Raw genomic sequence first — 109630 nt, forward strand, 5'->3', positions numbered from 1 at the left:
GGCATTTTGACAAGTGCACGCTGTTGAGTTCTCAAGGATCGGACGCACCTGCTACTCGGCTCCTCAGCCTCGCCCGCAGGGCAACTTCACTACCTTATCCCAACCACCCCAACTGTCAAATCAGCGTTTCCAGCCCCATGAAGAGGAGGAAGCGCGCCGAATTCGACGCCCGAGTGGCGGTCACCTCGAGTCTCAGTCTTGCGACTGACTGCACACGAAGTGCAGCTGACCTGAGGGGTGTTCTCCGCTTGAGGGTGGGGCCAGTCCTTCGGACTTTCCGCTCTTCCCTGTGGGGCGAACAGATAGAAACTTACGCGGGATGCACCGTGTCGGCGAATCGGGCTGCATCCCGGGCGTGTCGCGCCCCTCCGGGGTTCACGTTCATCGGTCGATTCAGCGTCGTGGTGCGGATGTCGCGCCCCTCGTCGTCACCACCGCGGCGAGAACGAACACGGACAGCCCCCACACCCCCACGGCAGTAGGCAAGACCCGGTAGGCGAGATGCTGCGGGGTCCACTCGTCGGTCATCGGACCGTACACGCTGAGGCCGATCACCCACGCCCCGACCAGCACGGCGGGCAACGACAGCCACACGGTGTAACGCACCGCGGCCGGCAGCATTCGTTCGACGGCTTCGGGGCGCCGACGCCTCAGCCAGACCATCGCCCAGACGCCGAGGACCAGCAGCGCGATCACGGACGAACCGTGTTGCAGCCACTTGTACCCGGGCAGCACACCCCACGGGTCTGCCAGTGCGGGCAGCAGCGCGACTCCCCCTCGTCCTTCATGGGTGAAAAGGTCCCAAACGATGTGGCTGAGCACACCGAGGAGAAGGGAGATCGCCAGGATCGCCGCCGAGCGCGCGGTGACCCTGCCGTCCTTACCGGCGAAAGTCTCGCGGAGAGATGGACCGGGTCCGCTCTCCCATGCCGCGGGCAGGCGCGCGGCGAACCACCGCGGCGTCAGCTCCCCGACCGACGGGCGCAGCACGCACCGCCACACCAGAAGGAGGGCGAGAGCGAGCACCATCGTCACCGGAAGCATCACGGCGTCGTGCGTGACGTCGTACAACGGGAGTCCCGTGCGGATGAACAACGGAAGGTCGGGCGTCATGGCCCCCACCGCGATCGCGGCGGGGATGAGCGGGGTGCGGACGAACGGCAGAGCGACGACGGCGTGGCTCAGCGTGAACGGCATGGGCGCGTCTCAGCCGGTGACGAAAACGCCCGCGAGGGTCTTCTTGCCGCGGCGGAGAACCGAGACTCCCCCGGGCAGGCCGCCGGTGACCACCGCATCGTCGGCAGCGACCCGTTCCCCGTCGACCGAGACACCGCCCTGCGCGATGGCACGGCGAGCCTCTCCGAGACTCGCCACGAGACCGGTCTCGACGAGCGCTTGCACGACGGTCGTGCCGCGCGGCACTTCGGCGTGGGGCAGTTCGTCCAGCGCTTCGCGCAGCGTGCCCGCATCCAGACCCGCCAGGTCGCCCTGGCCGAAAAGCGCATCGGATGCGGCGACGACGGCCGCCGTCGCATCGGCTCCGTGGACGATCGTCGAGACCTCGGCCGCGAGTCGCTTCTGCGCGGCCCGCCGGAAGGGCTCCGTCTCGACCAGTCGGCCGTACTCCTCGATCTCCGCGCGACCGAGGAACGTGAAGATCTTCAACCGCTCGACGACGTCGGCATCGTCGGTGTTGAGCCAGAACTGGTAGAACGCGTACGCACTCGTGAGATCGGCGTCGATCCAGATCGCGTTGCCCTCGCTCTTGCCGAACTTCGTGCCGTCGGAATTCGTGATGAGGGGCGTGCCGATGGCGTGCACCGACGTGCCCTCGACCCGATGGATGAGATCTGTGCCGCTGGTGAGATTGCCCCACTGATCGCTTCCGCCCGTCTGCAGGACGCAGCCGTACTGGCGGTGGAGCTCGAGGAAGTCGAGTCCCTGCAGAATCTGGTAGCTGAACTCGGTGTAGCTGATGCCGGCTTCGGAATTCAGCCGCGCGCTGACGGCGTCCTTCTTCAGCATCGTTCCGACGCGGTAGTGCTTACCGATCTCGCGCAGGAAGTCGATCGCGCTCAGAGGAGCGGTCCAATCGAGGTTATTGACCATCCGTGCGGCGTTCGCACCGTCGAAGCTCAAGTACCGCTCCACCTGTCCACGCAGACGCTGCACCCAGTCGGCGACGGTTTCGGGCGAATTGAGAGTGCGTTCGGCGGTCGGGCGGGGGTCGCCGATCAGGCCCGTCGATCCGCCGACCAATCCGAGGGGGCGGTGGCCGGCCAGCTGCAGCCGGCGCATGGTCAGGAGCTGCACCAGGTGGCCGAGATGAAGGCTGGGGGCGGTGGGGTCGAAGCCGCAGTAGAACACGATGGGCGGTCCGGCGAGCGCTGTGCGCAACGCCGCCTGATCGGTGGAGACGTGCACCAGTCCACGCCACACGATCTCGTCCCAGACGTTCTCGAAGGTCGGATCGATCGTCGGCTGCGCGGCTGTTGACACGTGTTCGAGGGTATCAACCAGCCAGCGGCCTCCCGACCTCAGAGGCCGAGTTCGTGAGCGAGGGCCTGTGTGCGAGCGACCAGCTGCGCGCGCTGTTCAGCGACGCGCTCGGGCGCGGTGCCGCCCACGCCCGTGCGGCGCGCAACCGAGCCCCCGATCGTCAGCACCTCGCGGACGGCAGGCTCGAGCAGCGGCGACACCGATGCGAGAAGTGCGTCGTCGGCGTCTTCGAGGCCGATGCCCTGCTCTTCGCAGGCGCGCACCAGTTCGCCCGACACCTCGTGCGCGTCGCGGAAAGGGACGCCCCGGGTGACGAGCCATTCCGCGACATCGGTCGCCAGCGAGAAACCCTGCGGGGCGAGTTCGGCCATGCGCGCGGTGTCGAAGCGGAGCGTGGCCATCATGCCGGTGAAGGCCGGCAGCACCGTTTCGAGGGTGACCACCGTGTCGAAGACGGGCTCTTTGTCTTCTTGAAGGTCGCGGTTGTAGGCCAGCGGCAAGCCTTTCAACGTCGCGAGAAGCCCGGCGACATTGCCGATGAGCCTGCCGGACTTTCCGCGCGTGAGCTCTGCGATGTCGGGGTTCTTCTTCTGCGGCATGATGCTCGACCCGGTCGAGTACGCGTCGTCGAGAGTGACGAAGGAGAACTCCCGCGTGTTCCAGAGGATGATCTCCTCGGACAGGCGGGAGAGATCGATCCCGATCAGCGCGCCGACGAACGCGAACTCCGCGACGACGTCGCGCGCGCTCGTTCCGTCGATCGAGTTCTCGGAGGGCCGCGTGAGTCCGAGCTCGTCGGCGACGAGCTGCGGGTCGAGCCCGAGAGTGGATCCGGCGAGCGCACCACCGCCGTACGGCGAGACGGCCGCGCGGATCGACCAGTCGCGCAACCGCTCGAGGTCGCGCACCAGCGGCCACGCATGCGCTTGGAGGTGGTGAGCGAGCAGCACCGGCTGGGCGTGCTGCAGATGCGTGCGCCCCGGCATGATCGCTTCGGCGTGGGCGTCAGCTTGCGAGACCAGCGCATCGATGAGGCGCACGATGTCGCGGGCGATCACGCGCGCGTGATCGAGCAGGTACAGGCGCACGAGGGTGGCGATCTGGTCGTTGCGACTGCGTCCGGCCCGGAGCTTGCCGCCGAGGGCTGGGCCGACGATGTCGATCAGCGCCCCCTCGAGGGCACCGTGCACGTCTTCGTCGTCGGGCGCAGCGACCAAGGTGCCGTCAGCCACCTTGCGCCCCAGCTCGTCGAGACCCTCGTGCATCGCGACCGACTCGTCGGCGGTGAGGTAGCCCGCAGCCGTGAGAGCGGTCGCGTGCGCGTGCGAACCCGCGATGTCGTACGGTGCGAGAACCCAGTCGAAGTGGGTGGACCGGCTGAGAGCCGCGAGCTCCGGCGACGGACCCCCCGCGAATCGTGCCCCCCACAGCGCTCCGTCGTTCGTACCGTGACCGCTCGTGATGCTCATCGTCTCAGCCTAGCGACGGCGTCGCCGGCGCCCGGTCGGGCTCTCGCACCATCCATCGCACGACGCGGTCGATCGCCGCTTCGAGAGGGCCGCGTCCGGCGAGGAGCGCCCAGACGAGACACCCGACGATGATTCCCAGGGTGATCGGCCAGAAGGGCTCGAGCGCGCGGAAAGCGGAGAGCGCACCCGTGGTGCCGAGAGCGGAGGCGGCGTAAACCGCCCACACCACGATCTGCGCGGTGTAGGCCGTGAGCGGCATGGAGCCCACGGCGCGCAACGGAACGGCCACCCAGCGCACCGGCGTGCGACACAGCAGCAGGCACGCCGCGATGACGGCCACGGCGAGACCGCCCGATCCGAGGACTTCGAGCAGACCGGTCGAGTGAGCCCTCGCGGTCCACACCGCGGCGAGATAATCGGTGTCCTCCGACGCCCGATCGGACCCGCTGATCGCGGCCACCCCGTAGGCCAACGTCGCCACGGCAGCGCCGGCAGCGAGCAGCGCTCCCTGCACCGACACCGAACGAAGGTCGGCGCGACCGAGCGCCATTCCGGCGAGAAGGAACGCGATCCACGTGGGGAACGGGTACGCCCACCCGATCGAGACTCCGACGAGCTCGCCGACGGGGGTCGACCAGAAGGGGAAGGCGTCAAGGAACGCCTGCACGAACGGCATCACCACCGCGAGTGCCGCCGCGATGGCGAACAGCGCGGGGGCACGGAGGCCGAGGAACGGCAGCGACAGCAGGAAGAGGATGGCGTAGGCGGGAAGGATGACGAACACCGGCACGCCCGTGGCGATGAGCAGAAGCCCGATCAACCACAGCGCGGCCGCACGCACCGCGAGCCGGCCCGACGCGCGGGCCCGCGCAGTGCCGCGGAACGGCGTGCGGCCGCCCGTGACGAGGGCGATCGACACTCCTGCCAGGGTGGCGAACAGGATGGACGAACGACCGTTGACGATGTCGATCCAGGTGTCAGGTCGGCTCGTCACCCAGGGTTCGATCGTCAGAAGGTGCGCCGCCAGCATCCCGACCACGGCGAGCCCGCGGGCGAAGTCAAGACCTGCCAGTCGCCCGGGTCCGTCGAGGCGCGCCCACCGCGAGCGCACCCACCCGCTCATCCCTGTTGCAGCAGCCACACCAGGAGCGCCTTCTGCGCGTGAAGCCGGTTCTCGGCTTCATCCCAGACAACGCTCTGCGGGCCGTCGATCACTTCGGCCTCGACCTCGTATCCGCGGTCTGCGGGGAGGCAGTGGATGAAGATCGCGCCGGGGTCGGCGAGCGCCATGAGCCCCTGAGTCACCTTGTAGGCACCGAGATCGCGCAGGCGCGCCGCTTTCTCTTCTTCTTTGCCCATCGATACCCACGTGTCGGTGACGACGACGTCCGACCCGGCGGCTGCCCGAACGGGGTCGGGCTCGAGGAGAACCGAACCGCCGGTGCGGGCGGCGATCGCCTCGGCGTCGCTCACGACGTCCGGGCGCGGCGAGTAGGCCGCGGGCGAGGCGACGCGCACGTGCATTCCGGCCGTCACCGCGGCCAGAAGGTAGGAGTGGGCCATGTTGCTGCGACCGTCGCCGAAGAACGACAGGGTCAGACCGGCGAGCTCGCCCTTGTGCTCCCGGATCGTCAGCAGGTCGGCGAGCAGCTGACAGGGGTGGAAGTCATCGCTCAGTGCGTTGACGACCGGCACCCGCGTTCCGCGGGCCATCTCTTCGAGGCCCGACTGCGCGTATGTCCGCCAGACGATCGCGGCGACCTGGCGCTCGAGCACCCTCGCGGTGTCGGAGGGCGTCTCTTTGCCGCCGAGCTGGCTGTTGGCGGTAGAGATGATCAACGGCGACCCGCCGAGGTCGGCGATACCCACCGCGAACGACACGCGCGTGCGGGTGGAGGATTTGTCGAAGATGACCGCGACGGTCTGCGGACCCGCGAGGGGCTTCTGCGCCCAGCGGTCGCGCTTCAGCTCGATCGCCATGTCGAGGATCGCGGCCTGCTCGGCCGGGCTCAGGTCGTCATCGCGAAGCAGATGGCGGGTCACGCGGGTACCTCCACGGTCGTGTCTGGTGTGACGTCGGATTCGTCGTCGAGAAGCAGTGCGTCGCCGACGGTCGCGAGCGACGCCGCGAAGAGCTCGAGGAACTCCGCAACTTCGTCGTCGCCGATCGTGAGCGGCGGGGCGAGGCGGATGGTGTCGTCGTTCGCCGCGTTCACGATGAGGCCGTGTTCTTGGGCCGCGGCGACCACGGCCTTGGCGACCGGGTGCGTGAGTGAGACCCCGAGGAGCAGGCCCGCACCGCGGATGCCGCCGACGAGCGGTGAGCCGAGGCCGGTGATTCCGGCGCGGAGTTCGGCGCCGCGGTCCGCGGCGTTCTGAACGAGACCCGCGCGCTCGATCTCTTCGAGCACCGCTCCGGCGACAGCCGTCGCGAGGGCGTTGCCTCCGAACGTGGAACCGTGCGTGCCGGGGAAGAACAGCTCGCTCGCATGACCGAAGGTGACCAGCGCGCCGATCGGGAAGCCGCCCCCCATGCCCTTGGCGACGGTGATCGCGTCGGGGACGATGCCCGCGCGCTGGAACGCGAACCACTCCCCCGTGCGCCCGACGCCGGTCTGGATCTCGTCGACGATGAGAAGCGAACCGGATGCTTCGGTCAGCGCTCGCGCGGCCGACAGATACCCCTCGGGAAGCTCGACAACGCCCGCCTCGCCCTGGATCGGTTCGATCAGCAGCGCCGCGACACGGTCGTCGAGGGCCGCTTCGAGCGCTTCGATCGTGGCGTCGATGTGCTCGACACCCGGGACCATGGGCAGGAAGTCGGCTTGCAGCGCGGGCTTGCCGGTGAGCGCGAGGGTTCCCATCGTGCGCCCGTGGAATCCGCCCTTCAGGGCGAGGATGCGCGGGCGCTCGGCGCCGCCGTGCAGCCGCGCCAGCTTGAACGCCGCTTCGTTCGCCTCGGCGCCGGAGTTGCCGAAGTAGACGCGGCCGGAGGAGCCGGTGCCGGCCAGCCGCTTCAGCCGCGCCGCGAGCGCGAGCTGCGGCGGCGTCGCGAAGTAGTTCGACACGTGCGCGAGGGTAGCCGCCTGCCGCGAGACGGCCTCGACGAACACCGGGTGCGCGTGGCCGAGGGAGTCGACGGCGATGCCGGCGAGGAAATCGAGGTACCGGCGGCCGCCGTCGTCGAAGAGATGCGATCCCTCGCCGCGGACGAAGAGCGCCATTCTGTCGCCGAAGCTCCGGACGAGGTCGCGTCGAGCGTCGTCCTGCCAAGTGGTGTCGGTCATGCGACGACCTCCGTTCCGATTCCGTTGCTGGTGAACAGTTCTACGAGCACCGAGTGCGGCACGCGCCCGTCGATGATCGCGGCCGTGGGTACGCCGCCGTCGACGGCGTCGAGACACGCTTGCATCTTCGGGATCATGCCCGATTCCAGCCGCGGCAGCATCGCGCGCAACTCGGTCGAATCCAGGTGCGAGACCAGCGACGCCCGGTTCGGCCAGTCGGCATAGAGTCCCGCGACATCGGTGAGGACGACGAGCTTCGTCGCGCCGAGGGCGACGGCGAGCGCTGCGGCCGCAGCATCCGCGTTGACGTTCAACGAGTGGCCGGGGTGGTCGAGGTCGGGCGCGATGCTCGACACGACGGGAATGCGCCCGGCGTCCAGATGATCGAGAACGGGTCGCGGGTCGACCGACACGACGTCGCCGACGCGGCCGAGGTCGTGCTCGACTCCGGCGACGGTGACGCCGCGGCGGCGGCCGCCGAAGAGCCCGGCATCCTCGCCGCTCAGGCCCGTGGCCAACGGCCCGTGGGCGTTGATCTTCGCCACCAGCTGCGGGTTGATCTGCCCGGTGAGCACCATCCGGACGACGCTGATGGCCTCGGTCGAGGTGACGCGGTAGCCGCCCTTGAATTCGCTCGGGATGGCCAGTCGGTCGAGCATCGACGAGATCTGCGGCCCCCCGCCGTGCACCACCACGGGCTTCACCCCGACGTAGCGTAGGTAGGCGATGTCGGCGGCGAAAGCATCCTGCAACTCGTCGCTCACCATCGCGTTGCCGCCGTACTTCACCACGACGATCTGGTCGCGGAATCGCTGCAACCAGGGCAGGGATTCGACCATCGTCGCCGCCCGCGCGCTGGCGGTCTCGGGGTCGGTCTTCTGCAGATCGATGTCTGTCATGAGGAGTACGCGCTGTTCTCGTGGACGTAGTCGTGCGTGAGGTCGTTGGTGTAGATCGTCGCGGTGGCGTCGCCGACCTTCAGGTCGATGACGACACTGGTCTCGCGGGGCGTGAGATCGACCTCTTCGCGTGGGCGGTCGGGCCCGCCGTTCGAGCAGACACGTACCCCGTTCATCTCGACGTCGACGGCGTACGGGTCGAACTCCGCCTGCGTCGTGCCGATCGCAGCGAGTACCCGACCCCAGTTCGGATCGTTGCCGAAGATCGCCGCTTTGAAGAGGTTGTTGCGCGCAACGGAGCGGGCGACCTCCACGGCCTCGTCTTCGGTGACCGCGTGGACGACACGGATCTGGATGCTGTGGCTCGCACCCTCCGCGTCGGCCTGCAGCTGGACGGCGAGATCGAGGCAGGCCTCGGTCAGAGCCCGACGGAAGGCCTCCGCGTCGGGAGCGACGCCCGACGCCCCGCTCGCCATCAGGGTCACCTGGTCGTTCGTCGACATGCAGCCGTCGGAATCGAGTCGGTCGAAGCTCACACGGGTCGCCGCGCGGAGGTGCGCATCGGCGTCTGCGGCATCGAGCACGGCATCGGTGGTGAGAACGACGAGCATCGTCGCCAGACCCGGCGCGAGCATTCCCGCACCCTTCGCCATTCCGCCGATCGTCCACCCGTCCCCGCTGCGGACGCTCGTCTTCGACACCGAATCGGTGGTCATGATCGCCTCGGCGGCCGCCTGACCGCTCTCGGCATCCAGTGCATCGATGCCCCGGGCAACCCCTTCGAGCACCTTGGCGCGGAAGACCTCGTCGCCGGTACCGATGAGACCGGTCGAGCAGACGAGCACGTCACCGGCTCCCACCTCGAGCAACTCGGCCATGAGCTCGGCGGTCTGGTGGGTCGTCTGAAACCCGAAAGCCCCGGTGAAGCAGTTGGCCCCGCCCGAGTTGAGCACGATGGCCTCGACGATTCCGTCGCGGATCACCTGCTCCGACCACAGGATGGGGTTCGCCTTCGCGCGGTTCGAGGTGAACACCGCGGCGCCGACCTTGAGCGGGCCGCGGTTCACGACCACGGCGACGTCGGGTTTCCCGGACGACTTGAGGCCGACGGCAACGCCCGACGCCTCGAATCCGGCGGGTGCGGTCACGCTCATGGCGCCACTCCGTTCACGGTGAGGGCGCGGCCTTCGGGAAGACCCAACGCGATGTTCATGGATTGCACCGCGGCTCCGGCGGTGCCTTTGACGAGGTTGTCGAGGGCCGCGACGATGACGACCCGGTTGGCGGGGCGGTCGATCGCGAGTCCCAGCAGAGCGGTGTTCGCGCCCAGGACATCGGCGGTGCGCGGGAATTCACCTTCGTCGAGCACCTGCACGAAGGTCTCGTCGCCGTAGGCATCGAGCCAAGCCGCGCGGATCTCGGCATCGGATACGCCGGGGGCGATGGGAGCCGTCGTCGTCGCGAGAATGCCCCGCGACATCGGAACCAGGACGGGTGTGAACGAGATGCGGACGTCGCCGACGGCCCCGGCCGCCACCAGCGACTGCCGGATCTCGGGGATGTGCCGGTGCGTGCCGCCGACGGCGTAGGGGTTGGCGGATCCCAGGATCTCGCTGGCCAGCAGGTTCGTCTTGAGGCTCTTGCCTGCCCCCGAAGGGCCCACCGCGAGAACCGTGACGATATCGCTCGCATCGATGACGCCCGCGGCGACCCCGGGGGCGAGGCTCAGCGCCACGGTCGAGGCGTTGCAACCCGGCGCGGCGATGCGCGAGGCACCGACGAGGCGTTCGCGCTGTGTGCCGCCGTGGACGGGAAGCTCGGGCACACCGTACGTCCACGCCTCGTGGAAATCGCCGCCGTAGAAGCGGTCCCACTCGGCGGAGTCGGTGAGGCGGTGATCGGCGCCCGCATCGATGACGAGCGGAGTGTCGGCGAGCGCATCGGTGAACTGCCCCGATTGGCCGTGCGGGAGCGCGAGGACGACGATGTCGTGTCCTGCGAGCACCTCGGGGGTGGTGTCCTGCAGCTCCAGGTGCGCGAGCGAACGCAGGTGCGGTTGATGGCGGACGAGCGGCTGGCCGGCGTTCGAGTGCGCCGTGACGGTGCGGATCTCGATGTCGGGATGTGCCGACAGCAGGCGCAGGATCTCGCCGCCGGCGTAGCCGGAGGCGCCGGATACGGCGACCGAATAGGTCATGGCTTCCACCTTATTGTCTGGGTCACGGGCCTGAGTCGGCGACGCCCGTGCCGCCTGACGGCGGGAAGCGGGGTCGCCTAGAGTCGGCGGTCGCGACGGCGCGCGCTCGAAACGCTCTCAACGAGCGAGACGGAGGCGGCGGAAAGCATGGCCCCGACGATAGCCCGGGGTTCGCAGCATCCGCAAATCGGTCCGTGCGGAAAGGCGACGAGCCGAACGGATGCTACTCGCGCAGGGTCGCTCCGAAGCGCTCGGCTGCGAACGCGACACCCGCCAGGCGCGCCTCCGATGCCTCGGCCGCGGTCAGTGTGCGATCGGGGGCGCGGAAACGCAGGGCGAACGTGAGGCTCTTGCTGCTCGCGGGGAGCCCGGCGCCGCGGTAATCGTCGACGAGCCGGAGCGACTCGAGCAATTCGCCCGCCCCCTCGGCCAGCGCCGCGCGTACCGCGCCCGCGGGCACGCTCTCGGGGAGGACGAGCGACACGTCCTGGGTCGCCGCGGGGAACCCCGAGAGGGATGCGGCGACCACCCGGTCGCCGCCGAGCGTGAGGAGCAGGTCGAGGTCGAGTTCGGCGACGACGACGCGACCGGGCAGGTCGGCGGCCTCGGACACGGCGGGCAGCACCTCGCCGACGTAGCCGACCTCGATTCCGGCGACCGTGACCGTTCCGGCACGACCCGGGTGGAGCGCAGCGCGCGTGGCCTGAACCAGTTCGACCTCGACGCCGACGGCGCCCGCGATGATCCGAACGGCGTCGACGGCGTCGGCAAGACCGGCAGACACGGCGGGTTGCCCCGGCTGCTTCTCGATGATCGGGCCGGTGAGGAGGACGGCGACGTGGCGACGCTGCGGCGGGATCGACGCGTCGAGAGCCGCGAGGGTGGCGTCATCGGGACGCTCACCCAGCGGCGGCACGGAGTCGGTGCCGTAGGTGACGCCGGGCTCGGGCAGGAAGACCGCGCCCGCCTCGAAGACCGCGAGGTCAGTGAGCCCGCGGGCCACGTTCCGGTGGGCCGCAAGAAGCAGCGCGGGAATCAGAGACCTGCGTAGGAACGGCGCTTGCCCGTCGAGGGGGTTCGCCATCTTCACACTCGGGAGGTGTTCGCCCGAGGGTGAGCCGTGGAGGTCGTTCTGCTCCTCGGTCGTGAACGGGAACGACGGAGTCTCAACGAACCCTGCGGAGGCGAGCGCATTCGACACGCGACGACGACCCTGCTGGGCAGGCGTCAGACCGCGCCCCGACGGGGGCACGGGAAGGATCGACGGAATGAGGTCGTACCCCTCAATGCGGGCGACCTCTTCGGCGAGAGTCCACTTATCCGTCAGGTCAGGGCGCCACGGCGGCGGAGTGACGACCCAATTCGTGGCGTTCTCGCGTACCGTGCACCCGATCATCTCGAGAGCTTCGACGATCTCGTCCGATGTGTAATCGACACCGATCAGAGCCGGAACGAACCCGCGGGGCAGCTCGACCGCGGGCGACGAAGTCCCGCGCATGAGAGCACCGCCGGCGCGAGTGTCGGTGCCGGAGGCAAGCTGCACCATGAGTTCCGCGACGCGCGCGGCCGCGACGAACTGGATCGTCGGGTCGACACCGCGCTCGAAGCGACGAGAGGCCTCGCTCGGCAGTTTGTGCCGCCGCGCCGTGCGGGCGATCGACACCGTGTCGAAGTTCGCCGCTTCGATGAGGACATTGCGCGTGGAACCCGTCATCTCGGTCGTGCCGCCACCCATGACGCCAGCGAGGCCGATCGGGCCCGAATCGTCGGTGATGACGAGATCTTCGGGATCAAGGTCGCGCACCTTGCCGTCGAGAGTTTCGAGCTTCTCCCCCGGCGTCGCGCGCCGCACGGTGATCCCGCCCTGCAGCTTGTCGAGGTCGTAGCCGTGGATCGGCTGGCCGAGTTCGAGCATGACGTAGTTGGTGATGTCGATCAGGATGCCCAAAGACCGGATGCCGGCAAGGGTGAGCCGCGCCACCATCCACGCCGGGGTGGGCTTCGTCGGGTCGACGTCGCGCACGATGCGGGCCACGAACTCCGGAACACCGACCCGACCGCGGATCGGGGCGGGATCGATGACCGAGACCGCGAAGGCCCGTTCATCGGCAAGATTCACTTCGCCCCACACCTTCGCGCCCGGGTCGCGGAACACCGCACCCGTGGAGTGCGAATACTCCCGCGCGACGCCACGGATCGACAACGCATAGCCGCGATCGGGCGTGACATTGATCTCGACCGCGACGTCATCCAGGCCCAGCAGCGCGATCGCGTCGGTGCCCACGGGCGCGTCGATGCCCAGCTCGGCAAGGCGCAGGATGCCCGCGTGCTCGTCGCCGAGACCGAGCTCTTTCGCCGAGGCGATCATGCCGTCCGAGATATGTCCGTAGGTCTTGCGCGCCGCGATCGGGAAGGGTCCCGGCAACACGGCGCCCGGAAGCGTCACCACGACCTTGTCGCCGACGAAGAAGTTGCCGGCACCGCACACGATGCCGTGCACGGCCGGTCCGCCATCCGCGGCGGTCTCGCCGTCTGGCGCGACTTGCACCTGGCACCAGCGGATCGTCTTGCCGTTCGACTGCGGTTCGGCATCGAAAGAGAGCACCTCGCCGACGACGACGGGACCCGTCACGTCGAACCGGTGCACGTCTTCTTCTTCGAACCCGACGCGCACGAGCGCCTCGAGAACGTCTTCGGGGGTGGTCTCGGGGGCGACGTCGACGAACTCACGCAACCAGGAGAGCGGGACGCGCATCAGACCACCATTCCGAACTGCTCGCTGAAACGCACATCGCCCTCGGCCATGTCGCGCATGTCTTGCACGTCGCTGCGGAACATCAGCGTCCGCTCGATTCCCATCCCGAACGCGAAGCCCGAGTAGACCTCGGGATCGATGCCCGCCGCGCGCAGCACGTTGGGGTTGACCATGCCGCAGCCGCCCCACTCGATCCAGCGAGCGCCGCCCTTGAAGGTCGGGTGCCACAGGTCGAGCTCGGCGCTCGGCTCGGTGAAGGGGAAGAAGTTCGCGCGGAAGCGCGTCTTCGCCTCGGGGCCGAAGAGCACACGGGCGGCGTGGTCGAGCGTGCCCTTGAGGTTCGCCATCGTGATGCCCTTGTCGATCACGAGCCCCTCGAACTGCGTGAAGACGGGCAGATGGGTCGCGTCGAACTCGTCGGTGCGGTAGACCCGCCCCGGGCAGAGGACGTAGATCGGCAGCTCCCGCTCGAGCATCGAACGCACCTGCACGGGGGACGTGTGGGTGCGCATGACGAGGTGGCGTGCCACCGGATCCACGAAGAACGTGTCTTGCATCTGGCGCGCCGGGTGATCGACGTCGAAGTTCAGCGCATCGAAGTTGAACCACTCGTGCTCGAGCTCGGGCCCCTCGGCGATCTCCCACCCCATGCCGACGAAGATGTCGGAAACCTGTTCCTGAAGGAGCGAGATCGGATGCCGCGCTCCGACGCGGGCACGTCGCGGAAGCGCCGTGATGTCGAGGCGCTCCGCCTCGAGCTTGGCGGCGGTCTCGGCTTCGGCGAGCTCGGTCTCACGCGCGGCGAGCGCCTGGTTCACGCGCCCGCGGGCCTGGCCCACCAGCTTGCCGAACTCGGCCTTGTTCTCGGGCGCGACCTGACGCAGCCCGGCGTTCAGACGCGCCAGTGGCGAGCCTTCCGCGGTGTGAGCCGCGCGGGCGCTTCTCAGGTCGGGGGTGGAAGCGGCGGCGGCGATCGCGGCGAGGGCCGCGTCGACCGCGGCGGCTACCGCTTCGGGGGTGATCTCGGGGGCGTCGGACACGAGAGTCGAGTCTACCGACGGGCGGATGCGGCGTTCTGCCCGCTCTCGCTCGTCACCGGCCGGGAACGCCGACCGCGGAGCGAGACTCGAGCCTCGCGAGGATCGTCGCCGAGATGTCGGCCAAAGCATCCAACTGCTCGTCGTTCAGTGCGTCGATGACGAGCGATCGCACTGTTGCGATGTGGTCGGGGACGGAGTGGATGAGCGCCCTGCGCCCCGCGGTCGTCAGCCGGACATTCGTCGCGCGGCGGTCTTGCGGACACGGCGAGCGCTCGATCAGACCCTTCTTCTCCATCCGCGAGCACACGTTCGACAGGCGCGCGAGGGTGGCGTGGGTCGCCTCGGCGAGTTCGGTCATCCGCAGAGTGGTGCCGGGCATGGTGTGGAGGACCGTCAGCACCCCGAACTCGAAGTGGGTGAGCTGCGCCTCTCGCTGGAGCTGAGCATCCAACGCTGCCGGCAGCAGCTGGGTGACCGCGATGAGTCCGCGCCACGCGCGTGACTCCCGCTCGTCCATCCTCGGCACTGCGAACTCCATGCCCCCAACCTAGCGTTAGTTGTTGCTAAAAGTAAATTGTGATAGACCTGGTTCCGCGAATACTTTTCGCAACAACAAAAGGACGGATCAATCATGGTCGCAGTAACAGTGGTCGGGGCAGGCAACCTGGGTGGAGCAGTGGCGAGGCTGGCCGCGAAGGCGGGCGCAGGCGTTCAGGTGCTCGCTCGTGAGCGCGACAAAGCCGACGCTCTTGCCTCGTCGATCGGCGCGGAGTCGGGACAGATCGGCGATGCGGTCTCCGGTGACATCGTCGTCCTCGCGGTCCCCTTCCACGCCGTTGCCGAAATCCTGACGAGCTATGCCGGGGCCTGGGACGGCAAGACCGTCGTCGACGTGACGAATCCCGTCGACCTCGCCACCTTCGACGGCCTCGTCGTGCCCGCAGACTCGTCGGCCGCCCGGGAGATCCAGTCAGCCGCAGCTCGGACGCGGGTCGTGAAGGCCTTCAACGTGAACTTCGCCGCGACGCTCGCCACCGGGCAGACCGGATCGGCGCCCACCACCGTCCTCATCGCCGGTGACGACGCATCCGCGAAGGATGCCGTCGCCGACCTCGTGCGCGGTGCGGGGCTCCGTGCCGTCGATGCCGGCTCGCTGAAGCGCGCGCGAGAACTCGAAGCGCTTGGATTTCTGCAGATGACCCTCGCCGCCACGGAGAAGACCTCGTGGACGAGCGGGTTCGCCCTGAACGACTGAACGCCCGACCCGGAACGACAGGAACACAACATGGTCATCGCCTACTGGATCGGGTTCGTCGCATGGGCGTGACGACGCCGGAGTGGCTCGGCACCGCTACAGCCACCCCGGGCGCCCTCGCCGACGGGGCGCGCATGGACACCGTCGAGCTTCTCGTCGGCGACCTCGACGCCATGACCGCCTTCTATCGGGATGCTGTCACCCTCGATGTCCTGGATCAGTCGGGGCCGACGGCGACGCTCGGTCGGCACGGACTGCCGATCATGGTGCTGCGGCACTCCCCCGATCTGCCGAGCCGCAACGCTCGCGGAGCCGGGCTCTACCACACGGCCGTCGTGTTCCAGGATGAGGCGCGGCTCGCCGCATCCCTCGCCTCGATGGCGCAGCGGGCCGCCCACCTCCATGAGGGGAGCGCCGACCACATCGTCAGCGAAGCCTTCTACTTCCACGATCCCGAAGGAAACGGTCTCGAGCTCTATCGGGATCGCCCCCGCGCGGAATGGAGCTACGGGGCCGACGGATCGGTGCAGATGGGATCGCTTCCGCTCGACCCGAACGGGTTTCTGCAGCGGTGGCACGATCCCGACCGGTCGGAGGTCGCTGGGCCGCCGACGGCAGCCATCGGACACGTGCATCTTCAGGTCGGTGATGTTGCCGCCGCGCGCCGGTTCTACGTCGACGCGCTCGGGTTCGACATCACTTTCGACCTGGGCTCGGCGATGTTCCTGTCGGCCGGCGGGTACCACCATCACATCGGCGTCAATACCTGGCAGAGCGCGGGCGCCGGGCCGCGAGCCGCGGCGCTCGGGCTCGGCGACGTCCGGATCGCGTTGCCCTCACGCAACGATGTCGAGGCGCTCAGCGACCGCTTGCGGTTCGCCGGGGTCGATCGTCGCGACGACGGACGCGCGCTGCGCTTCGCCGACCCGTGGGGGACGCAGATCGTCGCGGCCGCGGACGGCAGCTGACACTCAGCGCGCGTTCGCGCCGTCTCCACCGCCGAAACCGCCTCCACCCAGCCCGCTGCCGCCCATGTCGTGCTTTCCGAGGCCCCGCTGGGCGACGATGAGCTCGGTATCGGTGACTTCCTGCGTCGGCTGATTCGCACCGGCGACGTGGCCGCCGGTCTTCGACGAACGCCGCAGACGCTTCTCGACGGTCGTCGCGACGAGCGAAAGCAGGAGGCAGAGGCTGATGTAGATCGCGCCCACGATGATCGTCGCCGGAACGATCGGCGAGCCGTACGTCGCCTGGCCGCCGATGTAGCGGGCGTAGAACAACAGCTCGGGGTAGGTGACGATGAAGCCGAGCGCGGTGTCCTTCAGCGTGACAACGAGCTGGGCGATGATCACCGGCATCATGGCGCGGATGGCCTGCGGCAACAGGATCAGGCGCATGACCCCCGCCTTGCGGAGGCCGATCGCGTAGCCCGCTTCGTGCTGACCGCGGGGAAGCGACTCGACGCCGGCACGGATAACCTCGGCGAGCACCGACCCGTTGTACGCGATGAGCGCGATGACGACGGCCCAGTACGGCTCCATGCGGATGCCGAGAACAGGCAGGCCGTAGTACAGGAGGAACATGAACACGAGCACGGGGACGGCCCGGAGCACCTCGACGATTGCCGCGAACGGCCAGCGGATCCAGGCATGATTCGACATCCGTCCGATGGCGAGCACGAAGCCGAGGACGATCGCGCCGACGGCCGCAGCGGCGAACGCGCCCAGGGTAGCGAGCGCGGCCTTGCCGATGTTGATCCACACGTTCGCGTAGGTGAACGCCGACCACTTCTGAGCGGTGAACTGGCCCGTCGCCGCGAGGCGCCAGACGAAGAATCCGAGGATCGCGAGGACCACCAGCACGGTGATCGCTCCGAGCACGCGGTTGCGCGCGACGGCGCGGGGTCCGGGGACGTCGAACAGAACGCTGCTCATCGGGCCACCCTCCATCGGGTCTCGAGACTGCGCTGCAGCCAGGACAGCAGCAGCACGAGGGCGACGAAGATCACGGCGACCCAGAGGATGACGAAGAGTTGGTTCTCGCCGCGCTCGCTGAGGTAGCTGCGGACGGAACCGAGATTGATGACACTGAAGCCGGCCGCGACCGTCGTGTTCTTGAGGAGAGCGATGAAGACGCTCATCATCGGGGGGATCACCGAACGGAACGCTTGCGGCATCACGACCGATCCCATGACCTGACCGAACGTGAGTCCCAAGGCACGCGCCGCCTCGGCCTGCCCGACGGGGACGGTGTTGATTCCCGAGCGAATGGTCTCCGCGACGTAGGTGGCGGTGTAGATCCCCAGGGCGGCGACACCGAGGACGAGGGGGTCGATGCGCGTCTCGAGGAGCGGCGGGAGTGCGAAAGCGAACCCGAAGAACACCAGCGTCAGCGGGGTGTTTCGAATGGTGTTGACGTAGAGCGTGCCCATCCAGCGCGCGACGGGAATCGGCGACACTCTCATGCCACCCACGACGATGCCGAGCACGAGGGCGAGGAGACCACCGCCGAAGAAGAGGATGAGCGTGCCGACAAGGCCGTCCCACCAGATATCGGTGTTGTCGGTGATGATGTTCACGACATCGCCTTCCTACGTGTTCGAACGGACGAGGGGGATGGGGGCGGCCGAAGCCGCCCCCACGAGATCACTCGTCTACTGCGGGCTGCGTGCCCTCGATGCCGGCCGGCTCGAGGTGCAGGTCGAACAGAGCCGTCCACACGTCGCCCCCATCGGTGAGAAGCGCGTTGATGTGGTCCTTCAGAGCGGTGTCGCCCTTGGCGATTCCGACGCCGTAGCGCTCCTCGCTGAACGGGTCACCCGCGATCTTGAGGGCCTCGGGCTCGAGAGCCACGTAGCCGGCGAGGATCGCTTCGTCGGTCGTGATCGCGTCGACCTGGCCACCCTTGAGCTGCTCGACGCACTGCGAGTACGTGTCGTACTCGACGGTGTTGCCGGGGCTGTACTCGTCGCGGATGCGCTGGAGCGGGGTGGAACCGGTCACCGAGCACACCGTCTTGCCGGCCAGGTCGTCGGGTCCGTTGATCGAGTCGTCGTCCGCGGCGACCAGCAGGCCCTGGCCCGTCTCGAAGTACGGACCCGCGAAGTCGATCTGCTCTTTGCGCTTGTCGGTGATCGAGTAGGTGCCGACGTAGTAGTCGATATCACCGTTGACGATGGCCTGCTCGCGGTTCGCGGAGGGAATCGTCTGGTAAGTGATCTTGTCCTCGTCGAAGCCGAGCGACGCGGCGATCCAGCGTGCCATATCGACGTCGAAGCCGGTGCGCTCGCCGGAGGCTGCGTCTTCGTAGCCGAGTCCGGGCTGGTCGTTCTTGACCCCGATAATGACACCGTCGCGAGCGGTCATCGCTTCGTAGGTGGGGCTGTCGGCGAGGTCGACGTCGGTGGCGACCTGCCACAGTGCGTCGTCGCTGCCCGCTTCGGGAGCGCCGGGGCTGGTGGGCGATCCGCTGTTACAGGCTGTCAGGCCGAGCGTGGCGATGGCCGCCAGCGCCGTTCCGACGATCAGTCGTGTCTTCCGCATGGGATCTCCTTGGTGTGGGGTGCTGTGTGGTCGCGGACCCGTTGTTCGGGCCCGACGTTCGGGGGGGCCTCGTCAGTGCGTGATGAGCTTCGAGAGGAAGTCTTTGGCGCGCGGGCTCTGCGGGTTCGTGAAGAACTGCTCGGGTGCCGCCTCTTCGACGATCTGGCCGTCTGCCATGAAGATGACGCGGTCGGCCGCCTTCCGCGCGAAGCCCATCTCATGGGTGACGACGATCATCGTCATCCCGTCACCGGCGAGACCGACCATGACGTCGAGGACCTCGTTGATCATCTCGGGGTCGAGGGCGCTCGTCGGCTCGTCGAAGAGCATCAGCTTCGGTTTCATCGCCAAGGCGCGGGCGATGGCCACGCGCTGCTGCTGACCACCCGAGAGCTGCGCGGGGAGCTTGTCGGCCTGGGCGTCGATGCCGACGCGCTCGAGGAGCACGCGCGCCTCGCGCTCCGCATCCGCCTTCTTCATCCCTCGCACCTTGATGGGCCCGAGCGTCACGTTCTCGAGGATCGTCAGATGGGCGAAGAGGTTGAAGGACTGGAAAACCATCCCGACGTCGGCACGGAGCTGCGCGAGACCCTTGCCCTCTTTCGGGAGCTCTTCGCCGTCGATGGTGATGGAGCCGGACGTGATGGTCTCGAGCCGGTTGATCGTGCGGCAGAGCGTCGACTTCCCGGAACCCGAGGGGCCGATCACGACGACCACCTCTCCGCGGGAGACCGTGAGGTCGATGTCTTTCAGTGCCTGGAAGTCGCCGTAGTGCTTCTGCACATCGCTCATCTCGACGAGCGAGTCGCCGGCCGGCCGTGAATCAGAGGTCGCCATGACTCAACCCTATGAGTCCGCTGGGACCCCGACCAGCTCTTGACGCCAGCCTTAACCGATCTGTAACAGCGGGGAAAGACGAATGCTCACGCACCCGCGCGCTGCGCGAACGCCGTCTCGTAGAGGCAGACACTCGCGGCGGTGGCCAGATTCAGCGACTCGGCGCGCCCGTAGATCGGCAGCCGCAGGGCCAGATCGGCGTAGGCGAGGGCCGGTTCTTCGAGCCCGCGCGCCTCGTTCCCGAACAACCAGGCGGTGGGCTCTGCGAGCAGATGCCGCGAAGCCAAGAAGTCGGTGCCGTCGACATCCGCGGCGACGACCCGCATGCCCGCGGCGTGGGCGCGCTCGACAGCCGTCTCGAGCTCTCCGCCCACGGCGATCGGGAGGTGGAAGATCGAACCGGTCGTCGCGCGCACGACCTTCGGGTTGTACGGGTCGACGGTGCGCCCGGTGAGCACGACCGCGTCGGCGCCGGCAGCATCCGCCGCTCGAATGATCGTGCCGAGGTTGCCGGGATCACGCACTTCTTCGCAGATCGCGACGAGCCGCGGGCCCGCGGCGAACACATCGCGCATCGACGTCGGAGCCTGACGTGCGACCGCGACGATCCCCTGCGGGGTCACCGTGTCGGCCATCGCGTCGAGCACCGCTTCTGTGGTGTATTCGATCTCGAGACCGACCGTTCGCGCGGCATCGCGGATGTCGCCGTGCTTCTCCATCGCCGTCGGGGTCGCGAACAGCTCCACCACGGTGTCGGGCGCATACTCCAACGCTTCACGCGCGGCCTGCGGGCCCTCGAGAAGGAAGAGACCGGTCTCCTGGCGGGCGCTGCGCTTCGCCAACTTCGCGACGGCGCGCACACGGGGGGAACGCGGATTCTCGAGCATTTCGCCAGCCTATTGGTCAGGCTCCGGCCGATACGCGACCGACGCGGTTCCCACGCAGAAAGGGCGCCCTCCCGGAGGAGGACGCCCTTTCGAGGAAGACGGATGCTTACGCGGTCTTGGCGGCGTTCACGTCGGCCGGCAACGCGCTCTTCGCCGTGGCGACGAGCGACGCGAAGGTCGCCGGCTCGTTCACCGCGAGCTCTGCGAGCATGCGGCGGTCGACCTGCACGCCCGCAAGGCCGAGGCCCTGGATCAGGCGGTTGTAGGTCAGACCGTTCTGGCGGGACGCGGCGTTGATGCGCTGGATCCACAGACGACGGAAGTCGCCCTTGCGCTTGCGACGGTCACGGTACGCGTAAACCAGCGAGTGGGTGACCTGCTCCTTCGCCTTGCGATACAGGCGCGAACGCTGCCCGCGGTATCCCTTGGCGCGCTCGAGGATGACGCGACGCTTCTTGTGGGCGTTTACTGCCCGCTTGACTCTAGCCATTTCGTTTCGTTCCTAACGTGCTTCGGCGCTCAAAGACCGAGGAGCTTCTTGGCGACCTTGGCGTCGCCCTTGGACAGGACCTGCTCCTGGTTCAGACGGCGGGTGCGCTTCGAGGACTTGCCCTCGAGGTTGTGCCGCATACCGGCCTGCTGCTTCATGAGCTTGCCGCTACCGGTCAACTTGAAGCGCTTCTTGGCACCCGAGTGGGTCTTCTGCTTCGGCATCTGTCTTTCCTTCGTTGGGTTTCCCGCCGAGGCGGGAGGCTGGGGCCTACTCGGCAGATGCCGGGGCGGGCTCGGTGTCTGAGGAGTCCGGGCGCGACCCTGAACGGGACGCTTCCTTCGTGGCAGCACGCTGGGCGTTCTGCTCGGTCTTGACCTCGGACTTGTTCTTGTGGGGGGCGACCACCATCACCATGTTGCGACCGTCGATGGTCGGGTTCGACTCGACGGTGCCGAACTCGGCCACATCTTCGGCGAACTTGCGGAGCAGGCGCACACCCTGGTCGGGCCGCGACTGCTCGCGTCCGCGGAACAGGATCATGGCCTTCACCTTGTCGCCGGCCTGGAGGAAGCCCTCGGCACGCTTGAGCTTGGTGGTGTAGTCGTGAGCTTCGATCTTCAGACGGAACCGCACCTCTTTGAGGACGGTATTCGCCTGGTTGCGACGCGCTTCCTTGGCCTTCTGCGCAGTCTCGTACTTGAATTTGCCGTAATCCATGATCTTGACCACGGGCGGCTTCGAGTTCGGGGCTACCTCGACGAGATCGAGGTCGGCCTCTTGGGCCAGGCGCAGCGCCACCTCGATGCGGACGACGCCGACCTGCTCACCAGCGGGACCCACGAGGCGAACCTCGGGGACGCGGATGCGGTCATTGGTGCGGGGATCGCTGATGCGGGACTCCTCTTACGTTGCGGGAGACCACCGCGACACGGGAGCATCGCGGGCGGAAGACGACACACTCCACCCGACTCGACGTGAGAAACGCCGGCTCTACACCCGAACAACCCCGGATGACCGGAGCGGAGTGCGTGGACCCGGTAGCCTTGAGCGGCAAGCGCGGGTGGGATGTGATCCTCTTTCGTTCGGAACCAAAAGCTCCGAAGCCCGCCAAAGTCTAGCAGAGAGAACCACGTGGACACGATCTCCGGAACCGACGGCCCCTCGAACACCCCCGGAGGCGACGATGAACGGCTCTCCCGCTGGGAAGAAGACGGCGAGCGATCAGCCGAAGCCGCCGGTCGCGACCTCGCCGACGTTCCCGCCGTCGAAGTCATCACGACCACCGCGGTGCACCTGATGAGCGCTGCCGCCGTGAAGGTCGGGCTCGCCGACGACCCCGAGCACCAGACCGATCTCGACGAGGCGCGCAAGCTCATCAATTCCCTGGCGGGGCTCATCACCGCCGGCGCCCCCGAGATCAGCGACATGCACGCCCGGTCGCTCCGCGACGGCCTGCGTTCACTGCAGCTGGCGTTCCGCGAAGCATCCGTGATCCCCGATCCGATCGGCAAGGGGCCCGGGGAGAAGTGGACGGGGCCGGTCAACTGACGACCCTCGTGCGGGGTGCGCAGGTCTCAGGTGGAGCGGTGGAGCTTGACCGTCAGTGAGTCGACGAGGACGGCGATGCGGTCGTCGGCGGCCCAGCGGCGAGCCAGGCGCGCCAGCACTGCGTCGAGCTCTTCCTGCTCGAGGCCCTGCATCAGGTTCAGATGCACGACGAGTTCGGGGCCGCGCAGGCGTCCGGCCGGATCCCCGGGCTCGACGGCGAAGTCGAGGACGGCCAGTTCGGCTCCGACACTCTCCTGCAGGCCGGTGAAAACCTCGGTCGACGTGTGGCTGGGCTCCCAACCGATCCCCTGACCGATCGCCCAGACGGCGGGCCGACGAAGCACGAACTCGGTATCCGAACCGGGATCGATAACGATGAGCTCGGTGTCGTCACCGGCGGCGGCGACCGCCGTGCGCACCCCGTCAGCCGGGATCGGGCGCGCCACGGCATCCCACCGTTTCATCGCGTCGACAGACGTGAAGACCGGCAGCACGCGGCGCCCGTCGGGGGCGGCCACCGTGACGATGGACAGCTCTTGCGTCTTGTCGACGACGAGACCATGCGGGCCGACACCCTCGTCGCCCTTGTCGGCAACGAGCGGTATCAGCAGACGGGCGTGGCGATACGCATCGACGATGGCCCGCGCATCACGGGCGCCCTCCGCATCGGCCGTCAGCGCGAGGAGCAACGAGGGGTCGGCGGAACCGTCGTCAGCCGCGTGGCGGTTGTCTTCGAAGCGCCGCCCCTCCCACGGGACCCCGGCAGAGTCGCCCGAGGGCGTGTCAGCCGCCGGCGACATCCAGCGCCTCGGCCAGGGTGAAGGCTCCGGCGTACAACGCCTTGCCCACGATGGCGCCCTCGACCCCGAGGGGAACGAGTTCACGCAGAGCCGCGATGTCGTCGAGGCTCGAGACGCCACCCGACGCCACGACGGGCTTCGGCGTGCGCTCGGCGATCTCGCGCAGAAGTTCGATGTTCGGACCCTTCAGCGTGCCGTCTTTCGTGACGTCGGTGACGACGTAGCGGCTGCAGCCCGCATCTTCGAGTCGGTCGAGGACGGCCCACAGGTCGCCGCCGTCGCGCGTCCAACCGCGCGCGGCGAGCGTCGTGCCGCGCACGTCGAGCCCGACCGCGATGGCGTCGCCGTAACGCCCGATGACGTCGGCCGCCCACTCGGGATTCTCCAGCGCAGCGGTGCCCAGGTTGATACGGCTCGCTCCGCTGTCGAGGGCTGCCTCCAGAGAGCGGTCGTCACGGATTCCGCCGGAAAGCTCGACCTGCACCCCGCGCACCTGCTTGATGACCTTGCGCATGACTGCGGCGTTGTTGCCGCGGCCGAAGGCTGCGTCGAGGTCGACCAGATGGATCCAGCGCGCGCCCTGTCGAGCGAAATCGGCGGCGGCATCGACGGGATCACCGTAGTTGGTCTCGGTGCCGGCCTCGCCCTGCGTCAGGCGCACAGCCTTGCCGCCGGCGACGTCGACGGCCGGGAGAAGGATCAACTCGGGTGTGGACGCGAAATCGTTCATGGCTCCTCGTGCCGGCGGACGCCGTTCGCTCGCTGTGGCACGAGGTTAGACAGTAGCGTCGGCGAGGCCGTCGATCCAATTGGCGAGGAGGCGGATGCCCGCCTCACCGGACTTCTCGGGGTGGAACTGCGTCGCCGACAGCGGGCCGTTCTCGACGGCCGCGAGGAACGGCTGGCCGTAATCGCACCAGGTCAGAGCGGGCGCGGGGAACGGCGGCTGCACGTCGAGCTCCCACCGCTGCGCGGCATAGGAGTGGACGAAATAGAACCGCTCGTCCTCGATACCCGCGAAGAGCCGCGAGCCCGCGTCGGGCCGCACGGTGTTCCAACCCATGTGCGGGAGTACCGGCGCTTCGAGCTGGGTCACCGCGCCGGGCCACTCCCCCAGTCCGTCGCTGTCCACACCGCGTTCGACGCCGCGCTCGAACAGCACCTGCATGCCGACGCAGATGCCCAGCACCGGACGGCCGCCCGCAAGCCGACGGTCGATCAGGTCGCCGCCGCGGTGCGAGCGCAACGCGCCCATGACGGCTTCGAAGGCACCGACGCCGGGCACGACGAGCCCATCGGCTTCGAGCACGAGGTTTCGATCATTCGTCAGCCGGGCATCCGCGCCCGCCGCAACGAGAGCCTTGACGGCCGAGTGCACGTTGCCCGACCCGTAGTCGAGGACGGCGACCAGGGGGCGCGAGCTCACAGCGCGCCCTTGGTGCTGGGAACGCCCACGATCAACGGATCCAGCGACTTCGCCTGCCGGAACGCGCGGGCGAAGGCCTTGTACTCGGCTTCGGCGATGTGGTGCGGATCGCGGCCGCCGAGCACCCGGACGTGAACGGTCAGGCCGCCGTTGAAGGCGATCGCCTCGAAGGTGTGGCGGACGAGCGATCCGGTGAAGTGCCCGCCGATGAGGTGCTGCTCGAACCCAACGGGCTCTCCGGTGTGCACGAGATACGGGCGCCCGCTGATGTCGACGACCGCCTGCGCAAGTGCCTCGTCCAGCGGGACGAGTGCATCGCCGTAGCGCGAGATGCCGGCTTTGTCGCCCAGCGCCTGCCGGATGGCTGTGCCGAGCACGATCGAGACGTCTTCGACGGTGTGGTGGGCATCGATGTGGGTGTCGCCCGTCGCACGCACCGTCAGATCGGTCAGCGAGTGCTTGGCGAAAGCCGTCAGCATGTGGTCGAAGAACGGAACCGACGTGTCGATCGAGCTCTCACCCGAGCCGTCGAGGTTCAGCTCCAGCTCGACGCTCGACTCGCTCGTGGCGCGGCGCATCGAGGCGGTGCGTGTGGTACCGGTCATGAGCCCGATTCTATCGAGGCCAGCGCGTCGAGGAACGCTGTCGTCTCATCTGCCGTTCCCGCCGTGACGCGCAGGTGGTGGGGGATGCCGATGTCGCGAATGAGCACGCCCCGGTCGTACAGCGCCTGCCAGGTGGCTGCCGGGTCGGCGACGCCGCCGAACAGCACGAAGTTCGTCCACGATTCGTGGGCCTGGTAGCCGAGCGCCTCGACGGTTGCAGAGATGCGGTCACGCTGAGACACGATCTCGTCGACCATCCCGAGCATCGTGTCGGCGTGCCGCAGGGCGGCTGTGGCCGCCGCCTGCGTCAGCGCGCTCAGGTGGTAGGGCAGCCGCACGAGTCGGAGAGCATCGATCAGCGCGGGATCGGCGGCCAGGTAGCCCACGCGTGCGCCTGCGAACGCGAACGCCTTGCTCATCGTGCGCGAGACCGCGAGCCTCGGCCTGCCGGGGAGGAGGGACACCGCAGACGGCACATCGCGCGGCGCGAACTCCTGGTAGGCCTCGTCGACGATCACGATTCCGTCGGTCGCCGCGTACGCCGCCTCGATCACTTCGAGCGACATGGGCGTTCCGGTCGGGTTGTTCGGCGCGCAGAGGAAGGTCACATCAGGCCGCACCTCGGTGATCTGATCCACCGCGGAAGCAGGACTGACCGCGTAGTCGTGCCCGCGGCGGCCGGAGACCCACTCGGCGCCCGTGCCGCGCGTGAGCAGCGGATACATCGAATACGTCGGACCGAAGGAGAATGCGGTGCGACCCGGCCCGGCGAAAGCCTGAAGCAGGTGCTGCAGAACCTCATTCGATCCGTTACCCGCCCAGATCTGGTCGCGCGTCAGCCCCTCACCCAAGTAGTCGGCGAAGGCCTCGCGCAGGCCCGTGAACTCACGATCGGGGTAGCGGTTGATGTCGTGGAGCGCGTGAGCCACGGCATCCATGATGTCTGCCGAGACCTCGTCCGGGACGGGGTGGGTGTTCTCGTTGACGTTCAGCGTCACGGGAAGCGCCGCCTGCGGCGCACCGTAGGGCTTCATTCCTCGCAGGTCGTCGCGGAGAGGGAGATCGTCGAGCGTCGTCACCCCTCGATGCTAGGGCCGACTCAGAGGGTGGTGGCGTACTCCGCGGGGATGGCGAGGCGCTGTCCTGCGGACACGGCGACGCCGTCGAGGGCGTTCAGTCGCACGATCGCGTCGACGACATCGCGGGGATCGGCCGACGGGGCGACCTCTTGCGCGATGCCCCACAGCGAATCGCCCGCCATGACCGTGACCTCGGAGAAGGTGCCCGCCGGTGCTCCGGCATCGCGCGAAGCGAGCGCGGAACCCCCGCTGATCGCGACGAAGCAGATCGCGACGGCGACCGGGAACGCGGCGAGCCCCGCGAGCACCCGACGGCCGCGGACGGTCAGACGAAGGCGCGTCGACGAGGCTGCGGGAAGAGCAGCAGGTGCGCTGGGGGCGAGTGCGATGGCGGTCATGGGGTTTCCTCCTGAGGTGAGAGATTCGCATCGGAGCCTCTGCCGGGAGGTTCCGATGCGAACCTCTATTCCGAAGCTATCTTCGATACAGTCACGGTGTCAAGACCGACCTGATCGCAGATCGATCGAACGCGACACGCGGCGATCAGCCGTGCAACGCGAAAGAATCCGGATACGGTTTCGACAGGGAGAGACCACCACGGACCTCCGACATTCGAAGACCCGCGCCCCCCAGGCGCGAGAGGGAGCAGCCAGAATGAGCGACGCGATGCCGTCCGGCGCCCGAGACAAGCCGCAGACGCGACGACGGAAAAGCCTCAGCGACAAGCAGATGGCGATCCTCGAGGTCATCCAGCGCTCTATCAGTCGTCACGGGTACCCGCCCAGCATGCGAGAGATCGGCGACGCGGTCGGACTCAAGTCGCTCTCGAGCGTGACGCACCAGCTGAACCAGCTCGAGCTCAGCGGATACCTGCGGCGCGACCCCGGCAAGACCCGCGCGATGGAGGTCCTCATCGACCTGCCGGGCACGTCGACCGAGAACCCCGCCGACACCGGGCCCACCGTGGGCGACGCAGCTCTCGTGCCGCTCGTCGGCCGCATCGCCGCCGGCGTGCCCATCACGGCCGACCAGCAGGTCGATGAGGTCTTCCCCCTGCCGCGGCAGCTGGTCGGCAAGGGCGATCTGTTCATGCTGAAGGTGTCGGGCGAGTCGATGATCGACGCCGCGATCTGCGACGGCGACTGGGTCGTGATCCGCTCGCAGTCGAACGCCGAGAACGGCGAGATCGTCGCGGCCATGCTCGACGGCGAAGCCACCGTCAAGACATTCCGCCGCCGCGACGGGCACACCTGGCTCCTCCCCCGCAACAGCGCGTTCGAACCGATCCTCGGAGACGAGGCCGTCGTCCTGGGCAAAGTCGTCGCGGTGCTTCGCGCGGTCTGACTCGACGTGATCCGCCCGTCATAGGGTGAGGGAATGTCCTCCCCCACCCCGTACGGCTCCTGGCCCTCGCCGCTCACCGCCCAGATGGTGGCGGCCGCTTCGCCCCGGATGGACGGTGCACGATTCGTCGGCGACGAGGTCTGGTGGGGCCAGACGGTGCCGTCCGAGGGAGGGCGCACCACCGTGCGGCGACGTCGGGCCGATGGTTCGGTCGACGACATCCTGCCGAACCCGCTCAGCGCCCGGTCGAAAGTGCACGAGTACGGCGGCGGCGCGTGGACGGCCGCGGGCGACGCGCTGGTCTTCTCCTCTCAGGCCGACCAGCGGGTGTGGGCACTCGCCCCGGGCGGCGAGCCGCGTGCGCTCACCCCCGACGACCCCACCGCTCGTTTCGCGGGTCTCACCTGGGCGGCGGGCACCCTGCTGGCGGTGCGTGAGCGCCACGGCACCCACCCCGTGCCGAAGCGCGACATCGTGCGCATCCCCCTCGACGGCTCTGCCGCAACCGACGGTGCCCTCGTCGTGACGGTCGTCGCGGGCAGCGATTTCGTCGCGCAGCCTGCTCTGTCGGCAGACGGCTCGCGACTCGCCTGGGTCGCGTGGGATCACCCCGACATGCCGTGGGATCAGACCCGGCTGCGCGTGGCAGACCTGGTAGAGGGCAGCGGCACGCCCGGTCGCACGATCAACGAACCCGGCACCGCAGCCCTTCAGCCGGTGTGGACGGGGGCGAACGAGCTCACGTACGTCGACGACCCCTCCGGCCGCTGGAACCTGTGGCGTGCCGCACCGGGCGAGGCGCCCATCGCGCTGGCGCCGAGCAACGCCGACACGGGCGGTGCGCTCTGGGTGCTCGGCACCCGTTGGTTCGGCGCGCTCGAGGACGGCCGAATCGTCGCTGTGCGCACCAATGGCGGCGACCAGATCGTCGTCATCGCGGACGGGCGGGCGACGCCCCTCGCGACGCCGGTGGTGGCGGGTGCCGCCGTCGAAGACGTCGCGGGTCATCGCGCCCTGGTATCGGGTGCGACCGCCTCAGGCGGGTCGGGGCTCTGGGTCGTCGACCTCACGGACGCCGCCGACCCCCGAATCGACCGCGTCGCGGGCGAGCGCGGCACCCTGGGCGAGGAGTGGTTCCCCGTCGCGCGAGAGCTGCGGGCGCCGGGGCCGCACGGGCCTGTCCACGCGTTCGTGTACCCGCCGACCAGCCCCGATGCCGAGGCGCCGGCCGACGAGAAGCCGCCGTACCTCGTGCTGGTGCACGGCGGACCCACCTCGCACGTCGGCCCTGCAGCATCCGCCAAGATCGCCTACTTCACGAGCCGCGGCATCGGAGTGCTCGACGTCAACTACGGCGGCTCGACCGGGTACGGCCGGGCCTACCGTGAACGACTCCGCGGCCAGTGGGGCGTCGTCGATGTCGATGACGTCGCCGCCGCGGCAGCAGCACTCTGCGACCAGGGCCTCGCCGACCCCGCGCGCGTCGCGATCGAGGGAGGATCAGCGGGGGGCTGGACCGTTCTTTCCGCGCTCGTACGCACCGACGCATTCGCCGCGGGGATCTCGCGCTACGGCGTCGGCGATGCCCGCGCTCTCGCCGCCGACACGCACGACTTCGAGGCGCGCTACCTCGACGGACTCATCGGGCCCCTCCCCGAAGCGGAGCAGCTGTACATCGACCGCTCACCCTTGACTGCGGCCGATCGGTTCCGGGTACCGATGCTGATCCTCCAGGGTTCTGAAGACGCCGTCGTCCCACCGACACAGGCCGAAGCCATTCGCGACGCGCTCATCGAGCGGGGCGTGCCCCACGCCTACGTCTTGTACGAGGGCGAGGGCCACGGTTTCCGCCGCGGAGAGACGATCGTCCACGCGCTCGAGAGCGAACTGTCGTTCCTCGGCGAGGTGTTCGGCTTCGCTACTCCCGGGGTGGCTCCGATTCGGCTGGAGTAGTCACCGGCTGTCCTCAGCGTCTGTGCAGATGACGGTGACGGATGCTGCGGGGCAGCCGCGATGATGCTCAGGCCGAGAACGGCTCGAGGTCGGAGGCGAGCTTCGCACCGACGTGCGCGTGGAGGAAAGTGCCCTCCTCCTGGTGCTCCTGCGAGACGATGATGCCGCTCTCGTGTGCGGCCGAGACGAGATCGCCCCGGTCGTAGGGAACCACCGCGCGCACCTCGACCGCCGGGAGCGGCAACGCCTGCTCGATGACGGCCCGGAGTTCGTCGATGCCCTCGCCGGTGCGCGACGAGACGAACAGTGCCGACGACACGAGGCCGCGCAACAGGAGACGCGAATCAGCGTCGACGAGATCGGCCTTGTTGAAGACGACGATCTCGCGCGTCGAGCGGGCACCGACGTCGCCCATCACGTCGCGGACGGTGGCGAGCTGGGCGACCGGGTCGGGGTGGGATCCGTCGACGACGTGAACGATCACGTCGGCATCGCCGACCTCCTCCAGCGTCGAGCGGAACGCCTCGACCAGTTGATGGGGAAGGTTCCGCACGAAACCGACCGTGTCGGTCAGCGTGTACACGCGCCCGTCGGCGGTTTCGGACCGGCGCACAGACGTGTCGAGGGTGGCGAACAAGGCGTTCTCGACGAGCACGCCCGCCCGGGTGAGGCGGTTCAGCAGGCTCGACTTGCCGGCGTTGGTGTAGCCCGTGATGGCGACGGCCGGGATGGTGTTGCGCTTGCGCTCAGCGCGCTTCGCGTCGCGGGCAGGGGTGAAGTCACGGATCTGACGTCGCAGCTGCGCCATCTTCGTGCGGATCCGACGACGATCGAGCTCGATCTTGGTCTCACCGGGGCCACGCGAACCCATACCGGCACCGCCGGCACCGACCTGGCCACCGGCCTGCCGGCTCATCGAGTCACCCCAGCCGCGCAGGCGCGGGAGGAGGTACTCGAGCTGCGCCAGTTCGACCTGCGCCTTGCCCTCGCGGCTCTTGGCGTGCTGGCTGAAGATGTCGAGGATGACGGTGGTGCGATCGATCACCTTGACCTTCACGACGTCCTCGAGCGCGCGCCGCTGGCTGGGTGCCAGCTCGGTGTCGACGATCACGGTGTCGGCGCCGACAGACGCGACGATGTCGCGCAGCTCCTGCGCCTTGCCGCTGCCGATGTAGGTGGCGGGGTCGGGATTCGGCCGCCGCTGCAGCACGCCGTCGAGCACGACGGCACCCGCGGTCTCGGCCAGGGCGGAGAGCTCGCGCAACGAGTTCTCGGCTTCTTCCTGCTGGCCCTGCGGGTGCACGCCCACGAGAACGACGTTCTCGAGGCGCAGCTGGCGGTACTCGACCTCGGTGACGTCTTGGAGTTCGGTCGAAAGACCGACGACACGGCGCAAGGCCGCGCGGTCTTCGCGCTCCCACTGATCGCCGTCCGTGTCGGCGTACGACACGGTCCTGTCGTCTTGGAGGGCCTGGGCCGATCCGAACACACGCACCCCGGAACGCGCATCAGCGCGCGCGAGAACTCGATCCACCGGGTCCGCCGGGGACTCGTCCGCACTCTGGGGGATGGTGGTGTCTGTCATCTGATCCTTCCATCGCGCCGCCCTCAGCCGTTGGCCGGGGCCGCAGCATCCATAAACTCTAATCCTCCCCTCGGGAGGATGCTCTCCGATACGCTCTCGGCATGGGGAGCGACCACTACTTCACCGGGTCACCCTCCAGCGCCGAGAACCTGCGGCACCTGCGAGTCACCCTCGCCGGTCGTGACGTCGAGGTTGTCACGGCTGGCGGCGTGTTCAGTCCTGAGAGGGTGGATGCCGGCACCGCCGTGCTGTTGGCCAACACCCCGCCCCCGCCTGCGGGCGGAAGCTTTCTCGATCTCGGATGCGGGTGGGGACCGATCTCGCTGTCACTCGCGTTCGATGCCCCCCACGCGACCGTGTGGGCTGTCGACGTGAACGAGCGTGCGCTCGACCTCGTCCGGCGCAACGCCGAAACCCTCGGACTCACCAACATCAACGCCGTCCGGCCGGAGGATGTTCCCTCGGACGTCGCGTTCCGCACGATCCGCTCCAACCCCCCGATCCGGGTGGGGAAGAACGAGCTGCACGGGATGCTGACGCAGTGGCTCCCCCGCCTCGAAGAGCGATCCGACGCGTGGTTGGTCGTGCAGCGCAACCTCGGCTCCGACTCGTTGCAGCGGTGGCTCGCGGCGACGTTCCCCCGGGGCTACAGCGTGCAGCGCGCAGCGACGGGGCGCGGATACCGCGTGCTGAAGGTGCGCCGCCACGGCATCCCTCAGACCGAAGCGATCGACATCGTCGACCCGGGCGACACCGGCCTTCAGGCGAGCGAGACCTCGCCCGAGTAGACGAGGACCGCCGGGCCCGACAGCAGCACGTGTTCGCCGTCCGCCTCGTCGACGATGCGCACGCCCAGGGTGCCGCCCGGCACGTCGACCTGCCAGCGACGCGGAGCCGCGGGACCGGCCCAGTGGCGCACCGCGAGGGCCGCCGCCGCCACTCCCGTGCCGCACGAGAGCGTCTCGCCCACACCGCGTTCGAACACCCGCATGCGAACCTCGCCGACGCCGTCGCGCACGAGCGGGTCGCCCGGGACGACGAACTCGACGTTCGCCCCGTGCCGCGGCTCGGGGTCGAGGATGGGCCGGTACGCCAGGTCGAGCGCGTCGAGCTCGGTGTGGGACGACAGCGCGACGACGATGTGCGGGTTGCCGACGTCAATCCCGGTTCCGGGGCGGGCGACGTCGAGCCCGCGCGCGCGCACCAGGGTGTCGTCGGGTTCGGCGCGCCAGGTTCCGAGGTCGACCTCGAACCCGCGATCGCTGCGGGTGAGCGTCTTCACTCCCGCGCGCGTGCCAATCACGAGCCCCTGATCGATCGAGGCGAGGCCCGCGTCGACGAGGTACCGGGCGAACACGCGCGCTCCGTTGCCGCACATCTCTGCCGGCGAACCGTCGGCGTTGCGGTAATCCATGAACCATTCGGCTCCGGATGCTGCGGCCGCGGCGCCCTCGTCGATCGCCGTCGAGCGAACCGCGCGCAACAGACCGTCGGCGCCGATGCCGATGTGCCGGTCGCAGAGCGCCGCGACCTGATCGTCGGACAGATCGAGCGAGCCGTCGGGGTCGGCGATCACGACGAAATCGTTGCCGGTGCCGTGACCCTTCGTGAACGGGAGGGTGCGCGCCATGGCTCCAGTCTAGGAGGGCACAACCGCGCTGTCAGTCGGCCGGAGTGGTCTCGACGAGGGTGCGGGCGTCTACCACTCGGGCATCGACCCACCGGATCGCCTCGTAGCGACGGAACCATGAGACCTGGCGCCGCGCGTAGCGACGGGTCAACGCCTGGGTCTCAGCGATGGCCTCGGCTTCGCTCAGCTCGCCCCGCAGCTGCGCGAGTGCCTGGGCGTAGCCGATGGCGCGCCGCGCGGTGACGCCGTCTTCGAGCCCCCGCGCGCGAAGCGCGTCCGCCTCGGCGACGAGACCGTCGCGCCACATCCGCTCGACGCGCTGATCGAGCAGCGGGACGAGCTCAGGGCGCTCGATCTGCGCGCCGACGACGGTCGTCGCCGCCCGCCACAAGACGGGGGCGGCCGGAAGCGCCGCGCCGTGGGTGCTCTCCCCCTGGGCGAGGACCTCCAGAGCCCGCACCACCCGGCGGCCGTTCTTGGGGTCGATCCGTGCAGCGGTCACCGGATCACGGTCGCGGAGCCGCGCGAACAGCACACCCGGGCCGACGCGCTCCAGCTCGGCCTCGAGCTCCGCCCGCACCAGGTCGTCGTGCGGCGGAAAGCGGAAGTCGTACAGCACGCTCGACACGTACAGCCCGGAGCCGCCGACGAGGATCGCGTCGGCGCCGCGGGCGAAGATCTCATCGATCGTCCGGCGCGCGGCATCCTGGTACCCCGCGACGGCCGCCTCCTCGGTCACCTCGAGCGCGTCGAAGAGGTGATGACGGATGCCGCGGCGTTGCTCGACTCCGATCTTCGCGGTGCCGATGTCCATGCCCCGGTAGAGCTGCATGGCATCGGCGTTCACGATCTCGGCCGAGATCCCTTTCGCGGCCAGCGCCTCGGCGAGCGTGAGCGACAACCCGGTCTTGCCGGTTCCGGTCGCACCGACGACGGCCCAGAGCCTCGGCGGCCGGCTCACACCCCGACGCGGAGGGCGGGAAGACCCAGCGACACGGCGCGAGGAGCACCGGCTTCGTCGACAGCCGGCACGGCGCAGGAATCTGCGAGCGAGCGTTCCCACGCGTCTCCGGCACGCGTGCGGCGGATGCGCAACGGCGCGTCGCCCGCGACGTCGGCGAGCAAGAAGTAGGGCGCCGCGCGGGTGACCGACACCGTGACGACATCACCGGGTCTGGGGAGCGGAGACCCCTCGGGGACCTCGAAATGGACGAGCCGATTGTCTTCGGCGCGTCCGGTCAGGCGGTGCGTCGAGGCGTCTTTGCGCCCCTCGCTCGTCGACACGAGCACCTGGAGCTCACGACCGACCTGGAGTTCGCTCTCTTCCAGCGAGATGCGGTCTTGCAGGGCGAGCAAGCGCTCGTAACGCTCCTGGACCACGGCCTTCGGCACCTGGTCGGGCATTGTCGCTGCCGGGGTGCCCTCGCGCACCGAGTACTGGAAGGTGTAGGCGCTCGAGAAGCGGGATGCTTCGACCACGCGCAAGGTCTCTTGGAAGTCTTCCTCGGTCTCACCCGGGAAACCGACGATGATGTCGGTGGTGATGGACGCCTGCGGCATCTGCGCGCGGACACGCTCGAGGATCCCGAGGAACCGTTCGCTTCGGTAGGAGCGACGCATCGCCTTCAGAACGCGGTCGCTTCCTGACTGCAGCGGCATGTGCAGCTGCGGCATCACCGCCGGCGTCTCGGCCATCGCGGCGATGACGTCGTCGGTGAAGGCCGCGGGGTGCGGGCTGGTGAAGCGGATGCGTTCGAGCCCCTCGATCTCGCCCGCCGCGCGCAGTAGCTTGCTGAAGGCGTGGCGGTCGCCGAACTCGATGCCGTAGGAATTGACGTTCTGCCCGAGAAGGGTGACCTCGATGGCACCGTCGTCGACGAGCATGCGGATCTCGTTCAGGATGTCGCCCGGGCGGCGGTCTTTCTCCTTACCGCGGAGGCTCGGCACGATGCAGAAGGTGCAGGTGTTGTTGCAGCCGACCGAGATCGACACCCACCCCGCAGCGACACTGTCGCGCTTGGTCGGAAGGGTCGAGGGGAAGACCTCGAGCGACTCGAGGATCTCGAGCTCGGCCTCCTCGTTGTGGCGGGCACGTTCGAGCAGGCTCGGCAGCGACCCCATGTTGTGGGTGCCGAAGACGACGTCGACCCAGGGCGCCTTGTCGAGCACCGCCTGCTTGTCCATCTGCGCCATGCAGCCGCCGACGGCGATCTGCATACCCTCCCGCACGTCCTTGCGCGATTTGAGGTGGCCCAGGGTGCCGTAGAGCTTGCCCGCGGCGTTGTCGCGGACCGCGCAGGTGTTGATGACCACGACGTCGGCTTCGTCACCTGCCGGGGCCGGCACGTACCCGGCGCTTTCGAGCGATCCCGACAACCGCTCTGAATCGTGGACGTTCATCTGGCAGCCGAAGGTGCGCACCTCGTAGGTACGCGGCTGCCCGTCGAGGCGCAGAGCGGCGGGCGATCGGTCGATCAGCGTGGGGGCGCTGGAAAGCATGGTCATGATCGGGCCATTCTACGAGCCCCCTGCCGGAGACGCTCGGCCAAGGGCAGCATCCCCCCGCCACCAGGTCTGCGAGGCGGTCAGGGGGCAGTGACCGGACCCGCCGAGGCCGTGGCGAAAACAACCCGGTCGATACTGGCGGGCGTCGAGGCGTCGGCCAGACCGATGCGCAGCGCCGATACGAGGTACTGCGGCGTGGAATCGGCGGTGCCGGCGACGAACGTCGACCCGGGCGGGGCGCCCGGCCGATCCGGCTGCACATTGACCATGAGCGACAGGATCGACCGCAGGGCGTTGACGACCGAGCCGACCCGCGCGATGACCGCGTTCACCGCCGTCGACAGCGTCGTACCCAGTGTCGTGATGGCGCCCACCGCCGTCGTCGTGATCTGATTCGCGACCACCGTCACCAGGACGGGTGACAACAGCTCGACCGTGTTGATCAGTGCGGTGACCGTCGGCAACGCGAGCGCGGCGAGAAGGGTGTTGATGGCTCCCACGGCCCCCGCCGTGTTCGCGTCGACCGTGAAGACGGCGGTCCCGTCGAGGATCGCACCCACCTGGCCGACGAAGTCGATCGATACGTTGAGGATGTCGAGCGGCTGCAGGGGGAAGATACCGGGAGCCGCCACGACCGCGTTCAGGTCGATCGTGATCGTCGAGGTCCGCAGCTCCTGTCTGAGAGCCGTGATGACCTGTGAGGTCCAGTTGTTGAGCAGCACGCCGACACGCGTCACGATCGGGGCCAGGACCGCGGAGTTCACCACCACCTCGGTGTTCGGTGGCGCGTTGTTCAGCGAGGGCAGGAGGGCGTCGAGGTCGACATCGACGGTGCTCGTCTGAAGATCGACCGTCACCACACCGTCGGTCAGCGGTGTGTTCAACAGGGTCGTGACGGAGCCCGCGAGATCGAGCCCCGCGATCGAGACGGTGCCTCCGATGCTCGTCGTCAGGGCGCCGGGGAGCGCAAGGTCGAGCCTCGATCCGATGACCGACGAGATCAAGCCCGACGAACCGAGTAGCGAGTTCACTGCGGTCGTGATCGTCGCCGCGCCAGTCGTCGTGGTGCCCACGAGGCCACCCGCTGCCGGGACGTCGATACCCAGGCCGAGTCCCGCGATGGCGTAGTCGCGGGTGCTCCCCGATACCGTGCCCGCACCCCACAGGGTCGACAGAAGGGCGGCGCAGCCGTCGAGCTGCGAACTCGCGCCGATCGCACCTACTTTCAGGTCGGCCCCGGCGATGCCGGTGAGGGCGGGCAGCAGCTCGTCGAGACTGATCGTGGCGGGGGCGGGAAGGGAGGCGCTCGGAGTCGTGCCGGCGGTGACGACCCCGCTGTTGTTCACGAGCCCCGACGCCCCGACGGCCGTGCCGAGTTCGGACACCTGGGCGTACTGGTTCGCCGCCCCGAGGGCCGCGCCCGGCACGGGAACCTCGAATCCGCTCATGTTCACCCCGGCGATGCCGAGCAGGTCGACGTCGAACGGGTTGGCGTAGGTATGGGTGGGCGGGGTCGCCGGCGGGTCGAGATCGACGGCATCAGTGGGCTGCACCGTGAGCGCCCCGTTCTCATCGAGGACGAGCCTCATCTGTTCGAGATCGGCGACCGGGTTCAGATTCGTGCCGAGGAGCGACCCCGAGAGGAACCTGCCGTAGGCGGTCGTCGCGAACCCCGTGTCGTCGCCGCAGATGAGCGACGACGTCCCGACGATGCCGTGGTTCCACTCCTCGTCTGTCCACGCGGCCGTGGTCGCGGTAGCCGACAGCGGCACCACCACCACGGCCACGGCTCCGAACGCCACGGTCGTCACCAGCCGGCGGTTCATCGCGCGCCCCGCGTCGGTCGTAGACGCAGTGCGGCGCCGAGTCCGAGGAAGCCCGCCGCCATTGTTGCGACGGCGGTCCAGAGAGTGGGATCCACACCCGTCGCCGGAAGGGCGGCTCCGGGAGTCACGGGAGCAGGCTCCACGGCGACGGCGGTGAGCCCGACGCCCATGGTTCCGGTGAGCCCCATCAGCGTCGCATCGGCGCGGGCAGCGTCAGAGTCCGCCACCGCCAACGTCACGAGGAGGTAGGAGGGGGCGGATGCGTCGAGCGGGCGCAGCACGAACCTCGGGCGGGTGGTGACACCGTCATCCGAGGGGCGCACCAGTGCGACCGGCACGGACGTACCGGCGCAGACGGGAGCTTCGTTCAGGCCTGCCCACGGCACCGTGCACTCCGCCACCCCCATTTCGAGGCCCCGGGGGTGTTCGACGAGCTCCCCGGCTTCGCGCAGTTCGAGCGAAAGAGTTGCGCTCGTCGCACCCTCTAATCGCGCTGCGACCTGCCAGTGCGAGGGGTCGCCGGGGCTGATCTCGAGGAATTGCGCGGGATAAGGGTCGGACGAAAGGACGAGCCGCCCTGGCGCCCCCGTCGACGGCACCTCGATGAGCGCCGCGCGCGCCGCATTGCCGGCCAGGACGGTCCCACCGACGAGCAGCGTCAATGACAGCGCCGCCACGAGCGGCGCCGCGACTCTGCGACGCACGGGCGATGCGGGGAAGAGCATTCGGGAGTTCTCTCTATGAAGCGGTTTCACGACGCCGCTCGCCGGGCCACAACGCCCAGGCGATGGCTGCCGCCACGATGAGACTGAACGCCACCATCGCGGCCGGTGTCTTCGCGGCGATGACGACCCAGCCCACGCCGGGTGCGGCGACGACCACACGGCGGGCTTCGTCGACCACGTAGGGATCGGGATCGTCGATGCTGTTCGCGTCGCCCCGCAAGACGAGGCTTCGAGAACGGTCGTCGCCGGGGACGGACGCGACCTCGACTACGCGGTGCGTGACCGGGGTCGCGGAATTCGGCCGCGGGACCGTCACCACGTCGCCCACGACGAGCCGCGAAGCGGGCACTTCTTGCACGACCGCCGCTGCCCCGGTCGGCATCGTCGGACTCATCGATCCCGTGACGAACACGATGATCGACAAGCCGAGCGCGGCGGACGCCGCCAGCCACACGACGGTCGCCACCCCGACGATGCCCAGCACGGTGATCACGGCATCACGAGCCGAACCGCGACGCGGCGGCGCTGCGGTGTGCGCCGCACGCGGCCCGTGGGCCCGCGCGCGATGCGCGGGCCCACGGACGAGCGGTGGGGAGGTGGAGGGCACGGGTCGGGCGATCAGGAGGTGGCGGCGAACTGCCACGCCGGTGCGGCGGTCAGTCCCATGTAGTCCTCGACATCGCCCGTGGCGGGGGCGAACGGGTCGGGCAGCGTGATGGCGAAGCAGTAGTACTGCGTCGAGCCGGCCACGGCCAAGATCTCTTGCTCCGCGGTTCCGCCCGCCGTCAGCAGCGGCCCGTCGGCGATCACGGCAGGGCCGCCGGGCGCCCCGGCGAAAGCCGTGTCGTCGCAGGTGAAGGGCGCGTCGTCGGTCGCGACCCTGACCGCGAGGGCGGCGAGCAGCAGATCATCGGGGTCGGTCACGGCCACACCCGCGGCAGCGACGGCGGGCTGGAGCGCGACCTCGCCGGCGATGGAAGAGGGAGTGGAACGCAGGGCGACCGGCGCGTATACCTCGTCGCCCGGCGAGAGCGCGAGCGCTCCCGGACTGAACGTGATCTCTCCCCCCGGATTCTCTTCTTCGTCGGTCCACGTTCCCGCCGCGAACGGGGGCACGGAGTTCTGCTGGATCTCGAACGTCGACGTGCCGATACCCGGCCCACCGGTACCGTTTCCGCCGAAGACCCATTCGGTATCGGTCCAGGCGGCGAGTGTCGCCGAAACTCCCAGCCCGAGAACCGCTCCGCCGGCCGCGATCGCGAAGATTTTCCGTCGCGTCGCACGGCGTTTTTCCTGCATTTCCATATCGTGCCTACCTCACGTTAGGTGTGTCCGATGCGACCTTCGCGCACAGGCGATCGTGGGATCTGGGAGCACGCTATGGGCCGGCATACTGGGGCGAATACGTCGAAATGCGATCCCGGTGCGAGTCACGAAAACTTCCCAGCGCGCGTGCGCAAGCCCTTGAGCGAACCCGCGAAAAGCCGGTAACGTCCTCGCTACTGAGTTCCGATACCAGTAGGCCGCAAGGCGATTCCTCCAGTGAGGAACCTCGCAGTCTCGGTAGGGTGGGGCTCTGCGGCAGGGCTGGGCCGCGACTCTCTGTAATGGGTGCAATCACTTTGGGGGGTGAGCCGAATGAGCATCAGAGACGCCAAAATCGACGAAGAAGTCGTCGGCGATGACCGAAATACATCCAGAATTCTGGCATCGCTTTCGCGCGGAATCAGCATTGTTCTCGTCGGCCCGCTAGGGAGCGGAAAGAGCCATTTTCTCCGCGACGTGATCGATCGTCTCATCGCCATGGATGAGCCACCTCTGGTCCTGCGGTCGAGCGGACCCCATTCGTCGGTGCCGCATGGGGCGCTCACCGCGTCTCACGATCCGCGCGCCGCGCGCCTGCGAGAGGGGCGGCCCGGCGAGGACGGGCGCCCGATCGTCGTGATCGATGACGCGCAGGAACTCGATCCCGCGTCCGTCGCCGCCGTGGTGCGAGCCGTGTACGCAGGTCACGCGACAGCGCTCTTCGCACTCACCGTGACGCGCGATGGTTCGACGCGACCCCCCGATGGCAACCCGGATGCCGCGCAGATGGCCACCGATCTCTGGCTTCGCGGCCTTGCCGACCGGGTGGATCTCTCGGCGCTGACCCCTCGTGACGCGGATCGGCTGCTCGAACTGTTCGCCGCACCCGAGCTCGATGCGCTCACCCGGGCATCGATCGTCGCTCTGGCTGACGGTTCGCGGATGCTGCTGCGAGAACTCGCCGGCGAGGCGGCGCAGGCCGTGCGGGAGGGGCGGGATCCCATCACCGCGCTTCGCGACAGTCCGCCTCACGGCCGGCTCTCCGATGCGCTGGCCGCTCACGTCTCGCAGCTCGGGTCTGTCGAGCGCAGCACCTTGGCGGCACTGGGGCGGGTCGCGGGTATTCCTCGCGCCGACGCAGCCCGGTTCCTGCCGTCAACAGTGTTGGATGCGCTGACGAGCGCTCGCCTCGTGCACGACGACTCGACCCCGGCTCATCGCCTGACCGCCAACGCCGCTCTCGCCCGCGAAGCATCCCGACGTGTGGGCGCGGCCGGGGTGGACGCCCTGCTCGAAGGGGCCGTGACGCGCATGTTCGCGCCCACCAGCGAATGGTGGTGCGAACCGCTCTCGGTCCTGGCCGCGCGCGGGTGGCTGCACGGCACGTCGCTGGGCCCGATGTACGAGAACGTCCCGACGGCCATACGCGTGAGGGCGGCGCTCGACGCCGCGCGCCGCGCCAACGACGCCGGCGAGCCCGCGGAGGCGCTCGCTCATGCCGAGCTCGGGCTGCAGAACGAGGACGACGCACGCCTCCACGTGGAAAAGTGTTTCGCGGAAGCGGCACAGGGCGGAACCGTCGACTTCGACGCGCTCCTCGAGCGACTGTCGGGCGGCCCCGTCGACACCCCGACGTTGTTGCGGTGCGTGAGGGTCGCGACCCTTGCGGGTGCGACGGGCGTCGACAAGATCGAAGCCGCCATCGGACGCGTCGAGTCTTTGGGGTGCCCGAACGCGCGCGCCTCCGCCGAGCTGGAGCTGTTGCGGGCAGAGCTGCTGAGTTCCCGGATGGACTGGAAGAACGCGGCTCGACTCGCCGAGACCCTTTTCGCACAGCAGGGCAACTCGACCTCCCTGCGCGTTCGCTCGGCAGTGCTGGCCGGACTCAGCCACACCTGCCTGGGGGCGTGGGACAAAGGACAGGCGTGGTTTCTGCGGGCGCATCGGAGTGCCGGGGAGCGCGGCGGAATCACCCCGATCACCACCGTCGAGCGCTTGGGCGTCGCCGGTAGCGAGATCATCGCGGCGGGCATCGCCGGCACGGACTTGGGCCCCACGCTCGCCCGCCTGGGGGGTGAGGTCGACGCCGCGGCACGCCAAGGGAACGCCGAGACCGCAGCGGTCGCAGGCCTCGTACTCGCGTGCGCGTATGCCGTCCTCGGGGAGCCCGAGCGGGCGGCCCGCGAACTCGACGCCGCGGTGCGCCGGGCACGCCCGCCCGCCGCCGCCGACATGGTTCCGCTGGCCCAGATCGCCGTAGCCCGCGCTCTCGCCCTGTCAGACCACGCCCTGGAGGCGCGCGAGATTCTCGACCGCATTCATCACGGGGCGATCACCGGTCTTCCCAACCTCGAACACGCCCGAATGGTCGCCGAGTCGTACGTCTCGGCTGCCCTCGGCCGACGCGAAGAGGCCCTCGCTGCCGCACGTTCCGCCGCGACCGCCTCGGCGGCCGCACCCGCTCTTCTCGCCCGCGACCTTTACCAGATGGTCGTTCTCGGCGACGCCGACCAAGCGCTGCCCGAGATCCAACGCATGGCAGAGGATTCAGAGGTTCCGGCCACGCGGATGCTTTCCGATGCAGCCACCTCCCTGGTCGATGACCACGACGACGACCCCGATGTCGTCGCGGCCATGCGCCTCGGGACGGCGTGGGACGGCCACGACGGAACCACCGGTATCGGCGTGGCCAGCGACCACGGGCGCGGAGCCGAACGCGGAAGCGGCCGCTCCCACGACGGTGACGCCAGCGACTTCGAACTCACCCGGCGGGAGCGCGAGATCGTCCTCCTCGTCGCTGAGGGTCTCGGCAATCGCGAGATCGCCGAGAGGCTGTACCTCTCGGTGCGGACGGTCGAGTCGCACGTCTACCAGGCCCGCGCCAAGCTGGGCGTGGGCTCACGCGCCGAACTGGGCCGGGCTGTCGCCGCGCGTCGACCCGAGCTGCGGTCTCTCTCGAGCCGAGTTCGCTGAAGACGGCGCGGCGGCCGTCGCGTAGTGGCGCTAGAGCTCGTCGAGCGCCTGACGCGCCGCGGTCATCGACACGGACGACGGGTACCCGCGCCGTGCCAGCTGGCCGAGGAGGCGGCGCAGAGCGGTCTGGTGATCCCGCGCCCCGAGTGAACGGGCCTTGGTTCGAGCGAAATCGAGGGCCCGCTCGAGGTCGTCGTCGGGCAACTGCGTCAGAACGTTGTCGACGACGTCGCGAGGGATGCCCCGTTTTGACAGAAGCGGCGAGATGACCTGACGCCCCTGCCCTTTGCGCTCGACCGCTGCGTGCACGAGCTGCTCGGCCAGCGCCTGGTCGTCGAGGTAGCCGAGTCGGAGGAACTGTTCGACAAGGTCGTCGGTCGCCTCGACGGTGGCCCCGACCTCGATGACGACGGCACGAGCTTCAGCGACCGACAGCTGACGCGTACGCAGCTTCTTCAGGAGGAGCGTCTCGGCCTGGTCGCGTATCGCTCCGGGTTCGGCCACGGTGCCGACGGACTCATCGACCTCCCCGCCCTCGCGCCCCTTTCGGGGTGCCGAGGCAGAACGTGATGAACGGTCGAAAGAGCCCTTTCCCTCACCATCCGATCGCCGCTGCGGCTCGACGCGTGGCTCGGCCTCCGGGACGAACCGCACGGTGCGAGGCCCGCCTCGAAGGGTCGTGCGCGCCTCGGCCGTGCCACGACCGAACAGCGGGGTCACGGGGGCCAGGGCATCTGCGGCGTCACGCGTCGAGTCGCCCCCGCCCCCGTTGTTCACCGGCATGTCACGCGGGACGGCGAGCAGCGAGTTCGTCGGAGACCGACGCGTCGTCGCGGGGTACGCCGACGCCGAGCTTGCTCTTGATCTTCGACTCGATCTCGTTCGCCATGTCGGGGTTCTTCAACAAGAAGCCTCGGGCGTTCTCTTTACCCTGCCCGAGCTGTTCCCCGTCATAGGTGTACCAGGCGCCGGACTTCTTGACGATCGTGTGCTCGACGCCGAAGTCGATGAGGCTGCCTTCGCGCGAAATGCCGGTGCCGTAGATGATGTCGAACTCGGCCTGCTTGAACGGCGGAGCCATCTTGTTCTTGACGACCTTCACCCGTGTGCGGTTACCGACCGCCTCGGTGCCGTCTTTCAGCGTTTCGATGCGACGGATGTCGAGACGGACCGACGCGTAGAACTTCAGCGCCTTACCGCCGGCGGTCGTCTCGGGAGAACCGAAGAAGACACCGATCTTCTCGCGCAGCTGGTTGATGAAGATCAGGGTCGTGTTGGTGGTGCTCAGACCACCGGTCAGCTTGCGCAGGGCCTGCGACATCAGACGCGCCTGGAGGCCGACGTGCGAGTCACCCATCTCGCCTTCGATCTCGGCACGCGGAACGAGTGCCGCGACGGAGTCGATGACGACCAGATCGACAGCGCCGGAACGTACGAGCATGTCGGTGATCTCGAGAGCCTGCTCAGCGGTGTCGGGCTGGGAGACGAGGAGGGAGTCGATGTCGACGCCGAGCTTCTTGGCGTAGTCGGGGTCGAGCGCGTGCTCCGCATCGATGAATGCGGCGATGCCGCCGTTGCGCTGGGCGTTCGCGATCGCGTGGAGGGTGAGGGTCGTCTTACCCGACGACTCGGGGCCGTAGATCTCGATGATGCGGCCGCGGGGCAACCCGCCCACGCCGAGGGCGACGTCGAGAGCGATGGAACCGGTGGAGATGACCTCGACAGGCGCACGGTCGTCGCTGCCCAGTCGCATGACCGAGCCTTTTCCGAACTGCCGGTCGATCTGGGCAAGAGCCGACTCGAGAGACTTCTCGCGGTCTGCGGGTGATGGCATGACGTTCTCCTAATGCTCGCGTTCCGTCGCCTGTAGGCTGTCGCATCCTTCGCCGACGACGAAGGATCTGAGACAAGGCGTGGGGTGTCATCCGACGTTGTCCACGCTAGGGAGGGCCTCCGACATCGAGCCGGAGGATCACCCGAACGGGGACAACCTGTCGCCGATCACCGCTGTGCAGGAGACTACGCCCGTTATCGAACAGAGATTCGATGACACGCCGCGTGGGCGGGTCCGAGATTCGGTGACGCGCCGAGTCAGGCTCGGCCGCGAGGCTCCAGTCGGCCAGCGCCGTACCGCCGATCGGCGGGAACCTCCGTCTCGGCGCACAGCGCCAGCCACACCTCACGCGGTGGAGCCCCGTCGGCCAGCGCCTCGACGGCCGTGCGGCCGTTCATCGCCATCAGAGAGAGGTCGGAGACCAACGAATCACCGCGCGCACCGAACTCGTCGGCGACGGCTCGCTCGAACTCGCTGCGGCGCACAGTGCGGTCGCCGCGCTCAGCGCAGCGAGAGCTGAGGCTCTACCGAGGCGACCAGGTCGTCGGGAACCACGTCGGGGAATGTCTGCAGGCCCTCGAGGACCGAAAGTCGATCGCCGACCTCGCGCATGATCGTCGAGATGGGCACGTCGAGTGCCTCTGCGACCGAAGCGAGGATCTCGCTGGAGGCTTCTTTCTGCCCGCGCTCCACCTCGCTCAGGTATCCGAGAGCGACACTCGCGCGGCTCGCGACCTGACGGAGGGTGCGACCCTTCTGCTGGCGGAGATCACGGAGAACTTCACCGATCTCTTGACGTACCAGGATCATGGGGCCCTCCTTACTTGTGATTCCGCCGACTGTCCGAGTGGACAACGGTACAACACCCGCTCTGCCAATCTAACCCGGTGCGCTGGAGAAAGGGTGGGAATCGCCGAATGTAACGGTGCGGAAACACGTTCTGTTCCCGCCTCCGCGAAACCGGTTCACAGAGCGGCGAGAGCGTGGCGCACCGCGATGCGCGCGGCCTCCTGACGGATGACCTCGCGATCACCCGAGAGAGCCAGGGTGTCGACGCGGGTGCCCAGCGGAGTCGAGATCGCGATGTGCACCGTGCCGACCGGTTGCCCATCCGGCGAACCGGGTCCGGCGATGCCCGTCGTCGCGATACCGACATCGGCCGGTCGTCCGTCGACGACGAGCGCTTCGCGGACCCCCTCGGCCATCTGACGGGCCACGCGCGGATGCACCGCTCCGTGAGCCTCGAGGAGCGTGGCGTCGACACCGAGGAGCGAACGTTTGATCGCGGTGTCGTACGCGACGATTCCTCCTCGAAGCACGCGCGACGCCCCCGGCACTTCGACGAGAGAAGACACCACGAGTCCGCCCGTGAGGGACTCTGCGATCGCCACCGTCCAGCCGAGCTCGGCGAGCCGATCGATCAGCCGCGCGGCACTCGCCCGCGGGTCGCGCACGAGGGTCGATTCGAAGTCATCGGGGAGTTCGTGGATCACGCGGCGCGACGCTTCTGTGCGCCCCGCACCTCGGAAACGACGTAATCGAGTCCGCTCGCGATCGTGAGGATCACCGCGGCCCACATCGTGACGATGTTCACCCAGACGATCCATTCGCCGACCACCGCCGCAAGCGGCAGGAGGGCGAACGACAGCGCGACGGACTGCGCCACGGTCTTCAGCTTCCCCATCCAGGCGGCAGCCAGCACGTGGTCGCTGACGACCATGAAGCGGTAGACCGTGATGCCGATCTCGCGCACGAGTATGACGATCGTGACCCACCAGGGCAGCTCGCCGAGGATCGACAGGCCGACGAAGGCGACCCCGGTGAGCACCTTGTCGGCGATCGGGTCGAGCAGCTTGCCCAAGTCGGTGACGATCTCGTACCGGCGGGCGATGTAGCCGTCGACTCCGTCGCTGGCGATGGCGACGATGAACAGCGCGGCCGCCCACCACCGGAGCGCACCGTCGGTGCCCCCGTCGGCGAGCAGCATCCAGAGGAAAACGGGAGCGCAGAGAATGCGGACGATGGTGATCGCGTTGGGGAGTTGGCGCGGAACGGCCATCAGTCGCGCCCCGTCAACTGCCAGGCGTCGCCCTCGTCGCCGTCGACGACCTCGAGCCCCTCGAACTGCGCATCGACGGGGTCTGCCACAGACGCCGCATCTTGCCCGCGGAGTCGTGCCAGAACAGACGGCAACTGCTCGTTCGTCACGAGCACGTCTCGCGCCTTCGAGCCCTCGGAAGGCCCGACGATCTCGCGCGACTCCATGAGGTCCATGAGGCGACCCGCCTTCGCGAAGCCGACGCGGAGCTTTCGCTGGAGCATCGAGGTCGAACCGAACTGCGTCGAGACCACCAGCTCGGCCGCGGCGAGAAGCAACTCGAGGTCGTCGCCGATGTCGGCATCGATCTCTTTCCGCTCGGCCGACGCGGCGACGTCGGAGCGGTACTCAGGTCTGGCCTGGTTCGTGACGTGGGCGACGACCTTCTCGATCTCGGACTCGCTGACCCATGCCCCCTGCACGCGCACCGACTTGTTCGCACCCATCGGCAGGAAGAGCGCATCGCCCTGTCCGATGAGCCGGTCGGCTCCGGGCTGGTCGAGGATCACCCGTGAGTCGGTCACGCTCGTGACGGCGAAAGCCAGCCGCGAGGGAACGTTGGCCTTGATCAGGCCCGTGACGACGTCGACGGAGGGTCGCTGGGTGGCCAGGACGAGGTGGATGCCGCTGGCCCGAGCGAGCTGCGTGATGCGCACGATGGAGTCTTCGACGTCTCGCGGTGCCACCATCATGAGGTCGGCGAGCTCGTCGACGACGACGAGCAGGTACGGGTAGGGCTTGAGGACGCGTTCACTGCCGACCGGGAGCACCACGTCGCCCGACACGACCGCCTGATTGAAGTCGTCGATGTGGCGGTACCCGAACGACGCGAGGTCGTCGTAGCGCATATCCATCTCTTTCACGACCCACTGCAGCGCTTCGGCCGCTTTCTTGGGGTTCGTGATGATGGGGGTGATCAGGTGCGGCACACCGGCGTACGAGGTCAGCTCGACCCGCTTGGGGTCGATGAGCACCATGCGCACCTCTGACGGCTTCGCCCGCATCAGCAGGCTCGTGATCATCGAGTTCACGAAGCTGGACTTGCCCGACCCCGTCGATCCCGCGACGAGCAGGTGGGGCATCTTGGCCAGGTTCGCGACCACGAAGCCACCACCGACGTCTTTGCCGACACCGATGGTCATGGGGTGGGTGGATGCTGCGGCATTGCTCGAACGGAGCACGTCGCCGAGCGTGACGATCTCGCGGTCGGCGTTGGGGATCTCGACGCCGATCGCGCTCTTGCCCGGAATCGGAGCGAGGATGCGCACCTCGTTGGAGGCCACGGCGTAAGCGATGTTGTTGGTCAGTGCGGTGATGCGCTCGACCTTCACGCCGTGCCCCAGCGAGATCTCGTACTGGGTGACGGTGGGCCCGCGCGAGAAGCCGGTCACGCGCGCATCGACCGAGAACTGCTGCAAGACGCTCTCGAGTGCCTTGACCACGGCATCGTTGGCCGCCGAACGTTCTTTGTGGGGCGGGCCGGCCGACAGCGCCGACTCGGACGGAAGACGGTAGTCGGAAGCCGGGGGCATGCCCGCGCTGTCGCCGCCGAGACCGGAGATGGTGCCGAGCTCGTCATCGTCGTCGGCGGAGTCGTCTCGCAAACTCACCGCGGCGGGCGCGGGAGGGGTGAGCGAGGGACGCGCGAAGACCTCGGTGAGGGCGTCGGGAAGCGGCGGCACCGGCGGCTTCTCGGGGGTGGTGGCGTACACCTGCTCGAAGCCACCGTCGGTCGTGCCGGGGGTGAGCAGCTCGGTGAGGTCCTGCGAACCGAGGGCGCCGTCTGCCTCTTCTTCGCGACCCGTCTTGTTGCGGCGCCACCACGGGCGGGCATCGGCGTCGGCGTCGTCGTCGGTGGCATCGGCCGCCGCAGAGCCATCAGACCCCGAGCGGTCGGCCGGGGCCGCCCGCTCGGCGTCGAACATCCAGGCGTAGAGATCGCCGAGACGCGAACCGATCCGGTTGGGCGGCGTCTTGGTCAGAATCAGGATGCTGAGCACACCCACCAGAGCCAGGACGATGCCGGCGCCGATCGGCGTGATGAGAAGCGCGAGCGGTTCACCGGCCATCCAGCCGAAGAGACCCCCGGCTCCGCTCAGAGCGGGGAGCCCGGCGCTGGGCTGGGGACGCTCCCCGAGAACGTGGCAGGAGCCGGCGACCGCGATGACGAGGAGTGCGAACCCGATGCCGATGCGGCCGTTGTCGTGCACCGACGACGGATGCCGGAAGAGCCAACCCGCCAGCAGGAGCAGCAGCACGGGGAAGACGAAGGCTTCGCGGCCGAGGAGGCCCCCGACCGTGTAGGCGCTGATCGACGCCGCGATGTCGGAGCCGATGAAGAACCACTCGACGACGGCGCCGGAGGCGGCGAGCAGGACGAGCAGGAGCGGAAAGCCGTCTCGGCGCTGTTCTTTCTCGAGGCTCTCGGGTCCGAAGGTGCGGAAGATGCCGCCGACGGCGTGCGCGAGACCGAGCCACGCGCGGACGACGACGGGGGGCTTGTCGCTCTCGCCGACGGAGCGCTTGGGTTCGGGCGCGGGTTTGCGGGCACGCGGAGCGCCCTTCGCGGGCGCGCGACCGCTGGTCGCCGGAGTACTGCGGGGCATGGGTCCACGGTAGGCGCGACCTGCGACGTTTGCCCTGAGCGACGCGCGATCAGCGCAGGCGCTTGACCATGGTGTCCCGCCCGATGCCGCTCTGCGTGACAGCGAAACCCTCGGAGCGGTACAGGACCGTGGCGAAGTTGCCCCGCTCGACGCTGAGGCTCAGCCGGGCGTATCCGCGCGAACGCGCGTCGTCGGCGAGCCGCTGCAACAGCATCCGTCCGATCCCGTGCGCCCGCCAGATCGGACGGACGCCGATGACGAGCTCGGGGACACCGGTGCCGACGTAACCGAACCCGGGCTCCCCGCGGGGGAACAGCCGGTACCACGCCGCACCGACCGCCTCACCGGTGTCGGACTCGGCGACGAATCCCGCATCGGCCGGCCGCATCCACCCGATCAGGTACCGCTGGTAGTCGGGCGACGAGATCACCTCGTGGCGGGGGCGCGCCGCCCCCGCACGCCAGTTCGCCGCCTCGACGACCATGTCGGCGAGGAACGCACCGTCGGCCTGCGACGCGGCACGAACGACGAAGGCGGGCATGCCCGGAATCCTAGCGATCCCCGCACACCCGCCTCCTCGGTCGAGTTCTTACGCCTCGATGACGAGCGGCACGATCATCGGCCGGCGGCGCAGCGACTGGTTGACCCAGCGCCCGACCGTGCGCCTGACGATCTGCGACAGCGCGTGCGGGTCGCGCACGCCCGACTTGGCGGCCTCGGCGAGCGCCGCGGTGATCTTCGGCTTGACGTTCTCGAAGACCGCGTCGTGCTCGGCGAAACCGCGCGCGTGGATCTCGGGCCCGGTGACGATGCGCCCGGTGGCCGAGTCCACGACGACGATGACCGAGATGAAGCCCTCCTCGGCGAGGATGCGACGGTCTTTCAGGTCGGCATCGGTGATCTCGCCCACGGTCGACCCGTCGACGTACACGAAACCGATGTGCAGCTGCCCGACGACCTTGGCGACGCCGTCGCGCAGGTCGACCACGACGCCGTTCTCGCCCAGGATCGTGCGCTCGGCGGGGATGCCCGTCTCTTGCGCGAGCTTGGCGTTCGCCGTCAGATGGCGGTACTCCCCGTGGATGGGGAGGACGTTGCGCGGCTTCAAGATGTTGTAGCAGTAGAGCAGCTCACCCGCGGCGGCGTGACCGGAGACGTGCACCTTGGCGTTGCCCTTGTGCACGACGTTCGCGCCCAGCTTCGTCAGGCCGTCGATGACCCTGTAGACGGCGTTCTCGTTGCCGGGGATGAGGCTCGACGCGAGGATGACCGTGTCGCCGGGCCCGGGCTCGATCTCGTGGTCGAGGTTCGCCATGCGGCTGAGGACGGCCATCGGCTCGCCCTGCGAACCCGTCGACATGTAGACGATCTTGTCGTCGGGCAGATCGCGGGCCTTCTTGTAGTCGATCAAGATGCCGTCGGGGACGTTCAGGTAACCGAGCTGCTCGGCGATCGTCATGTTGCGCACCATGCTGCGTCCCATGAGTGCCACACGACGCCCGTTGGCCGCCGCCGCATCCAGCACCTGCTGCACACGATGCACGTGGCTCGAGAAGCTCGCGACGATGACCCGGCGCGGCGCCTTGGCGATGACCTGGTCGAGCACCGGCCCGATGCTGCGCTCGGTGGGGGTGAACCCCGGCACCTCGGCGTTGGTGGAGTCGACCAGGAACAGGTCGACTCCTTCTTCACCGAGGCGGGCGAAGGCGCGGAGGTCGGTGATGCGCCCGTCGAGCGGCAGCTGGTCCATCTTGAAGTCGCCGGTGGCGAGCACGAGGCCCGCGGGCGTGCGGATCGCCACGGCGAGAGCGTCGGGGATCGAGTGGTTCACCGCGATGAACTCGAGGTCGAACGGGCCGACCTGCTCGCGCTGGCCCTCGGTAACGGTCAGGGTGTAGGGCTTGATGCGGTGCTCTTTGAGCTTCGCCTCGATCAGCGCCAGGGTGAGTCCCGAGCCGATGAGGGGCAGGTCGCTCTTGCGCTTGAGCAGGTAGGGCACCGCGCCGATGTGGTCTTCGTGCCCGTGGGTGAGGACGATGCCGACGATGTCGTCGAGCCGATGCTTGATGGGCTCGAAATCGGGAAGGATCAGGTCGACCCCCGGCTGGTGCTCCTCGGGGAAGAGCACGCCGCAGTCGACGATGAGCAGCTTGCCCTCGTACTCGAAGACGGTCATGTTGCGGCCGACCTCGCCGAGTCCGCCCAGCGGGTAGACGCGAAGCGTGCCGGGCGCCAAAGCGGGCGGGTCGTAAACGGTGGTGGGCATGGTTTGCCTCCTCGGGATGCGGCGTTCGCCGCCTCCGCTCGTGGGCCCGCGCGGCTCTTCCGCGCGGGCGTCTTTCATCTGGTCGTACCGTGCACCTTCGGCAGCGCGCCACCTGCGGCGGCGTTGCGGTCAGGGCGGAAGTTGGAGAAATCGGCGCCGGTGACGCCGCGGACGAGCGCGAGCTCGTCTTCGATGGCCGCGGCCTCCCACTCTTCGGGGCCCACGAGCGGCAGACGCACGCGCGGACTCCCGATGCGGCCGAGGCCGTGCAGGATGTACTTCGCCGACACCGTGCCCGGCACGTGCGTCATGACGGCCCGGACGAGCGGCTCGAGCCGCTGATGCTCGGCAGTGGCGGTGGCCAGGTCGCCGCGGTTGACCGCGTCGACGATCGTCCGGTACGGAGCCGCCGCGATGTTCGCGGTGACGCCGATGAGTCCGGCGGCGCCGATGGCGAGGTGCGGCAGCACGTTCGCGTCGTCACCGGAGAAGTACATGAGGTCGGTCTGGTTCAGCACGCGGCTGACTTCGCTGAAGTCGCCCTTGGCGTCTTTGATGGCGAGGATGTTCGGATGCTTCGCGAGCCGCAGGATCGTCTCGTACCGGATCGGCACCCCGGTGCGCCCCGGGATGTCGTACAGGATCGTCGGCAGGTCGGTGGCGTCGGCCACAAGGCGGAAGTGCGTGAGGATGCCCGCCTGCGTCGGCTTGTTGTAGTACGGCGTGACGATCATGATGCCGTCGGCGCCGGCCTTCTCGCTCGCGCGGTAGAGCTCGATGGCGTGAGCGGTCTCGTTCGACCCGCCACCCGTGATGATCTTCGCCCGACCCGCTGCGACGTCTTTGCCGACCTCGACGAGGCGGATCTTCTCGGGGTCGGTCAACGTCGAGGTCTCACCCGTGGTGCCCGTGACGACCAGGCCGTCGGCCCCGGCCGAGATGACGGCGTCCATGTGCTTCTCGACGGCGGGCCAATCGACTTCGCCGTCGGCCGTCATCGGTGTGACGAGCGCGACGAGAACCTGTCCGAAAGGATTTCCCGTGTGCGTCATGGTTCCAGGGTATCGGTCGAGGCCGCCTCGCCGCCGTCCGCGCTCAACGCCCGCGTTCGGCCGCCCTCTGCACGAGAGCGTCGGGCAACAGCCGCGCCAGCGTGACCAGCGCCTTGTACCGGAGCGACGGGATCGACACCGACCGCCCCCGAGCGACGTCGCGGAGCGCCTCCGAGACGACGCGGTGCGCCTGCAGCCACATGCCTCGCGGAACACCCTCTTCGCCCGGCGGGAGACCGAGTCGCTCGTGGAAGTTGGTGTGCACGAACCCGGGCGCGACAGCGGTGACCGTGACCCCCTCGGGGCCGTAGCGGACGTTCGCCCAGCGGCTGAAGTTGAGCAGCCACGCTTTGGCCGCGCCATAGGTGCCCCGGGGCATGAAACCCGCGACCGAGGCGACGTTCACGATCCGACCGCTCCCCCGCTGCAGCATCCCGGGGAGCACGGCGCGCACGAGCCGCATCGACACCTCCACGTGGAGGGAGAGGTGGCGCACCTCTTCGTCGATGTCGTTGGCCTCGAACGACAGGTCGAGGCCGTACCCGGCGTTGTTCACGAGCATGTCGATCGGATGCTGCGCATCGACCAAGCGCGCGACGACCGCGTCGCGCTGGTCGGGCTGCAGGAGGTCGGCGACCAGCACCTCCACCCCGCTCGCGCCGGCCCCTCGGATCTCGGTCGCAACGGCATCGAGCGCTGCGCGGGAGCGTGCGACGAGCACGACGTCCATTCCGCGCGCCGCCAGCTGGCGGGCGAACTCGGCGCCGAGCCCGGAGCTCGCGCCCGTGATCAGTGCCGTACGAGCCACGACCGACCTACGGCGAGACGCGGCCGTTGGCGTTGAACGCCGAGTGGGTCAGGGGCATGAGCTCGGTCCAGATGGTTTCCATCTTCTCGGCGCACATCTCGATCTCGCGCTGCGGGAACGACGGGAAGTGGGTGCCCTCCACCTTCGTGCGGAGGGAGAGGAAGTTCATCAGCGACCGTGCGTTCATCGTGACGTACATCGACGAGTAGATGTTCAACGGCAGAACGATACGGGCGACCTCTCGGGCGACACCGGCGTCCAGCATCCGCTGGTAGGCCATGAAAGCGATCTCCGACGCGTCGCGGGTCGCGGTGTCGACCAGCGCGTACTGCTCGGGAGTGCCGGGGAGGAATTCGTAGGCACCGGGCTTGCCCACCTGCAGCAGATTGCGGTCGGGGGCGGGCACGTAGAACACCGGGCGCAGCTCGCGGTAGCGGCCCGACTCTTCGTTGTACGACGCGATGCGGTGGCGCATGAACTCGCGGAACACGAAGATCGGCGCCTGGACGTAGAACGTCATGGAGTTGTGCTCGAAGGGCGAACCGTGACGGTCGCGCATCAGATAGTTGATCAGACCACGGTCTTTCGCGGTCGCCTCGGTGCCGGCCTGCGCTTCGTCGAGTGTCTGCTCGCCCTGTGTCGACACACGGGCGGCGAACAAGACGTCGGCGTCGCTGGCGCTGGCGCGCACCAACTCGACGGTCACATCGCTGCGGAACTGGATCTCGGTCGCGGGGCTGGGTTCGGCGTCGCTCACGCGTGCCACCTTATCCGCAGCGCCCGGGCCTCGGCGCGGGCACGCTGTCATCTGTGGACGCGGCGGCCCGCCGACGGCTGTCACCCGTTAGCGTGGACTGCTATGACTCTCGTCGAAGCTCTGATCGGCCTCACCGCGCTACTCGCGGTCACGGTGGCCATCGGGCTCACCCTGCGTGCACGGCAGGGTCGTGTGAGCCGAAATGCCTCGTCGGAGCTAGTTGAGCCACGACGACTGGGCGCCGACGGCCTCGGTGAGCAGGCGACACTTCTGCAGTTCAGCACCGAGTTGTGCGCGCGGTGCCCTGGTGTTCACCGCACTCTTTCGGCGCTCGCCTCGACACACGAGGGCGTTCGGCATCTCGACATCGATCTCACGCATCGTCCTGATATCGCCCGGCATTTCCACGTGATGCAGACACCGACGACTCTCATCCTCGACCGTCGCGGGGCCGTGCAGTCCCGCATCGGCGGGGTGCCGAATCCGCACGTCGTGCAGCTGGAACTCGCCCGACTCGCCGAGGAGCCCGCCGGTGTCTGACTCCCCGTCTCGCGGTATCGACCCTCGCGGACCCCGCTTCGTCGCGAGCGTCACGGCTCTTCTGCTGGCCGTGGCCGTCGTCGTATCGCTGACGGGGCTTTCGACGCGACGCAGCGGCGGCGCCGACGCGTGGGCACTGCCCGCGGCGTCCGTCGTCCAGCGGATCGCCGACCCGGCCTTCCTCCTGCTCCTCGTCATCGCCGCCCTGTTCCTGTGGGGGGTCATCTCGCCGCGGACGGCGCCCTGGGCCTTGCTGTTCCGCCGGGTCGTCCGGCCTCGTCTGTCGCCGCCGCGTGACCTCGAAGACCCCCGCCCGCCGCGCTTCGCTCAGGGTGTCGGCCTGTTCGTGGTCACCGTCGGTCTCGTCCTCCAGCTGGCCGGGGTGCCCTGGGCACTGCCCATCGCCGCGGCGATGGCGTTCGCCGCCGCGTTCCTCAACGCGGTGTTCGGACTCTGCCTCGGGTGCCAGCTCTACCTCGTGCTGCAGCGCGGCGGCATCGTCGGCCGCGCCCGCCCCGCCGTCTGACGGCTACCACGAGGGCCGGGCAGTGTCGAGGCATCGGCACGCGCACGGCCCGTCGCTAGGCTGACGACACAGCGTCTTGCTGTCGTACCCGGGAGGTCACGATGTCCGTCACCAGCGAAGCCAAAACCGCCTGGAAAGGCAGCCTGTTCGAGGGCTCCGGCACCGTCGAACTCGCCACGTCCCACGTGGGAACGTTCGACGTCGACTGGAAGGCCCGCAGCGAGGGCTCCAGCTCCGTCACCACCCCCGAAGAGCTGCTCGCCGCCGCACACTCCGCGTGCTTCAGCATGGCGCTCTCGAACGCTCTCGCCGAGAACGGCACGCCCCCCGAATCGATCAACGCGACAGCATCCGTCACCTTCAAGCCCGGTACCGGCATCAGCGGCAGCCACCTCAACGTCAACGCGGTCGTGCCCGGCATCGACGCCGCGGCCTTCGATGCGATCGCGCAGGACGCGAAGGCGAACTGCCCCGTTTCGCAGGCGCTCGCGGGCATCGAGATCACCCTCGAGGCGACGCTTGCCTGACACCCGACGCGTCGTCGTCGCCGGGGCATCCGGCCTGATCGGGGAGGCGCTGGTCGCGTCGCTTCGCGCCGACGGCATCGAGGTCACGACGCTCGTGCGTCGACCGGCCGCGAACGCCCACGAGATCGAGTGGTTGTCGGATGCTGCACCCCTCCCCCCGTCGGCCATAGAGGGCGCCGATGCCGTCGTCAGCCTGAACGGTGCGAGTATCGGCAGATTCCCCTGGACGACCGCGTACAAGAGCACGCTGCTCTGGTCGCGGATCACGCCCACGCGGACGCTGGCGAAGGCCGTCCGCGCGTTGGGGACGGATGCCCCCGCCTTCCTCAGCGCATCGGCTACGGGCTTCTACGGTTCGGCACCCGGTATCACGCTCACCGAGGAGTCACCGCGCGGCGGAGGTTTCCTCGCCGACCTCACGCAGGAATGGGAGGCCGCGGCCCGCGGTGCCGGTGACGCCACGCGCGTCGCCCTTCTGCGGACGGCTCCCGTCGTGCACGCGCGAGGCGTGCTGAAGCCGTTGCTGCTGCTCACCAAGCTGGGCGTGTCGGGGCCGATCGGTCGCGGTACCCAGGTGTGGCCGTGGATCTCACTCGACGACGAGGTCGCCGCCATCCGCCACGTCATCGACGGCGACATCGACGGACCCGTCAACTTGAACGGTCCGACGCGCGCGACGGCCAACGACCTGGGCTTCGCGCTCGCTCGCCGCATGAACCGCCCCTACGCGCTGCGCGCGCCGATCTTCGCCGTGAAGCTCGCGCTCGGCCCCGATGCGACGGAGGGGCTGCTGACGTCGGACGCGGATGTCACGCCCGCCGTGCTCACGAACACCGGCTTCACTTTCGCCCACCCCACCGTCGAAGAGGCGGTCGCGCACGCCGTGCCCGCAGCCTGAGGGCGGGCCTCTCGTCAGGGGTGTCGCGCCGCCGTCTCGAGCTTGATGGCGGTGCGGATGGCGCCTCGAGCGCGGCGCCGGTCTCCGGAGCCGTCGTACGCCAGACCCAGCCGGTACCACGCGCGCCAGTCGTCGGGATTCGCCTCGACGTCGGCGCGATAGGTCGGAAAGAGCGCATCCGCGTCGACACGCTCGACGCGTCCGCTGGGCCGCACGGCGAGCTCTTCGTCGGGCAGCGCGCCGTCGGCCGCGAGCCGCGCACCGAGCCGCTCTGCACGGAAGCCGAACCACAGCTCGCGCCCCAGACCCCAGACGGCGAGGATCGGCAGCACCACCAGCGCTGCCCCCAGCGCGATCGCGACGCCGTCGCCGCTGGTGAACAGCAACCACGCGCGCTGACCGACGAGTGCGATGTAGAGCACGAGGAGCACCGCCATGACGGCGACGCCGATGCGGGCGCTCATGCGTCGGTGGGGCGGTCGAACGCCGTCGCGGTGGCCACCTGGCCGGGCACCCCGGCGTCGTCGATCGGTGCGGCCGCCCACTCTCGAGGCGTCCGGAGTCCGAGGTCGATGAAGTTATCGAGCCCGATGACCACGCCACGGGCGTCGCGGGCCGCGGCCAGGGCGATGCGGATGCCCGGGGCGTAGGCGAGCGCGGGTTCGATCGTGTCGTGAACGACGGTGAGCGACTCCCCCGGCCCCGACAGCACCGTTTCTTGCCGCGCTACGACGCCCGGACGCCGAAGGGAGTGGATCGGAACGCTCGCGACCTGCTGGCCGCGCGCCCGCTGGTCGGCGTGCGGAGACTCGACGGGACCGGCGGCGGAACGGGCCGCGGCGATCATCTCGGCCGTTCGCACTGCCGTGCCGCTGGGCGAGTCGATCTTCGTGTCGCGGTGCGCCTCGACGATCTCGATCGATGCGAAGAAAGGAGCGGCCGCTGCCGCGAGTGCGCTGCCGATGATCGACCCGAGCGAGAAGTTCGGAATGAAGACGACGCCCGTGCCCGCCTTCTCGACGAGGGGTCGCACGAGGGAGATCCGCTCGCTCGACCACCCCGAGGTGCCGACGAGGACGTTGATGCCGAGGTCGACGGCCGCCCGGATGACGTCGATCGACACGGCCGGAGTCGACGCGTCGACGACGAGGTCCGCTCCGGCGATCTCGCTCAGGTCGGAGCGCGACGTCAGGACCCCGGCGACCTCGAAGCCGGGCTCCGATTCGACGACCTCGCGGATCACTCCGCCGAGCTTGCCCGTACCCCCCACGATGGTCACGCGCGTCGTCATGTGCTCCAGCCTACGGCGGTACTCTCGACGCATGACCGAGATCCGCCCCGTGCCGGTCGACCAGGCCGACGCGCACGCCCTCCTCGAGGAGTACTTCGCCCTTCGGGCGTCGATCTTCCCCGGCGGTACGTACCGCACGACGTTCCCCGATCCGACGGTCTTCGTCGAGCCGGCCGGGATGTTCGTCGTGCTGTACGACGGCGAGGAGCCCGTCGGCTGCGGCGGCATCCGCCGGGTCGCCGACGGGCCCGCCGGTACGCGCTACGAGGTGAAGCATCTCTTCGTCTGCGATGCGGGACGCGGGCGCGGCTGGGGACGGATGCTGCTCGCCGACCTCGAGACGAGAGCCGCCGGGTTCGGCGCGAACGAGGTCGTCCTCGACACGCACCACACCCTCGAGGCCGCCGGTGGCCTGTACGCCCGCTCGGGGTACGAACAGATCGAGGCGTACAACGACAACACGAACGCGACGCGGTGGTACCGCAAGGCGCTCGGCGCGCAGCATCCGCCCGCCGCGCACTGATCTTCGCCCACCCAGACGCGGGCTATCGCGCGAGACGCGGCGTTCGGGGCGGGAGTTGCCCGCGTGCCGGCCGAAAGCCCGCGGGCGGGCCGGCGCGACTCAGACCGGGATGGTCTCGGGAAGGCCCGTGCGGAGTTCGAAGGGCAGGTGCGCCAGGTCGTTGTGGGTGAGCATCGTCCAGGGGCGCCCCTTTCGCTGCGAGAGCACCGTCAGGCCGCAGTGGGCCTGATTCAGTGTCATCCAGCGCCAGTCGGGCGCCTGCAGCACCTCACGGACGAACCAGGCGATGACGAAGTTGTGCGTGATGAGGAGTTCGTGCACCTCGCCGGGTTTGCGCACGAGGAACTCGCTCGTCGCATCGGCCATCTGCGCGCTCCCCGCGTCGACCTCGGCCTCGGTCACGCTTCCGAAGAACGGTTCGTAAGCTCCGGGGGTGTCGTCGGTCATGCCCGTCGGCACGCAGTCGAAGAGCAGAGCAGAAGGCAGAGGCGACACCGAAGGCAGCCTCGCCGCAACAGCTGCCGCCGTCTGCGCTGCCCTCTCGAGCGGTGAGTGCCACACGGCCTCGAGCGGAACCCCCGAGAGCCTGTCGGCGACCAGGGCCGCCTGGCGCATGCCCCGCGGCGAGAGTGGTCCGTCGGTGAGGCCGTGCTCAGCGTCTTGGTGTTCGCCGTGCCGTACCAGGTAGAGGTAGTGCGTCACGTCAACTCGATTCGTCGTCGGGTGGCGTGCTCGATGGCACGGCTTTCACCCTACGTCACGGGTTGCATCGCGTGGGGGCTACTGGACAGCGCGTGCGATATCTGCGAGGTGCGCGCGGCTGAGACGCACGCCGACGCCCTGGATGAGCTCTTCCACGTGCTCCGCGGCGAAGGCGTTCACGATGGGCGCCGTGACGACCTTCTGCGCGAGGAGCCACGCGACGGCGACCGCCGCGTTCGGCAGGCCCAATTCGGCGCCGACCACGTCGAGCGCCCGCAGGGTTCTGCTTCCGCGACGGTTGAGGCTCGCCGTGAGCTGCGCGCCGCGCACCGAACGGACGACGCTCGGGCGGGTGCGATGACCGCCGGCGAGGAACCCGTGCTCGAGCGCGTGCGACGGGGTGAAGGCCATCGCCTGCGCACCGGCGACGAGCCGCAGGTCGCCCTCGAAGTCGTCGCGACGCAAGACGTTGTAGGGCGCGTCGAGAACGGTGATGCGGGGGTAGCCCGCCGACGAGAGGATGCGGGCCTCGACCAACTGGGCCGCGCTGTACCCGTAGGCGCCCACGGCCCGGACCTTTCCCGACTCGACCAACCACTCCGCTGTGGCGAGGGTGTCTTCGAGGACAGCCGCCCGGTCGCTCGTCGCGTCGAGGTACAGCACATCGATGCGGTCGGTCAGGAGGCGGGTGAGGGATGCTTCGACCGCTCGCACGAGGTTCACCGAACCGAGACCGGGGTTGTCGGGGTGCCCGCCCACCCGCACGGCGAGAACCATCTCGTCGCGGAGGCCTCGAGAGTGCATCCACTGCCCGATGATGTGCTCGCTGCGGCCTGCTGAGTAGCTGTCTGCGGTATGGACGGCGTTGCCGCCGAGCTCGGTGTAGGTGTCGAGGATCGCGTGGCTCTCAGCGAGGTCGACGTTCCACCCGAATTCGGCGGCACCGAGGAAGAGGGGGAAGACGTTCGCGCCGGTGTCACCGAGGGCGACGCGCACTCCCTGGCCGATGCCGGGGCCCTGCACGGGGATGGGGGCGGAGGGATGAACGAACCCGGCGGTGGGCGGGCCGAAGGGCGTCGTGCCTTCGACGCTCAACCCCGACATCACGCGACTCCCTCACGATCGACTCCGCGGGAGAAGGACGGAGGTGAGTCGTGATGCGCCCGCGTTCCCACGCGTATTTCGAGGGTAAAGCAGGCTGCCGACGCAACCGCCGCCCGCCCCGCTCGTCCGATAAATATTCGATAACGCTTTCGAACGGCGAATGCCCGCCCCGCCGAAGCGGAACGGGCATTCACGTGGTGTCGGCCGATCGAGGCCGAGCGTCGATCAGCCTTCGGCGGGAGCCTCGGGTCCGTCGCTCGCCGCGGCGGAGCCTTCCTGGTCGGCGGCCTCCTGGTCGTCGGTGACGGGCTCGAGCGACAGCTTTCCGCGGTCGTCGATCTTCGTGATGCGCACGAGGATCTTCTGGCCGACCGAGAGCACGTCTTCGACGTTCTCGACGCGCTTGCCGCCGGCGAGCTTGCGGACCTCGCTGACGTGCAGCAGTCCGTCCTTGCCCGGGAGGAGCGAGACGAACGCACCGAAGGTCGCGATCTTCACGACGGTTCCGAGGAACTGCTCGCCCACCTCGGGGTTGGTCGGGTTGGCGATCGCGTTCACCTGCGCACGAGCGGCCTCGGCCGACGGACCGTCGACGGCGCCGATGTAGACGGTGCCGTCCTCCTCGATGGAGATGTCGGCGCCGGTCTCATCCTGGATCGCGTTGATCGTCTTGCCCTTAGGGCCGATGAGCTCGCCGATCTTGTCGACCGGGATCTGCACGCTGATGACGCGCGGCGCGGTCGGCGCCATCTCGTCGGGAGCGTCGATCGCGGCGTTCAGAACACCGAGGATCGTCAGGCGGGCTTCCTTGGCCTGGGTGAGAGCTGCGGCGAGCACCGACGACGGGATGCCGTCGAGCTTCGTGTCGAGCTGGATGGCCGTGATGAACTCGCTCGTTCCGGCGACCTTGAAGTCCATGTCGCCCAGCGCGTCTTCTGCACCGAGGATGTCGGTCAGCGCCGCGTAACGGGTCTGACCATCGACCTGGTCGGTGACGAGACCCATCGCGATACCGGCGACCGGGGCGCGCAGCGGCACACCGGCGTTCAGGAGCGAGAGGGTGGACGCGCAGACCGAACCCATCGACGTCGAACCGTTGGAGCCGAGCGCCTCGGAGACCTGACGGATCGCGTACGGGAACTCGTCACGTGCGGGCAGCACGGGAACGAGCGCGCGCTCGGCGAGGAAGCCGTGGCCGATCTCGCGACGCTTCGGGCTTCCGACGCGGCCGGTCTCACCGGTCGAGTACGGCGGGAAGTTGTAGTGGTGCATGTAGCGCTTGCGCGTGATCGGCGACAGCGAGTCGATCTGCTGCTCCATCTTGAGCATGTTCAGCGTCGTGACGCCCAGGATCTGGGTTTCACCGCGCTGGAAGATCGCCGAACCGTGGACGCGCGGGATGACCTGCACCTCAGCGTCGAGCGGACGGATGTCGGCGAGGCCACGACCGTCCATGCGAACGCCCTCGGAGAGGATGCGCCCGCGCACGATGATCTTGGTGACCGACTTGTAGGCGGCCGAGAACTCGATCGTCGCGACGGCGGGCAGCTCGCCCGCTTCGACAGCGGCGATGAGCTCTGCCTTGACGGAGGCCTTCAATGCCTCGTCGGCGTCCTGACGCTCTTGCTTGTCGGCGATCTGGTAGATCGGGACGAGCTTGTCGTAGGCACGGCCCGCGACGAAGTCGTAGGTCTCCTGGCTGTAGGCCGGGAAGACGGGGAACGACTTGATCTCTTTGGCCGCGGTGTTGGCGACCGCGTTCTGCGCGGCGACGAGCTGCTTGAGGAACGGCTTCGAGGCTTCGAGGCCCTCGGCGACGACCTGCTCGTTGGGCTTGGTCGCGCCGCCCTTGATGAGGTTCCAGCTGCCCTCGGTGGCTTCGGCTTCGACCATCATGATCGCGACGTCTTCGACACCGTTGGCGTCGGTGATGACGCGACCGGCGACGATGAGGTCGAACACGGCCTCTTCGAGCTGCGTGACGGTGGGGAACGCGATCCACTGGTCGGCGGTCTCACCGGCACCGGGAATGAGCGCGAGGCGCACACCGGCGATCGGACCCGAGAAGGGCAGACCGGAGATCTGAGTCGAGAGGGATGCTGCGTTGATCGCCAGCGCGTCGTAGAACTCGCCCGGTGCGATCGAGAGCACGGTGATGACGATCTGCACCTCGTTGCGGAGGCCGTCGACGAACGACGGACGCAGCGGCCGGTCGATGAGGCGGCAGACGAGGATGGCTTCGGTCGAGGGACGGCCCTCGCGACGGAAGAACGAACCGGGGATCTTGCCGGCGGCGTAGGAACGCTCTTCGACGTCGACGGTCAGCGGGAAGAAGTCGAAGCCTTCACGCGGGTGCTTGCCGGCGCTGGTGGCCGAGAGGAGCATCGTTTCCTCGTCGAGGTACGCGGCGACGGCACCCTGTGCCTGCTGCGCCAGTCGACCGGTTTCGAAGCGGACGGTGCGGGTGCCGAAACGGCCGTTGTCGAGAACGGCTTCAGCGGCGGTGATTTCAGGACCTTCCAAGAGGTCTCTCCTTCTTTGTTTAGACTCGCACGCGCGTTTCGCGAGCGAGATCATTCGAAGGAGCAGGAACAGGCAGAAAAGGGCACGCGGACAGCATCCGTGTGAGATCCCGGCGACTGGCCACCAGTAGACGACCACCCGGCTAAACCGACGGGGAGTCCACCACAGGGGACCAGCGTCCTGCCGGCCTGCTCCATGAGCTCATATGAAATTGAGCGGATTGCCTGGGCAACCCGGCCAAGCCTACCAGCGCCTCCCCCTTCTCCGCCGTGAAGACGCCCGCGATCCGCCGACGACCACCGCGCCCACCGCCGCGCGTCTGGTACGGATCGCCCCGACCGACCTAGGGTGGAGACATGAGTACCGAGGAAAAGCCCGAGAGCGCAGCATCCGATGACATGAAGCGCAAGTTCCGTGAGGCACTCGAGAAGAAGAACGCGCAGCACCGCACCGGTGAGGCGCACCTCGACGGTGACTCCGCAGTGCACTCGACGAAGGGCCCGGCGAGCGGCAACCGCGACTTCAGCCGCCGCAAGAGCGGCTGAGCCGACGCCCGCTGCCGCCGTGGAGCGGGATTCAGGTGCTCGGAACGCGTCCGCGCCGACCGCGACCGGGTAGCTCGACGTAGGAGAGGTGCTTCGCGATGCGGCCGTCGCCGGCCGTTCGCCCCTGGAGCCGACGCCATACCCACGGCAGTGCATCTCGGCGCAGCCAGGTGCCCGGCAGCGGCATCTCGTCGGAGTGGAACGCCTCGTCGAGACCGCTGAGGGCTTCGGCATCGGGCACGCCCAGCACGTCGGCCGCGCGATAGGCGACCAGGCGATGCCCGGCGGGCCTCAGATGCACTCTGTCGTCCGACCACATGGGCAGCTCGCTGAGAGCAGGCATGGCCTCGAGGTCGAGCATCATGGCGCCGGTCTCTGCCGCCACCCGGCGCATCTCGGAGTTGAAGGCGGCGAACCGACGCGCGAACAGCATCGCCGCACGGCGTCGCGGGAGGAAGACGGTCGCCAGCAGCACGTCGGCCCCGGAGGCCCTCACCTGACGCACGGCGTCTTCGAGCTGAGCGACGAGAGCCGGGATGTTGACCTGCGGTCCGACGAGGTCGTTCGAGCCCATCAGGATCGAGACGAGGTCAGGCTTCATCGTCAGGGCATGAGGCACCTGCTCGTCGAGCAGATCTTTCATCTTGCGGCTGCGGACGGCCAGATTCGCGTAGCGGAACGGCCCGGGGCTCGTCTGCGCGAGGAGCGACGCCAGCCGGTCGGCCCACCCGCGGTAGTGACCGTCGGGCATACGGGAGCCGTCGCACAGTCCCTCGGTGATCGAGTCGCCCAGGGCGACGAATCGCGTCCACCGCCGCGAGACCCCGGTCTCGGCGATCGCGGGCCGTGTGCGCCCGCGTGCGGGCAGGGCATCGTCGATGGGGCGCAGCGTGATCGCGTCGCGGTAGTGGCCGACGAGCTGAGACCCCAGGGCGTCCCAGGTGCGACCCGAGATGCTCTCGCGCGCGGCGAGCGCGAAAGCGCGACGCTTCGCCTCGTCGCCGACGAGGTCGGCGACTCGGGCACGCATGTCGTCGAGGTCACCCGGACGGTAGAGCCAGCCGTCGATGCTGCTGCGCACGAGATCGAGCGGCCCGCCGACCCCGGTCGCCACCACCGGCACGCCGCTGGCAAGTGCTTCTTGGATGGTCTGCCCGAAGGTCTCGCTCTCGCCGGGGTGCACGAAGACGTCGAAACCGGCCATGACCTCGCCGAGCTCCGCGCCCGAGAGGTGCCCGGTGAAGACGGCGTCGGGCAGCATCCGTTCGAGCCCTGCTCTCGACGGGCCGTCGCCGACGATGACCAGGCGGGTGCCCGGCAGGTTCGCCAGGGCGCGCAGGTCGTCGACCTGCTTCTCGGGAGCGAGGCGTCCGACGTACCCCACGATGGTTTCCCCGGCAGGGGCGATGCTCTGCCGCCAGGCCTCGTTGCGGTGCCGCGGATCGAAGCGGACCGCGTCGACGCCACGACCCCACCGGCGGATGCGGTCGACGCCGAGCGCTTCGAGCTGCGCGGTCGACGCCGACGAAGGCGCGAGAGTGAGCGTCGCGCGTCGGTGCAGGCGTGCGACGTGGCCCTCGACGAACGAGGTCGCCGCGGGCATGCCGTACTTCTGCGCGTACGCGACGACATCGGTCTGGTAGATCGCGACCGTCGGGATGTTCAAGGCATCGGCGGCGGCGAGTCCCTGCCAACCGAGCACGAACGGCGAGGCCAGGTGCACGACGTCGGGCTGGAAACTCCGCAGAAGCGCGGTCAGCCGAGCGGCACGCGCGAAGACGACCCGCACCTCCGGATAAGACGGCAAGGGAACCGATCGGAGCAGCTCGGTGCGTGCTCCGTGGAGATCTGCCGTCACTTCACCGGCGCGGGGGGCGATCACGAGTGTTTCGTGGCCCTCGGCCTTCAGATGACGCAGGACGTGGAGAACGGAACCGGTGACCCCGTTCATGTGGGGAAGGAAGGATTCGGCGAGCAACGCGACTCTCACGCCTCCAGGGTGGGGCCAACCCGACCCGCCCGCACCGCCGGAACACCCCGATCGCCGAGAGTTCACCTGATCTACGCTCGTGCGTCACCCGCCCGTTGCGTGCCGACACGCTGTTCATACGGACGTGGTAGGCAAGCCGGGTGATCGACGAGGTGTTGGCGCAGGCGGCCACGAACCCCTGGGCGCTGCCGTTGATGTTCCTGCTCGTGCTGGGCGACGCGTTCCTCGTCATCATTCCCGGGGAGGCCGCGGTGACGGCTTTCGGAGCGCTCGCCGTCTCGAACGGCGCTCCGCCGCTCCCGGCCGTGATCGTCGTCGCCACGGCGGGCGCGCTGATGGGCGACGTGAGCTGCTACCTCGTGGGCCGCTGGGTCGGCCTCGAACGCTGGGGGTGGATGCGTCGACCACGCATTCAAGCGGCGTTCTCGTGGGCGCGCTCCCGACTCGACCAGCGCACGGCGCTCGTGCTCTTCACCGCTCGTTTCATTCCGTTCGCGCGCCTCGCCGTGAACCTGACCGCCGGCGCCTCGCGCGTGCCCGCTCCGCGCTACGTCGTGGTCGCGGGTCTCGCCGCCCTCGGCTGGGCGTCGTACCAGGCCCTCATCGGCGCCGCGGTCGCGACGATCGTCCCCGGCGGACCGGTCGTCGCCGTCATCATCTCGGTGGTCCTCGCACTCGGCATCGGCCTGGTCATCGACGCCCTCCTCGCGCGCCGCGGACGACGGACCGGCCGGCTCTAACCGAGCGCCAGGGTGCGCCGCGCGGCGTCGACCAGGGCTGCCCCGTAGGCCGGGCCGTGACCGGCCGCGTGCACGGCGAGCGGATGCAGCTGGTGGAGCGGCACTCGTTCGCGCCAGCCGGGGACGAGCGGATGCTGCGTGTCGTAGGCCGCCAGGACGACGTCGAGGAACGGACACCCGAAGAGTCGGAGCATCGCCAGGTCGGTCTCGCGGTGCCCGCCGTGTGCCGCCGGGTCGATCATCACGACCCCACCGGCCGACCACAGGACGTTCCCGGCCCACAGATCTCCGTGCAGACGGGCCGGCCGGTCACCGTCGTCGAACGTGCCCGCCGCGACGAGATCGCACGCGCGCTCGACCACGGCGGCTCCCGCCCCGTCGAGGTTTCGCGCGGCGACGGCCGCCTCGAGAAAGGGACGCACCCGCTGCTCGGCGTAGAAGGACCCCCACGACGCGGTCGGCCGAGACGGCTGGCGTCGCCGGCCGATGAACACCGGGCCGTCCCACCCCTCGGGCGGGCTGCCGAAGGCGGCCGCTCCGGCGTCGTGTGTCACGGCGAGCGCCGCGCCGAACGCCGCTGCGGCCGCGGCATCCGCTCTGCTCTCGGTGATGCGCTCGAGCGAGATGCGCCCCGGCCCGACCTCGGCGACCCCGACGACGCGCACACCGCCGGCGACCCGCAGCCAGGCGAGCCCCGCGGCCTCGGCCTCGAAGAAACCGGCGGGGGCGTCGGGACGGTTCTTCACGAACTGTTCCATCGCACCAGTCTGTCGCGGTGTCGGCGCCCACCGGGAAGATGGGGCCCATGGATGCTTCGCTCACGACCGAGGGCTACGACCCCGGCTTTCTCGGTCCCGCCGTGCCGCTGCCGACGTCGTCTGCCCCGACGCAGGCTCTCACCTACCCGCACTTCACGGTGGTGCTCGACCTCGACCGCCGGCTGGCGCGGACGACGGCCGTGAACATCGACGGAGAGAGCGTCCGCGACCTGCCGCGCACGGGGGAATGGCGCCTCGATCCTCGGGCGCCCGCCGAGACGCAGACCGGCCCCGACGTCTACGCGCGCAACGATCTCGACCGTGGCCACCTCGTCCGCCGTCGCGACCCCGGGTGGGGCGAGAGCGACGAGGCACGGCGGGCGACGGAGGCGACGTTCTTCTACACGAACGCCGCCCCGCAGGCCGCCGGTTTCAATCAGTCCAAAGAGCTGTGGCTGGGGCTCGAAGATCACGTGCTCGAGTACGCCGAGACGACCGACACGAGAGTCTCGGTGTTCACCGCGCCGATCCTCGGCGACGACGACCCGCCCTACCGCGGCATCCGCGTGCCGCTCCGATTCTGGAAGATCGCCGCCTGGGCGACCGCAGACCCGGGCACGCCCCTCGCCGCGTCGGGCTTCTTGCTCGACCAGTCAGAGCTCGTCGATACGCGACAGGGCGCCACCGCGGTCGCGCCCCTCGGCGCCTTCCGCACTTTCCAGGTGCCGATCTCCGATATCGCGGGTCTTGCCGGTGTCGACCTCGGACCCCTCGTGGACGCAGACGTCCTGCCCCGCACGGGGGTGCGCCCCACACCGTGGCGCGAGATCACCTCGGCACCCGACATCGCGCTCCGCTGATCGGCGGGGTCACTCCCCCTTGCGGCCTCCGAGAAGGTGACCGAACGACCGACCTTCGCCGAGATAGACCGACGGGTCGTACGGGTCTTCTTCGCGGACCGGGGTGCGCACGGCGATCGCCTCGGCGAGTTCACGTGCTCCGCGGTCGATGCGGGCGCCGAGCGGCGCAACGGCGTCCGCGTTGGTCCCCCAGTCGCTCGAAGCCGCGAACACTCCCGTCGGCACCGGGTTCGCGTGGAGGTAGGTGAAGAGCGGCCGTATCGCGTAGTCGAGTGCCAGAGAGTGGCGAGCCGTGCCGGCGTTCGCCCCGAGAAGCACGGGGGTACCGGTGAGGGCGTCGGGATCGAGGATGTCGACGAACGACTTGAACAGTCCCGAGTAGCTCGTCGAGAAGATCGGCGTCACGGCGATGATCGCGTCGGCCGACACCACGGCGTTGATCATCGTCTCGAGCGCGGGCGCGGCGAAGCCGGTCAGCAGGTTGTTGGTGATGTCGTGTGCGAAGTCGCGCAACTCGAACACCTCGACCGTCGTCTCGATGCCCAGCGGCTCTGACGCGGTGCTCTTCGCGCGAAGAGCCGCGACCGTGGCGTCGGCGAGTCGGTCGCCCAGCATCCGTGTCGTCGACGGATTCGAGAGACCGGCCGTCACGACCGCGATGCGTCGTGCACCGCGCCCGCCTTCGGAGTCGAAACCCGCCATGTCAGACCGCCGTCCGTGTCGCTGCGGCCCCGAAGGCGCTTCCGACGGGGGCGGGGGTGTCGCGGTACGGCGAGCCGTCGGTGAGGTTGTCTCCGCGGTTGGCCTTCGGCACCGCCTGACGGGGAACACCGTCGGCGTAGGTGGCGGCCACGAGGTTCGCGTGCGTGGGGGCATCGGGGACCTCGGCCGGGCGGTTCTCGGCGAGCTCCCTGCGGAGCACGGGCACGACCTCTCCGCCGAGGATGTCGAGCTGCTCGAGCACGATCTTCAGCGGAAGCCCGGCGTGATCGATGAGGAAGAGCTGGCGCTGGTAGTCGCCGAACGTGTCGCGCATGCCCGCGTACCGGTCGATGACCTGCTGCGGCGAACCCACCGTCAGGGGGGTCATCTGCGTGAAGTCCTCCATGCTCGGGCCGTGGCCGTAGACCGGGGCGTTGTCGAAGTAGGGGCGGAACTGCGCCACGGCGTCTTGCGAGTTCTTGGCCATGAAGGCCTGGCCGCCGAGGCCGACGATCGCCTGTTCGGGCGTTCCGTGGCCGTAGTGGGCGTAGCGCTGCCGGTAGAGCGCGATGAGGCGCTGGTAGTGCTCCTTCGGCCAGAAGATGTTGTTCGCGAAGAATCCGTTGCCGTAGTACGCGGCCTGCTCGGCGATCTCGGGGGTGCGGATCGAGCCGTGCCAGACGAAGGGGGGCACGCCGTCGAGAGGGCGAGGGGTGGAGGTGAAGCCCTGCAGCGGGGTGCGGAACTCCCCCTCCCAGTCCACGATGTCTTCGCGCCACAGCCGGTGCAGCAGGTCGTAGTTCTCGATCGCGAGGGGCAGGCCCTGCCGGATGTCTTTGCCGAACCACGGGTAGACCGGACCGGTGTTGCCACGGCCGAGCATGAGGTCGACGCGTCCGCCCGACACGTGCTGGAGCATGGCGAAGTCTTCGGCGAGTTTCACGGGGTCATTCGTCGTGATGAGCGCCATCGAGGTCGTGAAGATCAACCGCTCGGTCTGCGCCGCCATGTAGGCGAGCGTCGTCGTGGGCGACGACGACCAGAACGGCGGGTTGTGGTGCTCCCCCAACGCGAAAACGTCGAGACCCACTTCTTCGGCGTGACGGGCGACGGTGATCGTGTCGCGGATCTTCTCGGCCTCGCTCGGCGTCTTGCCGTTCGTGGGGTCTTCGGTGATGTCTCCCACCGAGAAGATGCCGAACTGCATGCCCGGCCAGGTGGTCGTCTCGTTCACGATCGGTCTCCGTCTCTCACGCTTCGGTAATTGTATTCGCGTGAATGCACTCGCTGTAACGCCTCGGACCCGAGAGTATTCCCGCCCGCGCTCCTACGTCCTCGACGTGCGCGGTAATCCTCTGCAACATTCCCGGACCCTCTTCGACACCCGCCTAGTCTCGGCACATGGCCGATCTGAATCTCCCCGTTCTCGATCTCTCGCTTCTCGACCAGGGGCCCGATGCTGCCGCCCGATTCCGGGATGAACTGCGCACCGCGACCCACGACGTCGGGTTCTTCTACCTCGTCGGGACGGGCGTCACCCCCGAGCTCGAAGCGCGGCTGAACCGCGTCGCGCGCGAGTTCTTCGAACTGCCCGAGGCCGACAAGCTCGCCATCGAGAACGTTCGCAGCCCGCACTTCCGCGGGTACACCCGCATCGGCGGCGAACGCACCCAGGGCGAAGTCGACTGGCGCGAGCAGATCGACGTGGGCCCCGAACGCAGCGCGATCGACAACCCCGGCGGACCCGACTACGAGCGGCTCACGGGCCCGAACCTGTGGCCCGAAGCCCAGCCCGAGCTGCGCGAGGTGGTCACGGAATGGCATGACCGGCTCACCGGCATCGCGCGCAAGCTGCTGCGGGCGTGGGCGCTCGCCCTCGGGGCCGACGAGGAGTACTTCGACCGACACTTCGGCGACCCCTCGACCCTGATCAAGATCGTGCGATACCCCGGCAAAGACGATCCGACTCCGCAGCAGGGTGTCGGCGCCCACAAAGACTCGGGCGTGCTGACCCTGCTGTGGGTCGAGCCCGGCAAGGGCGGGCTGCAGGTGCAGCGCGACGGCGAATGGGTCGATGCCCCACCGGTGCCGGGGTCGTTCGTGGTCAACATCGGCGAACTGCTCGAGTACGCCACCCAGGGCTACCTCGTCGCGACGAACCACCGGGTCATCTCCCCGCGATACCCCGATGACCGCATCTCGGTGCCGTTCTTCTTCAACCCCGCACTCGACGCGCGCCTGCCGATCATCGACCTGCCGGCCGACCTCGCCGCCGCGGCTCGGGGCGTCACCGAAGACCCCACGAATCCCATCCACGCGACCTACGGCGAGAACGCGCTCAAGTCGCGCCTGCGCGCGCACCCCGACGTCGCGGCGCTCCACCACCCCGACCTGGTCGCCGCCCGCGCCGCCGCCAAGGCCTGACGCCGCAGCATCCGCTCGCCTTCGACCGAAACCGCTTCCGCGCGGCGAGACCCTGACATCGTGCAGGGGTCTCGTCGGCGAGAAGCGGTCTCGCGGTTTCTGGATAGGCGCCCGGGCATGACGAAGGCCTCCCCACACCGTGGGGAGGCCTTCGAAGAAAGCGATGAACGCTAGGAGCGCGGTGCTTAGCGGCGGAGTCCGAGACGCTCGATCAACGAACGGTACCGTGCGATGTCGATGTCCTGGAGGTAGCCGAGCAGACGACGGCGCTGACCCACCATCAAGAACAGACCACGACGAGAGTGGTGGTCGTGCTTGTGCTCCTTGAGGTGCTCGGTGAGGTCCTTGATGCGCTGCGTCAGCATCGCGACCTGCACCTCGGGGGATCCGGTGTCACCGGGGTGCGTCGCGTACTCTTCCATGATCGCCTTCTTGGCTTCAGATTCGAGTGGCATAGATGGGATCCCCTTTCAGCTTGTTGCGCGGCGCCCGACGCCGAATGCGTGGGCTCTCTTTCTCCGCGGCCGATCCAACGGCAACCGTGTGAGTCTACCAGCGAACGGATGCTGCGGTGAACCTCGTCGGAAGGCCTCGGCAGAGCCGCACACCGTAGGACGACAGACAGGCGTCGGCGGATATCGGACGACGCATCCGATACCCCCCACGGGTGTCGGCGGTGGGGCCTAGAGTCGGCGGGTGTCCTCGCCCCATGTGCCTCCCTCGCAGACGTCCGTCGCCGTGCAGTTCGCCCTGACGGGCATCATCTGGGGCTCCAGCTTCCTGTTCATGAAGGTCGCCCTGACCGGCCTCGCCCCGGGCCAGGTCGCGTGGGGGCGACTCGTCCTGGGCGCTCTCACGCTCGGGGTGTTCATGCTGATCCGGCGTGAGCGCCTCCCCCGCCGCCCGATCGTGTGGATGCACCTCGCCGTCGTCGGCGTCGTCTTCTGCGTGCTGCCGTTCCTGCTGTTCTCGTGGGCCCAGCAGCACGTCACCTCGGGCCTCGCCAGCATCTACAACGCGACGACACCGATCATGACCGCCGTCATGGCGTGGGCGGTGTTCCGCGTCGAGCGTCTGAAACCCGTGCAGATCGCCGGCATCGTGCTCGGCATCCTGGGCGTGCTCGTGATCGTCGGGCCGTGGCAGGGGCTCGACCTCGATCAGAGCCTCATCGCACAGTTGGCGATCCTGGGCGCGACCGCCTGCTACGGATTCGGGCTGGCCTACATGCGCCGCTTCCTCGCGAACACCGGCCTGTCGCCGCTCAGTTTCGCGTTCTCGTACATCGCGCTGGCCGCCGCCGTGATGGTGGTGCTGACCCCGGTGATCGCCGTCGGCCCGATGGTGTGGGATCCGTGGGTGCTCGGCAGCATGATCATGCTCGGGTGCCTCGGCACCGGTGTCGCGTACATCTGGAACCAGAACGCGCTGCGCGCGTGGGGCCCGACCCGAGCGTCGACCGTGACGTACATCACCCCGGTGGTCGGCGTGGTGCTCGGCATGCTCATCCTCGGCGAACCGCTGGCGTGGAACGAGCCGGTCGGTGCGTTGGTGGTGTTCCTCGGCATCCTGCTGGCTCAAGACCGGTTGCGGCGGCGCCGGACCGTCGCCGTCTGAGACCCGGGTACGCAGAAGGGGCGGATGCTTCGCAGCATCCGCCCCTTCCGATGTTCAGCCTCAGGCCTGGAGGGCGCCCTGCAGGTCGAGCTCGATGGTGACGTCCTTGCCGACGAGAACGCCGCCGGTCTCGAGGGCGGTGTTCCACGTCAGACCGAAGTCTTCGCGGTTGATGACCGTCTTCGCCGTCGCGCCGGCCTTGTAGTTGCCCCACGGGTCGGTGCCGAAGCCGCCGAACTCGAACGAGAACGTGACGGGCTTGGTGGTGTCGCGGATGGTCAGGTCGCCGTCGACGAGCATGTCGCCGTCTTCGACGCGAACGCCGGTCGAGCGGAACTTCATGGTCGGGTAGTTCTCGACGTCGAAGAAGTCGCCCGAGCGGAGGTGTCCGTCGCGGCCCTCGTCTTTGGTGTCGATCGACGCGACGTCGACCTCGGCCTCGACGGTGGTCTCGAGCGGGTTCTCGGGGGTGACGAAGGTGCCGCTCTTCACGCCGAAGGCGCCGCGCACCTTCGAGATCATCATGTGGCGGACGCTGAAGGTGACCTCGCTGTGCGAGGGGTCGAGCGTCCAGGTGCCCGCCTTGTAACCGGGGATGTCGAGCGTGTTGGTGTCGGTCATGATTCTCCTCGAGTGATGGGTGCCGGATCGAGCGGCATCTTCGGCACCAACCCGCACTACGTCGAATGTATTCCACCGAATGGAGAAACGACGAAACCCGGGCGCGCCGAAGCGCTCCCGGGTTCGAAGACGTCGAGGTCAGCCGACCTGGATCAGGTCGATGATGAAGATGAGTGTCTTGCCGCCGAGGAAGTGGCCACCGGCCGGGCCGTAGGCGAGGTGCGGAGGAATTACCAGCTCGCGGCGTCCGCCGACCTTCATGCCCGGGATGCCGTCCTGCCACCCCTGGATGAGGCCACGGAGGGGGAACTGGATGCTTTCTCCGCGTCCCCACGACGAATCGAACTCTTCGCCGGTGTCGTACTCGACGCCCAGGTAGTGCACCGTCACGTTGTCGCCGGGCTTCGCCTCGGCGCCGTCGCCGACAGTGATGTCGCGGATGACGAGGTCGGAGGGAGCGGGGCCCTGGGGGGCGTCGATCTCGGGCTTGGTCGCATCAGTCATGCCACCATCCAAGCACGAGCGAGCGTCATGGGAGCGCCCTTGACAGGACTCAGCGCCCGGGGCCGCGGCAATGCCTGCGGGTCGACCGGGCGCTGAGTTGATCTGGCATCAGGATGCGCCGCGCTCGGCACCCTGTCAAGACCCGACCGCAACAGCCGTCAGGGCGCGAACAGCGAAGACCTCGCGGCCGTCGCCCGCCCGAGCAGCTCGCGCTCGGCGGCCACCGCCTGCGGGTCACGCCCAGAAAGAGAGCGCTGCCGCGCGGCGGCCAGCGCTGTCGCATCGGCGATGAAGCGTCGCATCACGGGTGTGCGGTCGCCGTTCAGGGTGCGCGCCCAGCGCAGTGCCGCCCGGCGGCCCGCACCGGTGGCGAGCATGTCGACTTCTTGTGCGGTGAACCACCCGGCGGCCGCGTACTCGCCGAGGCGCACGCGGGTGAGGCGGGACTCCTCTCGACGGAGCAGAACCACCCCGAGGATGAAGAGACCGAACAGCGGCACCTGAACCGTCGCGTAGAGGCCGAAGAAGTCGGCCAGCAACGCGGAGCCGTTCCACAGCGCGTGGAGGAAGATCGCGCCGAGCAGGCCGACGACTCCGTAGCCCAGCGCCTTCCCCGCGGGGAGCGAACGTCGCGCCGCGAGGCCGAAGGCGAAGCCTGTGAGGGCGGTGAACATGACGTGGGCGAACGGCGACAGGATCGCCCGCAGGAAGAACGTCGCCGAGGTCTGGGCCACGCCCCCCTCGATGAGGCTGATCGCGAAGTACTGGATGTTCTCGGTGAAGGCGAAGCCGGCGCCGACGAGAGCGCCGTAGACGATCCCGTCGACGGGCCCGTCGAACGCGCGACGTGCGGCGAGGTAGATGAGGAAGACGCCCAACCCTTTCGCGACCTCTTCGACGACGGGGGCCTGGATGACGGCCGAGAAGAAGTCGGGCAGAGGGCCGACAGCGAGGGTCAGAACGAGGTCGACACCCAGCGCGATCGCGACGGACGCGACGGCACCCCAGGCGACGGCGAAGATCACGATGCCGCGCGGTTCGGGCTCCCACCGGTCGATCAGGCGCACCACGAACCACACTACGGCCAGCGGGACGAGGGCGAGGACCATACCCACGACCGAAGCCACCGGCCCCAGGAAGTTCACGAAGTAGGCGATCAGTGCGATCAGCACCAACGCGAGTGCGCCGCCGATCCAGATCAACGCGCCGCCGGCCCGCCGCGGACCGACCGGTACCTGTGCCGGCGGGGCGACGACGGGCGCGATCGGTGCACCCTCCCCCGGATGCTGCTGCGAAAACGGGGACGAGTAGGCCATGCGCTCAGCCTAGAGCGGCCCCGACGCGGCGCCCGGTAGCGTGGAGCCATGCGGTTCGCCCACGTTCGGTCAGTGTTGTCAGAACCCTCCCCCCGCCTGGTGGTGGTGAGAGAGGAGTCGATGGCCTTCGTCGACGAGTTGTTCACCGGCGCACCTCGTACCCTCGAAGCCCTCATCGCGGGAGGCGACGAACTGCTCGACCGCGTGCGCGACTCCGTCGACGCCGCCTCGTGGAAGCCCCTGGGAGGCGCCGACTTCGCCTCGGCTGTTCTCGCTCCTCCGGTGATCCTCGCGATAGGCCTTAACTACTCGGCCCACTCCGGCGAGCTGGGGCTCAAGACCGATTCGACGCCGACCGTCTTCGTGCTGTGGCCGAACTCGCTCAGCGGGCACGACGACACCACCTCGTGGCCGCGCTCCCTCAGCGAATCGGTCGACTACGAAGCCGAGCTCGGCGTCATCATCGGACGCCCCGCGAAGAACGTGTCCGCGAGCGACGCGCTCGATCACGTGTGGGGATACACCGTCGTCAACGACATCACGGCGCGCGACATCCAGTTCTCGGAGGCCCAATGGTCGCGCTGCAAGTCGTTCGACGGCTTCACACCGACGGGTCCGTTCGTCGTGACCGCCGACGAGATCCCCGACCCGCAAGACCTGCACATCTGGACGGTCGTCGACGGACACCGGGTGCAGGATGCGTCGACCGGCCAGATGGTGCGTTCGGTCGCGACCCTCATCGCGCACCTGTCCCAGTCGGTGACACTGCTGCCCGGAACCCTCATCTCGACCGGAAGCCCCGGCGGCGCGGGCTACTCGCGCGACCCGCAGATCTTCCTCCGCGATCGTTCGACGGTCACCGTGGCCGTGGACGGTGTCGGGAAACTGACGACGCGTTGCCGCATCGTCGGCTGAGTGCTCTCCGACCGCAGACTTCAGCTCTCGGGCGGCGCCACCACGTCGGTGGACGACCGGATGATCGGGATCGCCTCGGTGATCGCCTCAAGGCCCGACAGCCGCATGGGCGATATCTGCTTGGTCACCTCGGCGCGCGACATGAGTCCGGCTTCGACCACGAGGTCGGCGACGTTCCGCCCGGTGAGGAGCGCCGTCTTGGCGAGCGCCGCCGCCGCCGCGTAACCGATGAACGGTGTGAGGGCGGTCACGACCCCCACCGACGATCCCACCATCGCGCCGAGGCGTGCGCGGTTCGCGGTGATCCCGTCGACGCAGTTGACGCGGAGCGTCCACATCGCCCGCTCCATCCACGTCATCGACTGGAAGATCGAGTGCGCGATCACGGGCTCGAACGCGTTCAACTGCAGCTGCCCGCCCTCCACCGCCATGGTGACCGTCAGATCGGCGCCGGTGACGGCGAACGCGACCTGGTTCACGACCTCGGGGATGACCGGGTTGACCTTTCCGGGCATGATGCTCGAGCCCGCCTGACGTGGCGGGAGGTTGATCTCTCCGAGCCCCGCTTGGGGTCCGCTCGAGAGCAGCCGCAGGTCGTTGCAGATCTTCGACATCTTGATGGCGTTGCGCTTGAGCGACGACGAGAACGACATGAACGAACCGGTGTCGCTCGTCGACTCCACGAGGTCGGTGGCCGTCTCGAGATCGAGCGAGGTGATGGCCCGCAGATGGTGGAGCACGGCCTTGCCGTAGGTGGCGTGCGCGGTGATGCCGGTGCCGATCGCCGTCGCTCCCATGTTCACCTCCGACAGGAGGTAGGCGTTCTCGGTGAGTCGGTTGTAGTCCTCTCCGAGGGTGGTGGCGAATCCGTGGAACTCCTGACCCAGCGTCATGGGCACAGCATCCTGCAACTGCGTGCGACCGACCTTCAGAACGTCGTGGAACTCCTCGGATTTGGCGAGGAACGACTGGCGCAGCAGCGACAGCTGCTCCAGGAGCGTGCGCAGGTTGAGCGAGAGACCGACCTTGATGGCCGTCGGGTAGACGTCGTTGGTCGACTGGCTGCGGTTCGTGTGGTCGATCGGCGAGAGGAATCCGTAGTCGCCCTTTTCGCGCCCGGCCTCTTCGAGGGCGATGTTGGTGAGCACCTCGTTGGCGTTCATGTTGGTCGAGGTCCCCGCCCCGCCCTGAATCACGCCCACGACGAACTGGTCGTGGAACTCGCCGTCGATGACGCGCTGGGCGGCGCGGTCGATGAGACCCGCCCGCTCTTCATCGAGCACGCCGATCTCGAGATTCGCTCGGGCCGATGCCTGCTTCACCATCGCGAGAGCGCGGACCAGGTCGGGGTAGACCGAGATGGGACGCTGCGAGATCGGGAAGTTCTCGAGCGCCCGCGCGGTGTGGATGCCCCAGTACGCATCGGCGGGGATCTCGAGCGATCCGAGTGAATCGGTCTCGGTGCGGGTGCGCCCCGTCGTGTGCTGGCGCCCCGTCGTTGGTTGATTCTTCGCGTCCAGTGGCATGTGCATCCTCGTGGGTTACGGCCGGTCGGGGTGCGTCGAGCCTAGCGGCGCGAGAATCGTGCGAGGGGTGACTCCGGGGAGAGTCACCCCTCCCGCAATGGACCCTGCGTACAGGTCAGGATCGTTTTCGGGAGAACGCCTCGAGCCTCTCCTCCGGACTCAGTGCCGCCATGCGCCGTGTCCACTCCGCCGTGAAGAACCCGCCGGGCTCCGCGTCGTCGACGACCGGGACCACCGCGTGCGTGATGGTGTCGTCGTAGACGTGCACGAGGTGGAACGATTGCCCCGCATCCATTCCGTTGACCTCCACCGCGGGGCGGGAGAGGTCCATCGTGTAGCAGGTGGCCGCGGCGACGTTCACCGGAACGCCGGCGAACGTGCCACTCGTCGAGTAGTGCAGGTGACCCGCCAGGATGCCGCGTACATCCGTGCCCGCGATGACCGCGGCGAGCGCCGGCTGATCGCGGAGTTCGAGGATGTCGAAGAACGGGAGGTGGGTCGGAAGCGGCGGATGGTGCAGCGCCAGCAACGTTCCCCACGGTGCGGGCTCGGCGAGCACGCCCGCGAGCCAGTCGCGCTGGGCGGAGTCGATCTCGCCGTGATGCCAGCCGGGAACCGTCGAATCGAGGGCGATGAGGCGCAGCCCCCCGAGATCCCACACGCCCGTGATGGGCTCCTCCGTGGCGTCCCGGTCGAGCAGATGGCGCCGCATCGCGGGGCGTTCGTCGTGGTTCCCCGCGACCCAGACGAGCGGCGCCCCGAGACGATCCGCGACCGGCTCGACCTGCGCCCGGAGCGCGGCGTAAGCCTCGGGTTCTCCGAGATCGGTGAGGTCGCCGGTGAAGACGAGTGCATCGGGACGGATGCCGAGGTCTTCGACGGCGCGCATCGTTCGAGCCAGGTTCGCGCCGACGTCATACCTGTCGCCGAGCCTGCGTCCGCCGGCGAGCAGATGGGTGTCGCTCACGTGCACGATCACGCGCTTCGCGGGGGGATGCTGACCGAACTGCACGGGGGACCCGACCATGCGCCCAGCCTAGAGCGCCATCCGAAACGCTCGCCGCGTCGAATAGCTCCTGAACGAGATGGGGAGGCCCCACCATGGCCGCACGACGTAAGACTTTCATCGCCTGGGCGGCGGTGGCCGGCGTTGTCTCGGCGGCCGCGTTCCTCGCGGCTGCCGAACTGATCGCTCTGCTGGTCGCGCCTCAGGCGAGCCCGCTCTTGGCGGTGGGTTCGTTCGTCATCGACATCGTTCCCCAGCCGTTCAAGGAGTTCGCGATCTCGACCTTCGGGGAGTACGACAAGATCGCACTGCTCGTCGGACTCGGACTCGCCGTTCTCGTCGCCGCCGTGATCGCCGGAGTTCTCGAGTACGTGCGTCCGCCGATCGGTGCCGCGCTGCTCGTGGTCGCCGGAGTGCTCTCGGGGGCGGCGATCCTCACCCGCGCGGGTGCGGGCTTCCTCTCGGCGCTTCCCCCCCTCGCGGGAACGATCGCCGGCGTCGCGCTGCTGTTCCTCCTCGGACGCCGGCTGCGCGCCTGGCGCGACGGGTCGGTGACGGCCGGGAACCGCGCGGACCCGGTAACCGCCGGCACGGATACTGCCGACGCGCCGCGCCCCGGATCGAGCCGCCGAGGCTTCCTGGGCCTCACCCTCATCACGGCCGCGGCTTCTGTCGTCGTCGGCGTGGGCTCGCGCGTGATCGCGGCGACCACCTCCTCGATCGCCGCCGCTCGCGACGCGATCCGACTGCCCGCGGTGCGGTCGACCGTGACGGTGCCCACTGGCGCCGAAGCGGACGTCGAGGGACTCACGCCGCTCTTCACGCCCAACGCCGATTTCTACCGGGTCGACACCGCGCTGACCGTACCCGAGATCGATCCCTCGACCTGGAGGCTCGTCATCGACGGCATGGTCGATCAGCGCATCGAGCTCTCGTTCGACGACCTCGTCAACATGGGCCTCGACGAATACGGCATCACCCTGACGTGCGTCTCGAACGAGGTAGGCGGCGGCCTCGTCGGGAACGCCATCTGGCAGGGCGTCGCGATTCGCGACATCCTCGCGATGGCGGGCCCCCAGTCGGGTGCCGACATGGTGCTCTCGCGCAGCGTGGACGGCTACACCGCAAGCACACCGCTCGACGCCCTCACCGACGACAACCGCGACGCGATCTTCGCCGTCGCCATGAACGGCGAACCGCTGCCCCTCGAGCACGGCTTCCCCGTGCGCATGGTCGTGCCCGGGCTGTACGGCTACGTCTCGGCCACCAAGTGGGTCACCGAGCTCAAGGTGACCACGTTCGAGGCCGACGAGGCCTACTGGACACCCCGCGGCTACGCCGCCGAGGCCCCGATCAAGTTGTCGTCGCGCATCGACACGCCCCGCTCGGGTACGCCCGTCGACGCCGGCACCGTCGCGATCGCGGGCATGGCGTGGGCGCAGACCGTCGGCATCGACCGCGTCGAGGTTTCGATCGACGACGGCGACTGGCAGCCGGCCACCCTCTCGACACCCATCAACGCCGACACGTGGGTGCAGTGGTGGGTCGAATGGCAGGCCGAGGCGGGAACCCACTACGTCACCGTCCGTGCGATCGACAGTGCGGGCACGATGCAGACCGAGGAGCGCGCGCCGATCGCGCCGAACGGCTCTTCGGGCTGGCAGCGAACCCTCGTCACCGTCCGGTGACCCCGGGCCGGGTGCGCGGCGCGCTCGGCTAGCGTGGGAGGGTGACTGACGCCCAGGCCCTCCCCGCTCCGCCCGTTGCCGCGAAGCGGCCTCTCAGCCGCACGCACCACGGCGACACCTTCGACGATCCGTACGAGTGGCTGCGCGCCAAGGACGACGCCGAGGTGATCGGACACCTCGAGGCCGAGAACGCCTACACCGACGAGCGCACCGCCCACCTCGCCGCACTCCGCGAGCAGATCTTCCAGGAGATCAAGGGGCGCACCCTGGAGACCGATCTGTCGGTACCGAGCCGACGCGGGTCGTGGTGGTACTACGGCCGCACGGTCGAGGGCAGCCAGTACGGCATCCAGTGCCGCGCTCCCCTGGCGTCACCCGACGACTGGACGCCCCCGGAGCTCGCGCCCGGTGAACCCGTCCCCGGCGAGCAGGTGCTCCTCGACGGGAACATCGAAGCCGAGGGCCTCGACTTCTTCTCGCTCGGCAGCTTCGAGATCTCGAACGACGGCGATCGGATGCTGTACGGCGTCGACCTGGCCGGAGACGAGCGCTACACGGTGCGCGTCCGCGATCTGACCACCGGCGAGAACCTCGCCGACGAGATTCCCGGCACGTTCGCGGGAGCGTCTTTCTCGCCCGACGGACGCTTCATCGTCTACACGACCGTCGACGACGCCTGGCGGCCCGACACGGTATGGCTGCACGAGATCGGCACCCCGGTCGAGGACGACGTCAAGCTCTTCACCGAGCCCGACGAACGATTCTGGGTGGGCGCGGACTTCACCAGGAGCGACCGCTACCTCATCATCGACGTCGGCTCATCGGTCACCTCGGAGGAGTGGATCGTGGATGCGGCAGACCTCCGCTCCGAACCCCGTGTGGTGTGGCCGCGAAGCGAAGGCGTGGAGTACTCCGCCTCCGACGCGGTCGTCGATGGCGAAGACGTGCTCTACATCCTGCACAACGACGGCGCTCTCGACTTCGAGCTCGTGCGGGTCGCCGCATCCGCCCCCCAGGGAGAACGCTCCGTCGTGATCCCCCACCGTCCGGGCCAGCGGTTGCTCGGCGTCGACACCTTCCGCGACTGGGGCATCGTCGGCTATCGCCGCGGCGGTCTACCCCGACTGGGCATGCTCGACTACGCCGACGGTGCCGTGCGCGAGATCGAATTCGATGAGCCGCTCTACAGCGTGGGCGCCGGCGGCAACCCCGAATGGGCGCCCCCGCTGCTGCGCGTCGGTTTCGGTTCGTTCGTGACTCCGGGCACCGTCTTCGACTACGGGGTCGCGACGGGCGAGCTGTTGCTGCGCAAGCGCCAGCCGGTGCTCGGCGGATACGACGCCGACGACTACGCGCAGGCGCGCGTGTGGGCGACCGCGCAAGACGGCACCGAGGTGCCGATCTCGCTCGTCTGGAAGCGCTCGTTCGGCGACGCGGGCGCCACGCCGCGGGCACTCCACCTCTACGGCTACGGCTCGTACGAGCACTCGATCGAGCCGGCCTTCTCGGTGGCGCGGCTCTCGGCCCTCGACCGCGGCGTCATCTTCGCTGTCGCGCACGTGCGCGGCGGCGGCGAAATGGGCCGCCAGTGGTACGAGGACGGCAAGACCCTCGCCAAGCGCAACACGTTCACCGACTTCGTCGACTGCGCGCAGCACCTCATCGACGCGGGGTACACCACTGCCGATCGCATGGTCGCCGAGGGCGGTAGCGCCGGCGGACTCCTCATGGGAGCCGTCGCGAACCTCGCCCCCGAGCTGTTCGCGGGCATCCTCGCCGATGTTCCGTTCGTCGACGCCCTCACCTCGATCCTCGACCCGTCGCTGCCGCTGACGGTGATCGAATGGGACGAATGGGGAGACCCGCTGCACGACCCCGAGGTGTACGCGTACATGAAGACGTACTCGCCGTACGAGAACGTGCGCGCGGACGTGCAGTATCCCCGCATCCTCGCCGTCACCTCGCTGAACGACACCCGCGTGCTGTACGTCGAGCCGGCGAAGTGGGTCGCGCGACTGCGCGAGGTCGGCGCCGACGCCCTCCTGAAGTGCGAGATGGTCGCCGGGCACGGCGGAGTCACCGGCCGCTACAACTCCTGGCGCGAGCGGGCTTTCGAGCTCGCCTGGCTCCTCGACGTGCTCGGCGTCGCCGACGCGGCATGAACCCCGGGCGGGCGGACCGCAGCATCCGTCTCTCGCCTCTCTGACCATGTCCCGAATTCCGCAACGATTGCGCTTGATCGTGGCGGAATTCGGGACACGGTTCGTAGCCCGTCCCGAAAACCGCTACGAACCAGCCCGATCCTTGCGGAAATCGGGACATGGGCGAAGCGAGCTCTCCTCCCCAGCGACGTGATACCGCCGGCGGCGCGAAGAGGCTGTGGATGCTTGGCTCCACCGAGCGGCGAAATGCCACCGTGAGGTGTGCCCACCCGTCACACGATGCCCGCTCGGCTGGGCGATGTCTTCTCCGTCGCTGCCGCCATCGAGGCAGGAGTGTCGCCGGATGCGCTGCGTCGAGTTGCCTTTCGCTCGCCCTACCCGGGATTGAGGTCGCAGGCGCCGGCCCCTCCCGTCGACGACCTGAGGGCGAGGTGCGCCGAGCTCGCACCCCGGCTTCGGGACTGGCAGTTCTTCAGCCATGAGACCACGCTCGCTCTTCTCGAGATTCCGACGCCGTCGCTGCCGTACCGCCCCCGTGTCCATGTGTCGGCGCATCGGCCCTCGCGCGAGCCACGGATCGCCGGCGTCGTCGGGCACCGCTTGCAGACCAGGGTGACGGCCGTGTCGACGTCGAGCGGTCTGCCGCTCGAGCATCCCGTCCGCGCGTGGCGTCAGGCCGGTACGTTGTGGGCGCTCGACGACCTGGTCGCCGCAGCCGACGCCCTCGTCTCCGGCGAGCACCCGAATGCCTCACTCGACGACCTTCGCGAAGAGGTGGCGGCCATGGGCGACGTGCGAGGCGGCATCCTGACCGAGTCCCTCCGTCTGGCCCGTGTCGGTTCTCGCTCGCCGCGCGAGACGAAGCTCCGCCTGCTACTCGTCCGAGCCCACCTGCCGGAACCGGAGATCAACTGGACTCTTCGAGACTCGAGCGGAGGGTTCGTCGCCGAGCTCGACCTGGCCTACCCGCGGTGGCGGATCTGCCCCGAATACGACGGGCGAGTGCACGCCCAAGACGCGAAACAGTTCGAGAAAGACGCCGATCGCTGGGACCGCATCCGCGCCGAAGGATGGGACCATGTGCGCGTGCTGAACCACCACATGCGCGGGAATGGTCGAGCCGCCGTCGCGAAGATCGCCGAGGCCCTTATCCGAGCCGGCTGGCGCCCCTGAGCCCTGGGCCTGAGAGCCCTGGGCTTATGGGCCATGCGCGTATGGGTCATGCGCCTGTCGGCCATGCGCGCCGACCGTGTCCCGATTTCCGCAACGATCACGCGTCGGCCTGGCGGATTTCGGGACATCGTCGGCAGCATGTCCCGAAATCCGCCAGGAATCACCCGGATCGTTGCGGAAATTGGGACATGCCCCGACAGGGGGCGGATGCTGCGGGCGCGAGCCCACGGCGCCGACTCAGCCGAAGAGGGCGGCGGCCTCTTCGTAGCGGTAGAGCGGAACGGTGTTCAGCTCACCGAGGGCGTCGGCGAAAGGGACCCGGACGATGTCGGTGCCGTGCATCGCGACCATCTGCCCCCAGGCGCCCTCGGCGAGAGCGTCGGCGGCGTGCAGGCCGAGGCGGGTCGCGAGGACGCGGTCGAAGCCCGAGGGCGATCCGCCGCGCTGGATGTGGCCCAGAACGGTCGAGCGGGTCTCGATTCCGGTGATGCGTTCGATCTCGGGGGCGAGGACCTCGCTGATGCCGCCGAGCCGCGGGCGGTTGAAGGCGTCGAGACCCTTGTCGCTGAAGGCCTCGTCCATGCCCTTGAGGGTGAAGCCCTCCGAGACGACGACGAGGGGCGCGCGACCGCGATCGTGGGCGCGCGTGACCTGGTCGATGATCTCGTCGATCGACAGCGGCACCTCGGGGATGCAGATGACGTGCGCGCCCGACGCGATACCCGCGTGCAGGGCGATCCAGCCCACGTGACGGCCCATCACCTCGGCGATCATGCAGCGCTGGTGGGAGTCGCCGGTGGTGCGCAGACGATCCATCGCGTCGGTGGCGATGTTCACGGCGGTATCGAAGCCGAACGAGTAATCGGTCGCGCGCAGATCGTTGTCGATGGTCTTGGGCACGCCGACGACATTGATGCCGTCTTTGGCCAGGCGGTCGGCGGCGGCGAGCGTGCCTTCGCCACCGATGGCGACGATGCCGTCGATGCGGTGGCCGTACAGCGTCTTGGCGATGTTCTCGGCTCCGCCGCGCGTGCCCTCGTAGGGGTTGGTCCGACTGGTTCCGAGGATGGTGCCGCCGACCTTCGACAGCCCCTTCACCTCGTGACGCGTCAGCGGGAAGAAGTCGGCATCGACGACGCCGCGCCAGCCGTCTCGGATGCCGACGAACTCGATGTCGTAGTTCGTCGTGCCCTTGAGCACGATCCCTCGGATGACGGCGTTGAGCCCCGGGCAGTCCCCGCCGCTCGTCAGAATGCCGATCTTCATAGCTGTGATCCTCGCTGTGTCGGGTGGGAGAGACGGCGACGCTGCCAACCCCGACACTATCGCCGGATGCTGCGCCTCAGCCACTCGTGAGGTGCCGCGACATGGCACCGGACCGCGAGAGGGCACGACGGCCGGATTCCCGGCCGTCGTGCTTCGCGCTACTCTCCGCCGAGCGTGCGCCGCAGCACGTGCATGAGCGCGCTGAGCTGCACCGAGTCGCTCGACCCGGGCTCGACGGTCTCACCGTCGAGCGCACGGGCGGCGAGCCCCTGCTTGGAGTCGATGAGCTCGGCGATCTTCGTGTCGATCGTGTGCGCCGCGATGATGCGCCACGCCGTCACCGGCTCTTCCTGTCCGATGCGGTGCACGCGGTCGATGGCCTGCGTCTGCTCGGCCGCCGTCCAGCTGAGCTCGGCCAGCACGACGTTCGATGCGGCCTGCATGTTGAGTCCGACACCGGCTGCGGTGAGCGAACACACCGCGATTCCGACACCCGGGTCGTTGTTGAACGCGTCGATGGCGTCTTGACGGGCAGGCGTCGTCTGGTCGCCCCGGATCGAGACGGTGCGCAGACCCGATGCCTTGAAGTGGGCCTCTGCGGCGTCCATCACGTCGATGTGCTTCGCGAAGAACACCACCTTGCCCACCGACCGCTGCAACTGCACCGCGTAGTCCGCGGCGAGGTGCGCCTTGGCCTGACCGATCTTGCGCACCATCGTGAAGACGTTCTCGGAGCCCGTTCCGGCGGCTCGGGACTCCTCGAGCTCGTTGTGCGCGACCAGGCGCACGATGTCCTCGTCGATCTCACCGGAGGCCAGTCCGCGGTCACCGCGGGCTTCGAGGATGCGACGGTACCGCGCCGCGAGTCGCTCGCCGAGCTCGCGCTCGGCCTGGCGGACGGACCGCCCGAATTCGTCGTCGAGCTCGACCGGGAGGTCGGCGATGAGCTTGTCGGGCAGGTCGGCGGCGACGTCTTTCTTCTTCCGACGGACGATGCCCATCGAGATGACGGCCTCGCGCGCCTCGGGATAGAACGCCTTGTCGGCGGGAGTGAGCCCCGTCGCTTCGAGCTTGTCCATGAGGGCCGGTTCCGGCTTCTCGGCGTTGGTCCACCCGAGGTAGCGCCAGATGGCGTCGAAGTCTTCGACGTCGTTGATGAGCGGTGTTCCGGTGAGCGCGAGCATCAGCGGGTTCCGGACCTGTTCGCGGATGCGCCCCGCGAGCGCGAGCACGTTCTGCGAACGCTGCGACGAGAGGTTCTTGATGAAGTGCGCCTCGTCGACGACCATGCCCTTCAGGCCGATCGATCCGAGCCATGACAGGTGACGATCGAGGATCTCGTAGTTGACGATGAAGATGTCGGCGAACGCGTCGACGTCGCGTCCGTCGCCGCTGACGACCGTGGCGCGTCGCTGCGGCGTCCAGCGGCCGACCTCGCGCAGCCAGTTCATCTTCACGACGTTCGGGACGACGACCAGCAGCGGGTAGGCGTTCGCGACGGATGCGGCGAGCACCGACTGCGCGGTCTTGCCCAGACCCGGCTCATCGGCCAGCAAGAAGCTGCGGTGTCCTTCGCGGACGGACTCGAGAAAGCGCGACTGGTGCGCCATGATCTCGAGGCCCTTCGGCGAGAGCCGGTCGTATTCGGGCATCTCGGGGAGGGGCATCGACGCCGCCGACCCGCCGGCTCCGGTTTCGAACGCCTTGAACAGCGGGCCCATGAGCTCCCAGCCGTCGAGGCGGCGGCGCGGTGCGCTCTGCGGCGCGGCGACGGTGAGGTCGGGGGCGAGGAACGGGTTGGCCATCTGGCGGGACTCGATCGTGGGCGGCACGACCTGGCGCTCGGCGAGCGCCGCGGGCACCACCGGCTGCGAGACCGGAGCGACGTCGGTGATGATCAGCTCGTCCGGCGGCAGCTCGGCGCCCGACTCGATGAGCCAATCGCGGCGCATCCGGCGGGCCACCGGCGATGCGGCCTGGTCGACCTCGAGCAGCTGGATGAGCGACGTGTCGCGCGCCGCGGTCTTCGCGAGGATCGTCGCCACACCATCGAGACGCTTGAGCAGCTCGGCGCGTGCGCCGGCGTCGAGTTCGGGCTCGGTCTTCACGCGGGCACGCTCTTCGCGCACCAGGAACGCGATGACCTGGAACTTTACGCGGTTGGTCGGCCCGAGCTTGCCTCGCTGCGCTTTGGCCTCGATCTCGCGCACCTTGCGGGCGAGGATCGGGATGAGGGGCGCTTCGTCGTCGCGACGCGCCGCGGAAGACTTCTTGCGACGCGACGAATTGTTCTGCGCGGCGGGTGCCGTGGTCGGCATGCTTCTCCTGAGCGTGTCAAGCCGGGTGATCCGGCGATGACCGGTCGAACCGGTGGGGCCATCTTTCCCGCGGGGGCGGTAGCCGTCACGCACGCGGGGAGGGACCATCGAACCAACGCGAATCGGCGTCCTGGCCGAGCATTCCGGCAAGTGCGGCACTATCCGCGCGCGGTCCCCACGGGCAAGTGTAGCGGCTCGACGCGCCACTCCACGCCTCACCTCGGGGCGCGCCCGGTGTCACCGGGCGCGGCGCAGGCGCAGGCTGTTGAGGACGACGAACACGCTCGAGAAGGCCATCGCCGCACCCGCGAGCATCGGGTTGAGCAGCCCCAGCGCCGCCAGCGGGAGGGCCGCGACGTTGTAGGCGAAGGCCCAGAACAGGTTGCCGCGGATGACCCTCATCGTCCGGCGACTGAGCGCCAGCGCGGTCACGACGGCGCGCGGGTCGTTGCGGACGAGGGTGACGTCACCCGCGTGCATCGCCGCATCGGCCCCGCCGCCCATGGCGATGCCGAGATCTGCCGCGGCGAGCGCCGCCGCGTCGTTCACGCCGTCGCCGACCATCGCGACGACGCGGCCCTCGCCGCGCAGACGCTCGATCTCGGCGAGCTTGCCTTCGGGGAGCACGCCCGCGCGCACGTTCTCGATGCCCAGCTCGGCGGCGACCGCCTCGGCGATGCCCGCGTTGTCGCCGGTCAGCAGCACGACGTCGAGGCCCCGCCGCCGCAGTTCGGCGACGGCGGCGGCGCTCTCGGGGCGCAGCGTGTCGGCGATCTCGAAGACCGCTCGGGCCTGCGGCGTGCCGCCGACATCGCTCCACCCGGCGACCACGACCGTGCCCCGACGCTCGCCCTCGGCGACGGCCGCGGCCAGGGTGGCCGAAAGCTCGGCCCCCTGCTCAGCGGCGTACGAAGGACGACCGGCGAACACGGCGGTGCCGGCGATGACCCCGGTCACCCCTCGCCCGGGAAGGGCCCGGATGCTGTCGGCCAACCGCGATCCGTCTGCCGACGCCCCCGCAGCGTCGACGATCGCCCGTGCGAGAGGGTGCTCCGAGCCGCGCTCGACCGCTGCGACGAAGGCGAGCGCTTCCGCCGCATCCGTCGTCTCGTCGGTCACGACGCGGGTGAGGGTCATTCGTCCCTCGGTGAGCGTTCCGGTCTTGTCGAGGACCACCGTGTCGACCTTCTCGGCCGACTCGAGCGCCTCGGGTCCGGTGACGAGCACGCCGAGCTGGGCGGCCCGGCCGGTGCCGACGAGCACCGCGATGGGCGTCGCGAGTCCGAGAGCACAGGGGCAGGCGATGATCAACACCGCGACGGCGGCCGTGAAACCCGCAGAGATCGGCTGGCCCGCCAGCATCCACGCCCCGAGGGTCGCGACGGCAAGGACGATCACGATCGGCACGAACACCGCCGACACGCGATCGGCGAGTCGCTGAACGCGGCTCTTGCCGAGCTGCGCGTCTTCGACGAGCCGCGCGATGCGCGCAAGACGCGTCTCACTCCCGACCGATGCCGCGCGAACGACCAGTCGTCCGCCGACGGCGATGGTCCCGCCCGTGACCCGGGTGCCCGCAACGGCATCGATCGGTACGGACTCGCCCGTCAGCATGCTCTCGTCGACCGCGGCTTGTCCCTCGATCACCGAGCCGTCGGCGGCGATGGTGCCGCCCGGGCGCACGACGAAGAGGTCACCGACGGCCAGTCGCTCGATCGGCACCGTCGACCCGTCGGGGAGTTCCACGGTCTTCGCGCCGAGTTCGAGCAGTGCCCGCAGCGCCGAGCCCGCGCGCCGGGTCGCCCGCTGCTCGACTACGCGGCCGAGGAGGAGGAAGACGGTGACGGCGGCGACGACCTCGAAGTAGACGAGCGCCGTGGCGTCGTGCACGGGACCGAACAGCACGACGTCGTGCCGGAGGCCGAGCTCTCCGGCGTTGCCGAAGAAGAGCGCCCAGGCGCTCCACAGGTACGCCGCGAACGTGCCGAGGGTGATGAGGGTATCCATGGTCGCGGCGCCGTGCCGGGCGTTGGCGAGGGTTGCACGATGGAACGGCCACCCGCCCCAGAAGAGGATCGGAGTGGCGAGCGCGAACGAGACCCACTGCCAGCCGGGGAATTGCAGCGCCGGGATCATCCCGAGGGCGACCACCGGCAGACCGAGGACGAGGCTCACGATCAGCCGGGTGCGTAGCGGCGTCGCACCGGGGCGGTCGGCCGTGTCGTGCACGTGACCGGCGTGCTCCCCCGGCTCGCCGTGCGGGTGCGGCCGCTCGTCCGCACCGCCGGCGAGGTCGACGCCCGCAGGGGTCGACGACGCATCGCGACGCACACGGGCTTCGTATCCCGCGCCCCGGACCGCATCGACGAGGACGCTCGGGTCGACCTCGCCGGGGTACGACACCCGCGCCGATTCGGTCGCGAGGTTCACCGCAGCATCCACCCCGCCCACGCCGCGCAGTCGCTTCTCGACGCGCGCCACGCAGCTCGCGCACGTCATGCCCTCGATGTCGAGCACGGCGGTGCGGCGCTCGGCAGGCTCGTGGTCGCTCATGGCGTCCTCCTTCAGCTGACCTCAAGAACACGATACCCCCCTGGGGTATTCCGTCGGCCGGTGGGCGGCGGTCGTACAGTGGGCCTCATGGCTGAGCAGATGACCCGCGATCAGCGGATGGTCCTCACGATCGCGATCCTCGCCTCGTTCGTGTCGTTCCTCGACGGCACCGTGGTCAACGTCGCGCTGCCCGCCATCTCGAGAGACCTCGGCGGGGGCTTGACGACGCAGCAGTGGGTCGTCGACGCCTACCTCATCACGCTCGGCGCGCTGATCCTCGTCGCAGGGTCGCTCAGCGACGTGCTCGGGCGACTGCTGGTCCTCCGTATCGGGCTGATCGGATTCGGGGTCACCTCGATCGCGATCGGCGCCGCGCCCACCGCGGAGTTCCTCATCGTCGCCCGCGCCCTGCAGGGCGTCGCGGGTGCGCTGCTCGTCCCGAGTTCGCTCGCACTCATCACCGCGAACTTCCGAGGACCCGCACAGGCGCGCGCCATCGGTGTGTGGACGGCCGCGACGACGTCGGCCATGGTCGCGGGCCCACTGGTGGGCGGACTCTTCGTCGACCTGCTGTCGTGGCGGCTCGTCTTCTTCATCAACGTCCTCCCGATCGCCGTCACCCTCTGGCTGCTGGTTCGGCTCGGTCATGCCGACCACCGCCGCGAAGGCGCGCGCGTGGACTACCTCGGGGCGATCCTGTGCACCGTCGGCCTCGGCGGGTCGGTGTTCGCCCTCATCGAGCAGTCGGCGCTCGGCTGGGGCAACCCCGTGATCTGGGGGTCGATGACGGTCGGCGTCGCGTCGTTCGCCGGGTTCATCGTGCGCCAGCGGTTCGCCCGCGACCCGATGATGCCGCTGGATCTCTTCCGTGCGAGAAACTTCTGGACCGGCAACCTCGCCACCGCGTTCATCTACGGGGCCCTGTCGCTGAACGGTTTCGTCCTGAGCGTGTACCTCCAGCAGGGTGCGGGGCTCTCGGCCACCCTCGCGGGTCTCGCGTCGTTGCCGGTCACGGTGCTCATGATCCTGCTCAGTTCGCGCATCGGTACGCTCGCGGGGCGCTTCGGACCGCGCCTGTTCATGACGTTCGGGCCTCTGCTCATGGCGGTCGGGGCGCTTCTCCTGCTCAGCGTGCAGGAGGACTTCGACTACTGGCTCCAGGTTCTCCCCGGCATCCTGGTCTTCGGTTTCGGGCTGACCATCACCGTGTCGCCGCTGACGTCCGCGATCCTCGGCGCCATCGACACGAGCCGGTCGGGTATCGCTTCGGCCGTGAACAACGCCGTTTCGCGGGTGGCCGGTCTGATCGCCGTCGCGTTGATCGCGCTCATCGTCGGCGGCTCGCTCGATCTCGGCGGGTTCCACCAGGCCGCCGTCGTCACGGCGGTGCTGCTCGCCCTCGGTGGCGTGATCTCGTTCCTCGGCATCCGCAACCCGCCCCGCGCGTAGGCTGGAAGCCATGTCGAACCTCTCCGAGCGCGAGCTCGCCGCCACCATCGATCACGCGATCCTCAAGCCCGAACTCACACGCGCCGATGTCGACGCCGAGCTCGACATCGCCGCGGAGTGGGGCGTGTTCAGCGTCTGCGTCCGCCCCTCCGACATCGCCTACGCCGTGAAGCGGCTCGACGGCACGGGTGTCCTGGTGGGGACGGTCATCGGGTTCCCGCACGGCACCACGTCGACCGCGACCAAGACCGCCGAAGTCGCGCAGGCATTGGCCGACGGCGCGAGCGAAGTCGACATGGTCGTCAACATCGGGTTCGTCCGCTCCGGGTTCGACGATGCCGTCACCGACGACATCACCGCGGTGGTGGATGCTGCGGACGGGCACATCGCCAAGGTCATCCTCGAAACGGCGTACCTCGACGACGAGCAGATCGAGCGCGGGAGCAGGCTCACCGAAGCCGGCGGCGCCGCGTTCGTGAAGACGTCGACCGGCTTCGGCGGGGGCGGCGCGACGGTGGAGCACGTGCGTCTCATGCGCGCGAGCGTGAGCCCGGCCGTCCAGGTCAAAGCATCGGGGGGCGTCCGCAACCTCGCCGCCGCCCTCGCGATGATCGAGGCGGGAGCCACCCGCCTCGGAACGAGTGCGGCCGCCACCATCCTCGGCGAGGCTCGCGCGATCGCCCAGGGCGACGGCCCGACCGGTGCGACCGACGCCAGCTCGTACTGACCGACCCCCAGCGCGCGATCAGGCGGTGCCGAGCACCGCGCGCACGCGTTCGACGTCATCGGCCATCTGCACCTTGAGCGCATCGATGCCCTCGAATGCGACCATGCCGCGGATGCGCTCGACGAAACGAACCTGCATGCGGTGACCGTAGAGGTCGAGGTCGGTCTCGTCGAGGACGTAGGCCTCGACCTGGCGGACCAGCACGTCGCCGAACGTCGGGTTGACCCCGATGCTGATCGCGGCCGGGTGCCGCGTGCCGGGTCGGAGTCCGTCGGCTGAACTCTCGTCGATCAGCCAGCCGGCGTAGACGCCGTCTGCGGGAATGAACCCCTCGAGGTCGGGCGACAGGTTGGCGGTCGGATACCCGAGCTCACGCCCGCGCTTGAGGCCGTGCACGACCTCCCCCCACACCGACGGGGCGGCGCCCAACAGTTTTCCCGCCGCGGCGACGTCGCCCTCGGCCAGGAGCTCTCGGATCCAGGTCGACGAGACCCGACGGTCGGAGTCGATGGCGCGCACGTCGTCGACGATCTCGACGACGAACCCGAACCGCTCCCCCATCGTGCGCAACAGTTCGGCGTTTCCGGCCCCGCCCCGCCCGAAACGGAAGTCGCTGCCCACCAGGACGCTCCGGACCCCGAGCGCGCCGACGAGGACGTGCCGTACGAACTCCTCCGCGTCGAGGCTCGCGAGTTGCTCGTCGAACGCCAGCATGAGCGTCGCGTCGACACCGGCGCGCTCGAGCAGGGCGAGCTTCTGAGTGACGCCGACCAGACTCACCGGGCACAGCTCGGGCTTGAGCAGGCTCAAGGGGTTGCGGTCGAACGTCACGGCCACGACCTTCGCGCCCGTGGCGGCAGCATCCACCTTCGCCCTGTCGATCACGGCACGGTGACCGGCGTGGACGCCGTCGAACTTGCCGATGGCGACGACCGACGGCCCGAACCCGGGGGGCACCTCGGCCGGATCGTGGAAAGTGATCACCAGGACGACCTCTCGACGACCTCGACCGGCTCGAGCACCGGTTCTCGGCCGGGCCGATGCGTGACGAGCCACCAGATGCCGATGAACGGCAACACGAGCGGGATGAAGACGTACCCCGAACCGAACCACGACCACACGGTCTCTTCGGGGAACAGATCGTGGCGTATCAGGCTGAAGGTGCCGACGACGAGCACGCCGATGAGCTCGAACGAGATCGTCGCCCAGGCGACGAGATACCAGGCGCGGGATGCGGAGAACACCAGCGCGAGGGTCGCGACGATGTAGACGCCCGCCGAGATGGCGGAGAGGGTGAAAGCGAGCGGGGCGGAGTCGAAGCGCAGAACGATCTGGACGAACGACCGACCGGTCGCGGCGAGCGCGAGGATCGCGTAGACGACGACGAGAACCCGGCCGACGCCGGTCATATTCCGGGTGCGAGTGCGGGGTTCCATGACACTTCGATCTTAGAGTCGCGCGGGGAGGGTGCTCTCCGTCGCGACGCGGGCACCGACGGCTCAGCCGAGCTGCACGGTCCAGATCACGTACATCCGCCACACCATGATCGCCACGGCACCCGCCGCGATCCCCATGACGACGGTGCTCCAGCGGCTTCGCTCCACGAGCGCCCAGGCCACACCCGCGGGTGGAATCAGTGCGGCCGACACGAGGTAGACCCAGAACTCCAGGCCGCTGCCGGTCGGGGGGTTTCCTACGAACGGGGCGACGATCGCGACGACGATCTGCGCGACCAGCAGCAGTTCGATGAGCGCGAGGCTGCCGACGGTGACGTCGCCCGGGCGCCGCCCCGCCAGGCCCGCGACGACCGCGACGAGCGCCGCCGCCGTGGCGACGACGACCTGTACGAGCGTGAACCAGAAGATCATGCGAACAACTCCGTCATCATACGAACAGCTCCGTCATCATACGAAGGCCGCTGTCGGCAGGTTCATCACGCTCTTGACGTCGTCGCCGCGGCGCTCGACCACTCCGATCAACCGTCCCTCAGGATCGATCGCCGCGGCGGGGGTCGCCGGCAGCCGCGCCGACGCGCCCGCGAGGCGTTTGCCCTGCCGAAGATTCAGCGCTTCCTCCGTGCTGACCTCGATGGCGCCGAGCACGATCGTCCCCACATCGGCGGGGCTCATCAGCTCGGCCTCGGCGAGGTCGTCGAGTTGCACGGCATCCGTCACGGCGAAGGGCCCGACGCGCGTGCGACGGAGCGCGCTCAGGTGCCCGCCGACGCCGAGGGCCGCGCCGAGGTCGCGAGCGAGAGCCCGGATGTACGTGCCGCTGGAGCAGTCGACCACGACGTCGAGCTCGATGCGATCCGTCTCACGGCGGCGCGCGGTCACCTCGAAGCGCGAGACCACCACGTTCCGGGCCTGCAGTTCCACCTCCACCCCCTCGCGGGCGAGGTCATAGGCGCGACGACCGTTGACCTTGATGGCCGAGACCGTGGTCGGCACCTGCGAGATCGCGCCGGTGAGGGCAGCGATGCCCTCCGAGATCGCCGCTTCGGTCACCCCCGCGATCGCATGCTCGGGCGCCCTCTCGACGATCTCGCCGTCGGCGTCGTCGGTGTCGGTCGTCGCTCCGAGCAGGATCGTGGCCGTGTAGGTCTTGTCGGCGCCCACGATGAAGGTGAGCAGACGTGTGGCCTCGTCGACGCCCACGACGAGCAGGCCGGTGGCCATCGGGTCGAGGGTGCCGGCGTGCCCCACCTTGCGGGTTCCCCGCACCTTTCGCGTGCGAGAAACGACGTCGTGACTGGTCATGCCCGCCGGTTTGTCGACGAGCAGCATTCCTCCCGTGGGCATCAGCAGAAGTCTCCGAAGATGCGCGTCGGGTTCTCGGGATCGGTGTTCTCGATGAGGGCGGATGCTGCCGCGCTCGGGTTCGACGCGCGCCGATACGCTGCCGCGGCGTCGCGCAGAGACGCGTTCGACTCGGCCGCGGGGTCGGCATCGCCGCGGCCCTCGCGGGCGAGCCGCGCGAAAGCCGCGGTCGGGTGCACTTCGAGCCAGACCGACCAGTTCCACATCCCCCGAAGGTCACGGCCGAGCAGGTAATCGCCGTCGACGATGAGCACGGCGTCGGACGGCGCCGTGGCCGGCTCCCCGGTCGGGGCGAGCGAAAAGCTGGGCGAACCCGCACGGAACGGCTCGATGAGCAGGCGGCGGAGTTGGTCCGGGTCGAGGTGACCGGTCGTGCCGGGCTCGACGAAGTCGGAGGCGGAAGCGCGCAGCACGGTCGCTCCGTCTTCGACGAACGCCGCCGCGAGAGCGTCGGCCGCTTCGGCCTGCCCCGAACCCGGTGTGCCGTCGACGGCGACGATCACGCGACCGGAGCGAAGATGCTGGCGCACCTCGGCACGGAGTTCGCGCATCATCGAGGCCGCCGCGGAGCTCGGGGAGTTCATGCCTCCAGCGTACGTCGGGCACGTCTCACGCGAGGGCGTCCATGGTTCGTCCTGACGTACGCTGGCACGATGCCCGACCTCGTCGAACCGCTCGTCGAGTGGTACGGCCGGAACGCCCGCGACCTGCCGTGGAGACGCGCGGGCTTCGGCGCGTGGGGCACGCTCGTGAGCGAGTTCATGCTGCAGCAGACACCGGTCGCCCGCGTCGTCCCGCACCTCGAAGCCTGGCTCGAGCGATGGCCGACCCCGGCAGCGCTGGCCGCTGATCCGCCCGCCGAGGCCGTGCGCCAGTGGGCGAACCTCGGCTACCCCCGGCGGGCGCTCTGGCTGCACCGCGCGGCGACGGAGATCCGCGACCGGCACGACGGGGTGGTGCCTCGCGACGTCGATGCCCTGCTCGCCTTGACGGGGATCGGCGACTACACCGCGCGCGCCGTCGCGGTCTTCGCCTACGGAGACCACCACCCCGTCGTCGACACCAACACCCGTCGGGTGCTCGCGCGCGCGATCGGCGGTCGGGCACAGCCTGGTCCCCCGTCGCGGCGCGACCTCGGCGACATGGCCGCGATCCTCCCCGCCGACGTGCCCATCGCAGCCGTCATGAACGCGGCGACGATGGAGCTCGGTGCGACGGTGTGCACGGCGCGCTCGCCCCGCTGCGAGGCCTGCCCCCTGGCCTCGGTCTGCCGCTGGCGCGCCGAGGGCTACCCCGATACCGGTGACACACGGCGTCGTCAGGCGAAGTACGAGGGCAGCGACAGGCAGACGCGAGGCGCCGTGCTGCGGATGCTGCGCGAAGCCGCGCCGGCGCCCGTGCCGCTCGACGGGATCGTGGCCGACTGGCCCGACCCGCAGCAGCGGGACCGCGCGATCGACTCGCTCATCGCCGACGGTCTCGTCGAAGCATCCGAGGGCCTGTTGCACCTCCCTCGCGGCTGACGCCGAAAGACGACGCTCCCCTGTCGCATTCGGCGGTGGGTAACCGCCATTCGTGAGAGGGGAGCGTCTGTGCGTCGCGGGTCAGTCTTCTTCTTCGCGCGGCTTCACGTAGGGGTCGGCGTCGCCGGCGTACTTACCGCTCGCCGCGATCCGCGCCACTTCTGCGTCACGGTCCTTCGCCTCGCGGAGCAGCTCGGCGATGTTGCCGGCGTTCTCGGGGATGGCGTCGGCGATGAACTCCAGCGACGGCGTGAGCCGGACGCTGAGCTGCTTGCCGACCTCCGAACGGAGGAGTCCTGTCGCGGCCTTCAGCGCGGCGCCGGTGTCGGCCCGCTCTTCGGGAGTGCCGAGCACCGTGTAGAACACCGACGCGTGCTGAAGGTCGCCCGTCACACGCACATCGGTGATCGTCACGAACCCGAGACGGGGGTCACGAAGACCCTTCTCGAGCCGCTCCGCCACGAGCACCTTGATTCGGTCGGCCATACGGGCCTGACGCTCTCCAGCCATGCGTTGCTCCTTCTCACAGTCCCGCGGGGGTGAAACCGAGGATCCGGATGCTGCGAGGTGCGCAGCATCCGGATCCCCTCAGTGCTCCACTCAGCCTCGCGGCTTCTCCATCATTTCGGTCGTCTCGATCTCGTCGCCGATCTGGATGTCGTTGAACTTGCCGAGACCGATACCGGCCTCGAAGTCCGTACGAACCTCGGTGACGTCGTCCTTGAACCGGCGCAGCGATTCGATCGCGAGGCCGTCGGCCAGCACGACACCGTCGCGGATGACGCGGGCCTTGGCGTTTCGCGTGATCGTTCCCGAGCGCACGATGACACCGGCGATGTTTCCGACCTTGGAGGAGCGGAACACCTCGCGGATCTCGGCGACACCCGACTGCACCTCTTCGAACTCCGGCTTGAGCAGACCCTTGAGGGACTGCTCGACGTCGTCGATCGCGTTGTAGATGACCGAGTAGAAGCGCGTGTCGACACCCTCGCGGGCGGCCCGCTCGCGGGCCTTCGTGTCGGGACGCACGTTGAACCCGATGATGATCGCGTTGTCGATCGTCGCGAGGTTCACGTCGGACTCGGTGATCGCACCGACGCCGCGGTGGATGATCCGCAGCTGCACGCTGTCGTCGACCTCGATCTTGAGGAGCGACTCCTCGAGCGCCTCGACGGCACCCGACACGTCACCCTTGATGATGAGGTTGAGCGACTCGACCTTGCCCTCTTGGAGAGCGCGGGTGAAGTCTTCGAGCGAGATGCGCTTGCGGGCCTTCGCGAGCTGGGCGTTGCGCTCGGCAGCCTCTCGCTTCTCAGCGATCTGACGGGCCAGGCGGTCTTCCTCGGTCACGATGAACGTGTCACCGGCGCGCGGCACGGAGTTCAGACCCTGCACCTGCACGGGGCGCGAAGGCCACGCCTCGAGCACGGCGTCGCCGTTCTCATCGGCCATGGCACGGACGCGGCCGTACGCGGTTCCGGCGACGATCGCGTCACCGACGCGGAGCGTTCCGGACTGGATGAGCACGGTGGCCACCGATCCGCGACCCTTGTCGAGCTTGGCTTCGATCGCGACACCACGGGCTGCTTTGTTCGGGTTGGCCGTGAGGTCGAGGCCCGCGTCGGCTGTCAGCAGCACGGCGTCCAAGAGGTCCTGGATGCCGATGTCGTTGCGCGCAGACACGTCGACGAACATGACGTCTCCGCCGTACTCCTCGGCGACGAGACCGTATTCAGTCAACTGCTGGCGCACCTTGGCCGGGTTGGCGTCGGGCTTGTCGATCTTGTTCACCGCGACCACGATCGGCACGTTCGCCGCCTGGGCGTGGTTGAGCGCCTCGACCGTCTGCGGCATGATGCCGTCATCGGCGGCGACCACGAGGATCGCGAGGTCGGTCACCTGCGCACCTCGTGCACGCATGGCGGTGAACGCCTCGTGACCCGGGGTGTCGATGAAGGTGATCGCACGCTCGATGCCCTCGTGCTCGGTCCAGACCTGGTACGCACCGATGTGCTGCGTGATGCCGCCGGCCTCGCCCGCGACGACGTTGGTCTGACGGATCGCGTCGAGCAGTCGCGTCTTACCGTGGTCGACGTGACCCATGACCGTGACGACGGGCGGACGGATCTCGAGGTCGTCTTCGCTCTCGGCCTCGAGTTCGGCGTCGAGGTCGAGACCGAAGCCCTCGAGGAGCTCCTTGTCTTCGTCCTCGGGCGAGACCATCTGGATGTTGTAGCCGAGCTCGCCGCCGAGCACCTCGAAAGTGGCCTCGTCGAGCGACTCGGTCGCCGTGGTCATCTCACCCAGGTTGAACAGGATGGTCACGAGCGTGCCGGGCTGCACCGTGTAACCGGTCAGCGCCTCGATCTTGTCGGCGAAGTCCGAGATCGACGCACCGCGACGCATGCGGATGGTCTCGCCGTTGCCCTTGGTGACGTTGACGCCGCCGACGACCGGCGCCGACCGCATTTCGAATTCCTGCCGCTTCGCCCTACGGGACTTGCGCTGCTTGGACTTGCCGCCACCCTTACCGAACGCACCGGCGGTACCACCACCGGGGCCACGGCCGCGGCCGCCGCCTCCACCGGGACGACCGGCGAAGCCGCCGCCACCCGCGGGTGCGCCAGGACGCGAGAACCCGCCGCCACCGGCACCGCCGGGACGACCGGGACCGCCGGGACGCTGCTGGAACGGAGCACCCGGACGACCGGCGCCACCGGGACGACCGGGGCCGCCGGGGCGCGGAGCACCCGGACGCGGAGCGCCGGGGCGAGGAGCCTGCGGGCGAGGGATGTTGCCCGGGGTCGGCGACGGGCGCTGACCCATTCCCTGCGCCGAAGCGAACGGGTTGTTGCCCGGACGCGGGCCGGCGGGGCGCTGGCCCATGCCCTGCGCCGAAGCGAACGGGTTGTTGCCCGGACGAGGAGCGCCACCGGGACGCGGAGCGCCCGAAGCGGGAGCCGGACGCGGAGCATCGGAGTCTGCCGGAGCGTCGGATGCCTCGGCGGCTGCCGGGGCTTCAGGAGTCGTCGGTGCCGCCGGGGTGGGCGCCTCGGGGGCTGCCGCTGCGGGCTCCTCGGGAGCTGCCGGCGCGGCCGGAGCCGGAGCGGGCTCTTCGGCGACGGGTGCCGGAGCGGGCGTGGGACGCGCGGGGCCGGGCTTCGCCGCCGAGGGGCGTGCGGGGCCGGGGCGGCCTGCCGGGCGCGGTGACGCCGCGGGGGCGCCGGCTGCGGGGGCGGCCGCACCCGCAGAAGCTGTGCCGTCGGCCTGGAGGGCCGCACGGAGTTTACGAGCGACCGGGGGTTCGATCGTCGAGGAAGGGCTCTTGACGAACTCGCCGAGCTCTTTGAGCTTTGCGAGGGCGATCTTGCTGTCTACGCCGAGTTCGGATGCGATCTCGTGTACGCGTGGTTTTGCCACAATTCTCCTGTCAGGGGGTCTACCCCGGACAGGGCAGACCGTCAGATGCGGACGGGTCTCATTTCGAGACGTTCACTTTGAGTCCATAGCCGTTCAGCCGTTTCGCTGGAGGGATTCTTCGAAGGTCTGCGTATCAAGCGGGCCTGACACACGTAGTGCACGGACGAAAGCGCGACGCCGCAGCGCGACATCGACACATTCCGGCGTCTCATGCACCCATGCGCCCCGCCCCGGCATCGAGGCCCGGTCATCTCGAAGGAGGATCGAACCGTCGGTCACCACTCGAAGGAGGGCGGACCGGGGGGCGCGCGCGCGGCATGCGACACACGTTCGTACCGGTTCCATTCTACACCTCGGGCGCGTCGGAGCCGATCGCGGGTCCGCGATCAGTCGTCTTCCAGGATGCTGTCGGGTTGGATGTCGATCTTCGCGCCCGTCAGCTTCGCGGCGAGACGCGCGTTCTGTCCCTCTTTACCGATCGCCAGCGAGAGCTGGTAATCGGGAACCAGGGCGCGCACGGCCTTCGTCGCCGCATCCAGGATGAAACTCGACGTCACCTTGGCAGGAGACAGTGCGTTGCCCACGAAGCGAGCCAGTTCGGGGTCGAAGTCGACGATGTCGATCTTCTCTCCGCCGAGCTCTTCGGTGACGGCCCGAACGCGCCGGCCGAGTTCGCCGATGCACGCGCCCTTGGCGTTGATGGTCGGATCGTTCGCCATCACGGCGACCTTCGAACGGTGACCGGCCTCGCGCGCGAGCGAGACGATCTCGACCAGACCCGAAGCGATCTCGGGCACCTCGAGGGCGAAGAGCTTGCGGACGAGCCCGGGGTGCGTGCGCGAGACCGTGATCTGCGGACCCTTCGTACCCTTCGACACCGACGTGACGTAGACGCGCAGGCGCGAGCCGTGGGTGTAGTTCTCGCCGGGCACCTGCTCCTCGGGCGGGAGGATGGCCTCGATCGTGCCGAGGTCGACGTGCACCATGCGCGGGTTCGGGCCCTGCTGCACGACGCCCGCGACGATGTCGCCCTCTTTGCCCTTGAACTCCCCCAGCACCGCGTCGTCGGCGATGTCGCGCAGACGCTGGCTGATGACCTGCTTGGCAGCGAAGGCGGCGATGCGCCCGAAGTCTTCGGGCTCCTGCTCTTCTTCGCCGATGATCACGTCTTCGTCGTCACGGACGGGGGCGAAGATGGCGACGTGGCCCGTCTTGCGGTCGAGCTCGACCCGCGCACCGGCGGGGACCTCACCGGACTCGGACGTGTGTCGCCCGTAGGCGGTCAGGATGGCCGACTCGATGATCCGGACGAGCTCATCGAAGGGGATCTCCTTCTCGCGTTCGACCGTCTTCAACAGACCGAGATCGATATCCACAATGGGGCCCTCCGTATTCAGCTCTCACCGACGCGATCGCGCGTCGGCATTCCCCCTACATTACCGGACGCCCCACCGAAGCGGGAGGCGTCACCGGCCTGCCCTACGGTGGTCGCATGCCGTCCTCACCTCGCTCAGCCGCGAACACCGCGCAGTCCTCCTCGGCCTTCCGCAGCCTCGCGCGGGCCGGATTCGTCGCGAACGGGGTCGTCCACGGGCTCCTCGGCGGGCTCGTGATCGCCGTCTCGTTCGGCGGCGACGAACAGACCGACCAGGGCGGCGCCTTCCAAGCCATCGCCCAGGCGCCGTTCGGTGCTGTTCTGCTCTGGGCGTGCGCGGTGGCCCTCTGGGCTCTGGGCGCGTGGCGCGCCGTCGAGGCGTTCCTCGCGCGTGGCGCCAGCGGCAGTGATCGCGCGAAGCGCGCCGTCGAACAGGGCGGGCAGGCGGTGGCCTTCTTCGCCGTGGGCGGCATCGCCGCATCCGTCGCCCTCGGCGGCCAGTCTCAGGGCGACCAGAGCGCGCAGAGCGCCAGCGGCAGCGTCCTCGCCCTGCCGGGCGGGCCGCTGATCCTCGGTGCGGTCGGTGCCATCGTCGTGGCGATCGGGATCGGATTCGTCGTCAAGGGCGTTCGGAAGTCGTTCCGCAAGAAGATCACCGTCCCCGGCGGCAGCGTCGGTTCCGCACTCATGGGGCTGGGCGTGGCCGGTTACGTCGCAAAGGGTGTCGCCCTCGTCACGGTCGGCATTCTCGTGATCGCTGCCGCGGTCACCGTCGATCCCGCTGCGGCCGGCGGTCTCGACGGGGCAGTCCGGGCACTGCTGCAGACACCCGCCGGTCCGTGGTTGGGCGCCGCCGTGGGCGCCGGCTTCGTCGCCTACGGCGTGTTCACGGTGCTGCGGGCAAAGTACGCACGCCTCGAGGCCTGACCGGTCCTCAGTCGAGGTCGGGGTCGCGCCCGGTGCGCACGCCGGTCTCGAGTCCGCCGATCGCGGCGACGTCGTCGGCGTCGAGCACGAAGTCGAACACGTCGGCGTTCTCGCGCAGCCGCGCGCTCGACGTCGACTTCGGGAACAGCACGAGACCTCGGTCGAGGTGCCACCGGATGACGACCTGAGCCGGAGACTTCGCGTATCGCTGGGCGATGCGCGCGAGCACCGGTTCGTCGAGCAGTCCGCCGCGGGCGAGCGGCGCCCATGACTGCGTCACGATGCCGTGCGCCGCGTTCCACTCCTGCAGATGACGCTGGGGAAAGCGGGGGTGCAGCTCCACCTGGTTCACGACGGGGCGCACGCCGGTCTCAGCCACGAGCCGGTCGATGTGATGCGGCGAGAAGTTGCTGACGCCGATCGAACGCGCCCGCCCCTCCTCGGCCAGACGAACCAGAGCCCGCCACGTGTCGACGTACCGGTCGAGGCTCGGAATGGGCCAGTGGATCAGGTACAGGTCGACCTCGTCGACGCCGAGGCGGTCGACGCTGGCATCGAAAGCGCGCAGGGTCTCGTCGTAGCCCTGGTCGTCGTTCCACACCTTGGTCGTGACGAAGATCTCGTCGCGGTCGAGGGCGGCGCGCCGCATCCCCTCTCCCACCTCCGCCTCATTGCCGTAGAGGGCCGCCGTGTCGACGTGTCGATAGCCGTCGGCGAGCGCACCCGCGACGAGGGCGGCCGTCTCGTCGGCCGGCACCTTGTAGGTGCCGACACCCAGCTGAGGGATGCTGCGGCCGTCGGCAAGGGGAATGCGCGGGGCATGGATCACCCATCCACGTTATCCGCGCAAGCATGCACGCGCGATCCACGTCCTGATGTGCAACCGGACACCTCGCTGTCACCTGAGCGGATGAGCGTCGACTCGACAACGTGGCGGCGCGATCGATACTCGCGCCATCGCTCACCCCGCACCCGAACAAGGAGAGTCCATGACTTCCCCCGATCGACACCCGATGCGGCGCTTCGCGCGCCGCTGCGCCGCGGTGACCGCGACCGCCGGTCTCGCCGCCGGCCTTCTGGCCGCCGGAACGGCGCCCGCTGCCCTCGCGGCGCCCGCCGAGCCCGACGCCGACCTCGCCTCGCGGTTCACCTTCGCGGTCCTGCCCGACACGCAGTTCTACTCGCGTTACTCGTCTGACCAGTTCTTCCCCCGTTACGGCACCGACCCGTTTGCCGAGCAGACGAAATGGATCGCGGCGAACGCCGACGCCCTCAACATCCCCTTCACCGCTCACCTCGGCGACATCGTCGACCGCGCCGGCACTCAGCGCGAATGGGAAGCCGCTGACCGGGCGATGAAGACGCTCGACGATGCGGATCTGCCCTACTCGATCCTCCCGGGCAACCACGACGTCCTCGACAGCGGCAAGTGGGACAACGAACTCAATGCCGCCAACGAACCGTTCAACCGGTGGTTCGGCCCCACACGCGCGGCCCTGCAGTCGACCTACGAGGGAAGCGACGCGACCGGCCTGAGCCAGTACCACATCTTCGAAGCCGAGGGACAGCAGTTCATGTCTCTCGCACTGTCGTGGAACCCCTCCGACGCCACGCTGGAGTGGGCGCAGAGCGTGCTCGACGCGCACCCGACCGTGCCGGTGATCCTCACGAACCACGCCCTGATCAACGTCGCAGCCGACCAGACGTCGCCGATCGAAACGGGCGACAGCGAGCGGATGTGGGAGAAGCTCATCAAGAGCAACGACCAGATCTTCATGACGCTCAACGGGCACTTCCACGGCGCCACCCGCCAGGTGAAGAACAACGACTTCGGCCACCCGGTCAACCAGATCCTCATGGACTACCAGATGGCCTACGAGGGCGGGAACGGCTACCTCGGCCTGTTCGAGTTCGACCTCACCAACGACACCATCTCGCTCGAGACCGGCTCGCCGTGGGTCGTCGCCAAACCCCAGGAGACGCTCACCTCGTACGACCAGCCGCTCCTCGACGGTGTGCACCAGCGCTTCACCCTCGACCTGGACTTCAGCGAGCGCTTCGCGGGCTTCGCCCCGGACTTCACCGCCGGAACGCCGGATGAACCGTCGCTCAGCCAGGCGGCCCGCGACATCCTGCTCGACGGCTTCGAGGGCCCCGACCCGATTTCGACCGAGCTGCCGGGCAACGAACTCGACTTCGTCGAGGTCGACGGCACGCTCGCGCACTGGCGCTTCAACGGCAAGAACGGTGTCGTCGGCGCCGACACGGTGATCGAAGACGTCGCGGGCGACAACGACCTCACGCGTCCGAACCCGGCGAACACGAACACCGTCGGCACGACGTGGGAAGACCTCACCATCGAAGACACCGATGTGCACGGGTTCTCCTCCGACGGCGCCGCCGCGTGCTTCGACAACTCCTCGGGCTCGCGTTACAGCTACCTCACCACGGCATCCGACGCGGCGATCAACAACGCCGACCTCTCCAACGGCTACACCATCGAGACGTTCGTCAAGATGGACGCCGACTGGACCGCGAGCGCCAACCAGTGGTCGAAGTTCCTCACCCGCACGGGCAACCGTTCGCAGATCGGTGTGCCCCGCACGCAGTGGGACTGGACTGCTTCCCCCAGCGCGCTCGGCATCTCGAACCTCCGCGAATTCCAGTGGACCAGCCTCGACGCCAACGCCGCACTCGGCGACCGCGTCAACTGGTCGGGCGAGATCATGGTCGACAACTGGTCGCACGTCGCGGTCGTGAACGACCCCACCTCGCGCACCACCACCATGTACGTCGACGGTGCCCCGGTGCTGCGCAACGCCACGAACGTCGGCGGAATGGCCTGGCACGAGGGCTACTCCTGGATCCTCGGTGCCGACTGGGTCGACAACGCGGCCCGCAACGGATGGAACGGCTGCGTCGGCGAGACCCGCATCATCGACCACGCCACCACCCCCGACCAGTGGCTGACCCAGCGCGCCGACCTCTCCGGCTTCACGGTCGACGAGGCGCCCACGAGCGCGGTTCCCGCTGACGCCGAGTCTGTGACCTTTGCGGGCACAGGATTCCCCGGCGCCGAGGTGCGCCTGACCCCGGGCGACACCAAGACCGTCGTCGAGGCTGACGGAACCTGGGAGCTCGAGCTCACGGGAGAACTCGCTGCCGGCATGCAGCAGGTCGAGCTCGTTCAGGCCCTCGGCAGCCGCGACGGCGAGCCCGTCTCGGTCGAGTTCGAGGTCGAGCAGTTCGCCGTGACCGCTTCGGCGTCCACTCGCGCGCTCGCCGGGAAGCAGTACGTCTCGGTCGTCGCAACGAACAACGAGACGACCGCTGTCGACATCACGATCGAGACGGCATACGGCTCGAAGACGTTCACCGCGGTCAAGCCCGGCAAATCGGCGAGCGTCTCGATCAACACGCGACTGGGCACCATCGGCGCAGGCACGGCCACGGTGAAGGTCACGGGCGTCGTCGACGGCGCCCCCGTGACGATGACGAAGACGGCCGCCTACGCCGCGTCTTGATCCCGCACACCCGGGGGCTCACGTCACGTCGCGTGAGCCCCCGGCCCCCTTGCGCTCATCGCCCGGCGAGCGCATCGAGAACCATCCCAGAAGGAGAACCAGAACAATGAACACTTCACGCGCGCTGCGCTGCAGCATCACCGCCTTCGGTGCCGTCCTGCTCGTCGCTGCCGGAACCGCCGCAGCGTCGGCGGCCGAATACGGCGACCAGAACGTCGATGTGAATGTCGAGATCCAGGAGATCGAAGAGCCCGGCGTGCTGGCCATGACGGTCGCCACCGGCCCGACCAACCTCGTCGAGAACGGTTCGACCGAGCTCGTCCGTCAGTTCACCGGAGCGCTGCCGACCGTCACCGTCACCGACACCCGCGACCCCGACGAGATCGCCGACGGTGCGGCCTGGTACGTCATGGGCAGCGCGAGCGACTTCGTCGACACCGAGGCGGTCACCACGATCGACGCCGAGAACCTCGGCTGGTCCCCCGCAGCCCTCGGGGACGCGGAAGGCGACCCGGCCATCTCGATCGGCGGCGACGTCGAGCCGTCGACCGCCGGCGGCCCCGGCCTCGTCGACCAGGAACTGCTGTACCTCGGCGACTCCGCGGCGACGGCCGGCGGCACCTGGAGCGCAACGGCCGATCTGAAGCTGCAGGTCCCCGCCGACGTCGAGCCCGGCTCGTACTCGTCGGTTCTGACGCTCTCGCTCTTCGAGTAACCCCTGCGGTCGGGGGCGGGCCTCACCCGCCCCCGACCCTTCTCCGACTCCCTCCGCGCACGGCCGGCACCCGTCGCAGTGGACACCTCCCCTCCCCCCGAGAAGACCACCGAAAGAAGACTCCGACATGACACACCCACTGACTCAACGATCACGAGTGGTGATGGGCGGCATCGCAGGATGGGCCCTGGCGGCCGGGCTCGTCAGCCTGACCGTCGTCCCCGTTCACGCTGCGGAGCCCACCACGATCGACGGCATGAACCTCGATTCCGGGGGCACCGCGGTCGTCAACGACGTCGAGCGCGAAGACATCGCACCCGGATTGGTTCACGTCGCATACGACCGTCTCGATGACAACGGATGGCAGCAGATCAACGTGCTGAAAGCCGAACTCTCGCAAGAGACCGTCGCGATGAAGTACCTCTCCCCCGAGACCGTGGCCGGTAGCGGTGGCACGGTCACCGAAATGGTCGAGCGGGAGAACGCCATCGCCGGCGTCAACCTCGACCGCTTCGACATCAACAACTCCTGGGCGGCCGCGGGCTGGGGCATCGCCGACGGCGAGATCGTGAAGTCCGGCAACCCCGACGCCCGCGCGAGTGTCGGAGTCACTTCCGACGGGCTCGGCGCCCTGGTCGACTTGGTGCTCGAAGGAAGCGTCACCTTCGCCGATGACACCGCCGTGTCGATCACCGGCATCAACGTCTACGCCATGGACACCAGCGGCGTCGCGCTCTACAACTCGCAGTGGGGCGAGTTCAGCCGCGCACGTGCCTTGTCCGGCCCCGACGCGGGCGTAGAGGTGCAGGTCGGCGCAGACGGCGTCGTCACCTCGGTCGCCGACACGGTGGGCGCCGGCGCCATCGCCGACGGCACCCAGATGCTGGTCGCCGCCGACGGCACTCCCGCCGCGACCCGCCTGCTGACACTGCAGGCCGGCGACTCCGCCGAGATCGCCTACGGGGTGCGCGACGACGCCCTCGACATCGAAGAAGCGGGCGGCGCATGGCATCGCCTGCTGGCCGATGGCGAGGTGGTCGACAACGGCCAGGACGGGCACTTCACGACCGAGAACCCCCGCACGATGATCGGCTTCAGCGACGACCGCCGCACCGCCTACTTCGTCGTAGCCGACGGTCGCAGCAGCACCGCCGACGGCATGGTCTTCCCCGAGATGAGCGCCCTGATGAGCGACCTCGGTGCGGCCGACGCGATCAGCGCCGACGGCGGTGGATCGAGCCAGATGAACGCCCGTCGCCCCGGTGACAGCGCGACGTCGATCGTGAACAGCCCCTCCGACGGCTACGAACGCCGAGACGCGAACGGCCTGGGCTTCACTCTCGCCCGGGCGGGCTCGGGGCAGCTCGTCGACATCCTCGTCGACGCCGACGCGACCGGCGACGACGCGAACCGCGTCTTCCCCGGTCTGCACCGAACGCTGACCGCGACCGGCGTCGACGAGAGCCTCAGCGCTCTCGACGGCGCGACCTTCTCGTGGACCGACGACGCCGAAACCGCTACCGTCGACGCCGTTGACGGCGGCCGCGCGCGGGTGCGAGGCGGCGCCGAAGGGCCTGTCACCGTGACGGCGACGTCGGGTGGAGTGTCTTCCGACCTCGAGATGACCGTGCTCAACGAGCTCCAGCGGCTGACAGCATCCGATTCGGTCCTGTCGCTGACCGGTCTCGACGACACGGCGACCCTGCAGCTCAGCGGCCACGATGGCGAAGGCTTCGAAGCCACGGTCGAACCGGTCGACGTCACCGTCACGGCGAGCCGCGAGGGCGTGCTCGCCGTCACCGATGCCGGTGACGGTGGGTTCCTCCTCACCCCGACCGTGGCATCGGGCGGTGTCACCCTCACGTTCACCGTCGGAGACGCGTCCGTCCAGGTCGCGGTGACCGTCGGCATCGAGGAGCGGCTCATCATCGACATGGACGAGGTCGTCACCGACGCCTGGCGTGTCACGGGAGCCCGCGGCACGTACAGTGTCGCGCCCGGTGAGGGCCGCGACGGAGGAACGGCCGCGCACCTCACCTACGACTTCTCGCAGTCCACGGCGACGCGCACCGCCAACACGCGCCCCGCCGTCGGCCACCCCGGTTACGAGATCCCCGGACAACCCAGCACGATCAAGGTCTGGGTCAAGGGCAACACCACGGCCGGCGCCAATGCCATGACCTACCTCGGGTATTCCGATGCGACCGGCGCCTTCAAGTACGCCTACTCGTCGGCGCCGCAGGGCACCGAATGGCAGCAGATCTCCTACGCCGTCCCGGCCGGCACCGCCTACCCGATCCGCCTGCAGATGATCAGCGCCTACGAGACCTCCGCGGCCAACCTCCCGGTCGGCGACATGTGGTTCGACGACCCGGTGGCCGAAGTCGCTCCCGAGGTCGAACTGCCCATCGCAGGTTTCGTCACCGACGACACCATCGTCGCGGACGGACAGACGGATGCTGCGCCGTTGCGCGTCGCCGTCATGTCCGACGCGCAGTTCGTCGCCCGCGACCCCGAGAGCGGTCAGGCAGAGGGCGCGCGTGAAGCGCTGCGCGAGGTCGTCGCGGCCGAGCCCGACGTGCTGTACATCAACGGCGACCTGGTCGACGAGGCCTCCCCCGAAGACTTCGCGCTCGCCCGGCAGATCCTCGACGAGGAACTCGCCGGGGTCGACTTCCCGTGGACCTACGTTCCCGGCAACCACGAGGTCATGGGTGGGGCGATCGGCAACTTCACGTCGGCGTTCGGCGACACCTACACCTCACGCGACGTCGACGGAACGCGCTTCCTCACGCTCAACACCGCCAACGGCGACCTGAGCAGCGACTACGCGCAGCTGCCGTTCCTTCGCGACCGGCTCGAAGAAGCAGCATCCGACGAATCCCTCACGGGAGTCGTCGTCCTCCAGCACATGCCGATCGACGACCCGCTCGTAGCGAAGTCGAGCCAACTCTCGGACCGCCAGGATGCCGGTCTCGAGGAGGACTGGATGGAAGACTTCCGTTCCGAATCCGGCAAGTCGATCGCGATGGTCAACAGCCACGTCGGCGTCTTCCACTCGGCCGTTGCCGACAACATCCCGTACGTCATCAACGGCAACTCCGGAAAGAGCCCCGCCGCATCGGAGTTCGGCTCGTTCACCGGCTGGACGATGCTGGGCATCGACCCCGCGTCGGGCGACTGGCGAAACGACGGAAAGACCGTTGCCGACGACAACTCGGCCTGGTTCGCGGCCGAGGTGCAGACGCGCGTCGAGTCGGTCTCGCTGACCGCCCCGGAGTCGTACCTCGAGGCGGGCACGGAGTTCGCCCTCGAACCGACGCTGCTGCAGGACGACACGCGTCGTGTCGACGTCTCGTGGCCGATGAGCTATGCGTGGACCAGCTCTTCGTCCGTCTACGTCGGTGCAGCTGCCGATGCGCCGGCCGATGCGGTCGCATCACTCGATCCCCGCACACACCGCCTCACAGCGCTGCGCAACGGCTCGGGTGACGCCACGCTGACGATCAACGGCGTGTCTGAGACCGTGTCGTTCTCGGTAGGAGCGCCGGCGCCCGAACTCGACGTGACCGCCACGGCGGCCGCGCGCACCATCGCGGGCAAGAAGTACGTGTCGGTGATCGCGACGAACAACGAACCCACCCCCGTCGACATCACCATCGACACCGCCTACGGCTCGAAGACGTTCATCGCCGTCCAGCCCGGCAAATCCGCCAGTGTTTCGATCAACTCGCGACTGACTGCCCTCCCCGCGGGCGAGGCAACGGTCACCGTCACCGGGGTTGTCGACGGCGAAACCATCACGACGGTCAAGACCGCCGGCTACCCGGCGTCGTGAAGTTCGGGGGTTCGCGCGTGACGGCGCGGACCCCCGAACCTCGTTCGCGCGACGATTATGGGGGGGGGGGGGGGGGGGGGGGGGGGGGGGGGGGGGGGGGGGGGGGGGGG

The 109630-nt window shown here is 68.9% G+C and carries 102 protein-coding genes; 28 read left to right on the plus strand and 74 right to left on the minus strand.

What is annotated here, in order from left to right:
* Positions 1-393: 393 nt before the first annotated feature.
* The 12 genes from ACFXQA_RS00005 to ACFXQA_RS00060 form a co-directional block, all read right to left on the minus strand.
* Positions 394-1197 (minus strand): DUF4184 family protein, encoded by an 804-nt coding sequence (locus tag ACFXQA_RS00005; protein WP_394517729.1) that lies wholly within the window; start codon positions 1195-1197, stop codon positions 394-396.
* Between the two features lie 9 nt (positions 1198-1206).
* Entirely contained in the window at positions 1207-2499 is a 1293-nt protein-coding gene (tyrS, locus tag ACFXQA_RS00010) for a tyrosine--tRNA ligase (protein WP_394517730.1), read from the minus strand.
* 38 nt (positions 2500-2537) lie between these two features.
* The gene (gene argH / locus ACFXQA_RS00015; protein ID WP_394517731.1) at positions 2538-3968 is read right to left on the minus strand and encodes an argininosuccinate lyase; all 1431 of its coding nucleotides are present in this window, start codon (positions 3966-3968) and stop codon (positions 2538-2540) included.
* 4 nt (positions 3969-3972) lie between these two features.
* A complete protein-coding gene (locus tag ACFXQA_RS00020) occupies positions 3973-5109 on the minus strand; it encodes a heparan-alpha-glucosaminide N-acetyltransferase domain-containing protein (RefSeq protein WP_394517732.1) in 1137 nt (378 codons plus the stop codon).
* Positions 5088-6011 carry an ornithine carbamoyltransferase gene (gene argF / locus ACFXQA_RS00025; protein WP_394517733.1) on the minus strand — a complete coding sequence of 308 codons (924 nt, stop codon included), beginning with the start codon at positions 6009-6011 and terminating at the stop codon, positions 5088-5090. The genes ACFXQA_RS00020 and argF overlap by 22 nt, the downstream gene beginning before the upstream one ends.
* Entirely contained in the window at positions 6008-7255 is a 1248-nt protein-coding gene (locus ACFXQA_RS00030) for an acetylornithine transaminase (protein ID WP_394517734.1), read from the minus strand. Before ACFXQA_RS00030 ends, argF begins: the two co-directional genes overlap by 4 nt.
* Entirely contained in the window at positions 7252-8154 is a 903-nt protein-coding gene (gene argB / locus ACFXQA_RS00035) for an acetylglutamate kinase (RefSeq protein ID WP_394517735.1), read from the minus strand. The genes ACFXQA_RS00030 and argB overlap by 4 nt, the downstream gene beginning before the upstream one ends.
* Entirely contained in the window at positions 8151-9308 is a 1158-nt protein-coding gene (gene argJ, locus ACFXQA_RS00040; RefSeq protein ID WP_394517736.1) for a bifunctional glutamate N-acetyltransferase/amino-acid acetyltransferase ArgJ, read from the minus strand. The genes argB and argJ overlap by 4 nt, the downstream gene beginning before the upstream one ends.
* Entirely contained in the window at positions 9305-10351 is a 1047-nt protein-coding gene (argC, locus tag ACFXQA_RS00045) for an N-acetyl-gamma-glutamyl-phosphate reductase (protein WP_394517737.1), read from the minus strand. Before argC ends, argJ begins: the two co-directional genes overlap by 4 nt.
* 223 nt (positions 10352-10574) lie before the next feature.
* Positions 10575-13106, minus strand: a complete 2532-nt coding sequence (pheT, locus tag ACFXQA_RS00050) for a phenylalanine--tRNA ligase subunit beta (RefSeq protein ID WP_394517738.1) — start codon at positions 13104-13106, stop codon at positions 10575-10577.
* Positions 13106-14146 (minus strand): phenylalanine--tRNA ligase subunit alpha, encoded by a 1041-nt coding sequence (gene pheS, locus ACFXQA_RS00055; protein WP_394517739.1) that lies wholly within the window; start codon positions 14144-14146, stop codon positions 13106-13108. The genes pheT and pheS overlap by 1 nt, the downstream gene beginning before the upstream one ends.
* A 52-nt stretch (positions 14147-14198) precedes the next feature.
* Entirely contained in the window at positions 14199-14684 is a 486-nt protein-coding gene (locus ACFXQA_RS00060) for a MarR family winged helix-turn-helix transcriptional regulator (RefSeq protein WP_394517740.1), read from the minus strand.
* Between the two features lie 93 nt (positions 14685-14777).
* On the opposite strand from ACFXQA_RS00060, the gene ACFXQA_RS00065 reads away from it, so the two are divergent.
* Both ACFXQA_RS00065 and ACFXQA_RS00070 read left to right on the plus strand, forming a co-directional pair.
* Entirely contained in the window at positions 14778-15401 is a 624-nt protein-coding gene (locus ACFXQA_RS00065; protein ID WP_394517741.1) for an NADPH-dependent F420 reductase, read from the plus strand.
* 62 nt (positions 15402-15463) lie between these two features.
* Positions 15464-16369 carry a VOC family protein gene (locus tag ACFXQA_RS00070; protein ID WP_394517742.1) on the plus strand — a complete coding sequence of 302 codons (906 nt, stop codon included), beginning with the start codon at positions 15464-15466 and terminating at the stop codon, positions 16367-16369.
* Between the two features lie 3 nt (positions 16370-16372).
* Here ACFXQA_RS00070 and ACFXQA_RS00075 read toward each other — a convergent pair whose 3' ends face one another.
* The 8 genes from ACFXQA_RS00075 to infC all read right to left on the minus strand — a co-directional run bounded on the left by ACFXQA_RS00075 (position 16373) and on the right by infC (position 22051).
* Complete coding sequence (locus ACFXQA_RS00075) at positions 16373-17335, minus strand: amino acid ABC transporter permease (RefSeq protein WP_394517743.1); 963 nt, start codon at positions 17333-17335, stop codon at positions 16373-16375.
* The gene (locus ACFXQA_RS00080) at positions 17332-17979 is read right to left on the minus strand and encodes an amino acid ABC transporter permease (protein ID WP_394517744.1); all 648 of its coding nucleotides are present in this window, start codon (positions 17977-17979) and stop codon (positions 17332-17334) included. The genes ACFXQA_RS00075 and ACFXQA_RS00080 overlap by 4 nt, the downstream gene beginning before the upstream one ends.
* 67 nt (positions 17980-18046) lie before the next feature.
* Entirely contained in the window at positions 18047-18943 is an 897-nt protein-coding gene (locus tag ACFXQA_RS00085; protein ID WP_394517745.1) for a glutamate ABC transporter substrate-binding protein, read from the minus strand.
* A gap of 72 nt (positions 18944-19015) precedes the next feature.
* Positions 19016-19780 carry an amino acid ABC transporter ATP-binding protein gene (locus ACFXQA_RS00090; protein WP_394517746.1) on the minus strand — a complete coding sequence of 255 codons (765 nt, stop codon included), beginning with the start codon at positions 19778-19780 and terminating at the stop codon, positions 19016-19018.
* A gap of 86 nt (positions 19781-19866) precedes the next feature.
* Positions 19867-20667: a TrmH family RNA methyltransferase gene (locus ACFXQA_RS00095; protein ID WP_394517747.1), complete on the minus strand. Its 801-nt coding sequence runs from the start codon at positions 20665-20667 to the stop codon at positions 19867-19869.
* A 106-nt stretch (positions 20668-20773) separates the two neighbouring features.
* Positions 20774-21157, minus strand: a complete 384-nt coding sequence (rplT, locus tag ACFXQA_RS00100; protein WP_394517748.1) for a 50S ribosomal protein L20 — start codon at positions 21155-21157, stop codon at positions 20774-20776.
* Positions 21158-21186: 29 nt separating this feature from the next.
* Positions 21187-21381: a 50S ribosomal protein L35 gene (gene rpmI, locus ACFXQA_RS00105; protein ID WP_394517749.1), complete on the minus strand. Its 195-nt coding sequence runs from the start codon at positions 21379-21381 to the stop codon at positions 21187-21189.
* Positions 21382-21427: 46 nt separating this feature from the next.
* Positions 21428-22051 carry a translation initiation factor IF-3 gene (gene infC / locus ACFXQA_RS00110; protein WP_394517828.1) on the minus strand — a complete coding sequence of 208 codons (624 nt, stop codon included), beginning with the start codon at positions 22049-22051 and terminating at the stop codon, positions 21428-21430.
* Between the two features lie 240 nt (positions 22052-22291).
* On the opposite strand from infC, the gene ACFXQA_RS00115 reads away from it, so the two are divergent.
* Positions 22292-22708, plus strand: coding sequence for a DUF1844 domain-containing protein (locus ACFXQA_RS00115; protein WP_394517750.1), 417 nt, complete (start codon positions 22292-22294; stop codon positions 22706-22708).
* Positions 22709-22734: 26 nt separating this feature from the next.
* On the opposite strand, the gene ACFXQA_RS00120 is transcribed toward ACFXQA_RS00115, so the two are convergent.
* From ACFXQA_RS00120 to ACFXQA_RS00145, 6 genes are read right to left on the minus strand one after another with little or no spacing between them, the layout of a single operon-like run.
* On the minus strand, positions 22735-23508 hold the full coding sequence (locus tag ACFXQA_RS00120; RefSeq protein ID WP_394517751.1) for an SseB family protein: 774 nt from the start codon (positions 23506-23508) through the stop codon (positions 22735-22737).
* The gene (gene priA, locus ACFXQA_RS00125; protein WP_394517752.1) at positions 23492-24238 is read right to left on the minus strand and encodes a bifunctional 1-(5-phosphoribosyl)-5-((5-phosphoribosylamino)methylideneamino)imidazole-4-carboxamide isomerase/phosphoribosylanthranilate isomerase PriA; all 747 of its coding nucleotides are present in this window, start codon (positions 24236-24238) and stop codon (positions 23492-23494) included. The genes ACFXQA_RS00120 and priA overlap by 17 nt, the downstream gene beginning before the upstream one ends.
* 45 nt (positions 24239-24283) lie before the next feature.
* On the minus strand, positions 24284-24934 hold the full coding sequence (gene hisH, locus ACFXQA_RS00130; protein ID WP_394517753.1) for an imidazole glycerol phosphate synthase subunit HisH: 651 nt from the start codon (positions 24932-24934) through the stop codon (positions 24284-24286).
* Complete coding sequence (gene hisB / locus ACFXQA_RS00135) at positions 24931-25539, minus strand: imidazoleglycerol-phosphate dehydratase HisB (protein WP_394517754.1); 609 nt, start codon at positions 25537-25539, stop codon at positions 24931-24933. The genes hisH and hisB overlap by 4 nt, the downstream gene beginning before the upstream one ends.
* Positions 25536-26618 (minus strand): histidinol-phosphate transaminase, encoded by a 1083-nt coding sequence (locus ACFXQA_RS00140; protein ID WP_394517755.1) that lies wholly within the window; start codon positions 26616-26618, stop codon positions 25536-25538. Before ACFXQA_RS00140 ends, hisB begins: the two co-directional genes overlap by 4 nt.
* A gap of 20 nt (positions 26619-26638) precedes the next feature.
* Complete coding sequence (locus tag ACFXQA_RS00145; protein ID WP_394517756.1) at positions 26639-27016, minus strand: LysM peptidoglycan-binding domain-containing protein; 378 nt, start codon at positions 27014-27016, stop codon at positions 26639-26641.
* 268 nt (positions 27017-27284) lie between these two features.
* Between ACFXQA_RS00145 and lexA the strand changes: the two genes are divergently transcribed.
* Together lexA and ACFXQA_RS00155 are read left to right on the plus strand one after the other, a co-directional pair.
* Complete coding sequence (lexA, locus tag ACFXQA_RS00150) at positions 27285-27962, plus strand: transcriptional repressor LexA (RefSeq protein ID WP_394517829.1); 678 nt, start codon at positions 27285-27287, stop codon at positions 27960-27962.
* A 33-nt stretch (positions 27963-27995) separates the two neighbouring features.
* Positions 27996-29915, plus strand: a complete 1920-nt coding sequence (locus ACFXQA_RS00155; protein ID WP_394517757.1) for a S9 family peptidase — start codon at positions 27996-27998, stop codon at positions 29913-29915.
* A gap of 67 nt (positions 29916-29982) precedes the next feature.
* Here the strand turns inward: ACFXQA_RS00155 and hflX are convergent, their stop codons facing one another.
* On the minus strand, positions 29983-31500 hold the full coding sequence (gene hflX / locus ACFXQA_RS00160; RefSeq protein ID WP_394517758.1) for a GTPase HflX: 1518 nt from the start codon (positions 31498-31500) through the stop codon (positions 29983-29985).
* A 101-nt stretch (positions 31501-31601) separates the two neighbouring features.
* Here hflX and ACFXQA_RS00165 point away from each other — a divergent pair, with 101 nt between their 5' ends.
* On the plus strand, positions 31602-32288 hold the full coding sequence (locus ACFXQA_RS00165) for a class I SAM-dependent methyltransferase (RefSeq protein ID WP_394517759.1): 687 nt from the start codon (positions 31602-31604) through the stop codon (positions 32286-32288).
* Here ACFXQA_RS00165 and dapF read toward each other — a convergent pair.
* The 7 genes from dapF to ACFXQA_RS00200 all read right to left on the minus strand — a co-directional run bounded on the left by dapF (position 32261) and on the right by ACFXQA_RS00200 (position 39485).
* Positions 32261-33130: a diaminopimelate epimerase gene (gene dapF / locus ACFXQA_RS00170; protein WP_394517760.1), complete on the minus strand. Its 870-nt coding sequence runs from the start codon at positions 33128-33130 to the stop codon at positions 32261-32263. The two genes, ACFXQA_RS00165 and dapF, sit on opposite strands and share 28 nt — an antisense overlap.
* 31 nt (positions 33131-33161) lie before the next feature.
* A complete protein-coding gene (gene miaA / locus ACFXQA_RS00175; protein ID WP_394517761.1) occupies positions 33162-34091 on the minus strand; it encodes a tRNA (adenosine(37)-N6)-dimethylallyltransferase MiaA in 930 nt (309 codons plus the stop codon).
* Positions 34088-35635 (minus strand): tRNA (N6-isopentenyl adenosine(37)-C2)-methylthiotransferase MiaB, encoded by a 1548-nt coding sequence (gene miaB / locus ACFXQA_RS00180; protein WP_394517762.1) that lies wholly within the window; start codon positions 35633-35635, stop codon positions 34088-34090. The genes miaA and miaB overlap by 4 nt, the downstream gene beginning before the upstream one ends.
* An 80-nt stretch (positions 35636-35715) precedes the next feature.
* Positions 35716-37461 (minus strand): choice-of-anchor G family protein, encoded by a 1746-nt coding sequence (locus ACFXQA_RS00185; protein WP_394517763.1) that lies wholly within the window; start codon positions 37459-37461, stop codon positions 35716-35718.
* On the minus strand, positions 37458-38186 hold the full coding sequence (locus ACFXQA_RS00190; RefSeq protein ID WP_394517764.1) for a hypothetical protein: 729 nt from the start codon (positions 38184-38186) through the stop codon (positions 37458-37460). The genes ACFXQA_RS00185 and ACFXQA_RS00190 overlap by 4 nt, the downstream gene beginning before the upstream one ends.
* Before the next feature lie 13 nt (positions 38187-38199).
* The gene (locus ACFXQA_RS00195; RefSeq protein WP_394517765.1) at positions 38200-38679 is read right to left on the minus strand and encodes a signal peptidase I; all 480 of its coding nucleotides are present in this window, start codon (positions 38677-38679) and stop codon (positions 38200-38202) included.
* 125 nt (positions 38680-38804) lie between these two features.
* Positions 38805-39485, minus strand: a complete 681-nt coding sequence (locus ACFXQA_RS00200) for a SipW-dependent-type signal peptide-containing protein (protein WP_394517766.1) — start codon at positions 39483-39485, stop codon at positions 38805-38807.
* A 504-nt stretch (positions 39486-39989) separates the two neighbouring features.
* Here ACFXQA_RS00200 and ACFXQA_RS00205 point away from each other — a divergent pair.
* The gene (locus tag ACFXQA_RS00205) at positions 39990-42464 is read left to right on the plus strand and encodes a helix-turn-helix transcriptional regulator (protein WP_394517767.1); all 2475 of its coding nucleotides are present in this window, start codon (positions 39990-39992) and stop codon (positions 42462-42464) included.
* A gap of 30 nt (positions 42465-42494) precedes the next feature.
* On the opposite strand, the gene ACFXQA_RS00210 is transcribed toward ACFXQA_RS00205, so the two are convergent.
* The 12 genes from ACFXQA_RS00210 to thyX all read right to left on the minus strand — a co-directional run bounded on the left by ACFXQA_RS00210 (position 42495) and on the right by thyX (position 53885).
* Entirely contained in the window at positions 42495-43247 is a 753-nt protein-coding gene (locus ACFXQA_RS00210; protein ID WP_394517768.1) for a regulatory protein RecX, read from the minus strand.
* 1 nt (position 43248) lies between these two features.
* On the minus strand, positions 43249-44298 hold the full coding sequence (gene recA, locus ACFXQA_RS00215; protein ID WP_394517769.1) for a recombinase RecA: 1050 nt from the start codon (positions 44296-44298) through the stop codon (positions 43249-43251).
* A gap of 257 nt (positions 44299-44555) precedes the next feature.
* Positions 44556-44783: a DUF3046 domain-containing protein gene (locus ACFXQA_RS00220; RefSeq protein ID WP_394517770.1), complete on the minus strand. Its 228-nt coding sequence runs from the start codon at positions 44781-44783 to the stop codon at positions 44556-44558.
* Positions 44784-44799: 16 nt separating this feature from the next.
* On the minus strand, positions 44800-45108 hold the full coding sequence (locus ACFXQA_RS00225; RefSeq protein WP_394517771.1) for a helix-turn-helix domain-containing protein: 309 nt from the start codon (positions 45106-45108) through the stop codon (positions 44800-44802).
* Positions 45109-45263: 155 nt separating this feature from the next.
* The gene (locus tag ACFXQA_RS00230) at positions 45264-45791 is read right to left on the minus strand and encodes a CinA family protein (RefSeq protein ID WP_394517772.1); all 528 of its coding nucleotides are present in this window, start codon (positions 45789-45791) and stop codon (positions 45264-45266) included.
* Positions 45788-46357 (minus strand): CDP-diacylglycerol--glycerol-3-phosphate 3-phosphatidyltransferase, encoded by a 570-nt coding sequence (gene pgsA / locus ACFXQA_RS00235; protein ID WP_394517773.1) that lies wholly within the window; start codon positions 46355-46357, stop codon positions 45788-45790. The genes ACFXQA_RS00230 and pgsA overlap by 4 nt, the downstream gene beginning before the upstream one ends.
* Entirely contained in the window at positions 46357-49002 is a 2646-nt protein-coding gene (locus ACFXQA_RS00240; protein ID WP_394517774.1) for an FtsK/SpoIIIE family DNA translocase, read from the minus strand. Before ACFXQA_RS00240 ends, pgsA begins: the two co-directional genes overlap by 1 nt.
* Positions 49003-49051: 49 nt before the next feature.
* Entirely contained in the window at positions 49052-49543 is a 492-nt protein-coding gene (locus ACFXQA_RS00245) for a GNAT family N-acetyltransferase (RefSeq protein WP_394517775.1), read from the minus strand.
* 48 nt (positions 49544-49591) lie between these two features.
* Positions 49592-51268 carry a ribonuclease J gene (locus ACFXQA_RS00250; RefSeq protein ID WP_394517776.1) on the minus strand — a complete coding sequence of 559 codons (1677 nt, stop codon included), beginning with the start codon at positions 51266-51268 and terminating at the stop codon, positions 49592-49594.
* Between the two features lie 74 nt (positions 51269-51342).
* The gene (dapA, locus tag ACFXQA_RS00255; protein WP_394517777.1) at positions 51343-52320 is read right to left on the minus strand and encodes a 4-hydroxy-tetrahydrodipicolinate synthase; all 978 of its coding nucleotides are present in this window, start codon (positions 52318-52320) and stop codon (positions 51343-51345) included.
* Positions 52321-52363: 43 nt separating this feature from the next.
* Positions 52364-53128 carry an SDR family NAD(P)-dependent oxidoreductase gene (locus ACFXQA_RS00260; RefSeq protein ID WP_394517778.1) on the minus strand — a complete coding sequence of 255 codons (765 nt, stop codon included), beginning with the start codon at positions 53126-53128 and terminating at the stop codon, positions 52364-52366.
* A 7-nt stretch (positions 53129-53135) separates the two neighbouring features.
* Positions 53136-53885 (minus strand): FAD-dependent thymidylate synthase, encoded by a 750-nt coding sequence (thyX, locus tag ACFXQA_RS00265; protein ID WP_394517779.1) that lies wholly within the window; start codon positions 53883-53885, stop codon positions 53136-53138.
* A gap of 102 nt (positions 53886-53987) precedes the next feature.
* Between thyX and ACFXQA_RS00270 the strand changes: the two genes are divergently transcribed.
* The 4 genes from ACFXQA_RS00270 (at position 53988) to ACFXQA_RS00285 (ending at position 56376) form a co-directional block, all read left to right on the plus strand.
* Positions 53988-54425 carry a TlpA family protein disulfide reductase gene (locus ACFXQA_RS00270; RefSeq protein WP_394517780.1) on the plus strand — a complete coding sequence of 146 codons (438 nt, stop codon included), beginning with the start codon at positions 53988-53990 and terminating at the stop codon, positions 54423-54425.
* Entirely contained in the window at positions 54418-54951 is a 534-nt protein-coding gene (locus ACFXQA_RS00275) for a DUF4395 domain-containing protein (RefSeq protein ID WP_394517781.1), read from the plus strand. The genes ACFXQA_RS00270 and ACFXQA_RS00275 overlap by 8 nt, the downstream gene beginning before the upstream one ends.
* 101 nt (positions 54952-55052) lie before the next feature.
* Entirely contained in the window at positions 55053-55478 is a 426-nt protein-coding gene (locus ACFXQA_RS00280) for an OsmC family peroxiredoxin (RefSeq protein WP_394517782.1), read from the plus strand.
* Complete coding sequence (locus ACFXQA_RS00285) at positions 55471-56376, plus strand: TIGR01777 family oxidoreductase (RefSeq protein ID WP_394517783.1); 906 nt, start codon at positions 55471-55473, stop codon at positions 56374-56376. The genes ACFXQA_RS00280 and ACFXQA_RS00285 overlap by 8 nt, the downstream gene beginning before the upstream one ends.
* A 14-nt stretch (positions 56377-56390) precedes the next feature.
* Here ACFXQA_RS00285 and ACFXQA_RS00290 read toward each other — a convergent pair whose 3' ends face one another.
* Positions 56391-56840 (minus strand): hypothetical protein, encoded by a 450-nt coding sequence (locus ACFXQA_RS00290; RefSeq protein ID WP_394517784.1) that lies wholly within the window; start codon positions 56838-56840, stop codon positions 56391-56393.
* Positions 56837-57667, minus strand: coding sequence for a 4-hydroxy-tetrahydrodipicolinate reductase (gene dapB / locus ACFXQA_RS00295; RefSeq protein ID WP_394517785.1), 831 nt, complete (start codon positions 57665-57667; stop codon positions 56837-56839). Before dapB ends, ACFXQA_RS00290 begins: the two co-directional genes overlap by 4 nt.
* Positions 57668-57698: 31 nt before the next feature.
* On the opposite strand from dapB, the gene ACFXQA_RS00300 reads away from it, so the two are divergent.
* On the plus strand, positions 57699-58190 hold the full coding sequence (locus ACFXQA_RS00300) for a GNAT family N-acetyltransferase (protein ID WP_394517786.1): 492 nt from the start codon (positions 57699-57701) through the stop codon (positions 58188-58190).
* Positions 58191-58289: 99 nt separating this feature from the next.
* Here the strand turns inward: ACFXQA_RS00300 and ACFXQA_RS00305 are convergent, their stop codons facing one another.
* The 3 genes from ACFXQA_RS00305 to ACFXQA_RS00315 all read right to left on the minus strand — a co-directional run bounded on the left by ACFXQA_RS00305 (position 58290) and on the right by ACFXQA_RS00315 (position 62519).
* The gene (locus tag ACFXQA_RS00305) at positions 58290-58892 is read right to left on the minus strand and encodes a histidine phosphatase family protein (RefSeq protein ID WP_394517787.1); all 603 of its coding nucleotides are present in this window, start codon (positions 58890-58892) and stop codon (positions 58290-58292) included.
* A 78-nt stretch (positions 58893-58970) separates the two neighbouring features.
* A complete protein-coding gene (locus tag ACFXQA_RS00310; protein WP_394517788.1) occupies positions 58971-59996 on the minus strand; it encodes an aldo/keto reductase in 1026 nt (341 codons plus the stop codon).
* 225 nt (positions 59997-60221) lie between these two features.
* Positions 60222-62519, minus strand: a complete 2298-nt coding sequence (locus ACFXQA_RS00315; RefSeq protein WP_394517789.1) for a polyribonucleotide nucleotidyltransferase — start codon at positions 62517-62519, stop codon at positions 60222-60224.
* Between the two features lie 356 nt (positions 62520-62875).
* On the opposite strand from ACFXQA_RS00315, the gene ACFXQA_RS00320 reads away from it, so the two are divergent.
* Complete coding sequence (locus ACFXQA_RS00320) at positions 62876-63064, plus strand: DUF5302 domain-containing protein (protein WP_394517790.1); 189 nt, start codon at positions 62876-62878, stop codon at positions 63062-63064.
* Between the two features lie 31 nt (positions 63065-63095).
* Here ACFXQA_RS00320 and ACFXQA_RS00325 read toward each other — a convergent pair whose 3' ends face one another.
* On the minus strand, positions 63096-65054 hold the full coding sequence (locus tag ACFXQA_RS00325; RefSeq protein ID WP_394517791.1) for a GDSL-type esterase/lipase family protein: 1959 nt from the start codon (positions 65052-65054) through the stop codon (positions 63096-63098).
* A 140-nt stretch (positions 65055-65194) separates the two neighbouring features.
* Here ACFXQA_RS00325 and ACFXQA_RS00330 point away from each other — a divergent pair, with 140 nt between their 5' ends.
* A complete protein-coding gene (locus ACFXQA_RS00330; RefSeq protein WP_394517792.1) occupies positions 65195-65794 on the plus strand; it encodes a DedA family protein in 600 nt (199 codons plus the stop codon).
* On the opposite strand, the gene ACFXQA_RS00335 is transcribed toward ACFXQA_RS00330, so the two are convergent.
* Complete coding sequence (locus ACFXQA_RS00335) at positions 65791-66552, minus strand: fructosamine kinase family protein (RefSeq protein WP_394517793.1); 762 nt, start codon at positions 66550-66552, stop codon at positions 65791-65793. The two genes, ACFXQA_RS00330 and ACFXQA_RS00335, sit on opposite strands and share 4 nt — an antisense overlap.
* A 47-nt stretch (positions 66553-66599) precedes the next feature.
* Between ACFXQA_RS00335 and ACFXQA_RS00340 the strand changes: the two genes are divergently transcribed.
* Positions 66600-67412 carry a DNA/RNA non-specific endonuclease gene (locus tag ACFXQA_RS00340; RefSeq protein ID WP_394517794.1) on the plus strand — a complete coding sequence of 271 codons (813 nt, stop codon included), beginning with the start codon at positions 66600-66602 and terminating at the stop codon, positions 67410-67412.
* Positions 67413-67421: 9 nt separating this feature from the next.
* Here the strand turns inward: ACFXQA_RS00340 and ACFXQA_RS00345 are convergent, their stop codons facing one another.
* Together ACFXQA_RS00345 and ACFXQA_RS00350 are read right to left on the minus strand one after the other, a co-directional pair.
* Entirely contained in the window at positions 67422-68114 is a 693-nt protein-coding gene (locus ACFXQA_RS00345) for an FMN reductase (RefSeq protein WP_394517795.1), read from the minus strand.
* A gap of 1 nt (position 68115) precedes the next feature.
* Positions 68116-69321 (minus strand): LLM class flavin-dependent oxidoreductase, encoded by a 1206-nt coding sequence (locus tag ACFXQA_RS00350; RefSeq protein ID WP_394517830.1) that lies wholly within the window; start codon positions 69319-69321, stop codon positions 68116-68118.
* Between the two features lie 194 nt (positions 69322-69515).
* On the opposite strand from ACFXQA_RS00350, the gene ACFXQA_RS00355 reads away from it, so the two are divergent.
* Positions 69516-70538, plus strand: a complete 1023-nt coding sequence (locus tag ACFXQA_RS00355; protein WP_394517796.1) for an isopenicillin N synthase family dioxygenase — start codon at positions 69516-69518, stop codon at positions 70536-70538.
* Between the two features lie 185 nt (positions 70539-70723).
* Here ACFXQA_RS00355 and rpsO read toward each other — a convergent pair whose 3' ends face one another.
* On the minus strand, positions 70724-70993 hold the full coding sequence (gene rpsO, locus ACFXQA_RS00360) for a 30S ribosomal protein S15 (protein WP_394517797.1): 270 nt from the start codon (positions 70991-70993) through the stop codon (positions 70724-70726).
* 241 nt (positions 70994-71234) lie between these two features.
* Here rpsO and ACFXQA_RS00365 point away from each other — a divergent pair, with 241 nt between their 5' ends.
* Positions 71235-72155: a DMT family transporter gene (locus ACFXQA_RS00365; protein ID WP_394517798.1), complete on the plus strand. Its 921-nt coding sequence runs from the start codon at positions 71235-71237 to the stop codon at positions 72153-72155.
* 60 nt (positions 72156-72215) lie between these two features.
* Here ACFXQA_RS00365 and ACFXQA_RS00370 read toward each other — a convergent pair whose 3' ends face one another.
* The 3 genes from ACFXQA_RS00370 to ACFXQA_RS00380 all read right to left on the minus strand — a co-directional run bounded on the left by ACFXQA_RS00370 (position 72216) and on the right by ACFXQA_RS00380 (position 74596).
* Positions 72216-72776, minus strand: coding sequence for a YceI family protein (locus tag ACFXQA_RS00370; RefSeq protein WP_394517799.1), 561 nt, complete (start codon positions 72774-72776; stop codon positions 72216-72218).
* Between the two features lie 138 nt (positions 72777-72914).
* Positions 72915-73280, minus strand: a complete 366-nt coding sequence (locus tag ACFXQA_RS00375) for an FKBP-type peptidyl-prolyl cis-trans isomerase (protein ID WP_394517800.1) — start codon at positions 73278-73280, stop codon at positions 72915-72917.
* Between the two features lie 158 nt (positions 73281-73438).
* Positions 73439-74596, minus strand: a complete 1158-nt coding sequence (locus ACFXQA_RS00380; protein WP_394517801.1) for a PrsW family intramembrane metalloprotease — start codon at positions 74594-74596, stop codon at positions 73439-73441.
* 48 nt (positions 74597-74644) lie between these two features.
* On the opposite strand from ACFXQA_RS00380, the gene ACFXQA_RS00385 reads away from it, so the two are divergent.
* A complete protein-coding gene (locus tag ACFXQA_RS00385) occupies positions 74645-75511 on the plus strand; it encodes a fumarylacetoacetate hydrolase family protein (protein WP_394517802.1) in 867 nt (288 codons plus the stop codon).
* A 20-nt stretch (positions 75512-75531) separates the two neighbouring features.
* Here ACFXQA_RS00385 and ACFXQA_RS00390 read toward each other — a convergent pair whose 3' ends face one another.
* Positions 75532-77037: an aspartate ammonia-lyase gene (locus tag ACFXQA_RS00390; protein ID WP_394517803.1), complete on the minus strand. Its 1506-nt coding sequence runs from the start codon at positions 77035-77037 to the stop codon at positions 75532-75534.
* A 115-nt stretch (positions 77038-77152) separates the two neighbouring features.
* Positions 77153-78064 (minus strand): phosphodiesterase, encoded by a 912-nt coding sequence (locus ACFXQA_RS00395; protein WP_394517804.1) that lies wholly within the window; start codon positions 78062-78064, stop codon positions 77153-77155.
* A 74-nt stretch (positions 78065-78138) separates the two neighbouring features.
* Here ACFXQA_RS00395 and ACFXQA_RS00400 point away from each other — a divergent pair, with 74 nt between their 5' ends.
* The 3 genes from ACFXQA_RS00400 to ACFXQA_RS00410 all read left to right on the plus strand — a co-directional run bounded on the left by ACFXQA_RS00400 (position 78139) and on the right by ACFXQA_RS00410 (position 83066).
* A complete protein-coding gene (locus ACFXQA_RS00400) occupies positions 78139-79731 on the plus strand; it encodes a molybdopterin-dependent oxidoreductase (RefSeq protein WP_394517805.1) in 1593 nt (530 codons plus the stop codon).
* A 41-nt stretch (positions 79732-79772) separates the two neighbouring features.
* Entirely contained in the window at positions 79773-81893 is a 2121-nt protein-coding gene (locus tag ACFXQA_RS00405) for a S9 family peptidase (RefSeq protein WP_394517806.1), read from the plus strand.
* 279 nt (positions 81894-82172) lie between these two features.
* Positions 82173-83066, plus strand: a complete 894-nt coding sequence (locus ACFXQA_RS00410) for a hypothetical protein (RefSeq protein ID WP_394517807.1) — start codon at positions 82173-82175, stop codon at positions 83064-83066.
* 237 nt (positions 83067-83303) lie between these two features.
* Here ACFXQA_RS00410 and ACFXQA_RS00415 read toward each other — a convergent pair whose 3' ends face one another.
* The 3 genes from ACFXQA_RS00415 to ACFXQA_RS00425 form a co-directional block, all read right to left on the minus strand.
* Entirely contained in the window at positions 83304-84332 is a 1029-nt protein-coding gene (locus ACFXQA_RS00415; RefSeq protein ID WP_394517808.1) for an ATP-dependent 6-phosphofructokinase, read from the minus strand.
* Between the two features lie 158 nt (positions 84333-84490).
* Complete coding sequence (locus ACFXQA_RS00420; protein ID WP_394517809.1) at positions 84491-86650, minus strand: DEAD/DEAH box helicase; 2160 nt, start codon at positions 86648-86650, stop codon at positions 84491-84493.
* Positions 86651-86887: 237 nt separating this feature from the next.
* Positions 86888-89203: a heavy metal translocating P-type ATPase gene (locus tag ACFXQA_RS00425; RefSeq protein ID WP_394517810.1), complete on the minus strand. Its 2316-nt coding sequence runs from the start codon at positions 89201-89203 to the stop codon at positions 86888-86890.
* A gap of 87 nt (positions 89204-89290) precedes the next feature.
* On the opposite strand from ACFXQA_RS00425, the gene ACFXQA_RS00430 reads away from it, so the two are divergent.
* Positions 89291-90652: an MFS transporter gene (locus tag ACFXQA_RS00430; RefSeq protein ID WP_394517811.1), complete on the plus strand. Its 1362-nt coding sequence runs from the start codon at positions 89291-89293 to the stop codon at positions 90650-90652.
* Positions 90653-90662: 10 nt separating this feature from the next.
* Positions 90663-91379: a deoxyribose-phosphate aldolase gene (gene deoC, locus ACFXQA_RS00435; RefSeq protein WP_394517812.1), complete on the plus strand. Its 717-nt coding sequence runs from the start codon at positions 90663-90665 to the stop codon at positions 91377-91379.
* Between the two features lie 18 nt (positions 91380-91397).
* Here the strand turns inward: deoC and ACFXQA_RS00440 are convergent, their stop codons facing one another.
* From ACFXQA_RS00440 to ACFXQA_RS00460, 5 genes are all read right to left on the minus strand, one after another.
* Positions 91398-92363: a bifunctional riboflavin kinase/FAD synthetase gene (locus ACFXQA_RS00440; protein WP_394517813.1), complete on the minus strand. Its 966-nt coding sequence runs from the start codon at positions 92361-92363 to the stop codon at positions 91398-91400.
* Positions 92360-92815 (minus strand): hypothetical protein, encoded by a 456-nt coding sequence (locus ACFXQA_RS00445; protein ID WP_394517814.1) that lies wholly within the window; start codon positions 92813-92815, stop codon positions 92360-92362. Before ACFXQA_RS00445 ends, ACFXQA_RS00440 begins: the two co-directional genes overlap by 4 nt.
* A 63-nt stretch (positions 92816-92878) precedes the next feature.
* Positions 92879-93247, minus strand: coding sequence for a hypothetical protein (locus ACFXQA_RS00450; RefSeq protein WP_394517815.1), 369 nt, complete (start codon positions 93245-93247; stop codon positions 92879-92881).
* Positions 93248-93283: 36 nt separating this feature from the next.
* Positions 93284-94180, minus strand: coding sequence for a tRNA pseudouridine(55) synthase TruB (gene truB, locus ACFXQA_RS00455; protein ID WP_394517816.1), 897 nt, complete (start codon positions 94178-94180; stop codon positions 93284-93286).
* Positions 94180-94782: a nucleoside/nucleotide kinase family protein gene (locus ACFXQA_RS00460; protein ID WP_394517817.1), complete on the minus strand. Its 603-nt coding sequence runs from the start codon at positions 94780-94782 to the stop codon at positions 94180-94182. The genes truB and ACFXQA_RS00460 overlap by 1 nt, the downstream gene beginning before the upstream one ends.
* A gap of 69 nt (positions 94783-94851) precedes the next feature.
* On the opposite strand from ACFXQA_RS00460, the gene ACFXQA_RS00465 reads away from it, so the two are divergent.
* Positions 94852-95721 (plus strand): HhH-GPD family protein, encoded by an 870-nt coding sequence (locus ACFXQA_RS00465; protein ID WP_394517818.1) that lies wholly within the window; start codon positions 94852-94854, stop codon positions 95719-95721.
* Positions 95722-95802: 81 nt separating this feature from the next.
* Here ACFXQA_RS00465 and rbfA read toward each other — a convergent pair whose 3' ends face one another.
* From rbfA to nusA, 4 genes are all read right to left on the minus strand, one after another.
* Positions 95803-96231, minus strand: coding sequence for a 30S ribosome-binding factor RbfA (gene rbfA / locus ACFXQA_RS00470; protein WP_394517819.1), 429 nt, complete (start codon positions 96229-96231; stop codon positions 95803-95805).
* A 90-nt stretch (positions 96232-96321) separates the two neighbouring features.
* Complete coding sequence (gene infB, locus ACFXQA_RS00475) at positions 96322-99141, minus strand: translation initiation factor IF-2 (protein WP_394517820.1); 2820 nt, start codon at positions 99139-99141, stop codon at positions 96322-96324.
* Between the two features lie 93 nt (positions 99142-99234).
* On the minus strand, positions 99235-99486 hold the full coding sequence (locus tag ACFXQA_RS00480; protein WP_394517821.1) for a YlxR family protein: 252 nt from the start codon (positions 99484-99486) through the stop codon (positions 99235-99237).
* A gap of 41 nt (positions 99487-99527) precedes the next feature.
* Positions 99528-100517 carry a transcription termination factor NusA gene (gene nusA / locus ACFXQA_RS00485; RefSeq protein WP_394517822.1) on the minus strand — a complete coding sequence of 330 codons (990 nt, stop codon included), beginning with the start codon at positions 100515-100517 and terminating at the stop codon, positions 99528-99530.
* Positions 100518-100633: 116 nt separating this feature from the next.
* Between nusA and ACFXQA_RS00490 the strand changes: the two genes are divergently transcribed.
* A complete protein-coding gene (locus tag ACFXQA_RS00490; RefSeq protein ID WP_394517823.1) occupies positions 100634-101443 on the plus strand; it encodes a DUF1206 domain-containing protein in 810 nt (269 codons plus the stop codon).
* A gap of 7 nt (positions 101444-101450) precedes the next feature.
* On the opposite strand, the gene ACFXQA_RS00495 is transcribed toward ACFXQA_RS00490, so the two are convergent.
* Entirely contained in the window at positions 101451-102272 is an 822-nt protein-coding gene (locus ACFXQA_RS00495; RefSeq protein ID WP_394517824.1) for an aldo/keto reductase, read from the minus strand.
* Positions 102273-102432: 160 nt separating this feature from the next.
* Here ACFXQA_RS00495 and ACFXQA_RS00500 point away from each other — a divergent pair, with 160 nt between their 5' ends.
* The 3 genes from ACFXQA_RS00500 to ACFXQA_RS00510 all read left to right on the plus strand — a co-directional run bounded on the left by ACFXQA_RS00500 (position 102433) and on the right by ACFXQA_RS00510 (position 109520).
* Complete coding sequence (locus tag ACFXQA_RS00500; protein WP_394517825.1) at positions 102433-104967, plus strand: metallophosphoesterase; 2535 nt, start codon at positions 102433-102435, stop codon at positions 104965-104967.
* 106 nt (positions 104968-105073) lie between these two features.
* Positions 105074-105682, plus strand: a complete 609-nt coding sequence (locus ACFXQA_RS00505; RefSeq protein ID WP_394517826.1) for a hypothetical protein — start codon at positions 105074-105076, stop codon at positions 105680-105682.
* 127 nt (positions 105683-105809) lie between these two features.
* On the plus strand, positions 105810-109520 hold the full coding sequence (locus tag ACFXQA_RS00510; protein WP_394517827.1) for a phosphodiester glycosidase family protein: 3711 nt from the start codon (positions 105810-105812) through the stop codon (positions 109518-109520).
* The last annotated feature ends 110 nt before the right edge of the window (positions 109521-109630 follow it).

This window comes from Microbacterium shimangi (assembly GCF_043556445.1).
GTDB lineage: Bacteria > Actinomycetota > Actinomycetes > Actinomycetales > Microbacteriaceae > Microbacterium.

Coding starts and splice junctions, on each gene's coding strand:
- ACFXQA_RS00205 (WP_394517767.1), top strand. CDS start 39,990: ATGGATGAGCCACCTCTGGTCCTGCGGTCGAGCGGACCCCATTCGTCG.
- ACFXQA_RS00075 (WP_394517743.1), bottom strand. CDS start 17,335: ATGAGCAGCGTTCTGTTCGACGTCCCCGGACCCCGCGCCGTCGCGCGC.
- miaB (WP_394517762.1), bottom strand. CDS start 35,635: ATGACCATGCTTTCCAGCGCCCCCACGCTGATCGACCGATCGCCCGCC.
- ACFXQA_RS00430 (WP_394517811.1), top strand. CDS start 89,291: ATGGCTGAGCAGATGACCCGCGATCAGCGGATGGTCCTCACGATCGCG.
- ACFXQA_RS00390 (WP_394517803.1), bottom strand. CDS start 77,037: ATGCCACTGGACGCGAAGAATCAACCAACGACGGGGCGCCAGCACACG.
- rpmI (WP_394517749.1), bottom strand. CDS start 21,381: ATGCCGAAGCAGAAGACCCACTCGGGTGCCAAGAAGCGCTTCAAGTTG.
- rbfA (WP_394517819.1), bottom strand. CDS start 96,231: ATGGCTGGAGAGCGTCAGGCCCGTATGGCCGACCGAATCAAGGTGCTC.
- ACFXQA_RS00300 (WP_394517786.1), top strand. CDS start 57,699: ATGACCGAGATCCGCCCCGTGCCGGTCGACCAGGCCGACGCGCACGCC.
- ACFXQA_RS00510 (WP_394517827.1), top strand. CDS start 105,810: ATGACACACCCACTGACTCAACGATCACGAGTGGTGATGGGCGGCATC.
- rplT (WP_394517748.1), bottom strand. CDS start 21,157: ATGGCTAGAGTCAAGCGGGCAGTAAACGCCCACAAGAAGCGTCGCGTC.
- ACFXQA_RS00340 (WP_394517794.1), top strand. CDS start 66,600: ATGGATGCTTCGCTCACGACCGAGGGCTACGACCCCGGCTTTCTCGGT.
- ACFXQA_RS00370 (WP_394517799.1), bottom strand. CDS start 72,776: ATGACCGACACCAACACGCTCGACATCCCCGGTTACAAGGCGGGCACC.
- argH (WP_394517731.1), bottom strand. CDS start 3,968: ATGAGCATCACGAGCGGTCACGGTACGAACGACGGAGCGCTGTGGGGG.
- ACFXQA_RS00320 (WP_394517790.1), top strand. CDS start 62,876: ATGAGTACCGAGGAAAAGCCCGAGAGCGCAGCATCCGATGACATGAAG.
- ACFXQA_RS00070 (WP_394517742.1), top strand. CDS start 15,464: ATGGGCGTGACGACGCCGGAGTGGCTCGGCACCGCTACAGCCACCCCG.
- ACFXQA_RS00480 (WP_394517821.1), bottom strand. CDS start 99,486: ATGGAACCGGTACGAACGTGTGTCGCATGCCGCGCGCGCGCCCCCCGG.
- ACFXQA_RS00005 (WP_394517729.1), bottom strand. CDS start 1,197: ATGCCGTTCACGCTGAGCCACGCCGTCGTCGCTCTGCCGTTCGTCCGC.
- ACFXQA_RS00460 (WP_394517817.1), bottom strand. CDS start 94,782: ATGAACTCCCCGAGCTCCGCGGCGGCCTCGATGATGCGCGAACTCCGT.
- ACFXQA_RS00385 (WP_394517802.1), top strand. CDS start 74,645: ATGCGGTTCGCCCACGTTCGGTCAGTGTTGTCAGAACCCTCCCCCCGC.
- ACFXQA_RS00060 (WP_394517740.1), bottom strand. CDS start 14,684: ATGGAGTTCGCAGTGCCGAGGATGGACGAGCGGGAGTCACGCGCGTGG.
- ACFXQA_RS00465 (WP_394517818.1), top strand. CDS start 94,852: ATGCCCGACCTCGTCGAACCGCTCGTCGAGTGGTACGGCCGGAACGCC.
- ACFXQA_RS00270 (WP_394517780.1), top strand. CDS start 53,988: ATGACTCTCGTCGAAGCTCTGATCGGCCTCACCGCGCTACTCGCGGTC.
- ACFXQA_RS00250 (WP_394517776.1), bottom strand. CDS start 51,268: ATGCCCACCACCGTTTACGACCCGCCCGCTTTGGCGCCCGGCACGCTT.
- hisB (WP_394517754.1), bottom strand. CDS start 25,539: ATGACCGGTACCACACGCACCGCCTCGATGCGCCGCGCCACGAGCGAG.
- argB (WP_394517735.1), bottom strand. CDS start 8,154: ATGACAGACATCGATCTGCAGAAGACCGACCCCGAGACCGCCAGCGCG.
- ACFXQA_RS00065 (WP_394517741.1), top strand. CDS start 14,778: ATGGTCGCAGTAACAGTGGTCGGGGCAGGCAACCTGGGTGGAGCAGTG.
- ACFXQA_RS00450 (WP_394517815.1), bottom strand. CDS start 93,247: ATGATCTTCTGGTTCACGCTCGTACAGGTCGTCGTCGCCACGGCGGCG.
- deoC (WP_394517812.1), top strand. CDS start 90,663: ATGTCGAACCTCTCCGAGCGCGAGCTCGCCGCCACCATCGATCACGCG.
- ACFXQA_RS00245 (WP_394517775.1), bottom strand. CDS start 49,543: ATGCCCGCCTTCGTCGTTCGTGCCGCGTCGCAGGCCGACGGTGCGTTC.
- ACFXQA_RS00375 (WP_394517800.1), bottom strand. CDS start 73,280: ATGACTGATGCGACCAAGCCCGAGATCGACGCCCCCCAGGGCCCCGCT.
- argJ (WP_394517736.1), bottom strand. CDS start 9,308: ATGAGCGTGACCGCACCCGCCGGATTCGAGGCGTCGGGCGTTGCCGTC.
- ACFXQA_RS00090 (WP_394517746.1), bottom strand. CDS start 19,780: ATGGCGACCTCTGATTCACGGCCGGCCGGCGACTCGCTCGTCGAGATG.
- ACFXQA_RS00350 (WP_394517830.1), bottom strand. CDS start 69,321: ATGCAGTTCGGCATCTTCTCGGTGGGAGACATCACCGAAGACCCCACG.
- ACFXQA_RS00410 (WP_394517807.1), top strand. CDS start 82,173: ATGCCCGCTCGGCTGGGCGATGTCTTCTCCGTCGCTGCCGCCATCGAG.
- ACFXQA_RS00030 (WP_394517734.1), bottom strand. CDS start 7,255: ATGACCGACACCACTTGGCAGGACGACGCTCGACGCGACCTCGTCCGG.
- dapB (WP_394517785.1), bottom strand. CDS start 57,667: ATGACGACGCGCGTGACCATCGTGGGGGGTACGGGCAAGCTCGGCGGA.
- ACFXQA_RS00190 (WP_394517764.1), bottom strand. CDS start 38,186: ATGCTCTTCCCCGCATCGCCCGTGCGTCGCAGAGTCGCGGCGCCGCTC.
- ACFXQA_RS00095 (WP_394517747.1), bottom strand. CDS start 20,667: ATGCTCGAGAATCCGCGTTCCCCCCGTGTGCGCGCCGTCGCGAAGTTG.
- ACFXQA_RS00155 (WP_394517757.1), top strand. CDS start 27,996: ATGTCCTCCCCCACCCCGTACGGCTCCTGGCCCTCGCCGCTCACCGCC.
- ACFXQA_RS00505 (WP_394517826.1), top strand. CDS start 105,074: ATGAACACTTCACGCGCGCTGCGCTGCAGCATCACCGCCTTCGGTGCC.
- recA (WP_394517769.1), bottom strand. CDS start 44,298: ATGCCATCACCCGCAGACCGCGAGAAGTCTCTCGAGTCGGCTCTTGCC.
- hflX (WP_394517758.1), bottom strand. CDS start 31,500: ATGACAGACACCACCATCCCCCAGAGTGCGGACGAGTCCCCGGCGGAC.
- ACFXQA_RS00500 (WP_394517825.1), top strand. CDS start 102,433: ATGACTTCCCCCGATCGACACCCGATGCGGCGCTTCGCGCGCCGCTGC.
- ACFXQA_RS00345 (WP_394517795.1), bottom strand. CDS start 68,114: ATGGCGGGTTTCGACTCCGAAGGCGGGCGCGGTGCACGACGCATCGCG.
- ACFXQA_RS00210 (WP_394517768.1), bottom strand. CDS start 43,247: ATGCCGGTGAACAACGGGGGCGGGGGCGACTCGACGCGTGACGCCGCA.
- ACFXQA_RS00225 (WP_394517771.1), bottom strand. CDS start 45,108: ATGATCCTGGTACGTCAAGAGATCGGTGAAGTTCTCCGTGATCTCCGC.
- ACFXQA_RS00310 (WP_394517788.1), bottom strand. CDS start 59,996: ATGTCGGGGTTGAGCGTCGAAGGCACGACGCCCTTCGGCCCGCCCACC.
- ACFXQA_RS00490 (WP_394517823.1), top strand. CDS start 100,634: ATGCCGTCCTCACCTCGCTCAGCCGCGAACACCGCGCAGTCCTCCTCG.
- ACFXQA_RS00085 (WP_394517745.1), bottom strand. CDS start 18,943: ATGCGGAAGACACGACTGATCGTCGGAACGGCGCTGGCGGCCATCGCC.
- ACFXQA_RS00395 (WP_394517804.1), bottom strand. CDS start 78,064: ATGGTCGGGTCCCCCGTGCAGTTCGGTCAGCATCCCCCCGCGAAGCGC.
- ACFXQA_RS00380 (WP_394517801.1), bottom strand. CDS start 74,596: ATGGCCTACTCGTCCCCGTTTTCGCAGCAGCATCCGGGGGAGGGTGCA.
- truB (WP_394517816.1), bottom strand. CDS start 94,180: ATGCCCACGGGAGGAATGCTGCTCGTCGACAAACCGGCGGGCATGACC.
- ACFXQA_RS00185 (WP_394517763.1), bottom strand. CDS start 37,461: ATGAACCGCCGGCTGGTGACGACCGTGGCGTTCGGAGCCGTGGCCGTG.
- ACFXQA_RS00335 (WP_394517793.1), bottom strand. CDS start 66,552: ATGGAACAGTTCGTGAAGAACCGTCCCGACGCCCCCGCCGGTTTCTTC.
- ACFXQA_RS00445 (WP_394517814.1), bottom strand. CDS start 92,815: ATGGAACCCCGCACTCGCACCCGGAATATGACCGGCGTCGGCCGGGTT.
- argC (WP_394517737.1), bottom strand. CDS start 10,351: ATGACCTATTCGGTCGCCGTATCCGGCGCCTCCGGCTACGCCGGCGGC.
- rpsO (WP_394517797.1), bottom strand. CDS start 70,993: ATGCCACTCGAATCTGAAGCCAAGAAGGCGATCATGGAAGAGTACGCG.
- ACFXQA_RS00145 (WP_394517756.1), bottom strand. CDS start 27,016: ATGACCGCCATCGCACTCGCCCCCAGCGCACCTGCTGCTCTTCCCGCA.
- pgsA (WP_394517773.1), bottom strand. CDS start 46,357: ATGGCCGTTCCGCGCCAACTCCCCAACGCGATCACCATCGTCCGCATT.
- ACFXQA_RS00165 (WP_394517759.1), top strand. CDS start 31,602: ATGGGGAGCGACCACTACTTCACCGGGTCACCCTCCAGCGCCGAGAAC.
- ACFXQA_RS00415 (WP_394517808.1), bottom strand. CDS start 84,332: ATGAAGATCGGCATTCTGACGAGCGGCGGGGACTGCCCGGGGCTCAAC.
- dapA (WP_394517777.1), bottom strand. CDS start 52,320: ATGACGCACACGGGAAATCCTTTCGGACAGGTTCTCGTCGCGCTCGTC.
- ACFXQA_RS00240 (WP_394517774.1), bottom strand. CDS start 49,002: ATGCCCCGCAGTACTCCGGCGACCAGCGGTCGCGCGCCCGCGAAGGGC.
- ACFXQA_RS00200 (WP_394517766.1), bottom strand. CDS start 39,485: ATGCAGGAAAAACGCCGTGCGACGCGACGGAAAATCTTCGCGATCGCG.
- ACFXQA_RS00355 (WP_394517796.1), top strand. CDS start 69,516: ATGGCCGATCTGAATCTCCCCGTTCTCGATCTCTCGCTTCTCGACCAG.
- ACFXQA_RS00425 (WP_394517810.1), bottom strand. CDS start 89,203: ATGAGCGACCACGAGCCTGCCGAGCGCCGCACCGCCGTGCTCGACATC.
- ACFXQA_RS00120 (WP_394517751.1), bottom strand. CDS start 23,508: ATGTCGCCGGCGGCTGACACGCCCTCGGGCGACTCTGCCGGGGTCCCG.
- lexA (WP_394517829.1), top strand. CDS start 27,285: ATGCCGTCCGGCGCCCGAGACAAGCCGCAGACGCGACGACGGAAAAGC.
- dapF (WP_394517760.1), bottom strand. CDS start 33,130: ATGGCGCGCACCCTCCCGTTCACGAAGGGTCACGGCACCGGCAACGAT.
- ACFXQA_RS00290 (WP_394517784.1), bottom strand. CDS start 56,840: ATGAGCGCCCGCATCGGCGTCGCCGTCATGGCGGTGCTCCTCGTGCTC.
- priA (WP_394517752.1), bottom strand. CDS start 24,238: ATGAACGATTTCGCGTCCACACCCGAGTTGATCCTTCTCCCGGCCGTC.
- ACFXQA_RS00280 (WP_394517782.1), top strand. CDS start 55,053: ATGTCCGTCACCAGCGAAGCCAAAACCGCCTGGAAAGGCAGCCTGTTC.
- ACFXQA_RS00420 (WP_394517809.1), bottom strand. CDS start 86,650: ATGCCGACCACGGCACCCGCCGCGCAGAACAATTCGTCGCGTCGCAAG.
- ACFXQA_RS00400 (WP_394517805.1), top strand. CDS start 78,139: ATGGCCGCACGACGTAAGACTTTCATCGCCTGGGCGGCGGTGGCCGGC.
- pheT (WP_394517738.1), bottom strand. CDS start 13,106: ATGCGCGTCCCGCTCTCCTGGTTGCGTGAGTTCGTCGACGTCGCCCCC.